109 protein-coding genes and 2 riboswitches (1 of these 111 cut by a window edge) are annotated in these 110,830 nt (G+C 71.6%); of the genes, 49 read left to right on the plus strand and 60 right to left on the minus strand.

Going from position 1 to position 110,830, the window contains the following annotated elements:
- Positions 1-181: 181 nt before the first annotated feature.
- Complete coding sequence (locus C7S10_RS13695) at positions 182-547, minus strand: hypothetical protein (RefSeq protein WP_133176521.1); 366 nt, start codon at positions 545-547, stop codon at positions 182-184.
- Positions 548-1,173: 626 nt separating this feature from the next.
- On the opposite strand from C7S10_RS13695, the gene C7S10_RS13700 reads away from it, so the two are divergent.
- The 5 genes from C7S10_RS13700 to bluB all read left to right on the plus strand — a co-directional run bounded on the left by C7S10_RS13700 (position 1,174) and on the right by bluB (position 8,041).
- Positions 1,174-2,064 carry a hypothetical protein gene (locus C7S10_RS13700; protein WP_133176522.1) on the plus strand — a complete coding sequence of 297 codons (891 nt, stop codon included), beginning with the start codon at positions 1,174-1,176 and terminating at the stop codon, positions 2,062-2,064.
- A 376-nt stretch (positions 2,065-2,440) separates the two neighbouring features.
- Positions 2,441-4,063, plus strand: a complete 1,623-nt coding sequence (locus tag C7S10_RS13705) for a carbamoyltransferase C-terminal domain-containing protein (RefSeq protein ID WP_108345016.1) — start codon at positions 2,441-2,443, stop codon at positions 4,061-4,063.
- Between the two features lie 343 nt (positions 4,064-4,406).
- On the plus strand, positions 4,407-5,036 hold the full coding sequence (locus tag C7S10_RS13710; protein ID WP_207769381.1) for a glycosyltransferase: 630 nt from the start codon (positions 4,407-4,409) through the stop codon (positions 5,034-5,036).
- A 59-nt stretch (positions 5,037-5,095) separates the two neighbouring features.
- The gene (locus C7S10_RS13715; RefSeq protein WP_243395401.1) at positions 5,096-7,213 is read left to right on the plus strand and encodes a family 16 glycosylhydrolase; all 2,118 of its coding nucleotides are present in this window, start codon (positions 5,096-5,098) and stop codon (positions 7,211-7,213) included.
- Positions 7,214-7,390: 177 nt separating this feature from the next.
- Positions 7,391-8,041 (plus strand): 5,6-dimethylbenzimidazole synthase, encoded by a 651-nt coding sequence (gene bluB, locus C7S10_RS13720; RefSeq protein ID WP_108345019.1) that lies wholly within the window; start codon positions 7,391-7,393, stop codon positions 8,039-8,041.
- On the opposite strand, the gene C7S10_RS13725 is transcribed toward bluB, so the two are convergent.
- A complete protein-coding gene (locus C7S10_RS13725; RefSeq protein ID WP_108345020.1) occupies positions 8,014-8,445 on the minus strand; it encodes a protein-tyrosine phosphatase family protein in 432 nt (143 codons plus the stop codon). The two genes, bluB and C7S10_RS13725, sit on opposite strands and share 28 nt — an antisense overlap.
- Before the next feature lie 173 nt (positions 8,446-8,618).
- On the opposite strand from C7S10_RS13725, the gene C7S10_RS13730 reads away from it, so the two are divergent.
- Entirely contained in the window at positions 8,619-9,320 is a 702-nt protein-coding gene (locus tag C7S10_RS13730; protein WP_133176523.1) for a DUF6461 domain-containing protein, read from the plus strand.
- Positions 9,321-9,323: 3 nt separating this feature from the next.
- Here the strand turns inward: C7S10_RS13730 and C7S10_RS13735 are convergent, their stop codons facing one another.
- The gene (locus C7S10_RS13735; RefSeq protein WP_108345022.1) at positions 9,324-9,944 is read right to left on the minus strand and encodes a hypothetical protein; all 621 of its coding nucleotides are present in this window, start codon (positions 9,942-9,944) and stop codon (positions 9,324-9,326) included.
- Positions 9,944-13,936, minus strand: a complete 3,993-nt coding sequence (locus C7S10_RS13740; RefSeq protein WP_133176524.1) for an Ig-like domain-containing protein — start codon at positions 13,934-13,936, stop codon at positions 9,944-9,946. Before C7S10_RS13740 ends, C7S10_RS13735 begins: the two co-directional genes overlap by 1 nt.
- Positions 13,937-14,112: 176 nt before the next feature.
- Here C7S10_RS13740 and C7S10_RS13745 point away from each other — a divergent pair, with 176 nt between their 5' ends.
- Complete coding sequence (locus tag C7S10_RS13745) at positions 14,113-15,057, plus strand: endonuclease/exonuclease/phosphatase family protein (protein ID WP_108345024.1); 945 nt, start codon at positions 14,113-14,115, stop codon at positions 15,055-15,057.
- On the opposite strand, the gene hrpB is transcribed toward C7S10_RS13745, so the two are convergent.
- The 3 genes from hrpB to C7S10_RS13760 all read right to left on the minus strand — a co-directional run bounded on the left by hrpB (position 15,050) and on the right by C7S10_RS13760 (position 18,931).
- On the minus strand, positions 15,050-17,560 hold the full coding sequence (gene hrpB / locus C7S10_RS13750; RefSeq protein ID WP_243395373.1) for an ATP-dependent helicase HrpB: 2,511 nt from the start codon (positions 17,558-17,560) through the stop codon (positions 15,050-15,052). The genes C7S10_RS13745 and hrpB overlap by 8 nt on opposite strands.
- A gap of 29 nt (positions 17,561-17,589) precedes the next feature.
- The gene (gene msrB / locus C7S10_RS13755; protein ID WP_243395374.1) at positions 17,590-17,988 is read right to left on the minus strand and encodes a peptide-methionine (R)-S-oxide reductase MsrB; all 399 of its coding nucleotides are present in this window, start codon (positions 17,986-17,988) and stop codon (positions 17,590-17,592) included.
- A 70-nt stretch (positions 17,989-18,058) separates the two neighbouring features.
- Positions 18,059-18,931, minus strand: coding sequence for an SDR family oxidoreductase (locus C7S10_RS13760; RefSeq protein WP_108345026.1), 873 nt, complete (start codon positions 18,929-18,931; stop codon positions 18,059-18,061).
- A gap of 83 nt (positions 18,932-19,014) precedes the next feature.
- On the opposite strand from C7S10_RS13760, the gene C7S10_RS13765 reads away from it, so the two are divergent.
- Complete coding sequence (locus C7S10_RS13765) at positions 19,015-19,728, plus strand: TetR/AcrR family transcriptional regulator (RefSeq protein ID WP_108345027.1); 714 nt, start codon at positions 19,015-19,017, stop codon at positions 19,726-19,728.
- Here C7S10_RS13765 and cbiE read toward each other — a convergent pair.
- Complete coding sequence (gene cbiE / locus C7S10_RS13770) at positions 19,680-20,909, minus strand: precorrin-6y C5,15-methyltransferase (decarboxylating) subunit CbiE (RefSeq protein ID WP_243395375.1); 1,230 nt, start codon at positions 20,907-20,909, stop codon at positions 19,680-19,682. The genes C7S10_RS13765 and cbiE overlap by 49 nt on opposite strands.
- A 59-nt stretch (positions 20,910-20,968) precedes the next feature.
- Positions 20,969-21,128, plus strand: a riboswitch (cobalamin riboswitch).
- Positions 21,129-21,153: 25 nt separating this feature from the next.
- Here cbiE and C7S10_RS13775 point away from each other — a divergent pair.
- From C7S10_RS13775 to C7S10_RS13810, 8 genes are all read left to right on the plus strand, one after another.
- Complete coding sequence (locus C7S10_RS13775; RefSeq protein WP_243395376.1) at positions 21,154-23,241, plus strand: VWA domain-containing protein; 2,088 nt, start codon at positions 21,154-21,156, stop codon at positions 23,239-23,241.
- Positions 23,241-23,855 (plus strand): cob(I)yrinic acid a,c-diamide adenosyltransferase, encoded by a 615-nt coding sequence (gene cobO / locus C7S10_RS13780; protein ID WP_108345028.1) that lies wholly within the window; start codon positions 23,241-23,243, stop codon positions 23,853-23,855. Before C7S10_RS13775 ends, cobO begins: the two co-directional genes overlap by 1 nt.
- Positions 23,856-23,863: 8 nt before the next feature.
- A complete protein-coding gene (cobBC, locus tag C7S10_RS13785; protein ID WP_207769382.1) occupies positions 23,864-26,197 on the plus strand; it encodes a bifunctional hydrogenobyrinic acid a,c-diamide synthase/histidinol phosphate aminotransferase CobBC in 2,334 nt (777 codons plus the stop codon).
- The gene (cobT, locus tag C7S10_RS13790) at positions 26,194-27,237 is read left to right on the plus strand and encodes a nicotinate-nucleotide--dimethylbenzimidazole phosphoribosyltransferase (RefSeq protein WP_243395377.1); all 1,044 of its coding nucleotides are present in this window, start codon (positions 26,194-26,196) and stop codon (positions 27,235-27,237) included. Before cobBC ends, cobT begins: the two co-directional genes overlap by 4 nt.
- A gap of 12 nt (positions 27,238-27,249) precedes the next feature.
- On the plus strand, positions 27,250-28,011 hold the full coding sequence (locus tag C7S10_RS13795) for an adenosylcobinamide-GDP ribazoletransferase (RefSeq protein WP_108345030.1): 762 nt from the start codon (positions 27,250-27,252) through the stop codon (positions 28,009-28,011).
- Complete coding sequence (locus tag C7S10_RS13800) at positions 28,008-28,946, plus strand: cobalamin biosynthesis protein (protein ID WP_165807152.1); 939 nt, start codon at positions 28,008-28,010, stop codon at positions 28,944-28,946. Before C7S10_RS13795 ends, C7S10_RS13800 begins: the two co-directional genes overlap by 4 nt.
- Positions 28,947-29,096: 150 nt before the next feature.
- The gene (locus tag C7S10_RS13805; RefSeq protein WP_108345031.1) at positions 29,097-29,315 is read left to right on the plus strand and encodes a CbtB domain-containing protein; all 219 of its coding nucleotides are present in this window, start codon (positions 29,097-29,099) and stop codon (positions 29,313-29,315) included.
- Entirely contained in the window at positions 29,315-30,118 is an 804-nt protein-coding gene (locus C7S10_RS13810; protein WP_108345032.1) for a CbtA family protein, read from the plus strand. The genes C7S10_RS13805 and C7S10_RS13810 overlap by 1 nt, the downstream gene beginning before the upstream one ends.
- Before the next feature lie 149 nt (positions 30,119-30,267).
- On the opposite strand, the gene C7S10_RS13815 is transcribed toward C7S10_RS13810, so the two are convergent.
- Genes C7S10_RS13815 through C7S10_RS13835 form a run of 5 tightly spaced genes read right to left on the minus strand, consistent with a single transcriptional unit; the run spans position 30,268 to position 34,563 of the window.
- On the minus strand, positions 30,268-31,044 hold the full coding sequence (locus C7S10_RS13815) for a putative hydro-lyase (RefSeq protein ID WP_207769383.1): 777 nt from the start codon (positions 31,042-31,044) through the stop codon (positions 30,268-30,270).
- A 7-nt stretch (positions 31,045-31,051) separates the two neighbouring features.
- Positions 31,052-31,930 (minus strand): 5-oxoprolinase subunit C family protein, encoded by an 879-nt coding sequence (locus tag C7S10_RS13820; RefSeq protein ID WP_108345033.1) that lies wholly within the window; start codon positions 31,928-31,930, stop codon positions 31,052-31,054.
- On the minus strand, positions 31,930-32,538 hold the full coding sequence (pxpB, locus tag C7S10_RS13825) for a 5-oxoprolinase subunit PxpB (RefSeq protein WP_108345034.1): 609 nt from the start codon (positions 32,536-32,538) through the stop codon (positions 31,930-31,932). Before pxpB ends, C7S10_RS13820 begins: the two co-directional genes overlap by 1 nt.
- Before the next feature lie 10 nt (positions 32,539-32,548).
- Positions 32,549-33,331, minus strand: coding sequence for a LamB/YcsF family protein (locus tag C7S10_RS13830; RefSeq protein WP_108345035.1), 783 nt, complete (start codon positions 33,329-33,331; stop codon positions 32,549-32,551).
- 2 nt (positions 33,332-33,333) lie between these two features.
- A complete protein-coding gene (locus C7S10_RS13835; RefSeq protein ID WP_108345036.1) occupies positions 33,334-34,563 on the minus strand; it encodes an NRAMP family divalent metal transporter in 1,230 nt (409 codons plus the stop codon).
- A gap of 102 nt (positions 34,564-34,665) precedes the next feature.
- On the opposite strand from C7S10_RS13835, the gene C7S10_RS13840 reads away from it, so the two are divergent.
- Complete coding sequence (locus C7S10_RS13840) at positions 34,666-35,364, plus strand: GntR family transcriptional regulator (RefSeq protein WP_108345278.1); 699 nt, start codon at positions 34,666-34,668, stop codon at positions 35,362-35,364.
- 11 nt (positions 35,365-35,375) lie between these two features.
- Here C7S10_RS13840 and C7S10_RS13845 read toward each other — a convergent pair whose 3' ends face one another.
- From C7S10_RS13845 to cobN, 7 genes are read right to left on the minus strand one after another with little or no spacing between them, the layout of a single operon-like run.
- Positions 35,376-36,062 carry a (2Fe-2S) ferredoxin domain-containing protein gene (locus tag C7S10_RS13845; protein WP_243395378.1) on the minus strand — a complete coding sequence of 229 codons (687 nt, stop codon included), beginning with the start codon at positions 36,060-36,062 and terminating at the stop codon, positions 35,376-35,378.
- Positions 36,059-36,583 carry a bifunctional adenosylcobinamide kinase/adenosylcobinamide-phosphate guanylyltransferase gene (locus C7S10_RS13850; protein WP_108345037.1) on the minus strand — a complete coding sequence of 175 codons (525 nt, stop codon included), beginning with the start codon at positions 36,581-36,583 and terminating at the stop codon, positions 36,059-36,061. Before C7S10_RS13850 ends, C7S10_RS13845 begins: the two co-directional genes overlap by 4 nt.
- On the minus strand, positions 36,580-37,299 hold the full coding sequence (locus C7S10_RS13855) for a cobalt-precorrin-6A reductase (RefSeq protein ID WP_108345038.1): 720 nt from the start codon (positions 37,297-37,299) through the stop codon (positions 36,580-36,582). The genes C7S10_RS13850 and C7S10_RS13855 overlap by 4 nt, the downstream gene beginning before the upstream one ends.
- A complete protein-coding gene (locus tag C7S10_RS13860; RefSeq protein ID WP_108345280.1) occupies positions 37,296-38,771 on the minus strand; it encodes a cobyric acid synthase in 1,476 nt (491 codons plus the stop codon). Before C7S10_RS13860 ends, C7S10_RS13855 begins: the two co-directional genes overlap by 4 nt.
- Positions 38,768-39,292 (minus strand): 2'-5' RNA ligase family protein, encoded by a 525-nt coding sequence (locus tag C7S10_RS13865; protein ID WP_108345039.1) that lies wholly within the window; start codon positions 39,290-39,292, stop codon positions 38,768-38,770. Before C7S10_RS13865 ends, C7S10_RS13860 begins: the two co-directional genes overlap by 4 nt.
- Positions 39,289-39,996: a precorrin-6A synthase (deacetylating) gene (gene cobF, locus C7S10_RS13870; protein WP_108345040.1), complete on the minus strand. Its 708-nt coding sequence runs from the start codon at positions 39,994-39,996 to the stop codon at positions 39,289-39,291. The genes C7S10_RS13865 and cobF overlap by 4 nt, the downstream gene beginning before the upstream one ends.
- Positions 39,993-43,601, minus strand: coding sequence for a cobaltochelatase subunit CobN (gene cobN / locus C7S10_RS13875; protein WP_108345041.1), 3,609 nt, complete (start codon positions 43,599-43,601; stop codon positions 39,993-39,995). Before cobN ends, cobF begins: the two co-directional genes overlap by 4 nt.
- A 35-nt stretch (positions 43,602-43,636) precedes the next feature.
- A riboswitch (cobalamin riboswitch) is annotated at positions 43,637-43,759 on the minus strand.
- A 17-nt stretch (positions 43,760-43,776) separates the two neighbouring features.
- Between cobN and C7S10_RS13880 the strand changes: the two genes are divergently transcribed.
- The 3 genes from C7S10_RS13880 (at position 43,777) to gabT (ending at position 48,214) form a co-directional block, all read left to right on the plus strand.
- Positions 43,777-44,418 (plus strand): histidine phosphatase family protein, encoded by a 642-nt coding sequence (locus C7S10_RS13880; RefSeq protein ID WP_165807153.1) that lies wholly within the window; start codon positions 43,777-43,779, stop codon positions 44,416-44,418.
- Positions 44,419-44,461: 43 nt separating this feature from the next.
- Entirely contained in the window at positions 44,462-46,777 is a 2,316-nt protein-coding gene (lon, locus tag C7S10_RS13885) for an endopeptidase La (protein ID WP_108345043.1), read from the plus strand.
- 96 nt (positions 46,778-46,873) lie between these two features.
- On the plus strand, positions 46,874-48,214 hold the full coding sequence (gene gabT / locus C7S10_RS13890) for a 4-aminobutyrate--2-oxoglutarate transaminase (RefSeq protein ID WP_108345281.1): 1,341 nt from the start codon (positions 46,874-46,876) through the stop codon (positions 48,212-48,214).
- A gap of 488 nt (positions 48,215-48,702) precedes the next feature.
- Here gabT and C7S10_RS13895 read toward each other — a convergent pair whose 3' ends face one another.
- Entirely contained in the window at positions 48,703-50,625 is a 1,923-nt protein-coding gene (locus C7S10_RS13895; RefSeq protein WP_108345044.1) for a primary-amine oxidase, read from the minus strand.
- 39 nt (positions 50,626-50,664) lie between these two features.
- Between C7S10_RS13895 and C7S10_RS13900 the strand changes: the two genes are divergently transcribed.
- The gene (locus C7S10_RS13900; protein ID WP_108345045.1) at positions 50,665-52,110 is read left to right on the plus strand and encodes a gamma-aminobutyraldehyde dehydrogenase; all 1,446 of its coding nucleotides are present in this window, start codon (positions 50,665-50,667) and stop codon (positions 52,108-52,110) included.
- 82 nt (positions 52,111-52,192) lie between these two features.
- Here C7S10_RS13900 and C7S10_RS13905 read toward each other — a convergent pair whose 3' ends face one another.
- Positions 52,193-52,612, minus strand: a complete 420-nt coding sequence (locus tag C7S10_RS13905) for a universal stress protein (protein WP_108345046.1) — start codon at positions 52,610-52,612, stop codon at positions 52,193-52,195.
- A gap of 5 nt (positions 52,613-52,617) precedes the next feature.
- A complete protein-coding gene (locus tag C7S10_RS13910; protein ID WP_108345047.1) occupies positions 52,618-54,141 on the minus strand; it encodes an APC family permease in 1,524 nt (507 codons plus the stop codon).
- 165 nt (positions 54,142-54,306) lie between these two features.
- Between C7S10_RS13910 and C7S10_RS13915 the strand changes: the two genes are divergently transcribed.
- On the plus strand, positions 54,307-55,716 hold the full coding sequence (locus C7S10_RS13915; protein ID WP_108345048.1) for an NAD(P)/FAD-dependent oxidoreductase: 1,410 nt from the start codon (positions 54,307-54,309) through the stop codon (positions 55,714-55,716).
- Complete coding sequence (locus C7S10_RS13920; protein WP_108345049.1) at positions 55,713-57,077, plus strand: flavin monoamine oxidase family protein; 1,365 nt, start codon at positions 55,713-55,715, stop codon at positions 57,075-57,077. Before C7S10_RS13915 ends, C7S10_RS13920 begins: the two co-directional genes overlap by 4 nt.
- A 75-nt stretch (positions 57,078-57,152) precedes the next feature.
- Here C7S10_RS13920 and C7S10_RS23175 read toward each other — a convergent pair whose 3' ends face one another.
- The gene (locus C7S10_RS23175) at positions 57,153-57,890 is read right to left on the minus strand and encodes an alpha/beta hydrolase family protein (protein ID WP_423802716.1); all 738 of its coding nucleotides are present in this window, start codon (positions 57,888-57,890) and stop codon (positions 57,153-57,155) included.
- Between C7S10_RS23175 and C7S10_RS13930 the strand changes: the two genes are divergently transcribed.
- Complete coding sequence (locus C7S10_RS13930; RefSeq protein ID WP_108345050.1) at positions 57,889-59,382, plus strand: amidase; 1,494 nt, start codon at positions 57,889-57,891, stop codon at positions 59,380-59,382. The genes C7S10_RS23175 and C7S10_RS13930 overlap by 2 nt on opposite strands.
- On the opposite strand, the gene C7S10_RS13935 is transcribed toward C7S10_RS13930, so the two are convergent.
- The 3 genes from C7S10_RS13935 to paaZ form a co-directional block, all read right to left on the minus strand.
- Positions 59,383-59,598: a PLDc N-terminal domain-containing protein gene (locus tag C7S10_RS13935; RefSeq protein WP_108345051.1), complete on the minus strand. Its 216-nt coding sequence runs from the start codon at positions 59,596-59,598 to the stop codon at positions 59,383-59,385.
- Positions 59,599-59,622: 24 nt separating this feature from the next.
- Positions 59,623-59,922, minus strand: a complete 300-nt coding sequence (locus tag C7S10_RS13940) for a hypothetical protein (protein WP_108345052.1) — start codon at positions 59,920-59,922, stop codon at positions 59,623-59,625.
- Between the two features lie 99 nt (positions 59,923-60,021).
- Positions 60,022-62,079, minus strand: a complete 2,058-nt coding sequence (paaZ, locus tag C7S10_RS13945; protein WP_243395379.1) for a phenylacetic acid degradation bifunctional protein PaaZ — start codon at positions 62,077-62,079, stop codon at positions 60,022-60,024.
- Positions 62,080-62,130: 51 nt separating this feature from the next.
- Between paaZ and paaA the strand changes: the two genes are divergently transcribed.
- From paaA to paaE, 5 genes are read left to right on the plus strand one after another with little or no spacing between them, the layout of a single operon-like run.
- Positions 62,131-63,069 carry a 1,2-phenylacetyl-CoA epoxidase subunit PaaA gene (gene paaA, locus C7S10_RS13950; RefSeq protein ID WP_108345054.1) on the plus strand — a complete coding sequence of 313 codons (939 nt, stop codon included), beginning with the start codon at positions 62,131-62,133 and terminating at the stop codon, positions 63,067-63,069.
- Entirely contained in the window at positions 63,066-63,356 is a 291-nt protein-coding gene (gene paaB / locus C7S10_RS13955) for a 1,2-phenylacetyl-CoA epoxidase subunit PaaB (protein WP_010832326.1), read from the plus strand. Before paaA ends, paaB begins: the two co-directional genes overlap by 4 nt.
- Before the next feature lies 1 nt (position 63,357).
- A complete protein-coding gene (paaC, locus tag C7S10_RS13960; RefSeq protein ID WP_108345056.1) occupies positions 63,358-64,284 on the plus strand; it encodes a 1,2-phenylacetyl-CoA epoxidase subunit PaaC in 927 nt (308 codons plus the stop codon).
- Positions 64,281-64,760 (plus strand): 1,2-phenylacetyl-CoA epoxidase subunit PaaD, encoded by a 480-nt coding sequence (gene paaD, locus C7S10_RS13965; protein WP_207769385.1) that lies wholly within the window; start codon positions 64,281-64,283, stop codon positions 64,758-64,760. The genes paaC and paaD overlap by 4 nt, the downstream gene beginning before the upstream one ends.
- Entirely contained in the window at positions 64,760-65,818 is a 1,059-nt protein-coding gene (paaE, locus tag C7S10_RS13970; protein WP_108345058.1) for a 1,2-phenylacetyl-CoA epoxidase subunit PaaE, read from the plus strand. Before paaD ends, paaE begins: the two co-directional genes overlap by 1 nt.
- Position 65,819: 1 nt before the next feature.
- Here paaE and C7S10_RS13975 read toward each other — a convergent pair whose 3' ends face one another.
- A complete protein-coding gene (locus tag C7S10_RS13975; RefSeq protein ID WP_108345059.1) occupies positions 65,820-66,452 on the minus strand; it encodes a TetR/AcrR family transcriptional regulator in 633 nt (210 codons plus the stop codon).
- A 254-nt stretch (positions 66,453-66,706) separates the two neighbouring features.
- Between C7S10_RS13975 and C7S10_RS13980 the strand changes: the two genes are divergently transcribed.
- A complete protein-coding gene (locus tag C7S10_RS13980; RefSeq protein ID WP_243395380.1) occupies positions 66,707-68,818 on the plus strand; it encodes a DEAD/DEAH box helicase in 2,112 nt (703 codons plus the stop codon).
- 501 nt (positions 68,819-69,319) lie between these two features.
- On the opposite strand, the gene C7S10_RS13985 is transcribed toward C7S10_RS13980, so the two are convergent.
- From C7S10_RS13985 to C7S10_RS14005, 5 genes are all read right to left on the minus strand, one after another.
- The gene (locus C7S10_RS13985; protein WP_108345061.1) at positions 69,320-70,054 is read right to left on the minus strand and encodes an SDR family oxidoreductase; all 735 of its coding nucleotides are present in this window, start codon (positions 70,052-70,054) and stop codon (positions 69,320-69,322) included.
- Positions 70,055-70,065: 11 nt separating this feature from the next.
- A complete protein-coding gene (locus C7S10_RS13990) occupies positions 70,066-70,731 on the minus strand; it encodes a histidine phosphatase family protein (RefSeq protein ID WP_165807154.1) in 666 nt (221 codons plus the stop codon).
- 76 nt (positions 70,732-70,807) lie between these two features.
- On the minus strand, positions 70,808-71,875 hold the full coding sequence (locus C7S10_RS13995; protein ID WP_108345282.1) for a phosphotransferase family protein: 1,068 nt from the start codon (positions 71,873-71,875) through the stop codon (positions 70,808-70,810).
- Positions 71,868-72,632, minus strand: coding sequence for an SDR family NAD(P)-dependent oxidoreductase (locus C7S10_RS14000; RefSeq protein WP_108345063.1), 765 nt, complete (start codon positions 72,630-72,632; stop codon positions 71,868-71,870). The genes C7S10_RS13995 and C7S10_RS14000 overlap by 8 nt, the downstream gene beginning before the upstream one ends.
- The gene (locus C7S10_RS14005) at positions 72,629-73,879 is read right to left on the minus strand and encodes an acyl-CoA dehydrogenase family protein (protein ID WP_108345064.1); all 1,251 of its coding nucleotides are present in this window, start codon (positions 73,877-73,879) and stop codon (positions 72,629-72,631) included. Before C7S10_RS14005 ends, C7S10_RS14000 begins: the two co-directional genes overlap by 4 nt.
- 28 nt (positions 73,880-73,907) lie before the next feature.
- Here C7S10_RS14005 and C7S10_RS14010 point away from each other — a divergent pair, with 28 nt between their 5' ends.
- Positions 73,908-74,546 (plus strand): TetR/AcrR family transcriptional regulator, encoded by a 639-nt coding sequence (locus C7S10_RS14010; protein ID WP_108345065.1) that lies wholly within the window; start codon positions 73,908-73,910, stop codon positions 74,544-74,546.
- On the opposite strand, the gene C7S10_RS14015 is transcribed toward C7S10_RS14010, so the two are convergent.
- From C7S10_RS14015 to C7S10_RS14030, 4 genes are all read right to left on the minus strand, one after another.
- Positions 74,504-75,049 (minus strand): hypothetical protein, encoded by a 546-nt coding sequence (locus C7S10_RS14015; RefSeq protein ID WP_108345066.1) that lies wholly within the window; start codon positions 75,047-75,049, stop codon positions 74,504-74,506. The genes C7S10_RS14010 and C7S10_RS14015 overlap by 43 nt on opposite strands.
- A 116-nt stretch (positions 75,050-75,165) precedes the next feature.
- Positions 75,166-75,453 (minus strand): hypothetical protein, encoded by a 288-nt coding sequence (locus C7S10_RS14020; protein WP_108345067.1) that lies wholly within the window; start codon positions 75,451-75,453, stop codon positions 75,166-75,168.
- Positions 75,450-76,727, minus strand: coding sequence for a hypothetical protein (locus C7S10_RS14025; protein ID WP_108345068.1), 1,278 nt, complete (start codon positions 76,725-76,727; stop codon positions 75,450-75,452). The genes C7S10_RS14020 and C7S10_RS14025 overlap by 4 nt, the downstream gene beginning before the upstream one ends.
- Positions 76,728-76,740: 13 nt before the next feature.
- On the minus strand, positions 76,741-77,961 hold the full coding sequence (locus C7S10_RS14030; RefSeq protein WP_108345069.1) for an SHOCT domain-containing protein: 1,221 nt from the start codon (positions 77,959-77,961) through the stop codon (positions 76,741-76,743).
- Positions 77,962-78,170: 209 nt separating this feature from the next.
- Here C7S10_RS14030 and C7S10_RS14035 point away from each other — a divergent pair, with 209 nt between their 5' ends.
- Positions 78,171-79,031: a MerR family transcriptional regulator gene (locus tag C7S10_RS14035; RefSeq protein WP_207769386.1), complete on the plus strand. Its 861-nt coding sequence runs from the start codon at positions 78,171-78,173 to the stop codon at positions 79,029-79,031.
- Here C7S10_RS14035 and C7S10_RS14040 read toward each other — a convergent pair.
- From C7S10_RS14040 to C7S10_RS14060, 6 genes are all read right to left on the minus strand, one after another.
- The gene (locus tag C7S10_RS14040) at positions 79,021-79,710 is read right to left on the minus strand and encodes a maleylpyruvate isomerase family mycothiol-dependent enzyme (protein WP_133176525.1); all 690 of its coding nucleotides are present in this window, start codon (positions 79,708-79,710) and stop codon (positions 79,021-79,023) included. The two genes, C7S10_RS14035 and C7S10_RS14040, sit on opposite strands and share 11 nt — an antisense overlap.
- A 145-nt stretch (positions 79,711-79,855) precedes the next feature.
- Complete coding sequence (locus C7S10_RS14045) at positions 79,856-80,437, minus strand: dihydrofolate reductase family protein (RefSeq protein ID WP_108345071.1); 582 nt, start codon at positions 80,435-80,437, stop codon at positions 79,856-79,858.
- Between the two features lie 132 nt (positions 80,438-80,569).
- The gene (locus C7S10_RS22260; protein WP_165807155.1) at positions 80,570-81,115 is read right to left on the minus strand and encodes an SGNH/GDSL hydrolase family protein; all 546 of its coding nucleotides are present in this window, start codon (positions 81,113-81,115) and stop codon (positions 80,570-80,572) included.
- A gap of 17 nt (positions 81,116-81,132) precedes the next feature.
- Positions 81,133-82,683, minus strand: a complete 1,551-nt coding sequence (locus tag C7S10_RS22265) for an MXAN_6640 family putative metalloprotease (RefSeq protein ID WP_165807156.1) — start codon at positions 82,681-82,683, stop codon at positions 81,133-81,135.
- Between the two features lie 79 nt (positions 82,684-82,762).
- Positions 82,763-84,211, minus strand: a complete 1,449-nt coding sequence (locus tag C7S10_RS14055) for an MXAN_6640 family putative metalloprotease (RefSeq protein WP_108345073.1) — start codon at positions 84,209-84,211, stop codon at positions 82,763-82,765.
- Positions 84,211-84,606, minus strand: coding sequence for an FAD synthase family protein (locus tag C7S10_RS14060; protein ID WP_108345074.1), 396 nt, complete (start codon positions 84,604-84,606; stop codon positions 84,211-84,213). The genes C7S10_RS14055 and C7S10_RS14060 overlap by 1 nt, the downstream gene beginning before the upstream one ends.
- A 37-nt stretch (positions 84,607-84,643) precedes the next feature.
- On the opposite strand from C7S10_RS14060, the gene C7S10_RS14065 reads away from it, so the two are divergent.
- The 3 genes from C7S10_RS14065 to C7S10_RS14075 are packed head-to-tail and all read left to right on the plus strand — an operon-like array spanning position 84,644 to position 87,856.
- Entirely contained in the window at positions 84,644-85,915 is a 1,272-nt protein-coding gene (locus C7S10_RS14065; RefSeq protein WP_243395381.1) for a DUF445 domain-containing protein, read from the plus strand.
- Between the two features lie 46 nt (positions 85,916-85,961).
- Positions 85,962-86,207 carry an RNA-binding S4 domain-containing protein gene (locus C7S10_RS14070; RefSeq protein WP_108345075.1) on the plus strand — a complete coding sequence of 82 codons (246 nt, stop codon included), beginning with the start codon at positions 85,962-85,964 and terminating at the stop codon, positions 86,205-86,207.
- A 26-nt stretch (positions 86,208-86,233) separates the two neighbouring features.
- A complete protein-coding gene (locus tag C7S10_RS14075) occupies positions 86,234-87,856 on the plus strand; it encodes an AMP-binding protein (protein WP_108345285.1) in 1,623 nt (540 codons plus the stop codon).
- An 88-nt stretch (positions 87,857-87,944) separates the two neighbouring features.
- Here C7S10_RS14075 and C7S10_RS14080 read toward each other — a convergent pair whose 3' ends face one another.
- The 3 genes from C7S10_RS14080 to hisN all read right to left on the minus strand — a co-directional run bounded on the left by C7S10_RS14080 (position 87,945) and on the right by hisN (position 89,722).
- Positions 87,945-88,313, minus strand: a complete 369-nt coding sequence (locus C7S10_RS14080; protein ID WP_108345076.1) for an FKBP-type peptidyl-prolyl cis-trans isomerase — start codon at positions 88,311-88,313, stop codon at positions 87,945-87,947.
- Between the two features lie 27 nt (positions 88,314-88,340).
- Positions 88,341-88,772: a CBS domain-containing protein gene (locus C7S10_RS14085; protein WP_108345077.1), complete on the minus strand. Its 432-nt coding sequence runs from the start codon at positions 88,770-88,772 to the stop codon at positions 88,341-88,343.
- Positions 88,773-88,834: 62 nt separating this feature from the next.
- Positions 88,835-89,722: a histidinol-phosphatase gene (gene hisN, locus C7S10_RS14090; protein WP_108345078.1), complete on the minus strand. Its 888-nt coding sequence runs from the start codon at positions 89,720-89,722 to the stop codon at positions 88,835-88,837.
- A gap of 74 nt (positions 89,723-89,796) precedes the next feature.
- On the opposite strand from hisN, the gene C7S10_RS14095 reads away from it, so the two are divergent.
- The gene (locus tag C7S10_RS14095; RefSeq protein WP_108345079.1) at positions 89,797-90,264 is read left to right on the plus strand and encodes a DUF2231 domain-containing protein; all 468 of its coding nucleotides are present in this window, start codon (positions 89,797-89,799) and stop codon (positions 90,262-90,264) included.
- On the opposite strand, the gene rsgA is transcribed toward C7S10_RS14095, so the two are convergent.
- Genes rsgA through C7S10_RS14110 form a run of 3 tightly spaced genes read right to left on the minus strand, consistent with a single transcriptional unit; the run spans position 90,261 to position 93,100 of the window.
- Positions 90,261-91,265 carry a ribosome small subunit-dependent GTPase A gene (gene rsgA, locus C7S10_RS14100; RefSeq protein ID WP_108345080.1) on the minus strand — a complete coding sequence of 335 codons (1,005 nt, stop codon included), beginning with the start codon at positions 91,263-91,265 and terminating at the stop codon, positions 90,261-90,263. The two genes, C7S10_RS14095 and rsgA, sit on opposite strands and share 4 nt — an antisense overlap.
- A complete protein-coding gene (gene aroA / locus C7S10_RS14105; protein WP_108345081.1) occupies positions 91,262-92,554 on the minus strand; it encodes a 3-phosphoshikimate 1-carboxyvinyltransferase in 1,293 nt (430 codons plus the stop codon). The genes rsgA and aroA overlap by 4 nt, the downstream gene beginning before the upstream one ends.
- Positions 92,555-92,575: 21 nt before the next feature.
- Positions 92,576-93,100, minus strand: coding sequence for a DoxX family protein (locus C7S10_RS14110; protein ID WP_108345082.1), 525 nt, complete (start codon positions 93,098-93,100; stop codon positions 92,576-92,578).
- A gap of 53 nt (positions 93,101-93,153) precedes the next feature.
- On the opposite strand from C7S10_RS14110, the gene C7S10_RS14115 reads away from it, so the two are divergent.
- From C7S10_RS14115 to C7S10_RS23180, 5 genes are all read left to right on the plus strand, one after another.
- The gene (locus tag C7S10_RS14115) at positions 93,154-93,900 is read left to right on the plus strand and encodes an SOS response-associated peptidase (RefSeq protein ID WP_108345083.1); all 747 of its coding nucleotides are present in this window, start codon (positions 93,154-93,156) and stop codon (positions 93,898-93,900) included.
- Positions 93,897-94,550 (plus strand): alpha/beta hydrolase family protein, encoded by a 654-nt coding sequence (locus C7S10_RS14120; protein ID WP_108345084.1) that lies wholly within the window; start codon positions 93,897-93,899, stop codon positions 94,548-94,550. The genes C7S10_RS14115 and C7S10_RS14120 overlap by 4 nt, the downstream gene beginning before the upstream one ends.
- A gap of 122 nt (positions 94,551-94,672) precedes the next feature.
- Positions 94,673-95,308 (plus strand): sigma-70 family RNA polymerase sigma factor, encoded by a 636-nt coding sequence (locus C7S10_RS14125; RefSeq protein ID WP_108345286.1) that lies wholly within the window; start codon positions 94,673-94,675, stop codon positions 95,306-95,308.
- On the plus strand, positions 95,308-95,586 hold the full coding sequence (rsrA, locus tag C7S10_RS14130; RefSeq protein ID WP_108345085.1) for a mycothiol system anti-sigma-R factor: 279 nt from the start codon (positions 95,308-95,310) through the stop codon (positions 95,584-95,586). The genes C7S10_RS14125 and rsrA overlap by 1 nt, the downstream gene beginning before the upstream one ends.
- 59 nt (positions 95,587-95,645) lie before the next feature.
- Entirely contained in the window at positions 95,646-95,720 is a 75-nt protein-coding gene (locus tag C7S10_RS23180; RefSeq protein ID WP_369759046.1) for a 50S ribosomal protein bL37, read from the plus strand.
- 76 nt (positions 95,721-95,796) lie between these two features.
- Here the strand turns inward: C7S10_RS23180 and C7S10_RS14135 are convergent, their stop codons facing one another.
- Positions 95,797-96,168, minus strand: coding sequence for a thioesterase family protein (locus C7S10_RS14135; protein WP_108345288.1), 372 nt, complete (start codon positions 96,166-96,168; stop codon positions 95,797-95,799).
- A gap of 78 nt (positions 96,169-96,246) precedes the next feature.
- Between C7S10_RS14135 and C7S10_RS14140 the strand changes: the two genes are divergently transcribed.
- Both C7S10_RS14140 and C7S10_RS14145 read left to right on the plus strand, forming a co-directional pair.
- Positions 96,247-96,738 carry an RNA polymerase sigma factor gene (locus C7S10_RS14140; RefSeq protein ID WP_243395382.1) on the plus strand — a complete coding sequence of 164 codons (492 nt, stop codon included), beginning with the start codon at positions 96,247-96,249 and terminating at the stop codon, positions 96,736-96,738.
- Entirely contained in the window at positions 96,735-98,165 is a 1,431-nt protein-coding gene (locus tag C7S10_RS14145) for a hypothetical protein (protein ID WP_108345086.1), read from the plus strand. The genes C7S10_RS14140 and C7S10_RS14145 overlap by 4 nt, the downstream gene beginning before the upstream one ends.
- A 4-nt stretch (positions 98,166-98,169) precedes the next feature.
- Here the strand turns inward: C7S10_RS14145 and C7S10_RS14150 are convergent, their stop codons facing one another.
- Genes C7S10_RS14150 through C7S10_RS14160 form a run of 3 tightly spaced genes read right to left on the minus strand, consistent with a single transcriptional unit; the run spans position 98,170 to position 101,193 of the window.
- Complete coding sequence (locus C7S10_RS14150) at positions 98,170-98,649, minus strand: GNAT family N-acetyltransferase (RefSeq protein WP_108345087.1); 480 nt, start codon at positions 98,647-98,649, stop codon at positions 98,170-98,172.
- Positions 98,649-100,313 carry an acetolactate synthase gene (locus C7S10_RS14155; RefSeq protein ID WP_108345289.1) on the minus strand — a complete coding sequence of 555 codons (1,665 nt, stop codon included), beginning with the start codon at positions 100,311-100,313 and terminating at the stop codon, positions 98,649-98,651. Before C7S10_RS14155 ends, C7S10_RS14150 begins: the two co-directional genes overlap by 1 nt.
- A 31-nt stretch (positions 100,314-100,344) precedes the next feature.
- A complete protein-coding gene (locus C7S10_RS14160; protein WP_108345290.1) occupies positions 100,345-101,193 on the minus strand; it encodes a DUF2785 domain-containing protein in 849 nt (282 codons plus the stop codon).
- A gap of 75 nt (positions 101,194-101,268) precedes the next feature.
- Here C7S10_RS14160 and C7S10_RS14165 point away from each other — a divergent pair, with 75 nt between their 5' ends.
- Positions 101,269-102,750: a sensor histidine kinase gene (locus tag C7S10_RS14165; RefSeq protein ID WP_108345291.1), complete on the plus strand. Its 1,482-nt coding sequence runs from the start codon at positions 101,269-101,271 to the stop codon at positions 102,748-102,750.
- A gap of 16 nt (positions 102,751-102,766) precedes the next feature.
- Here the strand turns inward: C7S10_RS14165 and C7S10_RS14170 are convergent, their stop codons facing one another.
- Positions 102,767-103,018: a WhiB family transcriptional regulator gene (locus C7S10_RS14170; protein ID WP_010832364.1), complete on the minus strand. Its 252-nt coding sequence runs from the start codon at positions 103,016-103,018 to the stop codon at positions 102,767-102,769.
- 219 nt (positions 103,019-103,237) lie between these two features.
- On the opposite strand from C7S10_RS14170, the gene C7S10_RS14175 reads away from it, so the two are divergent.
- Positions 103,238-103,627, plus strand: coding sequence for a hypothetical protein (locus tag C7S10_RS14175; protein WP_108345088.1), 390 nt, complete (start codon positions 103,238-103,240; stop codon positions 103,625-103,627).
- A gap of 17 nt (positions 103,628-103,644) precedes the next feature.
- Here the strand turns inward: C7S10_RS14175 and C7S10_RS14180 are convergent, their stop codons facing one another.
- The 3 genes from C7S10_RS14180 to sodN all read right to left on the minus strand — a co-directional run bounded on the left by C7S10_RS14180 (position 103,645) and on the right by sodN (position 105,589).
- Positions 103,645-104,484 (minus strand): RNA polymerase sigma factor SigF, encoded by an 840-nt coding sequence (locus C7S10_RS14180; RefSeq protein WP_108345089.1) that lies wholly within the window; start codon positions 104,482-104,484, stop codon positions 103,645-103,647.
- Between the two features lies 1 nt (position 104,485).
- Positions 104,486-104,935 carry an ATP-binding protein gene (locus tag C7S10_RS14185; RefSeq protein WP_108345292.1) on the minus strand — a complete coding sequence of 150 codons (450 nt, stop codon included), beginning with the start codon at positions 104,933-104,935 and terminating at the stop codon, positions 104,486-104,488.
- A 252-nt stretch (positions 104,936-105,187) separates the two neighbouring features.
- Positions 105,188-105,589, minus strand: coding sequence for a superoxide dismutase, Ni (sodN, locus tag C7S10_RS14190; RefSeq protein ID WP_108345090.1), 402 nt, complete (start codon positions 105,587-105,589; stop codon positions 105,188-105,190).
- Positions 105,590-105,641: 52 nt separating this feature from the next.
- On the opposite strand from sodN, the gene C7S10_RS14195 reads away from it, so the two are divergent.
- Positions 105,642-105,992: a S24 family peptidase gene (locus tag C7S10_RS14195; protein WP_279303170.1), complete on the plus strand. Its 351-nt coding sequence runs from the start codon at positions 105,642-105,644 to the stop codon at positions 105,990-105,992.
- A 53-nt stretch (positions 105,993-106,045) separates the two neighbouring features.
- On the plus strand, positions 106,046-107,224 hold the full coding sequence (locus C7S10_RS14200) for an NAD(P)-dependent malic enzyme (protein WP_108345092.1): 1,179 nt from the start codon (positions 106,046-106,048) through the stop codon (positions 107,222-107,224).
- A gap of 7 nt (positions 107,225-107,231) precedes the next feature.
- Here C7S10_RS14200 and C7S10_RS14205 read toward each other — a convergent pair whose 3' ends face one another.
- Entirely contained in the window at positions 107,232-108,272 is a 1,041-nt protein-coding gene (locus tag C7S10_RS14205) for a cupin-like domain-containing protein (RefSeq protein ID WP_108345093.1), read from the minus strand.
- 50 nt (positions 108,273-108,322) lie between these two features.
- Between C7S10_RS14205 and C7S10_RS14210 the strand changes: the two genes are divergently transcribed.
- Positions 108,323-109,291, plus strand: a complete 969-nt coding sequence (locus C7S10_RS14210; RefSeq protein WP_108345094.1) for a zinc-binding dehydrogenase — start codon at positions 108,323-108,325, stop codon at positions 109,289-109,291.
- Positions 109,288-109,986: an SDR family oxidoreductase gene (locus C7S10_RS14215; protein ID WP_108345095.1), complete on the plus strand. Its 699-nt coding sequence runs from the start codon at positions 109,288-109,290 to the stop codon at positions 109,984-109,986. Before C7S10_RS14210 ends, C7S10_RS14215 begins: the two co-directional genes overlap by 4 nt.
- 3 nt (positions 109,987-109,989) lie before the next feature.
- On the opposite strand, the gene C7S10_RS14220 is transcribed toward C7S10_RS14215, so the two are convergent.
- Positions 109,990-110,517, minus strand: coding sequence for a nitroreductase family deazaflavin-dependent oxidoreductase (locus tag C7S10_RS14220; RefSeq protein WP_108345096.1), 528 nt, complete (start codon positions 110,515-110,517; stop codon positions 109,990-109,992).
- 23 nt (positions 110,518-110,540) lie between these two features.
- Positions 110,541-110,830 carry the 3' end of a TetR family transcriptional regulator gene (locus tag C7S10_RS14225; RefSeq protein WP_243395384.1) on the minus strand. Its footprint extends 343 nt past the window's final position, so the window shows 290 of its 633 coding nt (coding positions 344-633); its start codon lies beyond the right edge, outside the window; its stop codon occupies positions 110,541-110,543.

The following is a 110,830-nucleotide window of genomic DNA, read 5'->3' on the forward strand; positions in this document are numbered from 1 at the left end:
TCCGAGGGATCTATGGCCAAGCTCTACGACACCAGCGATACTGACTCGGTCGCCGCCATCGAGAGCAGCGACGTGTAGGCACCGAGGATCACCTCAAAGCCCACCACCCCGCGGGGCTCTGTCAGCACCGGCTGCGACGCGGCGGATAGACGCACTCATCGCGGCGGGTGTGGCGCAGGAGTCAGTCCGCGTCGAATGTCACGGTGCCGTCCCAAGAGGGCTGGCGAAGCCGTGCGACCAGGTAGTCCGTGATGGTTTGTGCCGCACGGGCAGCGACGGGGTCACGGAGACGCTCAGCTACGAACGCGATCTCGTCGACCACGGCTTGGCATCGTGCCCGGTTGAGGCCGACCGGGTCCCGTTCGTCGAGGAGGGGCACAGTGTGTAACTCATATGCACGCGCTGCATGCAGGAGCCGACGGAAGACGCGCTCGGACAACCACAGTGCGTCGCCCTCCGATGGATCGGTTTCAAAGACCTCCACGCCAGCGTCATCGTCCGCGTACGTCTCCGGATCGAGCCGGTCTGCGAAGCGGTCGCTGTACACCCCCGACATCATTCCAGCGAGACCGCTGTCTTCCGTTCGTTGGCCCCGCCGCATGTCCGCCCCAGGCGGCGGATTGACGCGGGGTCGTGCGCAGAAAACGCCGGCCAAAAGACCAGAGTCGTTCTGTCACTTTCGAAGCGCCCAACGAGAGCCAAGTAGCCCAAGTAGCGCAAGCTTGCAATCGGTGAATCTGCTCGCGGTAGTCCGTCGTTCCTCCTCGGTTGCCAAGGATGGCAATGTCGCGAAGACCAGGTCTCGGGCAGTCTCGAGCATGTCGTAGACGATCGCTTGCAATTCGGGCCCTCCAGCAAGGGCAAGTTCGTAGCCCGCCTCGTGAAGACCGTTAAGAATGCCTTCGAAGGAGGCATCCGCGTCGGCATGTTCGAACCTTCCGTTCTCGATCGCAGCTCGGCGCTCGCGTGTCGCCCGCGAGGCGTTCGCACTCCGAGAGGAAACGACCGGCGACCGCTGCGTGTGAGGCCGGCGATCATGCCTCCACGTAATTGCGATTGGTCCCCATGATGCTGCGAGGCCGAACACTCCGCCGACTAGCAACGCCCACGTTTCGCCCATGTCAAGAGCCTAGGCAGCGAGCGTCCGGCTCGGCGCGCGTGCGGAGCGGCGGATTGGGCAAGACATCATCTGTTGTCGGTGCCCTCTGCGACGATGCCGCGGTGCTAACAGACCAGGTGCCACTCGGCGAGATGAATCTCGGTGAACTTCCACGGCGCTGGCAGATGCTGGAGACACTGTATCGGATCGTGCGAGATCAATTGGCGGGCCGTGATCCCGAGATTCTTCACGACCGGATGATCGACGAGCAGCAGACTGCCGGGCGGCGCGCGTACATGGGTGCTCAGCGTTGCTTGAGCACCGCCTGGGACAACCACGCGGCGCTAGTAGCCCTTCTCCAGCACCATGGAGCCACCCAGTTTGCTCCGTGGAATCTCCTACGCCCTACGTTCGAGGCCTCGTTCTACGCACTTTGGTTGCTCGATCCTGACAACAGTCTCGAGCGCCGCCAGCGCGGGTTGAGGTTCGAGTGGCTGGACGAACTGGAGCACCGCACCTACTACTCGGACCTCGCTGGGATCGAGCGGTTCGTAGAACCTCAAGACAGCGAAGCGCTGAGCGCCGACCGGCGTCGTCAGCAGGAGATTCGGGAAGACCATGAACGCACCTACCGCCGGGAAGCTGACGAACTCGGCTTGGCCTGGCCGTTGCCGAAGAGCATCAACGTCTTCGATGAGCTCGGGAAGTTGAAGCACTCTCATCTCATCGAGGGCACAGACCTCATCTTGCGGAGCACCTGGCGTACTTTGTCCGGCATGCAGCATGGCCGCGGCAGCACCCTGCTGCGTGGTGCGGATCGTGCGCACGAGGTACCCATCGAAGGCGGCGTTCACGCACTCCTATCGATCAACGACGATGCCTTCGTCGGGACCGCCACCGTGGTTAACGGCCTCCATCAGCAAGCCATCCTCCTTTTTCGCGACCGTAGCGTCCCGCCGAAGTAGCGCTTCGGTGGCGACCGCGCATAGCGCATTGCGGCGAGAGCGTGCGATGCGACAGAGCTGATTCTCAGCTGCGCACGCGCTCCCCGGTTGTCAGGGCAGATGACAGCATTGGCCACTTGGGCTCGAAAGTGCTGCTCGTCTGGCGCGTATTGGATTCGGTCCTGAGCGCGTCTCCGTCAGTAGTGAACGGCCGCTATTCTGCCCGCGGGCACGCCGCTGGACCGCCCGATTCTGAAGAGTTTCGGTCGAAGGCGTGTATCAGGAAGCGTTGCTCTTGCACCTATCGGTGACAAATGAGAAGTGGGTCCTTGTCCTGACAATGCGGCTTGCTGTTGACAGCCCGCCCCATGTAGTCCCAGTAGCACGGAGGTTCTGAGTGGAAATCGTAAGCTACAACCCGGGTCACGACGGTGCGTTCGTCCAGTTGAGAGATGGGCACCTGATCTCGTCCGTCGAGGCTGAGAAGGACTCGAACTGGCGCTACTCGCCGCTTGGAAGCCGAGAGATTGTGAGCGGTTTCGGCCGTCTCAATGGCCCGCCGGACGTCCTCGCAGTCGGGGGCTGGTGGCCGCGCGAGTCCCGACCGACGGGTTCGGCCGCAGAGCACGTCGGCTACCGGGGACTTGACGCCTCCGTTGTCCTGCAGGAGCCGCGACGTCTATTCGGCAAGGATGTGCACTACTTCTCGTCGTCTCATGAGCGATCGCACCTCATGAGTGCGTATGGCATGTCGTCCATCCCTCAGGGGCAACCTTGCTACGCGCTGGTTTGGGAAGGCGCGATTGGCGCGTTCTACGAGATCGATGCGGACCTCAACATCACTCTGATCAGGAACGTGATGAACCAACCAGGGAACCGCTACGCCTCGGTGTACGGGCTGGCCGACCCCTCGTTCCCGAAGGACGCGCCCTTCTCAAGGTTCTCGGACGCTGGAAAGTTGATGGCGCTTGCCTCCTACTCCATTCGAAAGACTCCCACTATTGAGGAGCAGCAGGTCATCGACTTTCTCCTGGGATCTCTCGATGTTCGACTCGACTTGTATCAGCAGCTCGAATCGTCAGTTCATTACAATGTCGGCGTCGACGATGAGGAGTTCCGAAACTTTGCGGGCATCGTCAGCGACCGCATCTTCGATACGTTCCACCGCTTCGCCGAGTCCAATCTGCGTCAGGGATGGCCTCTCCTCATCGCCGGCGGGTGCGGACTGAACTGTGACTGGAACAGTAAGTGGCGAGACAGCGGCCTGTTCTCGGACATCTTCGTCCCACCAGTCGCCAACGACTCAGGCTCTGCGATCGGTACAGCCATCGACGCGCAATGGCATGCCACCGGGAACGCCAAGATCGAATGGGATGTCTATTCGGGTTTGCCCTTCGAGCAGAGCGCGACCGCTGACCTATCCGGCTACGACGTCACCGACATAGCCGTTGCTGACGTCGCCGCCATGCTCGACTTCGGCCTGATCTTGGGGTGGGTCAACGGCAGATACGAGATCGGACCCCGAGCACTCGGCAACCGTTCGATCCTCGCAGCTCCATTCGGCGAGTCGACCCGAGTTCGACTCAACGACATCAAACAGCGTGAACAGTTCCGGCCCATCGCGCCCGTTTGTCTTGAGGTAGACGCGGCGCAACTGTTCGGCTGCACCAACACCAGTCCGCACATGCTTTACACGTATCGGGTTGCCACGCCCGCGCTCGCCGCCGTCACCCATGTCAACGGGTCGGCGCGACTGCAGACGGTGAGCATGTCCACGAATCCGGAACTACACGAGCTGCTTGTGCAATTCAAGCGGCGTACTGGTTTTGGCGTCCTGTGCAACACCTCGTTGAACTACAGCGGCAAGGGTTTCATCAACAATTTGCGAGATCTGGCGGAATACGCCAAGGCGCATAAGCTCGATGGTTTCGTCGTCGATCGCCGCGCGTACCTGCGCCAAGACTCAGAGCAGTACACGGCGTTCCGTGGCCGCAACCAGGAGGTGTCGGTTGAACGGTGAATCTCGCCCACGATGCTCACGTCAGACCCCGTCCGGCCAGTCCGCCGCGTGCTCCACGGACGCCACCGCGAATCCCAGCCATCTTCCACCCCGCTTCGAAGAGAGCGATGGACTGCGTTCGGACTTCATCCGCCGCATGGGGCTCAAAGTTCTGCAATCTCGCTCGAGCACCGGCGAGCTCGCCGATCGTCGAAGCAATGAGATCGCCGTACTGTCGGACGCAGGCACGACTGTGCCTCGCACGCTGGTTCGCTACTGGCACGACGCTCACCGGATCCCCGCTGACGTCCAAGTGTGCCTCGAGACATGGGAGCCTTTACGCGATCAAGGAGTGGCCTTCCGCATGTTCGACGACAAGTCGGCTGCGTCGTACATCGCCGCTCGCTACGGGCGCGAGCAGGTCTCGGCCTTCGCCCGGTGCCAACACCCTGCCATGCGCAGCGATTATCTGAGACTGTGCGTGCTGCTTGCTGAAGGTGGCTTTTACGTCGATGCCGACGACAAGTTCCGAGGCGTGGCCATGCCACGGGTGTTCGACGACGGCAACTTGAAGGTCCAGCCTCTCTGCTATGACATCTCTCGCCAAGCGATGGTCGACACCACCGAGCCCGGGTTGTTCGATCATCAATCGTCAAGCCGAATCTTCTACGTCAATAACAACCCGATCGCGGCCAGAGCAGACGACCCGGTACTCCGACGGGCTTTGGAGCGCGCGACGAATCTGCTACTCGACCCAGCGCGCGTGCCTGAGATTCAATCCACAACCGGACCAGGAAATTTCAGTGCGGCACTTGCCGCACATGCCAACGAGTGCAACATCGCGAACCAGCCGCTGCGACTGGACCTTTTGTTCGGCTGGGAGACGATAGCGACACCAGACTGGACCTTGGGGTACCGGCTGGACGACCGTAACTGGCGCAGGTGGAACGACTGGTCCTTCGAGAATGCCGACCCGACCACTGGCATCGAATGAACATCGCCGAGGCGCTAGGACCAGCGAGGCATGTGTTCTTTCGGGCTTGGCGGCATCTGATGACAGCCATCCCAGCTGGTCGCCTTCAATCTCTCGGCCAGAGGCCGGACCAGATCAACTCGATCCTTGTTATCAACCTGGACCGCGAAGAACGTCGATGGCGCCTAGTTACACGGGAAGTTGCGCGATACCGGTCTGCTGACGGCGCACCATTGTCATCGATGATCCGCCGACTCTCGGCCGTAGACGCCCGAGATGGCCGCGCAGTAGCCGCCACCGCCGATGTCGACGCCACGTACTGCGTTGGCGATCAACTGTTCGTTCAGCCCGATGACCGCCTATCCGCAACGTTCCGGCCCGATGAGCCTGTTCGGATGACAAGACAAGAGGTGGCGGTCGCTCGCTCCCACATCGAGGCGTGGAAGCTCATCGCTGCCGGGTCAGACCATCACGTATTGGTCCTAGAAGACGACGTGTGGTTTCGCCCCGGGGCAAAGGCATCTATCGATCGCGGCTGGCGCGACGCGGTGTCGCACTCCCGCGACGAGCAGGGACCGCAATTCGTCTACTTGTCGTACTCTCTCGCCGACCTCACTGCGCCACGGCACCGCTCGAGCGACGCGGTTTTTCGTCCAACGCGCGGGCTCTGGTTCCTTTCTGGCTACGTTCTCTCACAGGAAGGCGCCTCCGCGCTGCTGCATGCCATGCCCGTGGTCGGGCCGGTCGACTTGTGGATGAACTACCGACTCGCCGAGCTCGACGCCTTCGCGCTTGGGAAGCCGGCATTGCTTCAGAGAATGGATACGGCATCGAGCAACGCCTACTCGATGCTGCCGTATCTCGCCCGCGCCGGGGTTGTAGACGCGGAGCGCGAACTTCAGCACCCCGGGCCCCCCACGCAGGGTCCGGTCATCGGCTGGAGTGCAGGAAGAGACCGCGAAAGCCTCGCCATGGCGCTATCCATGCTCGGGCTAAGGGTGCGCGTATTTGACACGGACGAGCCGACATTGACCCCGCAGGACCTCGAGTACTCCCTGAAGACATTCGACGCCCTTGTCGACCCCCCGCTCGACCCACGTGCACTGCGGGCAGTGTCGGACAACCCGGATGCCGTCGTTGTAGTGGAACGAGGGGCGTCTGTTCCCACCATCCTTGGTCCTAACATCCTCAGCCCTCACCGAACAGCGACAATCGAGGACCCTGCAGTCGGCGATTGGCGGCCGATCTGCCGTCTGCTGGGAGTCAACGTGCCCGTTGACCGATACCCAGTCGGAACAACGCCCGCCCTGCGAGCATTCCGAGACACACGCCCCGTGGCGATAAGTGCCGCTGGCACGCATAGAGGCGACCCTCGTGACGAGGACGCACGCACATCCGGGGCGACTGATGGGGCCGAAGGAGTTGCGTCGTCCGAATTGGCCCATCGAAGCCTGGAGCGAGATGACACGCCTTGGGTGCTGCCGACCTCAGACGACTGGACTCCATCGCCTCCGCGCGGGGTGTCAGATGCCTTTAGTCGTCTAGTGCTCGACGCGCCGATGTCGAGTCCTACCCAAGACGTGAACGAACTGAGTGAGACCTTCCCAGGAAACCTTGCGACCTTCAGTCCGGCGAATGTCGAGTACCGCGACGACGGTGCACACCTTCGATTAGTGAGACAACCTGATCTGGGTCGCCCGTTCCGATCGGGCGCCATAGCCACAACCAGGCAGTATCTATACGGGCGTTTCCAGGCCCGGATCAAACCTGCCCCCGGGTCGGGCGCAGTCACTGGGCTCTTTCTACATCGTGCATCACCCCGTCAGGAAATAGATCTGGAGTTTGTCGGCGCCCACTCGACACGAATCCTGACCAACGTCTACTTCAATCCCGGAGATGACGGAACTGAGTTGAGTTACGGCTATCGCGGCACGCCACACTGGATCGAACTGGGATTCGACGCCACTGCCGACTTCCACGACTACGCCATCGATTGGCATCCGCACGGCATCTCCTGGCTCGTAGACGGTCGCGTGGTGCACCAGCGCACCAGTTGGAACCCAACCCCGATACCCCATCTCCCCATGCGCCTTCACGCGAACCTGTGGGCGCCTCGGTCCATCGACTTGGCCGGCCAGTTCCGCAGTCCCGAAGTGCCTCGCGAGGCGGTCTTTGCAGACGTGCGTGTGACCTCCTGATCACTACTCTCGCCAGCGGGCGCCACTCGATCATGCCTCGAGTACTCAAGCTTCCACGCCGCGGACCTACGACATAGTGGGCGGTTTGATGCGGGTAAGCGGGCGGTCGGTAGATAGCGACTAGGGTCGCGCCGACCGTGCCCGTGGCGCCGCGAACGAGAGCGAGAACACCGACCGATGCAGCAGTCCGCCCAGCTCTACGACGTGATCAACCGCAGGAGGGACACGCGGCGCGAGTTCACGGGGGAGCCGGTCGACGACGGGGTGCTCCACCGGATCCTCTCGGCCGCGCACTGCGCGCCGAGCGTCGGGATGAGCCAGCCGTGGGACTTCGTGATGGTCAGGGACGCGACCACGCTGGAGACGTTCCGCGATCACGTGACCGACGAGCGGGCGGCGTACGCACGGACGCTCGACGGCGAGCGGGCCGCGACGTTCGAGCGGATCAAGGTCGAGGGGATCGTCGAGTCGGGGCTCGGCATCGTCGTCGGCTACGACCCCACGCGCGGCGGGCCCAACGTCCTGGGCCGCCACGCGATCGCCGACGCCGGGCTCTACTCCGTCGTCTGCGCGATCCAGAACCTCTGGCTCGCGGCCACGGCCGAGGGGCTGGGCGTCGGGTGGGTCAGCTTTTACCGCGAGGAGTTCCTGCGCGACCTGGTTGGCTTCCCTGAGCACGTCCGGCCGGTCGCGTGGCTGTGCGTCGGAGCGGTCTCGGGGCTGCCGGAGGTCCCGGACCTCGAGCGGTTCGGCTGGCGGCATCGGTCGCCGCTCGACGGGGTGCTGCACGACGAGCGCTATCAGGCCGGCTCGAACCTGGCGACGTAGCGGCGCTGCCCCGGCGTCTCGACTGCGCGCGCGTCGTAGTGCGCGCGCACCCACGCCACCGCGTCGGCGGCGGGGACGCCGTCGAGGACCGCGAGGCAGGCGAGCGCCGCACCCGTGCGTCCGCGACCGCCGGTGCACGCCACCTCGACCCGCTCGTGCGCGGCCCGCTCCCACGCCTCGCGCAGCACGGCACGGGCGGCGTCGCGATCGACGGGAAGGCGAAAGTCCGGCCACCGGACCCACCGGCTCTCCCACGCCATCGGGTCGGGCGGCGAGCCGAGCAGGTAGATCCCCAGCTCCGGCACCGGACCCGACGGCAGCGGCTTGCCCAGACCGCGTCCCCGGACCAGTCGACCCGACGGCAGCGTCACCACGCCGGGCGCGGTCGGGTCCCAGGGCGTCACGCATCCCGATCGTGCCAGAGCCGACCGGTGCGATCGTTTCGTAGCGCGGCGGGCATGCGGCGGCGAGGATGTCGCGCATGCGTCTTCGTGGGTGGTGCGCCGCGTTCTTTGCCGTCTCGATCCTGGCGGGATGCGGAAGCAACGATCCTCGGGACGAGTACCTGGACATGGTCGTGACGGACGCAGTGGAACCCACCAGCGACCCGAGCCCGACCGAGACACCGACGTACGAGCAACCTCCGCCGCTCGACCGCACCGAGCTGGACGCCCACCTGGCCGCGCTGACGCCGGAGGACCGCGCCCTCGCCGACCACTACCTCCACGAGGCGAGGCTCGGCGAGGGCACCTGGGTCGTCGCGGCGCCCATGACCGTGGAGGAGGCCAAGGCACTCCTGCTGGGACCCAGCCCGCAACGCGCGACCGCTGCGGACGAGAAGGCCTACATGGACGCCGAGATCTCAGCGTACTCCTTCCTCCAGGTCGGTGACGGCGTCGTCGCCTGGGAGGACACCGGCTTCGCCCAGCCGCCGGAGCGCCTCCTCGCCGCGCTGTCCCGCGACGGTGCCGCCAGCGCGCTGGCGAGCGAGAACATCGAGGCGATGACCAGCTTCGGCTACGCACGCGACGGCGAGGTGGTCTTCGACGACTTCGAGTACGCCTTCGTCGACGACCTCGAGATGATCCCGGCCGAGGTGCGCGATCTCGCCGCCCTGGCGTGGGTCGACCCCGACGCACCGATGGTGGAGGGCGCTGACTGGTTCGCCGTCGCCATGGCCATGGGCGAGAAGGTCACCGGGGTCCGCGCCACCAACGCCGTGCGCGACGTGCGCGACAGCTACGTCGTGCCGCTGCCGTGGGGGCCGGAGGAGGGCTGAGGGTCAGGGCGCCGTACGCGCTCCGACGCCGACCGACTCGGGCTGGGCCTCCTCGACTGCCTCCTCGACGACCGGCTCGGTGACCACGACGGGTGCGCGGCGTCGCAGCAGCGAGGCGACGAAGAGCCCCAGCAGGAACGCCAGCCCCAGACGGATCCACGGGAAGCCACTGGCCCCCTGCGAGCCCGGGGCGACGTCGAGGGCGAACACACCGTGGGAGATGTCGCGGCCGCCCTCGCGGAACGTGACGTCGAGCGAGTACGACCCAGGCGCGGGGTAGGCGAAGGTCAGCTTGGACTCGTTGGTCGGCAGCATCGGCGCCGTGTCCTCGTGCAGGACGCCGTCCTTGTTGAGCGTGAGCTGGTTGGTGTTGGCGCGGGTGTCGACCTCGAAGGCGACCTCGTCGAACGGGATCGGCGCGCCGACCAGGTCGTAGAGCCGCAGGTCGTGCTCGATGTCGAGCCCCGACACGGGCGCATGGGTGTTGAAGGTCAGCAGCAGGATGTTGGACCCGTCGACGTACTTCATGTCGAACGCCCCGCCGTGCGCGACGGCCGGCCCGGCACCGACGACGGGCGCGGCGATGACGAACAGCGCGGCGAGGACCGCGAGCAGCCGGCGCATCACTGGGCCGTGTTCATGTCGGTGGTGATCTCGGCCGCGGACAGCACGCGGGAGTAGATGCGCACCTCGTCGATCTGGCCGCCGAAGAACTCGCCCCAGACCGCGTTGCCGCCGATCTTGAGCGGATCCGCGGAGACCGGGACCGCGGAGGTCACCGCCTTGTCGGTGCGCAGCACGCCGTTGGTGTAGATCTTCAGTCGCGTGCCGTCGTACGTCGCCGCGACGTGCGTCCACGCGTTCAGCGGCACCGCCGTCGTGCCGACCGACGACGCCCCGTCGATCCACACGGATGGTCGGTTGGTGGTGCCCGACGCGGAGTAGAGCGAGTAGGCCAGCGAGCTCGAGGCCTCCTTGAGCAGGACCGTGCGCCAGCCCGACGAGGCCGTCGGGCGCACCCACGCCTCGAGCGTCATCGACTTCCCGAGGTCGAGGCTCGCCGAGTCGGCCACGCTGGCGTAGTCGTCGACGCCGTCGAACGACAGCGCGTTGCCGTACTTCCCGGCGGTCGTCCACGTCGGCCCGACGACGCTGCCGCCGTTGCCGCGCCCCGAGCCGTCGCCGATCGTCGAGCCCGATCCCTCGTTGAACGACCAGGCCCCGATGAGGCCGTTGGTCGGCGCCGCGTTGGTGACCGTGACCGCGACCGTCGAGGAGGTCTTGGTGTTGCCGGCAGCGTCGCGGGCCACGGCGCTGATGGTGTGCGCGCCGTTGGCGACCGAGGAGGAGGCCCACGAGAGGGAGTACGGCGCGGTGGGGTCCTCGGCCCCGACGGGCGAGCCGTCGACCTGGAACCGCACGCCGGCGACGCCGACGTTGTCGCTCGCCGTCGCGATCAGCGTGGCCGCCCCCGTCAGGGTGTCGCCCGCCGCGGGCGCCGTGACCGAGACGGTCGGCGCGGTGGTGTCGCTGGGCGGCGCGTAGGCCGCGAGCTTGACGATCTTCGCCGTCGACGGGACGCCGTTGCTGTCCACCGCGAAGACCATGTAGTAGTTGGCCGGCGCGATGTTGGCGTTGGCCGGCGTGCTGACCGAGAGCGTGTTGCCGCTGCGGGTGAACGGCAGGTCGACGAAGTGCTGGTTCCAGTCGGCGGCGTGCGTGATCGAGCCCAGGCTGACGAGGCTGATCTTCGCGATGTCGGCGGCCTGCGGGGTGACCAGGTCCATCGTCGAGGCGTAGGTCGTCTGACCGGGCAGCGAGGTGATCGTCGGGCGCGGGCCCTTGAAGAGGTAGCCGGGGGAGTACCACTGCATGTTGAGCTGGTCGGGCGCCGGCGCCAGCCGGCCGCCACCGCCCGACAGCACGCGACCGTCCGGCATCAGCAACGAGATCGAGTGATACATCCGCGGCCGCGCCGGCGACGCCAGCTGCTTCCACGTATTGGTGACCGGGCTCCACTGCTCGGCCGTCAGCGTGCCGGTCGAGGAGAAGTCGTTGACCACCGTTGACCCGCCGACGACCATCGCGTCGCCCGTCGGCAGCATCGTCACGTTGTGGAACGAGCGCGCCGAGGCCATCGTGCCGGCGGCGCTCCACACCGGCGAGCCGCTCGTCATGTCGAGCACCTTCGCGGCCTTGGTCGAGGCGACCGGGTTGTTGGGGTTGTAGGAGTCGAGCGCGTTGGCTCCGCCGGTGACGAGGTACTTCCCCGGGGCGAACGAGGTCCACGCGGCGTACGGCACCTGCGTCGTGCCGACCCTGGTCCACGCGTTGGTGGCCGGGTCGAAGGTCATGATCGCGCCGTGCTCGGCGGAGATCGCGAGGACCTTGCCGTCGGGCAGCACGTTGGTCTGGGGATACTGCACCTCACGCAGCTGCGGCGTCGTGATCGGCACCGAGCTGAGGGTGCTGGTGGCCGGGTTGTAGATCTCCGGGGTGTCGACCCACGTGGTTTCGACCTGGCTGGCGCCGCTGAGGATGAGCATCCGGTTGTCGGGCATCTGGGTGACGCTGGGATACCACCGGTCGACCGCCAGGTCGGGCTTCCGGGTCCACGCGCGGGTGTCGGGGTTGAACGAGTAGACGTCCTTGATCCCGCGGCCGCCACCGTCGTGCCCGCCGACCACGATCAGGTTGCCGTTGGCGTCCGTGGCCTGGCCCGCGCAGAAGATGCCGGCGCCGACCGGGACGGGCGTGAACGTGTTGGTGACTGGGTCCCACAGCTTGGCCTGCGACGTCGGCGTCTCCCACGCGTCCCACATCAGCACCTCGCCGGTCCTGAGCAGGGTGGCGTGGACGGGCACCAGCGGCCACTCCGTCACCGGACCCCACTCGCCGACGCTGGCGCGGGGGTCGCTGTTGGCGACGGTGACCGAGACCGCCGCCGAGGTGGTCGCGTTGACGGAGTCGCGGGCCCGGGCGGTCAGCGCGTGGCTGCCGTTGGTCGCGGTGGTGGTGTCCCAGCTGACGGAGTACGGCGCTGACGTGTCCTCCGCCCCGAGCGGCGAGCCGTCGAGCAGGAACTGCACGCCGGTGACCGCGACGTCGTCGGCGGCCTGTGCGGTGACCTGCACCGAGCCCGAGACGGACGCGCCGGCGTTGGGCGCCGTCACGGACACGGTCGGCGGGACCGAGTCGGGCGCGGTGGACGAGAACGAGCGCGAGTCCCCGCTGCCGGGCTGCTCGACGTGGCTGCCGTCGGCGACCAGAACCGTCACCGTGTGCTGCCCGCCGGGCACGTCGAGGAAGGTGTAGGACTGGTCGTTGTCGGTGTCGAAGTCCATCTTCGTCGGGCCGCCGTCGAGCTGCAGGTGCACGTGCTTGCCGTCGTTGGCCGCCCACGCGCCGGCCTTGATGTACTTCACCGTGACGCTCGTGCCGCTCACGACGCCACCCGCGGCGGGGGTGGTGATGCGGACCGTCGCCGGGTTGGCGGTGCGTACGTCGACGGGCGCGCTGGTCGTCGTCAGGCCGGCCGAGTCGGTGGCGACCGCGGTCAGGCGCCGTGCCCCGTCGAGCAGCGTCCGGGTGTCCCACGACGCGCTGAACGGCGCGGTGGTGTCGGGCGCCCCGAGATTCTCGCCGTCGACCTTGAACTGCACCGCCGAGACGGCGTTGTCGTCGGCTGCGTCCGCGGTCACGCTCACCACACCGTTCACGTCGCCCGCGGCGGGTGCCGTCAGGGACACGGTCGGCGGGGTGACGTCGCCGGCGAAGGAGGCGTACATCGAGAAGGTCGCAGCCTGGCTGCTGAAGCTGCCGAAGGTGGCCGGCCACGCGCCGTACGCCTGACCGGCGGTGCGCCACCCGCTCGACCCGCTGCTGGTGCTGCGCATGTTGTTGACGGCCGCGCTCGCGCCGTTGGAGTTGTAGCCGAGGTAGTAGGCGGTGTTGGGCGCGAGAGTCGCGGTGATCGGGACCGTGTTCCACGAGTTGGCGACCAGGGTGCCGGTGGCGCTGCTGGCGACGAGCGCGCCGGGGGCGGAGCCGTTGGCGGCGTAGATCGCCATCTGGAAGCTGCGGCGCGCCACCGAGGGGTCGACGGCACCGACGTTGACCGACAGCGACACGACCTTGCCGCCGTCGACGGTGGTGACGCGGGTGACGTTGATGTTGTTGGAGTTGTCGGAGTCGGTCTGGGAGCCGGCCGTCGTCGCGCCGAGCGGCGTCGAGAAGGTGCGGTCGGGGGAGACGGTGAGGTCGCCGCCGGGGTCACGGCTGCGGGCCTGGTAGTGGTAGGACCGGTTGGCGGCGAGCCCCGTCAGGTTGACCGCGTGGCTGGTGACCGCGGTGCCGTTGAGGGTGCTGGTGCTGCCGTAGCCGGAGGTCAGGCCGTAGGCGACCTGGGTGTCGGAGGCGATGTCGGTGTCCCACGCGACGGTGGCCGTGGTCGCGCCGAGCGCGGTCGTGCGGACGTTGGAGATCGCCGGTGCGGCGCCGCGCGCCGAACCGGTGGTCGCCATCGGGACCACGAGCGCCATGACGACGGCGACACCGAGGAGCGCTGCCGGAGCGCGTCGGCGCGCGAATCCCCCCACAGCATTGCGAGCTGCCATGTCCGGACTCTCACAGCGACGGGCCGGCGGGGCATCGCCAAATTGCGGGCATTCGGTCCGGGTGCGCGGCGAGTCGGTCACGAAGGCCTGTCCCCGGACGTGGCTAGGGTCGGCTGCCACGGCGCTGTCAGGGCGCCGCACGGGACATCCCGTGGCAGCCATCTCGGAAGGAAGCCATGCGAATCAAGCTCGTCATGCCCATCGTCGTCACGGCCCTCGTGTCGGTGGGGCTCGTCGCCCCGGCCGACGCGCAGGAGTCCGCGTCCAGCAGCAGCGTCGGGACTGTTCACCGGTCCGACGACCTCGCGCGGAAGTCTCGCGGCAACCAGCGGATCGACGTCTGGGACTGGAACCTCACCGGAGCCGGGTCCGACCCCAACGGCGTCAACAACGGAGGCAGCGCAGTGGCCCTGACTCCCCTCAAGAACCAGCTCAACGCGGCCGGCGGCGGTGATCGACCCGACGTGATCACCCTGCAGGAGGTCTGCCAGAACCAGCTCAACGACGCGGCGCCCTATCTCGACACGCTCGGCTACTGGGTCGGTTGGCGCCAGAGCCGGAGCCAGTCCCGGTGCGAGAACCAGGCGCCCGGCGCAGGGACGGCCATGTACGACGTGATCGCCGTGCCGAAGGCGTACTCGCCGACGGGCTACAACTACGTCAAGAACGACATCGGTGACGGCATGGCGTGTGCGCTCTTCACCAAGACCAAGACGATCATCGCCTGCTCGACGCAGATCTCCGGGGGCGACGAGGCCTACCGTGCCAAGACCACCTACCGGATGCTCCAGGACGAGATCATCCCGTGGACGGGCTTCGGCTGGGGCGTCGTGATCGCCGGTGACTTCAACACCTCGCCGGGCAACTCGCCCATGGACAACATGTACGACTCGACGGTGCCGGGTGCGCGTGGTCGGCTGTTCGACGCCGACATGTCGTGCGGCACGTGCCGCGACGGCGTCTGGACCAACGACGCACGCGGCACCCTCGGCAAGCGGAAGATCGACTACGTCTTCTACTCCAAGAACGTGTTCGCCCGCACCAGCTTCCGCGCCGAGCTGGACTACAAGGAGCAGTACTCCAACCACAAGTTCTACAAGGCCAGCTCGGCCTTCAAGTAGACGGTCGCTTGGTCCGCGCGGTGGCCGGCGCGCCGCGCGGATCCTCGGGCCAGGAGTGCTTGGGGTAGCGCCCGCGCAGGTCGGCACGCACGCCCGGATAGCCGTTGTCCCAGAAGGACTCCAGGTCGGCGGTGACGGCAGCCGGGCGTCGGGCGGGGGAGAGCAGGTGCAGCAGGAGCGGGACCCGGCCACCGGCCAGGGCCGGGACCGCAGTCCAGCCGAAGACCTCCTGGAGGCGTACGGCGAGGACCGGCTGTTCCTGCGAGTAGTCGATGCGCACCGTCGACCCGCTCGGCACCTGCACGCGCTCGGGGGCCAGGTCGTCGAGCCGGCCCGCTTCCTGCCACGGCACCATCGCCCGCAGGGCGGCGCTCACGTCGATCCGGCGGAGGTCCTGCGCCGAGCGGACCCGCGCCAGCTGCAGTCCGAGCCAGGTGTGGAGGCCCTCGGTCAGTGCCGCGTCGCTGACGTCGGGCCACGGGTCGCCGATCGCGCGGTGCAGGAAGTCGAGTCGCGCACGCAACGCCGTGGCCGCCTCCGTCCAGGACAGCAGCGCGATGCCCTCGGTCGTCATCGCTTCCCGGATCGCGATGCTCACCGCCTGCACGGGCGGATCGGTGAGCGGGGTCGAGCTGAGCTCGATCGCGCCGAGCAGCGTCCGCCGGCGAGCCACCACGCGCCCGTCGGTCCAGGCGACCTCGTCCGCCTCGGTCCAGAGCGACCCCGCCGCCTCCAGCGCGAGGTCCTCGGTGAGCGGGGCTGCCGCGCGGATCCGGGCCTCGCGGTCTCCCGGCCGCCGGTGCGCGTCACCGACCGCGAGCCACTCCAATCCGGCCAGCGGGCCGGGGGCGCGCGGGTCGAGCGCCGCGCCGGTCCCGGACGCCATCAGGTAGCTCGACGTGCCGGACCGCTTGCGGGCGATCCGGTCCGGATGGGCCAGGGCCACCACGAGGCCGACGGCCACGTCGTCGGTGAGGGGACGGGTGTGCTCCGACGTGGTGCCCTGCCCGGCCACGACCTGCTCGAGCCGGGTGACCTGCTGGCGCCACGACCTCGCTCGCTGGTCGGTACGCAGCGACCGGAGGGCAGCGACCAGGTCTCCACCGGGAGCGCGCACGTCCTCGCTCAGCATCGCGACCACCTCCGCGGCTCGCCCGGCCCCGACGAGACCGGCCCCGTCGAGGAGGGCACGCGCCAGCCGGGGGTCGGCCGGCACGCCGGCGATCACCCGGCCCCGCGCGGTGGCCCTCCCGTCGTCGGTCATCGCACCCAGGCCCACCAGCACCTCCCTCGCCGCCGACAGTGCGTGCGCCGGCGGCTGGTCGAGCAGCGCCAGGTCGCGGGCGTCGGTGCTGCCCCAGCACGCCACCTCCAGGGCGAACGCCGTGAGGTCGGCGGTCGCGATCTCGGGCTCCGGGTGGGCGGCGAGGTGCGTGTGCTCCGCCTCGGACCAGCACCGCAGCACGGTGCCCGGCCCCAGCCTTCCGGACCGTCCCGCCCGCTGCTCGGCCGCGGCCCGGCTCACCGCGACGGTCACCAGGGAGGCCAGCCCGCGGCGGTGATCGGTGCGCGGCTCGCGGGAGAAGCCGGCGTCCACCACGATGCGCACGCCCGGCACGGTCAGCGACGACTCGGCGACGGCGGTCGAGACGACCACCCGTCGGCGCGGCCCCTCGCTGAGTGCGCGATCCTGTTGGGCGCCGGACAGCCGTCCGTGCAGCGCGTGCACGTCCGCGTCGACGCCGGCCAGGCGCCGTACGGTCGCGTCGACCTCCGCGACGCCCGGCACGAAGACGAGGACGTCGCCCTCGTGGTCGGTCAGCGCGCGACGGACGGTCCCTGCCACGTGGTCGTGGAAGGCCGGGGTGATGCCCCGGTCGTCCGTGCGGCGGACCCCCGCAGGCGGCGGGCACCACACCGACCGGACCGGGTGGAGGGCGCCCGGGACTCGGATGACCGGGGTGTCGCGCCCGAGCAGCGCGGCCGTCCGTTCGGCCTCGATGGTGGCCGACATCGCCACCAGGGACAGGTCCTCGCGCAGGTTGGCCCGGACGTCGACGAGGAGGGCCAGGGTCAGGTCGGCGTCGAGGTGGCGCTCGTGCACCTCGTCGAGCACGACGGCTCCGACGCCGGCCAGCTCGGGGTCGTGCTGGATGCGCCGGAGCAGCAGGCCGGTCGTGACCACTTCGACACGCGTACGCCGACTGGTGCGCCGGTCCCCACGGACGGAGTGCCCCACGGTCTCGCCCACCGGTTCGCCGAGCAGGTGCGCCAGCCGACGGGCGGCGGCGCGGGCGGCGATGCGGCTGGGCTGCGTGACCACGACCCGTCCGTCGACGACCTCGGCGACCGCGGGCGGGACCAGGGTCGTCTTGCCCGTGCCGGGTGGTGCCTGGACCACCGCGACTCCCGATGTGCGCAGCGCCTCGGCGAGAGCGGGCAGGCCGGCAGTGACCGGGAGGTCGGGCGGCGCAGCGAGCAGGTTGCGCAGCGGGTCGGACACTCGAGCAGTGTGCCTGACCTGGTGTTTCCCTACGGAGTGGGCGGGTCTTCGTCGAGGGTGAGGGCGGCGCCGTTGATGCACCAGCGCTGGCCGGTGGTCGCCGGGCCGTCGCGGAAGACGTGGCCCAGGTGGCCGCCGCAGTTGGCGCACGTGGCTTCGCGGCGCGGGAACAGCAGCTTGAAGTCGGTGCGGACCACCACGGCATCGCGAGTCGCCCGGTCCGAGAAGCTGGGCCAGCCCGTCCCGGAGTCGAACTGGTCCTCCGCCCGGAACAGCTCGGCGTCACAGCCCACGCACCGGTAGACGCCGTCCCGGTCGGCCGACGGGTGCTCGTAGGGGCTGGCCCCGGGAGCCTCCGTGCCCGCCCGACGGAGCACGCGGTAGGCCTCGGGGCTCAGGCTCGCCTGCCACTCGGCGTCCGTGCGCACCACGGAAGGCTCGGGTCGTGGCCGGCGGGTGAACATGCCGCCAGCGTAGGCACCGGGTCCTGAGGCCCCGTCAGCCCTGACGGTGCCCGTCCACGATCGCCTCGATCGTCGTCCGAGCCGGGGTGGCCGGGCGACCCAGCAGCCGTTCGAGCGTCGGGTCGGCGACCGCGAACTCACCGCGCCGCGCGGCACGGAACATCCCCAGGGTGAAGTCGGCTGCCGGGGCGGGAAGGCCGCCAGCGATGGCCGACGACCTCCACTCGTCGTCGTCCACGACCACGCGCCTGATCGGGCGACCGGTGACCTCGCCGACGATGCGGGCGACGTCCGCGAAGTCGAGCTGCTCGGAGCCCGTGAGGGGCGGGGAGACGCCGTCGAGCGCGCCCTCCCGGGTCAGCGCGATGGCGTCCACCTCCGCGAGGTCGGCGTGCGCAGTCCAGGAGAACGGTCCGTCCTCGGGCAGTCGCAGCTCCCCGGTCTCGAGCGCGGCCGGGAGGTAGATCTCGAAGGTGCTGGCGTAGAAACCGTGCCGCAGTGCGGTCCAGGCGATGGTCTGCTCGGCGAGGACCGCCTCGGTGGCGGCGTGCTGGAGCTGGGCGGGGAACAGCGAGGTGGCGGAGGAGGCCTGGTGGCTCGTGTAGAGCACGCGGCTGGCCCCGGCGCGCACCGCCGCCTCGATGGCCGCCCGGTTCGCCTCGCCCGCCCCCGGCCCTCGGATGGCGGCCGACACCACGAGCACCTGGTCGGCGCCCTCGAAGGCGTGGTCGAGGCTGGCGGGGTCGGTGAAGTCCCCGGCGCGGACGCGGACTCCGCGTGACGCCAGGGCCTCGGCCTTGCCGACGTCGCGGACGCTGACGCCCACCTGCTCGGCCGGCACACGGTCGAGCAGGTGGGAGACGACCTGGGATCCGAGGCGGCCGGTGCCGCCGGTGACGATGATCATGCTGCTCCTCGGGATCGATGCTTCGAGATCGAGGCTAGCAGCGATTCGGACCAATGGAAGCGTCACGGTGATATCGTTGATCCATGGCCTCACCCACTGATGTCGTGGCTGTGTCCACGCGGTCGAAGATCGTCGACGCCGCGGCGCTCCTGCTGCGCGAGGGCGGCGCCGACGCCGTCACCACGCGCGCGGTCGCGACCGCCGCGGGCGTGCCCGCACCGACGATCTTCCGGGTGTTCGGCGACAAGGACGGCCTGATGGACGCGGTCGCCGAGCACGTCATGACGACCTACGTCGCCACCAAGGCCGAGCGTGCGTCCCGCGAGGACGGCGACCCGGTCGACGACCTCCGTCGGGCGTGGCGTTCCCACATCGACTTCGGGCTGGCCAACCCCGATCTCTTCGTCCTGCTCAGCACCCCTGGTCGCCACTCCCGGTCGCCCGCCAGCGCCGCCGGCGCCACGGTGCTCGAAGCCCGTGTGCGCCGCGTGGCGGAGGCCGGCCTGCTGACGGCACCCGAGGCCCACGTCGTCGGCCTCATCCACGCCGCCGGCACCGGCGCCGTGCTGTCGCTGCTGCAGCAGCCGGCGGACCGCCGCGACGACTCACTGCCCGATGCCATGCTCGAGGCGGTCCTCCGCACGGTCCTGACCACGACCCCGGCCCCCTCGACCTCACACCTGGCCCCACTGGCGATTGCCTTCCGGACGGCCGTCCCCGACCTGCCCGGCCTCACCGGTGGAGAGCGTCAGCTCCTCGGGGAGTGGGTGGACCGCACCATCGCCGAGATCCCCTGACGGGTCAGCGCCCACTGGGTGACCGTCCTCGCCGGGGTCCAGCCGGTGAAGGTGCCGACGGGGGCGGCGGTCTCGACGCTGATGCGGGTGAGCTCCCCGCCGTGCTGGTCGTACGCCGCGGCGAGCAGCGTCTCGGTCTCGAGCGTCACGCCGTGCACGACGATGCGGCCGCCCGGCTTCAGCGAGGCGAGGCACGCGTCGAGCAGGCCGGGCGCGGTCGCGCCGCCGCCGACGAAGATCGCGTCGGGGGCCTCGAGGTCGGCGAGGGCCTCGGGCGCTCGGCCGGTGACGACCTGAAGCGTTGGTACGCCGAGGTGCGCGGCGTTCGTCGAGATGCGCCGCGCGCGCTCGGGGTCGGACTCGACGGCGATCGTCCGGCAGGAGGGGTGGGCGCGCATCCACTCGATACCGACCGACCCGGCGCCGGCCCCGACGTCCCACAGCAGCTCGCCGGGGGTGGGCGCGAGCCGGGCCAGCGCCGAGGCGCGGAGGTCACGCTTGGTGAGCTGGCCGTCGTGGTCGAAGGCGTCGTCGGGGAGCCCGGCGGTCCAGCCGTGAACACGCGGGCCGACCAGCTCGACGGCGAGGACGTTGAGGCGCGGACCGCCGTAGGTCCAGTCGCGGGCGAGTCCCGTCGCGTGCGACTCGGTCGGGGCGCCGAGATCGCCGAGGACGTGCAGCACACTGTCGCCGTACCCCGCGTCCGTCAGGCGACCCGCGACGTCGCCGGGGGTGTGCTCGTGCGCTGAGAGGATCAGCAGGCGGCGGCCGGGGGCGAGCTCGCGCAGGATCAGGGCCGGATCCTCAGCCACCAGGCTCAGAGCCGTGGACGACTCCGCCGACCAGCGCAGGCGGGCGCGGGCGAGCGCGATCGACGAGACGGCCGGGTGGACGACGACGCGGTCGGGTCCGAGGAGCTCGATCAGCGTCGTGCCGATCCCCGAGACGAGCGGGTCGCCGGACGCGAGCGCGACCACCCGCTGTCCGTCCATCCCGGCGAGGAAGTCGGGCAGCCCCGCGCGCAACGGTGACGGCCAGGGCAGCCGCAGCTGTCCCGCGACCTCGGGCAGGAGGGCGAGGTGGCGTCGGCCGCCGAGGACGGTCTCCGCGTCGAGCACGAGGGCACGAAGCGTCTCCGGCATCCCGGCCCAGCCGTCCGCGCCGACGCCGACCACGGTCACGACGGCAGGGGCCGGTGGAGATGGTGGACGGGTCGTGTCTGGCACGAGGCCGCACGCTATCGTCACCGCAGGCACGAGGTGCCCCGAGGACCACCCGGTCCGAGGGGAGAATCTGGGAAGCCGGTGAGACTCCGGCACAGGCCCGCTGCGGTGAATCAGGCCCTTCGGAGACGAGGGGACCCGACAAGTCCGAAGACCGGCCTCGCGTCCGACCACTGATCGGCACAGCGAGCGGGAGCCTCACATGCCACAGCACTACCCCTTTTCTGCCGTCCTCGGGTGCGAGGCCGACGACCTCGACGACATGGGCCTGGCCCTCGTCCTCACCACGATCGCCCCGGAGATCGGTGGCGTGCTGGTGCGCGGCGAGAAGGGCACGGCCAAGTCGACCACCGTCCGCGCGCTCGCGGCCGTGCTGCCGCCGGTCTCGGTGTACGCCGACGACCGGTTCTCCATCGACCCGGCCGACCCGGCCTCGACGTCGCCCGACGGCCCCTTCGACGCCGACGCCGAGGTGCTGACCCGCTCCGTGCGGCTCGTCGAGCTGCCGGTCGGCGCCACCGAGGACCGCGTGCTCGGGTCGCTGCACCTCGAGAAGGCGCTGTCGCAGGGCGCGGTGGAGTACGAGCCCGGCCTCCTCGCCCGGTCGCACCGCGGGATCCTGTACGTCGACGAGGTCAACCTGCTCCACGACCACCTCGTCGACCTGCTGCTCGACGCCGCCGCGATGGGTCGCGTCACGATCGAGCGCGACGGCGTCTCGGTCGAGCACGCCGCGCGCTTCGTGCTGATCGGCACCATGAACCCCGAGGAGGGCGAGCTGCGCCCGCAGCTCCTCGACCGGTTCGGCCTCACGGTCGAGGTGGCCGCGCCCCGCGAGCCTGCGCTGCGCGCCGAGGTCGTACGCCGCCGGATGGCCTTCGACCTCGACCCGGCCGGCTTCGGCGACCGCTACCGAGACCTCGACCGGGCCCTCACCGAGCGTGTGTCGACCGCCCGCGACCACCTCCCGAAGGTCCGCCTCGGCGAGGCCGCGCTGCTCAAGATCGCCGAGGTCTGCGCCGCCTTCGAGGTCGATGGACTGCGGGCGGACATCGTGACCGCCCGCACCGCCGTCGCGCACGCCGCCTGGCAGGGCCGCGACGAGGTCACCCGCGCCGACATCCGCCGGGCCGCCCTGCTGTCGCTGCCGCACCGCCGCCGGCGCAACCCGTTCGACGCCCCCGGGCTCGACGAGGACCTGCTCGACCAGCTGCTCGGCGACGACGAGCTGCCGCCCGAGCCGCCCGAGGGACCAGCTCCCGACGACGAGCCCGACGACGAGCTCGGACCTGAGTCCGCAGGGGACTCAGGTCCCAGCGAGCCCGACCTCGGACCTGAGTCCGGGGAGGACTCAGGTCCCAGCGAGGGGCCCAGCGAGCCCCCGTCGGACCCGGGACGTCAGGAGGATCGAGCGCCCGAACAGCCAGAACCCATGACGTCCGGCCCGGGCGGCGACCAGCCCGGCGACGTGGTGAAGGCCGCGGCGGCGTACAAGCCCCGGCTGCTGACCGTCGACGGACTCGGCGAGGGAGCGGCCGGCAAGCGCAGCCGCGCGCTCGCGCGGTCGGGCCGGCGGGTGGGCGCGACCACGGGCGACTCGGGGTCGCTGCACCTGGTCGAGACGCTGATGGCCGCGGCCGGGAAGCAGTCCACACGCGAGCGGGTCGGGACGCGCGTCGCGCTGCGGTCGGACGACCTGCGCGTCGCCGTACGCGAGGGACGCGAGGCCAACCTGGTGCTCTTCTGCGTCGACGCGTCGGGCTCGATGGCCGCGCGCAAGCGGATGACGCAGGTCAAGACGGCCGTCCTGTCGCTGCTGATGGACGCCTACCGCCGCCGCGACAAGGTCGGGCTGATCACCTTCCGCGGCGCCGACGCCGAGCTCGTGCTGCCGCCGACGCACTCGGTCGAGATCGCGGCGCGTCGCCTCGACGAGCTGCCCGCCGGGGGGCGTACGCCGCTGGCCGGGGGTCTCCTCGAGGCGGCCACCGTGCTCCAGCGCGAGCGGCTGCGCGACCCGCGCCTGCGGCCCCTGCTCGTCGTGGTCACCGACGGCCGCGCCACCGACGGCGCCGACGCCGTGGCCAGGTCTCTCCGGGCGGCCGAGCACCTCGCGGGGCTGCGCGTCACGACCGTCGTGGTCGACGGGGAGTCCGGGCCGCTTCGGCTCGGGCTCGCCGTCCGCCTCGCCGAGGTGCTCGGGGCCGAGCACCTCCCGGTCACGGAGGTCACGGCCGAGGCGCTGACGAGCCCGGTCGACCGGACCAGCCCCGTCCGCAGGAGCGCCTGATGCCGAAGGGCCAGCCGGTCGCCGTACCCGACGACGGGCTCACCACCGCCCAGCGCCGCAACCGCCCGCTGATCATGGTCCACACCGGTCCCGGCAAGGGGAAGTCGACCGCCGCCTTCGGGCTCGCGATGCGCGGCTGGAACCAGGGCTTCAGCATCGGGGTCTTCCAGTTCGTGAAGTCGGCCAAGTGGCGCATCGGCGAGCAGACCGTGCTCGAGCGCCTCGGCCGGCTCCACGAGGAGACAGGCGAGGGCGGCCCGGTCGCCTGGCACAAGATGGGCTCCGGCTGGTCCTGGTCGCGCAAGGCCGGCACCGACGATGACCACGCGGCCGACGCTGCCGAGGGCTGGCAGGAGATCAAGCGCGCGCTCGCCGAGGAGCGCCACGACCTCTACGTCCTCGACGAGTTCACCTACCCGATGAAGTGGGGCTGGGTCGACGTCGACGACGTCGTCTCCACGCTGGTCGCCCGGCCCGGCCGCCAGCACGTCGTCATCACCGGGCGCCACGCCGACCCGCGCCTCCTCGACGCCGCCAACCTCGTCACCGAGATGGGCCAGGTCAAGCACCCGATGGAGGTCGGGCAGAAGGGCCAGAAGGGGATCGAGTGGTAGCCCTCCCTGTGTCACTGCCGCGCCTGGTCGTCGCCGCTCCGTCCACCGGGCAGGGCAAGACGACGATCGCCACGGGCCTGCTGGCCGCGTTGCGCGCCGCGGGGCACGAGGTGAGCGGGCACAAGGTCGGGCCCGACTACATCGACCCCGGCTACCACGCGCTCGCCTCCGGACGGCCCGGTCGCAACCTCGACCCGCACCTCGTCGGCGAGGAGCGGATCGTCCCGCTGCTGCTCCACGGCGCGGCCGGCGCCGACGTCGCGGTGATCGAGGGAGTGATGGGTCTCTTCGACGGGCGCCTCGGGACGGGCGGCTTCAGCTCGACCGCCCACGTCGCACGGCTGACCGCCTCTCCCGTCGTGCTGGTGCTCGACATCGCCGGCCAGTCGCGCTCGGTCGCGGCGATCGCGGCCGGCATGGCGGCGTACGACCCCTCCATCGACGTCGTCGGCGTCGTCCTCAACGGCGCGCGGTCCGACCGCAACACCGAGGAGATCCGCGGCGCGCTCGACCTGCCCGTGATCGGGATGCTGCCTCGCGACGAGCAGCTCGCCACGCCCTCGCGCCACCTCGGCCTCGTCACCGCGGCCGAGCGCGAGGAGTCGGTGGCGATGGTCGCCCGACTGGGCGAGCAGGTGGCGAAGTACCTCGACCTCGAGGCGCTGCTCGCGGTCGCCCGGTCGGCGCCCGACCTCGAGGGGGAGGCGTGGGACCCGACCGCGGAGATCAGGCGCTCGACCAGCGGTCAGAGGCCGGTCGTCGCCGTCGCGGGCGGACGCGCCTTCACCTTCCGCTACCCCGAGACCGAGGAGCTGCTCGCGGCGGCCGGCTGCCAGGTGGTCACCTTCGACCCGCTCCTCGACCGCACGCTGCCGGCGGGCACGGGCGGGATCTACCTCGGCGGTGGCTTTCCCGAGGTGTACGCCGCCGAGCTGGCCGCCAACCGGCCGCTGCTCGACGACCTGGCGCGCGCGGTGCGGGCGGGCGTCCCGACCGTCGCGGAGTGCGCCGGGCTGCTCTACCTCGCCGAGACCCTCGACGGCGTGCCGATGGCCGGCGTCCTCCCGACCGCCGCCGCGATGGCCCAGCGCCTGACCCTGCGCTACCCGACGGCCACCGCGACCACCGACTCGCTGCTGACGCGCGTGGGGGAGGAGGTCACCGGCCACGAGTTCCACAAGACCTCGGTCGACCGCGACGGGACGGCGTGGGACATCGACGGGCACGCCACCGGGTTCGCGATCGACACGATCCATGCGTCCTACCTGCACGTGCACTGGGCCGGGCACCCGCAGCTGGCGCAGCGGTTCGCCGACGCGGCCCACGCCGCGACGCCACACGACTCGATCGACCCGCTGCGCCACCACGGCGACACCGAGGTCGACGGGCTGCTCGACTTCGCCGTCAACGTCTTCCCCGAGCCGCGGCCGGCCTGGCTGGACCGTGCGCTCCACGAGTCGCTGGAGAGCGCGGCCTATCCGGACGCGAGGCTCGCGACGACCGCCCTCGAGCGCCACCTGTCCCGCGACGGGGCTGACGTGCTCCCGACCGCCGGCGCCGCCGAGGCCTTCACCCTCGTCGCGCGGCTGCGTGACTGGCAGCACCCGGTCGTCGTGCACCCGCAGTTCACCGAGCCGCACGCCGCGCTGGAGCAGGCCGGGCACCGCGTCCACCCGGTCGTGTGCCGCCCCGACTTCACCCTCGACCCCGACGCGGTCCCCGACGAGGCGGACCTCGTCGTGATCGGCAACCCGACCAACCCGACGGGCGTGCTGCACCCGGCCACGGTGATCGAGGGGCTGCTGCGGCCCGGCCGGGTCGTCGTGGTCGACGAGGCCTTCATGGACGCGGTCCCGGGCGAGGCCGAGTCCCTGGTGCGTGCGCGCCACGACGGGCTCGTCGTTGTCCGCAGCCTCACCAAGCACTGGTCGATCCCGGGGGTTCGGGCGGGGTACGTCGCCGGCGACCCCACCCTCGTCCGCGACCTCGCGCGCCTCCAGACGCCGTGGTCGGTCGCGGGCACCGCCGTCGCCGCGATCGTGGCTTGCACCTCCGAGGACGCCGCCGCCGAGTCGGAGGGACGTGCCCGGGCGATCGGGCGGTGGCGCGACCACCTCGTCGCGGGACTGGGCGAGCGCGGGATCGAGCACGTCCCGTCCAGCGCCCCCTTCGTGCTGGCCCGCCTCGGCGCCGACCGGCTGTTCCTGCGCGAGCAGGGCATCGCCGTACGCCGCTGCGACACGTTCCCCGGGCTCGACCCGACCTGGGCGCGGATCGCCGTGCGACCCGAGCCGACCACCGACCTCCTCCTCGCCGCCCTCGACCGAAGGACCCGACTGTGACCTCCGTCCTGACGACCCCCTCCGCCGACGCCCGGGCCGCGGCGACCGAACGACTCGCCGCGCTCGCGACCCCGCCCGGTGCCCTCGGACGGCTCGGCGACCTCGCGGTGTGGGTCGCGGCCTGTCAGGGCCAGGTGCCGCCGGCGCCGGTCGACTCGGTGCGGCTGGTGATCTTCGCGGGCGACCACGGCGTCGCCGGCCACGGGGTCTCGGCGTTCCCGCCCGCCATCACCGGCGCGATGGTGCGCACCTTCCTGCTCGGCAAGGCCGGCGTGAGCGCGCTGGCCGACGCCCACGGGGTGGCCGTGCGGGTGCTCGACCTCGGCGTCGACGAGGACTTCGCCGACCTCCCCGATGACGTCCGGAGCGCGCTGACTGCGCACAAGGTCCGCCGCGGCAGCGGCGCGATCCATCTCGAGGACGCACTCACCGCCGACGAGACGCACGCTGCGCTCGAGGCCGGCGCGGCGGTCGCGCACGAGGAGATCGCGGCCGGGGCCCAGCTGCTGATCAGCGGCGACATGGGCATCGGCAACACCACCCCTGCGGCCGCGCTCGTGGCCGCCGGGCTGGGCGTCCCGGCGTCCGAGGTGGTGGGCCGCGGGACCGGCATCGACGACGCCGCGCTGCTGCACAAGACGACGGTCATCGACGCCGCCCTGGTCCGTGCCGGCGCTCGCACGGACGACCCGGTCGAGACCCTGGCCGCCCTCGGCAGCGCCGACCTCGCGGCCAGCACCGGGTTCCTGCTCACCGCCGCGCGGGAGGGCGTGCCGGTGCTGCTCGACGGACTGATGAGCGTCGCCTGCGCCCTCACCGCCGACCGGATCGCGCCCGGCGCCGCGCAGTGGTTCGCCGCCGGCCACCGCTCCACCGAGCCCGCCCAGTCGCTCGCCCTCTCCAAGCTCGGGCTCGAACCCCTCCTCGACCTCGGGCTGCGGCTCGGCGAGGGCTCGGGGGCCGTCGCGGCGGTGCCGGTGGTGCGCAGCGCCACCGCCCTGCTGCGCGATGTGGCCCTGCTCTCCGAGCTCGGTGTGTAGGAGAGGAGCTCGATGCTCGCCGACTCCTGGCGGCTCGCGGTCGGGACGCTGACCGCCGTCCCGGTCCGACCGCCGACCACCGTCGACCGGCGGCGGGCCGCCCTGGCGATGGTGCTCGCACCCCTCGCCGTGCTCCCGATCGGTCTCCTCGTCGCCGCGGTCGGTCTGGCCGGTCACGGCCTGGACCTGCCGTCACTCGTCACCGCGCTGCTCGCGATCGGCGCCGCGGTCCTCGGCAACCGCGCGTTCCACCTCGACGGACTCTCCGACACCGTCGACGGGCTGGCCGCGTCGTACGACCGCGAACGCTCGCTCGAGGTGATGAAGTCCGGCACCTCCGGGCCTGCCGGGGTCGTGGCGACCGTCCTGGTCATCGGGCTGCAGGCGGCCGCGGTCGCCTCGCTGCTCTCGGCCTCGTGGCGCGGCGCTGTCGTCGCCGGAGCCGTGGTGTGCCTCTCGCGGGCGGCGCTCGCCGCCTGCTGCATGCGGGGGGTGCCGTCCGCTCGCGAGGACGGGCTCGGAGCGACGTACACCCAGACCGTGCCGGTGTTCGTCTGCCGGCTCGTGTGGCTCGTGACCGGCATCGTGCTGGCGGCCCTCGCGGTGTGGATCGGCCTGCCGTGGTGGCGCGGAGCGGTGGCCGCTCTCGTCGCGCTCGCCGCGGTGATCGTGCTGATCGCCCGGGCCAACCGTCGCTTCGGCGGCGTCACGGGCGACGTCTTCGGGGCGTCCATCGAGCTGGCGCTCGCGGCGATGCTGGTGGCGTTGGCGTGAGGGCACGCGCCGCCGGTCTGCTGCTCGGCTTCGCGGCCGACCGGCTGCTCGGCGACCCGCGCCGCTTCCACCCGGTCGCCGGGTTGGGCACCACTGCGGCCGCGCTGGAGCGCCGGTTGTACGCCGACTCGCGTGCCCGCGGAGTCGCCCACTCCGCCGTCCTGGTCGGCGGGTCCGTGGCCCTCGGGCTCGTGGCCGAGCGTCGGCTGCCCCGGACGCTCACCACGGCGGCCGCGACCTGGGCCGTGCTCGGCGGTCGTTCCCTCGAGCGGGAGGCCCTCGCCGTGCACACCCATCTGGCTGCCGGCGACCTGCCTGCCGCTCGACAGCGCCTGACGCACCTCGTCGGCCGCGAGACCGCCGCACTCGACAAGTCGGAGGTCGCACGAGCGGTCGTGGAGTCGGTCGCGGAGAACACCTCCGACGCCGTGGTCGCGCCGCTGGTGTGGGGCGCACTGCTCGGGGTGCCCGGGCTGCTGGGCTATCGCGCGGCCAACACCCTCGACGCGATGGTCGGGCACCACAACGCGAGGTACGAGCGCTACGGCTGGGCCTCCGCCCGTCTCGACGACCTGCTCAACCTGCCGGGCTCGCGCCTCAGCGGCCTGCTGGTGATGGCGTCCGATCCGCCGAACGCGCGCGCCGCGGCGTACGCCTGGCGACGCGGCGCGTCCGCCCACCCGAGCCCCAACGGGGGAGTGGTCGAGGCGGCGTTCGCGGGCGCGCTGGGCGTCCGGCTGGGCGGCACGAACACCTACTACGGCGACCGCGTCGAGCACCGCGCGGTGTTGGGCGACGGGCGCGCGGTGCGTCCCGACGACATCGTCCGATCCACCGTGCTGGCGCGGCGGACGGGCCTCGGAGCGGCCCTGGTCGCGGCCGTGATTTCGCTCCGTGGCGGGTGGTCCATCCGGCGTCGAAGTCCGCTAGGGTGAGCCGCACGCGTCCATGTGGAAGCCGGTGGGAATCCGGCACAGTCGCGCTACTGTGACACCGCCTCAGCAGCACCGATGAGCGGTGGAGTCAGACCCGCATGGTCGTCCAACCCCATCAAGCAGGGACGCACTGATCCCTGAGGAGGACACATGTCGCACCCCGTTGCGGCGCCGGTCACCGGCGCACCCGCACTCCCCGTCATCCCGCTCCGCGAGCTCGCCCCGTGGGCGCTGTTCTTCGGACTGCTCGGGACGCTGATCCTGTTCTTCGTGAGCGCCGACCAGGGCGCCGTGTCGATCCCCGCGGGCACCGCGGTCCACGAGTGGGTGCACGACGCGCGTCACCTGCTCGGCTACCCCTGCCACTGATGGGCGCCCGCGCCTTCCTGGTCCGCGGACTCCTCGCGGGCCTGCTCGCCGGCCTCGTCACCTTCCTCGTCGCCCACCAGGTCGGGGAGCCGCAGGTCGAGGCCGCCATCTCCCTCGAGGAGAGCGCGGCACCGGCCGCCGCCGACGACGGGCACAGCCACTCCCACGACGACGAGGCCGCCGGCGGCCACAGCCACGGCGACGAGGGTGGGACCGAGATCTCCCGTGGCACCCAGCGCACGTGGGGCCTGCTGACCGGCTCGCTCGCGGTGGGTGTCGCCCTCGGCGGCCTGGTCGCGCTGGTCGCGGCCGGCACCCTCGGTCGCCTCGGTCGGATGCTGCCCGGCCAGTCGACCGCACTGGTCGCCCTGATCGGGTTCGTGTCGGTCGCGTTGGTGCCGTTCCTCAAGTACCCCGCCACCCCGCCCGCCGTGGGGTCCGGCGACACGATCGGTGACCGGACCGGCCTCTACTTCGGGTTCCTGGTCGTCTCCGTGCTCGCGGCCGTGCTCGCGACGTACGGCGGTCTCCGGCTGCGCGAGCGGTTCGGGACGTACGCCGGGGTGGTCGGCGGCGCTGCGGCGTACCTCCTCGTCGTGGTCGTCGCCGGGCAGCTGTTCGCGACGGTCAACGAGGTCGGCGACTTCCCGGCCGACACCCTGTGGTTCTTCCGCCGGTCGTCGCTGATCACGCTCGCCACCTTGTGGGGCGTGCTCGGCGTCGTGCTCACCGGGCTTGTGTCGCGCCTCTACGCGCAGGAGACCGCCGTCGCGCAGCGTCGGGAGCTGGCCGCCAGCCTGTGAGGGGGCAATCCAGGTAAGCAGGTGGATACCAGATCCCGGATATCTGGGGGTCGACCCGGCGAGGTAGGTAACCACCTACCTACCTCGGAGCCATCGGCCGGGAAATCCAGTGATTCGGTATGCACCTGCCAACCGGGGCGGCGGCGAGATCACGGCACGAGGTAGTCGCTGTCGCGCGCGTCGGTGATGGCCATGTGGCCGGGTGCGTGCCCGATCGCGAACGGCGGGCGGGATCGCATGACGGCGGCCTGCGGCGTGACGCCGCACGCCCAGAAGACCGGCACCTCGCCCGACCGCACCTCGACCGGGTCACCGAAGTCGGGGGCGTCGAGGTCGCGGATGCCGAGCGCGGCGGGGTCGCCCACGTGCACCGGCGCGCCGTGGACGGCGGGGTAGCGGGAGGTCACCCGCACCGCGTCGGCGACCTGCCCGGCGGGGACGGGTCGCATCGAGACCACCAGCGGACCCGACAGTGAGCCCGCGGGCCGGCACTCGACGGAGGTGCTGTACATCGGGACGTTGCTGCCGGCCTCGTGGTGCCGCACCGGCACGCCCGCCTCCAGCAGCGCCGCCTCGAAGGTGAAGCTGCACCCGACCAGGAACGCGACCAGGTCCTCGCGCCACAGGTCGGTCACGTCGTCGACCTCGGCCACCAGCTCCCCGTGCTCGTAGATGCGATAGCCGGGCAGGTCGGTGCGCAGGTCGCCGGAGAACAGCGGGCTGCTCGTCGCGCCCGGCTCGGTGACGTCGAGGACCGGGCACGGCTTGGGGTTGCGCTGCGCGAAGAGCAGGAACTCGTAGGCCAGGTCGCGCGGCAGCGCGATCAGGTTGGCCTGGGTCCAGCCGGCCGACCAGCCGGCGGTGGGCTCCTTCACGCCGGACCGGAACCGGGCCCGAGCCTCGTCGGGGGTCAGGAGTGCGGACATGTCGTGCTCACCTCGCGTGTGGGGTCGGAGTGCTGCGTCGGAATCGGAGCTGCTGGCCCGGTCGCGCCTGCGCGGCGAGGCCGAGGTCGGCGCCGACCACGACACCGATGACGGGGTAGCCGCCGGTCACCGGGTGGTCGGCCAGGAAGAGCGTGGGCTGTCCCGAGGGCGGCACCTGCAGGGCGCCGGGGACCATCCCCTCGCTCGGGAGCTCGCCGTCGCGGGCCCGATCGAGCACCGCTCCGGACAGTCGCATCCCGACCCGGTTGCTGTCGGAGGTGACGTCGTACGGCGAGGAGAGCAGCGTCTCGAGCGCGTCCTGCGTGAACCAGTCGGCGCGCGGCCCCGGCACGACCCGCAGCGAGACCTCGCCGGTCGCGGGTCGGCGGACCGCCGCCACGTCGACCCCGGGGACCGGGCCGCGGGCGGCGCCGATCGCCAGCACATCACCGGACGATAGGGGGTCGGGTCCCAGGCCGGCCATCGTGTCGGTGGACCGCGAGCCCAGCACGGGCGCGACGTCGATGCCGCCGCGGACGGCGAGGTAGCTGCGCAGTCCCGACTCCGGCGCCTCGAGGCGCAGCTCGGCACCGTCGGGCACGAACACGGCGGCGTACGGCGAGACCTGCCGCCCGTCGATGTGCATGGGGCAGGGGGCGCCCGTCAGGGCCACCGTCGCGCCGCCCGACGAGCGCACGGCCAGCCCGCCGAAGGTGACCTCGAGAGAGGCCGCACCCTCCTCGTTGCCGACCAGGCGGTTGGCCAGCCGCAGCGCGTCGCGGTCGGCGGCGCCGGACCGCCCGACGCCGAGGGAGGCCAGGCCGGGACGACCGAGGTCCTGCACGGTGGCGAGCGGACCGGTGGCGAGCACGTCGAAGGAGCCCATCACGCCTCCACGAACCGGACGCGCGCGCCGGGCACGAGCAGGGCCGGCGGATCGCGGTCGAGGTCCCAGGCGCGGAGGCTGGTGTGGCCGATGAGCTGCCATCCGCCCGGGGACTCCCGCGGGTAGACGCCGGCGAACTCGCCGGCCAGCGCGACCGCGCCGGCGGGGACCTTGGTGCGCGGGTTGCTGCGCCGGGGCACGTGGAGGCGCTCGTCCGTGCCGACGAGGTAGCCGAAGCCGGGAGCGAAGCCGCAGAACGCGACCGTCCACTCCTGCCCGGTGTGCGCCTCGACGACGCCGCGCTCGCCGAGCCCGGTCAGCTCGGCCACCTCGGCGAGGTCCTCGCCGTCGTAGGTCACCGGCACCTCGACGAGGCCGGCGTCGGGACGGGTGCCGCGCTGCGGACGGGTCGCACGGACGGCACGCTCGACCTCGGCCACGTCGGTGAGGGCCGGGTCGATGGTCAGCATCAACGTGCGGGCGGCGGGCACGAGGTCGACGACGCCCGGGGGAGGGGCGTCGACGAGCTCCGCGTAGAGGGCGAGCACCTCGTCGAGGTCGGCGAGCTCGACGAGCAGGCCGGCGTCCGCGCAGCGCAGGGTCCTCATCGGGCCCCCCTCACGCCGGTCCACCCACGAACGGCGCGACCTCGACACCGGTGTCGCGCAGCGCGGCCTTCACACGGCCGGCCATCTCCACGGCGCCGGGGCTGTCGCCGTGGACGCACAGCGACGCGGCCCGGACCTCGACGATGGTGCCGTCGACGGCCTCGACCGAGCCCTCGGTCGCCATCCGCACGCACCGTCGAGCGACGGCGTCGGCGTCGTGGAGCACGGCACCGGGCTCACGCCGAGAGACCAGCGTGGCCTCGGGGGTGTACGCGCGGTCGGCGAAGGCCTCCGGGACGGTGGTCAGGCCGGCGTCCGCGGCGAGGGCGAGGAAGACCGATCCGGGCAGGCCCAGGACGGGGAGGGTGGGGTCGTAGCGGAGCACGGCCTCGACCACCGCCGCGGCCTGCGCCTCGTGGTGGACGATCGCGTTGTAGAGGGCACCGTGCGGCTTGACGTACTGCACGCGGGTGCCGGCCACGCGGGCGAACGCCTCGAGGGCGCCGACCTGGTAGAGCACGTCGTTGGTCAGGTCGGCGGGCACCATGTCGATGAACCGGCGGCCGAAGCCGGCGAGGTCGTGGTAGCCGACCTGGGCGCCGATCACCACGCCACGCTCTGCCGCCCGCTCGCAGACGTGCCGCAGCGACGTCGGGTCGCCGGCGTGGAAGCCGCACGCGACGTTGGCGCTGGTCACCAGGTCGAGCAGGGCGTCGTCGTCGCCGAGGGTCCAGGCGCCGTACCCCTCCCCGAGGTCGGCGTTGAGGTCGATCCGCACCGTGCCGTCCGACATGGTCACCACAGGTCCTTGATGCCGCCGAGCGACTCGTAGCCGAGGTAGACGGTCAGCGCCCAGACGAGGACGCCGATGACGAGCAGCCACCGCGGGTAGCGGTAGCCGCCGAGCAGGTCCTGCCAGCGGCGGGCCGCGACCCAGAGGATCACCGCGAGGCCGACGGGGAGGATCAGCCCGTTGAGTGCGCCGGCGAGCACCAACAGGGTGACGGGCGCCTTGCCGAGGGCCAGGAAGAGGGCCGTGCAGACGGCGATGAAGCCGACCACCGCGAAGTTGCGACGACGGTCGTTGCCCTTGAGGAGCCCGGAGAGGAAGGAGACGGAGGTGTAGGACGCCCCGATCACCGAGGTGATGCTGGCGGCCCACAGGATGACGCCGAAGACCCGGACGCCGACGTCGCCGAGGGCGCTCTGGAACGCCGAGGCCGGCGGGTTGTCGGCGGCCAGCACGGCGCCACCGGTGACAACGCCGAGGACGGCGAGGAACAGCAGCACCCGCATGACGCCGGTGACCAGGATGCCGGTGATGCTGCCGCGGCTGATCTGGGCGACCTGGTCGGGTCCGGTGATGCCGGAGTCGACGATGCGGTGCGCGCCGGCGTAGGTGATGTAACCACCGACCGTCCCGCCGATGAGGGTGGTGATGATCAGGAAGTCGATGTCGTCGGGCAGCACGCTCTGCTTGAGGGCCTGGCCGACCGGCGGGTCGGAGACGATCGCGGTGTAGAGCACCATCGCGATCATCAGGACGCCCAGCACGACGACGATGCGGTCCATCGCGACGCCCGCGCGCTTGCTCAGGAAGATCCCGATCGCGACCAGCGCCGAGATCGCGCCGCCGAGCTTCACGTCCATGCCGAACATCGCGTTCATGCCCAGCGCCGTGCCACCGATGTTGCCGATGTTGAAGACCAGGCCGCCGAGCACCACGAGTGCCGCCAGGACGTACCCCGCGCCGGGGGCGACCTTGTTGGCCAGGTCCTGAGCGTGCAGGCCGGAGACGCCGATGACGCGCCAGACGTTCAGCTGCACGGCGATGTCGACCAGGATCGAGACGACGATCGCGAAGGCGAACGCGGCGCCGAGCTGGTCGGTGAACACCGTGGTCTGGGTGATGAAGCCCGGTCCGATGGCGCTGGTGGCCATCAGGAACATGGCGCCGACGAGTGCTCCGCGCGTCGCTCTCGCCGTCGTGTTCGTCTCGGTCTGCACGGTCGGGTGGTCGTCCATGGGTGAGTCCTCCACTGCTGGCTGCTGGGTGAGCCCCGTCACAACGACCATGCAGGATTGTTCAACAATCTGTCAATACTTCCGTTGATCTACACTGCGGGCGTGACGACGAGTGAGTGGGTCGCGAGCCTCTCCGCCGAGCGGGCGTCGCTGACCCGGGCCAGCACGGCCGGCCGGGTGGCGGAGATCCTGCGCGCGCACATCACCGAGGGCCGGCTGCTGCCCGGCACCCGCCTGTCCGAGGAGGACATCGGCAGTGCCCTGGGCGTCTCGCGCAACACCCTGCGCGAGGCCTTCCGGTTGCTGACGCACGAGCGTCTGCTCGTCCACGAGTTCAACCGTGGGGTGTTCGTACGCCGCCTGAGCGTCGCCGACGTCCACGACCTCTACCGCTTCCGCCGCATCCTCGAGGTGTCGGCGATCCGCCAGGCCGCGCGGCTCGACGCGGCGACCCGCGATGCCCGCCTCGACCTCGTGCGCCAGGCGGTCGAGGAGGGCGAGCACGCCGGTGCGGAGTCGCGCTGGGTCGACGTCGGCACGGCCAACATGCACTTCCACCAGACGGTGGCCGCGCTCGCCGACAGCCCGCGCGTCGACGAGGCGATGCAGCACGTGCTCGCCGAGCTGCGGCTGGTCTTCCACGTCATGGGCGCGCCCCAGACGTTCCACGAGCCCTACCTCGCCGACAACCGGCGGATCCTCGACCTGCTCGTCGCCGGGTCGTGGGACGCGGCGGCGGATGCGCTGGACGACTACCTCGGGGTCGCCGAGGCCCAGCTGGTCGAGGCCTACACCGGCTGATCTGCCAGTGGCTACCCCGGGGACGACCGCGGCAGCCGGTGGCTCTCGAGCGGTACGCCGCCGGCGAGGTGCTCGAGGGCGATCGCGCGCGCGGCGGCGGGGTGGACGTCGCCGTACCAGACGTCGTCGGGCTGGACGCTCACCACCGGCGCCTGGTTGCACGGGAACTGGCAGCCGGTGTGGGTGATCAGCAGGTCGTCGTCGCCGAGGCCGGCCTCCATCGTCGCCAGCACGAGCGCGCGCATCGTGTCCTCGCCGCCCTGGGCCGTGCAGCGCGGGCCGCGGCAGACCAGCACCTGCCGGCGGTGGCCGCCGACGTCCTCCCAGGCCGCCGACGTGAGGCCCGGCTCGGAGCCGGTGATCGGCTTGACCTCCGCGACGACGTCATCGATCGAGGACAGCGACGACGCCAGCCGCGTCGCGACCTCGAGCGTCGGCCGCTCGCCCGACCGCTCGCGCCACCAGTGCCCGGCGATCCGCCGCAGCCACGAGTGCGCGGGCGCGAGGGGACCGAGGTCGACTCCGACGAGCGTGATCCGTCCGACGCCGAGGTCCGCCAGCCGCGTCAGCTCGCGTGACAGCGACGGGTCGCCCATCTGCAGGAAGGCCACGCTCGCGCCGCGATCCGCGGCCGCCGAGAGCAGTGACTCGCGGCGGTCGACGTCGGTGACGGACATGCCGACCAGGACGAGGGTCACAGCCGGATCACCCGCCCGGCAACGACGAGGTGCACCTCGTCGCACGCCGTCGCGACCCGCTGGTTGACCGTCCCGAGCAGGTCGCGGAACAGGCGCCCGGAGCGGTGGGACGGGACGACGCCCAGCCCCACCTCGTTGGTCACGAGCACCACGTCGGCGCGGGTCGCCAGCACGGTCACCACCTGGTCGAGCAGCCCGTCGACGAAGAGTCCGACCTCGTCGGAGGGGGCGTCCCAGAGCCGGCGCTCGTCGAGGACGGCGGTCAGCCAGGTGCCCAGGCAGTCGACGAGCACCGGCCCGCTGCGGTCCAGCGCCGCGGCCAGGTCGTGCGTCTCGACCGTCGTCCAGGTCGCCGGTCGCCGCAGCTGGTGCGCGGCGATCCGCACGGCCCAGTCGGGGTCGGGGTCCTCGGCGGTGGTGGGGCCCGGGGCGACGTACGACACGGACGACCGGTCGGCAAGCAGCGCTTCGGCGTGCCGCGACTTCCCCGACCGGACCCCGCCGGTGACCAGCACCCTCATGTCAGCTCCTCGATCCATCGGACGGCGTCGGCGACCTCGTGGACGGTCCGCACCCCGGCGGGCGCGGGTGGGCGGCGTACGACGACGACGGCCACGCCGAGCTCGGCGGCCGCCTCCAGCTTGGGCCGGGTGAGGTCGCCGCCCGAGTCCTTGGTGGCGAGCACGTCGGTGCCGTGCTCGCGCATGACGGCGAGCTCGGCGTCGAGCGAGTAGGGGCCGCGGTCCGTGACCAGCTGCCACGACGGGGGCAGGGGAGCGTCGGGCACGTCGACGACGCGCGCCAGCACCGGGAGCGCACCGAGCGGCGGTACGAACGCGGCGAGCTGTTGGCGTCCGATCGTGAGGAACGGCCGCTCGCCGAGGGAGGCGGTCGTGGTCGCCGCGGCGTCGTGGCTGTCCACGACGTGCCAGGACGGGTCGGCCGGCCACCCCGGCCGCTCGAGCCGGAGCAGCGGGACGTCGGTGCAGGCGGCCGCCGCGTTGGCCGAGATGCCGCGGGCGAACGGGTGGGTGGCGTCGATGACGGCGTCGTAGTCGGTCAGGGCCTCGCGGAGCCCGTCGGCTCCACCGAAGCCGCCGATCCGGACCGTGCCGACCGGCAGTCTGGGCCGCGCGACCCGGCCGGCGAGCGAGGACGTGACGTCGACGTCGGCGTCCACGAGCCGGGCCGCGAGGTCACGCGCCTCGCCGGTGCCGCCGAGCAGGAGCACCCTCATGCCGCACCTCCGGGCGGAAGGACCGGGAGACCGGACGGCGCGCCGTCGCGGGCCAGGCACAGCAGGGCGTCGACGTCGAGGTGCTCCTCGACGAGGTCGCCGAGCAGGTCGAGCCGACGCTCTCGCGCGGCCGGGAACGACACCGTGGACGGCGCGAGGCGCAGGGTCTCGGCGAGGAAGGCCCGGCGCAGGTCGTCGCCCTCGAGGCTGCCGTGCCACATCGTCCCGAACACCGGCCCCGAGCGGGCGCCGCCGAGGAACTCCTCGCCCGAGCCCACGCCGACCCGCCCGTGGTGGATCTCGTAGCCGGACGCGGGCGCGCCCAGCGCCGTACCCTCCGGGAGGCGGAGCACCTTCTCGGTGCCGAAGGTGGTGCTCACGTCGAGCAGCCCGAGCCCCGGGACCGTGCAGGGCTCGCCCTCGACCCCGAGCGGGTCGCTGACGACCATGCCGAGCATCTGGAAGCCGCCGCAGATCCCGAGGACGGGCCCGCCGCGCTCGGCGTGCGCCACGATCGCGCGGTCGAGTCCACGCGAGCGCAGCCACGCGAGGTCGCTGATCGTGGCGCGGGTGCCGGGCAGCACGACCAGGTCGGCGTCCGCGAGGTCACGCGGATCGGCGGCGAAGACGACGTCGAGGTCGGGCTCGAGGCCGAGCGCGTCGAGGTCGGTGAAGTTGCTGATGCGCGGGAGCCGGACCACGGCGACCTTGCGGGCACTCCCGCCGGTCGCGCGGCGCCCGTCGAGGTCGAGCGCGTCCTCGGAGTCGAGCCACAGCGACGGGTCCCACGGCAGCACGCCGTACACCCGCCGCCCGGTCAGGGACTCCAGCGAGGCGAGCCCGGGGGAGAGGAGCGCGGGGTCGCCGCGGAACTTGTTCACCACGAACCCCGCCACCAGCGCCTGGTCCGCGGGCTCCAGCAGCGCGACCGTCCCGAACATCGCCGCGAACACCCCGCCCCGGTCGATGTCGCCGACCACGACCGTCGGCAGGCCGGCGTGCCGGGCGAGCCCCATGTTGACGTAGTCGCCGGCGCGCAGGTTGATCTCGGTCGGGCTGCCCGCACCCTCGGCGACCACGACCTCGAAGCGCGAGGACAGGTCGTCGTACGCCGCGTGGGCGGCCTGCGCCAGGTGTCGCCGGCCGGTCTCCCAGTCGGACGACGAGACCGACCCCGCGGGCTGCCCCATCAGCACGACGTGGCTGCGCCGGTCGGAGCCGGGCTTGAGGAGGACGGGGTTGATGGCGGGCTCGGGCGTCACCCGCGCGGCCAGCGCCTGCACCCACTGCGCCCGCCCGATCTCGGCGGTCGTGCCGTCGGGCCCGGCGCAGACCATCGAATTGTTGGACATGTTCTGAGCCTTGTACGGCGCCACCTCCACACCACGGCGCGCGAACGCGCGGCACAACCCGGTGGTGACCACGGACTTGCCGGCGTCGGAGGTCGTGCCGGCGACCAGCAGCCCGCTCATCGGCCCCACCGCCACGTCCGCAGCACCCGGCAGTCGTCGTTGGCCCACCACTGCAGGTCGACCCGGTCGACCCGGGTCGTGACGGGCAGGTCGAGCTCGGCGCCCAGGCCCTCGACGCTGGCGCCGGTCGCCCGGTGGTCGAGCGTGAGGTGCGGGACGACCTCGGGGTAGCGACCCTCGTAGGGCGGGGTCTGGGGGAACGCCTCGGCGAGGCGCGAGGTCATGCGGGCCAAGGGTGCCGCCGGCTCGGGCCGGAGGTGGAGGATGCCGTCGGGGAACTCGCCGAGCGTCGCCAGCCGGACGTCGAACGCGGGCTCCGAGGCGAGCACCCGCTCCACCGTCTCCAGGTCCCGCGCGGTGGGCTCGTCGAGCCACGGGCCGAGCAGGGTGATGTGGGCGTGGACGAAGGCGGGGTCGGTGGAGACGTAGGAGTCGTCGTAGCGCGCCGTGCGATCGCGGACCACGGCGTCGAGCTCGGGCACCGGGACCACGATGACCGAGTGGCCGGGGCGACGGCTCATGCCGGCGCCCGGAGCAGGCACACGTCCATCACCCAGCCGGCGGCATCGCGGGCGCGCTCACGCGCGGGCTCGAGCGAGTCGACGACGTCGGCGATCCGGCCGGCCAGCAGCTCCTCGGAGTCGGTGCCGAGGTTGGCACCCCACCAGATCGACCAGTCGTCGAGCCCGGTCAGGTCGAGGGTGCGCGACAGCATGACCACGAGGTTGGTCTGCCCGGCGGCCACGTCGTCCTGCAGGCGACGCGCGGTCGTCACGTGCACCGGCTGCCCGACGCCGTGCAGCACGATCCGGTGCCGGGCGGCGAGCAGCTGCGGCGCACTGATCCCGGGGACCACGTCGAAGTCGATGCCCAGCGACTCGACGATGCGGATGGTCGAGTCGTACGTCGACGGGTCGCCCCACACCAGGAACCCCGCGGTCCCGCCACGCTCGCGCAGCACCGTGTCGTACGCCGCGACGCGGGCCGCGTGCCAGTCGCGGACGGCGCCGGGGTAGTCGGCCGGGTCATCGCGTTCGCGGGGAGGGTCGGGGACCGCGACCACCTCGACGCCGTACGACGCAGCGATCGAACGGCGGACGGCGAGCAGCCCGTCGGCGTCGTTCTTCGAGGCCGCGATCACGTAGTCGCAGGACCGGATCGCCTCGGCCGCCTCGGCCGTGACGTGCTGCGGCCCCATCCCGACGCCGACGACCCGGATCCTCACGAGCCGTCGTCCTCCAGGTCGCCCTCGACCTCGAGGTAGACCGCCTGCATCGCGGCCATCACGTCCGGGTCGGGCGACTCCCACAGCCCGCGGTCCGCGGCCTCGTGGAGGCGCTCGACGATGCCGCGCAGGGCCCACGGGTTCGACGTGCGCAGGAACTGCTGGTTGGTCTCGTCGAGGACGTACTCCGTCGCGAGCTTCTCGTACATCCAGTCGTGCACGACGCCGGCCGTCGCGTCGAAGCCGAAGAGGTAGTCGACGGTCGCGGCGAGCTCGAACGCGCCCTTGTAGCCGTGGCGCTGCATGGCCGCGATCCAGCGCGGGTTGACCACGCGGGAGCGGAAGACGCGCGCGGTCTCCTCGGCCAGGCTGCGCGTGCGGACGGCGTCGGGCGTGGTCGAGTCGCCGACGTAGGCCTTCGGGTCGGAGCCGGTCAGCGCCCGCACCGTCGCGACCATGCCGCCGTGGTACTGGAAGTAGTCGTCGGAGTCGGCGATGTCGTGCTCGAGGCTGTCGATGTTCTTCGCCGCCACCTTGATCCGGCGGTAGTTGGCGCGCATGTCGTCCGCGGCCGGTGCCCCGTCGAGGTCGCGGCCGTAGGCGAAGCCGCCCCACGCGGTGTAGACCTCGGCGAGGTCGTTGTCGTCGCGCCACGAGCCCGACTCGACGACCTGGAGGATGCCGGCGCCGTACGACCCGGGCTTCGACCCGAAGATGCGCGTCGTGGCCCGGCGCTCGTCGCCGTGGTCGGCCAGGTCGGCGCGGGTGTGGGCCCGGACGTAGTTGTCCTCGTCGGCCTCCTCCAGCTCGGCCACCATCCGCACGGCGTCGTCGAGCATCGCGACCACGTGCGGGAAGGCATCACGGAAGAAGCCGGAGATCCGCACCGTGACGTCGATCCGCGGGCGGCCGAGCTCGTCCAGCGGCACCACCGTCAGCTCGCGCACGCGACGCGACTCGGCGTCCCACTCGGGGCGTACGCCGAGGAGCGCGAGCACCTCGGCGACGTCGTCGCCGGAGGTGCGCATCGCGGAGGTGCCCCACACCGACAGACCGACCGAGGCGGGGTAGGCGCCGGTCTCGTCGAGGTAGCGCTGCACCAGCGACTCGGCCATCGCCTGGCCCGTCTGCCACGCCAGCCGCGACGGCACCGCGCGCGGGTCGACGGTGTAGAAGTTGCGACCCGTCGGGAGGACGTTGACCAGGCCCCGCAGCGGCGACCCGCTCGGGCCGGCGGCGATGAAACCGCCGTCGAGGGCGTGCAGCACGGCGGTCAGCTCGTCGGCGGTGCCGGCGAGCCGCGGGACGACCTCGGTCGCGGCGAAGGCCAGCACCCGCTGCACCTCCGTGTCCGGGTGCAGGTCGAGCGCGGCGGCCGGGTCCCAGCCCGCCTTCTCCATCTGCTCGACCAGACCGCGGGCCTGGGCCTCGAAGGCATCGACGTCCGCCCCCGTGGCAGCGTCGACGTCGACGAGGCCCAGGGCCGCGCGGAGGCCGGGGACGGCGTTGCCGACCCCGCCCCAGACCTGGGCTGCGCGCAGGATCGCGAGCACCAGGTTGACCCGTGGTTCCCCGACGGGCGGCTCCCCGAGGACGTGCAGTCCGTCGCGGATCTGCGCGTCCTTGATCTCGCAGAGCCAGCCGTCGATGTGCAGGATGAAGTCGTCGAAGTCCTCGTCGTCGGGCCGCTCGTCGAGCCCGAGGTCGCGGTGCAGCTCGGCCGCCTTCATCAGCGTCCAGATCTCGCCGCGGACGGCCGGCAGCTTGGCCGGGTCCATGGCCGCGATGTTGGCGTGCTCGTCCAGCAGCTGCTCGAGGCGGGCGATGTCGCCATACGCCTCGGCCCTGGCCATCGGCGGGACCAGGTGGTCGACGATCGTCGCGTGGGCGCGGCGCTTGGCCTGCGCCCCCTCGCCTGGGTCGTTGACGAGGAAGGGGTAGATGAGCGGCAGGCTGCCGAGCGCGGCGTCGGTGCCGCAGCTCGCGGAGAGGGCGGCGTTCTTGCCGGGCAGCCACTCCAGCGACCCGTGCTTGCCGAGGTGCACGACCGCGTCCGCCCCGAATCCCCCGTCCTCGACAGCACTGCCGATCCATCGGTAGGCGCCGATGTAGTGGTGGCTCGGCGCGAGGTCGGGGTCGTGGTAGATCGCGACCGGGTTCTCCCCGAAGCCGCGGGGCGGCTGGATCAGCAGCACGACGTTGCCCGCCACCAGCGTCGCGAGCACCAGCTCGTCGTCGTCGTTGACGAACAGCTTCCCGGGCGCCGGGCCCCACGCCTCGACCATCGCGGAGCGCAGGTCCTCGGGCAGGTCGCGGGTCCACTCGTCGTACGCCGCAGCGCTGATCCGCACGTGCGCGTCGGTGAGCTGCGCGCTGGTCAGCCACTCCTCGTCCTGGCCGCCGGCGGCGATCAGCGCGTGGATGAGGGCGTCGCCCTGCTCGGTGTCGGTGCCGTCGCGACCGAGGATCTCGACCACGGCGTTGTCGGTGCCGAGGTCGTAGCCCTCCGCTGCCAGCGTGCGCAGCAGCCGGATCGCGGAGACCGGGGTGTCGAGGCCGACGGCGTTGCCGATGCGGGCGTGCTTGGTGGGGTAGGCCGAGAGCACGAGGGCGAGCTTCTTCTCGGCGTTGGGCAGCGAGCGCAGGCGGGCGTGCTTGACGGCGATGCCCGCGACCCGGGCGCAGCGCTCGGCGTCGGCGACGTAGTGGGGGAGCCCGTCCTCGTCGACCTCCTTGAAGGAGAACGGCGCGGTGATGATCCGGCCGTCGAACTCCGGGATCGCGATCTGGGTCGCGGAGTCGAGCGGCGAGACGCCGTCGTCGGAGGCCTCCCACTCGGCGCGGCTGCTGGTCAGGCACAGTCCTTGGATGATCGGGATGTCGAGCGCGGCCATCCGGGCGACGTCCCACGCCTCGTCGTCGCCGCCGGCGCTGGCCGTCGACGGCACGCTGCCGCCTGCGGCGAGCACGGTCACGACGAGCGCGTCGAGGGTGCCGAGGGCGTCGAAGAGGTCATCGGGCGCGGAGCGCAGCGAGCCCGCGAAGATGGGTACGCCGACGGCCTGGCCGGTCGCGTCCACCGCATCGGCGAGGGCGTGGGCGAAGGCGGTGTTGCCGCTCGCCTCGTGGGCGCGGTAGTAGAGCACCCCGATCCGCGGGAGCGCCTCGTCGACCGCGGGCCGCGCGGCGTACCCCCACTGCGGCAGCACCGCCGGCGCCTCGAACCCCTCACCGGTCAGCAGGACCGTGTCGGAGAGGAAGGCGTGCAGCTGGCGCAGGTTGTCCGGGCCGCCCTCGGCGAGGTAGCGGTGGGCCTCGGTCGCGACGCCCATCGGCACCGACGAGAGCTCCATCAGCTCGGCGCTGGGCTGCTGCTCCCCGCCGAGCACGATGACCGGCTGGCCGGTCGCGGCGATGCGGGTGAAGCCCGAGCAGAGGTCCTGCGGGGAGCCCAGCAGGCGGCCGACGACGAGGTCGCAGCCCTCGATCACCTCGGCCATCGACTGGTGACCGGGACGGGCCGGGTTGGAGAGCACCCAGTCGGCGCCGGAGGCCCGGGCGCTGAGCAGGTCGGTGTCGGACGTGGACAGCAGGGCGATGCGCACGGCGTGTTCCTCCTCCGGGGTTCTCGCCCCGGCTATCGGTCGGATGAGCCGCGGGGAGTGTCTGGCTGGACCCCTCCCGTCAGGGAGTGGTCGTCACAGTGGCGGAACCGCCCCGGAGTCGCACCGGGTTCCTCGTGTCCTTGGCTCGACGCCACAGTAGTGGAGACTGGGCGACGTGCGCGCTCCGGTCTACCTCGTGAGGCACGGCCAGTCGGAGTGGAACGTCCTCCGGCTCACGCAGGGCCAGACCGACCACCCGCGGCTGACCGACCTCGGTCGCGCCCAGGCCGAGGCCGCCGCCTCGGTCCTCGCCGCCGACCTGGCGGACGGCGAGGCGCGGCTCGTCACCAGCGACCTGCTGCGCGCGCTCGAGACGGCGCGCACCATCGGCGACCGGCTCGGGGTCGAGCCCGTCCTCGACTTCCGCCTGCGCGAGCAGCACCTCGGGTCGCTGGAGGGTCTGCGCTACGAGGAGTCGTGGGCGCACGCCGAGCTCCACGACTGGACCGACCCGGAGCTGCCGATGGCCGGAGGGGAGTCCGTCGCCGCCGTACGCCGCCGCCTGGCCGAGGTGCTGGACGCGGTCGACCCCGCGGTGCCGACCGTGCTGGTCAGCCACGGCGACGCGATCCGCGCGGCGATCGCCCTGCTCCTCGACCAGCCGGTGACGGACGTGCCGTGGGTCGAGGTGGCCAACGGGTCGGTCGCCCGCTGGGACGGCGAGCTGGCGTGGCTGGACCCCGTCGGGGACGACGGACCGGATTTCGCTGTTGACGAACACGGCACCCTCCCCGGAACACGGCCGACCCCCCGCTAGTTGAGTCGACACCACTCAAGGTTGTCGAAAGCGAGGGACCATCGTGTCCAGCACCAGTCTTCCCGTCCTGTTCGTCGCCGATCTCGTCGTGCTGCCCGGGATGGTGGTCTCGCTCGAGCTCGACGAGGCCTCCCGAGCGGCCGTCGACGCGGCCAACACCGGCAGCGAGGGCCGCCTCCTGGTCGCCCCGCGCCTGGACGACCGCTACGCCTCGCACGGCGTCATCGCCAAGGTCGAGCGCGTCGGCCGGTTCAGCAGCGGCGGCCCCGCCGTCGTGCTCAAGGCGGAGCAGCGCGGCCGGATCGGCAGCGGCGTCAGCGGCCCCGGGGCTGCCCTCTGGGTCGAGGTCGAGCCCGTCGAGGACCACGTCACCGAGCGGGCCCGCGAGCTCGCCGAGGACTACAAGCGCCTCGTCGTCGCCGTCCTCCAGCGCCGCGAGGCCTGGCAGGTCATCGACCAGGTCCACCAGATGTCCGACCCCAGCGCGATCGCGGACGCGGCCGGCTACGCGCCGTACATCTCCGCCGAGCGCAAGCGCGAGCTCCTCGAGGACACGGACGTCGAGTCCCGCCTCGAGACCCTGATCGGCTGGACCCGCGACCACCTCGCCGAGGCCGAGGTCACCGACAAGATCGGCGAGGACGTGCGCGAGGGCATGGAGAGGAGCCAGCGCGAGTTCCTGCTCCGCCAGCAGCTGGCGGCGATCCGCAAGGAGCTCGGCGAGGGCGAGCCCGAGGGCGCCGACGACTACCGGGCGCGGGTCGAGGCCGCCGAGGTGCCCGACGCCGTGCGCGAGGCGCTGCTCCGCGAGGTCGACAAGCTCGAGCGGTCGAGCGACCAGAGCCCCGAGACCGCGTGGATCCGGACCTGGCTCGACACGGTGCTCGAGCTGCCGTGGCACGTCACGACCGAGGACTCGACCGACATCGTCGCCGCGCGGGGGGTGCTCGACGCCGACCACCACGGCCTCGACGAGGTCAAGGAGCGGATCGTGGAATACCTCGCCGTCCGCGCCCGCCGCGCCGAGCGCGGCCTCCAGGTCGTCGGCGGCCGTGGCTCCGGCGCCGTCGTCCTGCTCGCCGGTCCTCCCGGCGTCGGCAAGACCTCGCTCGGCGAGTCCGTCGCGCACGCGCTGGGCCGGGAGTTCGTCCGCGTCGCCCTCGGCGGCGTCCGCGACGAGGCCGAGATCCGCGGCCACCGCAGGACGTACGTCGGCGCGCTGCCGGGTCGCATCGTGCGGGCGATCAAGGAGGCCGGCTCGATGAACCCGGTCGTCCTGCTCGACGAGGTCGACAAGATCGGCGCCGACTACCGCGGCGACCCGGCTGCGGCCCTGCTGGAGGTGCTGGACCCCGCGCAGAACCACACGTTCCGCGACCACTACCTCGAGCTCGACCTCGACCTGTCCGACGTGCTGTTCATCGCCACCGCCAACGTCGTCGAGCAGATCCCGCAGGCCCTGCTCGACCGGATGGAGCTCGTCACCCTCGACGGCTACACCGAGGACGACAAGGTCGCCATCGCCCGCGACTTCCTGCTGCCGCGGCAGCTCGAGCGGGCCGCGCTGACGGCCGACGAGGTCACCGTGTCCGACGCCGCGCTGCGCGAGATCGCGGCCAACTACACCCGCGAGGCGGGCGTGCGCCAGATGGAGCGGTTCCTCGCCAAGGCGCTGCGCAAGGCGGCGATCCGGCTCGCGAGCGGCGCCGAGCGCGTCGACGTCGACCTGGCCGACCTGAAGGACCTCGTCGGACGTCCCCGCTTCACGCCGGAGGCGCCCGAGCGCACCTCGGTGCCGGGCGTCGCGACGGGTCTCGCCGTGACCGGGCTCGGTGGTGACGTGCTCTTCATCGAGGCCTCCGCCCACGAGGGCAAGGCCGGGCTCACCCTGACCGGCCAGCTCGGGGACGTGATGAAGGAGTCGGCCCAGATCGCCCTCACCTTCGTCCGCTCCCACGCCGCCGAGCTCGGCGTCGACGCGTCGTTCTTCGACCGGGCGATCCACGTGCACGTGCCGGCCGGGGCCACGCCGAAGGACGGCCCGTCGGCCGGCATCACGATGGTCACCGCCCTGACGTCGCTGGCCAGCGGACGGCCCGTGCGGTCCGAGGTCGGGATGACCGGTGAGGTCACGCTCAACGGCCGCGTGCTGCCCATCGGCGGGCTGAAGCAGAAGCTGCTCGCCGCCCAGCGCAACGGCATCACCGAGGTGTTCGTGCCGCTGCGCAACGAGCCCGACCTCGACGACGTCCCCGCCGACGTCCTCGAGGCCCTGACGGTGAACGTCGTGGGTGACGTCCTCGACGTGGTGCGCGGTGCCCTCGAGCCGGGGACGACGGGCGCCGCAGCGGCCGCCTGAGGCCGGTCCGGTCGTCGTGGGTCCTGGCGAGTGGCTCCGGCCACTCGTCAGGACTAGCGTCATCCTCACCGCACCAAGGAGAGGAACGCCATGTCGATGTCCACGTCACACGTCGGAGGACCGCAGCTGCCCCAGGAGCGCCGGATCGTCACCGCGATCCCCGGTCCCGAGTCGCAGGCACTGCACGCGCGCAAGACCGCGAGCGTCGCGTCGGGGGTCGGCACCACGCTGCCGGTCTACGTCACCGCCGCCGGCGGGGGAGTCGTCGTCGACGTCGACGGCAACTCGCTGATCGACTTCGGCTCCGGCATCGCCGTGACCACCGTCGGCAACAGTGCCCCGCGCGTCGCCGCGGCCGTCGCCGAGCAGGTCGCCGCGTTCACCCACACCTGCTTCATGATCACGCCCTACGACGGCTACGTCCGGGTCGCCGAGGCGCTCAACCGCCTCACCCCGGGTGACTTCGAGAAGAAGTCGGTGCTCTTCAACTCCGGTGCCGAGGCCGTCGAGAACGCCGTCAAGATCGCCCGCCAGTTCACCAAGCGCCAGGCGGTCGTGGTCGTCGACCACGCCTACCACGGGCGGACCAACCTGACGATGGCGATGACCGCCAAGTCGATGCCCTACAAGAGCGGCTTCGGGCCGTTCGCGGGCGAGGTCTACCGCGCCTCGGCGTCGTACCCCTTCCGCGACGGCGAGACCGACGGCGTCGCCGCCGCGAAGCGCACGATCGACGAGATCGAGAAGCAGGTCGGCGCCGACAACCTCGCCGCCTTCGTCATCGAGCCGATCCTCGGCGAGGGCGGCTTCGTCGTGCCCGCCCCCGGCTTCCTGCCCACCCTCGTCGAGTGGTGCAACGCCAACGGCGTCGTCTTCGTCGCCGACGAGGTGCAGTCGGGCTTCGCCCGCACCGGCGCGATGTTCGCGATGGAGCACGAGGGCGTCGCACCCGACCTGATCACCACCGCCAAGGGCATCGCCGGTGGCCTGCCGCTGAGCGCCGTGACGGGGCGCGCCGAGATCATGGACGCGCCTCACGTCGGCGGCCTGGGAGGGACGTACGGCGGCAACCCGATCGCCTGCGCCGCGGCGCTGGCCGTCATCGAGACGATCGAGGCCGACGGCCTGGTCGAGCGCGCCCAGGCGATCGAGAGGACGATGGTCGAGCGCCTCACCGCGATCCAGGCCAAGGACCCGCGCATCGGCGACATCCGTGGTCGCGGCGCGATGCTGGCCGTCGAGCTCGTCACCGAGGGCACGACCCCCGACCCCGACCTCACCAAGGCCGTTGCGACCGCCGCCCACCAGCAGGGGCTGATCGTGCTGACCTGCGGCACCTACGGCAACGTCCTGCGCTTCCTCCCGCCGCTCTCGATGCCCGACCACCTGCTCGCCGAGGGCCTCGACATCCTGGAGTCGGTCTTCGCCTCGGTGTAGCCGGGGTGGCCTCGGCCGCTGTCGAGCTGGGTGGCGGCAGATTGCGGGTGGTGGGCGCCGTACGTCGCGATGTGCCGCCACCACGGCGGGGGGTCGAGGTGGGTGGCGGCAGATCGCGGGTGGTGGGCGCCGTACGTCGCGATGTGCCGCCACCGCGCCGTGGCTGCCGTGCTGGGTGGCGGCGGATCGCGGGTGGTGGGCGTCTTAGGTCGCGATGTGCCGCCACCGCGGCGGGGCTGCCGGGCTGGGTGGCGGCGGATCGCGGGTGGTGGGCGTCTTAGGTCGCGATGTGCCGCCACCGCGGCGGGGCTGCCGGGCTGGGTGGCGGCGGATCGCGGGTGGTGGGCGTCGTACGTCGCGATGTGCCGCCACCACGACGGGGCTGGTACCGCGCCGGGGCTGGTGGGCTGGGTGGCGGCAGATCGCGGGTGGGGGGCGTCGTACGTCGCGATGTGCCGCCACCACGACAGGGCTGGTGAGCTGGGTGCTCAGTGGGAGCAGGTGCACTCGCCGTCGGCGCAGCACGAACCCGACATCTTCGGTGACGGGGGCACGTCGAGCGACGGGTTCTCGTCGAAGAAGCCGAAGGGCTTGAGCCACCACGCGACCGTGTCGGCGGGCATGACCGGCCAGTCCTCCGGTCGCGGCACGTGGTGGATGCCGAAGACGTACCAGAGCACGACGTCGGCGTCCTCGAGCGGCTCGTCGTCGGCGACCCACTCGCTCATCCCGCGCACGTCGGTCGTCGACTGGGTCGGGTAGGCGCCGGCCGGCCACCTCTCCTCGGGGTGGTTGGCCGTCACCCACACGGTGTGCCCGATGACCGGCGCCCGCTCGAACTGCGGGGTCCCGGGCTCCATCAGGGACGGGATCGAGGCGCTCGGCACGAGCTTGTACGCCGGGTGGTCGCCGTGCGCGTTCGTCGCGTTCGGGTTGATGACCTTCCACCCGCGCTGCCGCTCCCAGCTGAAGTCGCGGCCCGACTCCGCCTCGGAGCGGACCGGGGTCGCGACCGTCCGGACCGCCAGCCCGTGCGGGTTGTCCGGCCCGACGGGCACGACCTCCGAGTCGACCTCGAGGACCGTCTGCGTCGGGCCGTCCACGTCGAGGTCGAGGCGCGCGACGATGAAGTGCTGGTGGATCGGGGCGTACGTCGTGTTGTCGACCCTGGTCCCCGTGCGGGGCGCGCCGGCCTCGGCGTCGTACGGCGTGGTGACCATGATCCCGGTGGCGCGGACCTCGCACTCGATGTTGCCGTCCTGGTAGAAGCGCCAGTAGACGATGTACTCGTAGTTGGCGACCGTCGCGTGGAACGAGACGACGAAGCGGCGCATCCGGCGGACCTCGGCGCCGGCGTGCTCGTCGACGTGCTTCCACAGGATCGCGTTGTCCTCCTCGTGGATGCAGATCGCGTTGCCGATGGTGAACGGCTCGCCCTGGGTGTCGTGCAGCGTGGCGTCGAGGTAGGTGATCTCGCCGAGGCAGTCGCAGCCGAGCTCGAGCGAGGTGGTCATGAAGCCGAGGCCCCACTCGCCGATGTCGTAGGCCGTTCGGCGCACGTGCTCGAAGGAGGGGTCGCGGTAGGGGACGATCATCTCGGCGAAGGACATCCGGTGCGCGACGTCGCGTCCGTCGTAGGAGATCGCGTGCAGCGTCATCCCCTCGCGGTAGTTGAAGCCGACGCGCATCGACCACTTCTGCCAGCGCAGCTCCTCGCCGTCGAGGGTGAACGAGACGCCCTCGGGCTGGACGATCTGCAGCGGCGCGATGTCGGTGCGCTGCTCGCCGCCCCACTCCGCGGGGACGTACTCGCCCTTGACCTCCGGCATGCCCGGGTCTGGGCCGCGCTCGATGTCGAGGAGCTCGCTGGTGTTCATGTCGACGATCAGCTTCATGCCCGGCACGGGGTGGGCGTACGGGCTCCCGTTCGGCGTCTTGCGCACCCAGATGTCGCACCAGCCGAGTCGGCGGTCGGCGTACTGCGGCGGCATCAGCGCCTTGGCGTAGGTCCACGCGTCGAAGAGCACGAGGTCCATGTCGGTGATGCCGCGCTCGGCGAGGGCCGCGCGGACGTCGGGGTGGGACTTCATGGCGACGTCGATGTCGTGCCACTCGTCGACGGTGAAGTTGGGGGTGGCGCCGGGCACGATCGTCCACGACGTCACGGCGTCGCCGGTGAGGTCGACGACGGCCTCGGCGGCCTCGTTGCTCTCGCGGTTCCACAGTACGGCGAGGGCCGACCGCTCCACCGCGTCGCCGGCCTTCCAGGCCTTCACCAGCGTCTTCGCCGGCTCGGCCAGCTCGATGCCGGCGAACCGCCACGATCCGTCCAGCCCCTGGTCGCGGCGCAGGATCGCGGCCGTCGCCCGGAACTCGTCCTCGGTCAGCGGGGTGAGCGGGTGGATCGCCATGTGTTCCCTCTCCGAATCGATGGGCCTAGCCTGTGCGCTATGTCGGACAAGAAGACTTTCCACAACATCATCGACGGGCAGGTCCAGGCGTCCGCGTCGGGCGCCGCGATGGACATCATCAACCCCTCGACGGGTGCCGTCTACGCCACCGCGCCGATGTCGGACGAGCACGACGTGGACCTCGCGTTCCAGGCGTCTGCGAAGGCCTTCGAGAAGTGGCGCTGGTCGACCCCGAGCACCCGCCAGCAGGCCCTGCTCAAGCTGGCCGACGTGATCGAGGACGGTGCCGAGGAGCTCATCGCCATCGAGGGCGAGAACACCGGCAAGCCGGCCCACCTCACGCGCAGCGAGGAGGTGCCGGTGATGGTCGACCAGATCCGGTTCTTCGCCGGCGCCGCGCGCGTCCTCGAGGGTCGGTCGTCGGGGGAGTACCTCGCCGGCTTCACCTCCTCGATCCGCCGCGAGCCCGTGGGCCCGGTCGGGCAGGTCGCCCCGTGGAACTACCCGATGATGATGGCGGTCTGGAAGTTCGCGCCCGCCCTGGCCGCGGGCTGCACCGTGGTGATGAAGCCGTCGGACACGACCCCCGCGTCGTCGTACTGGATGTTCGAGAAGATGCAGGACATCTTCCCGGCCGGCGTGGTCAACCTGATCACCGGTGACCGCGACACCGGCGCCGCGCTGACCCGCCACAAGGTCCCGCAGCTCGTCTCGATCACGGGCTCCACCCGCGCGGGCATGGCGGTCGCCAAGTCAGCGGCCGAGGACCTGAAGCGCGCCCACCTCGAGCTCGGCGGCAAGGCCCCGGTCGTGGTCTTCGACGACGCCGACCTCGACGCCGCCGTGTCGGGCATCTCCGAGGCCGGCCTCTTCAACGCCGGCCAGGACTGCACCGCCGCGACCCGGGTGATCGTGCAGGCCGGGGTCTACGACGAGTTCACCGCGAAGCTCGCCGAGGCCGCCGCGGCGATGAAGACCGGCTTCGACCCCGCCGACGACGACATCTTCTTCGGCCCCATCAACAACGCCAACCAGCTCGACCACATCTCCGGTCTCGTCGACCGTGCGCCCGAGCACGCCCGCGTCGTCACCGGTGGCCAGAAGATCGGCGGTGACGGCTTCTTCTACCAGCCGACCGTGATCGCCGACCTCGAGCAGACCGACGAGCTCATCACCACCGAGATCTTCGGCCCGGTGCTCACGGTGCAGAAGTTCTCCGACGAGGACGAGGCCGTGCGGATGGCCAACGACACGGTCTACGGCCTCTCGTCCTCGGTGTGGACCTCCAACGCCACCACCGCGACCCGGATGTCGCTGCGCCTCGACTTCGGCTGCGTGTGGATCAACACCCACATCCCGCTGGTCGCCGAGATGCCGCACGGCGGCTTCAAGCACTCCGGCTACGGCAAGGACCTCTCGATGTACGGCATGGAGGACTACACGCGCATCAAGCACGTGATGCAGCACCACGGCTTCGAGGGCTGACCCTCCGCCGTACCCCGCGCTCCCGCGTCTGCTGAGGTCGTCGCGGTTTCCCCGCCGAGGCGGGGAAACCAAGACGAAGGGATCAGTCCACGACGGCGGGCACGCACAGCACCGGCCGGGTGCTGACGTGCAGCAGCTTGTGCGGGGTGGAGCCGAGCACGGCGCCACGGATCGGGCTCTCGCCGGCCGTCCCGACGACGATGACCGTGGCGTCGTAGCGCTCGGCGACCTCCACCAGCGCCTGCGCCGGCTTGGAGTCGACGAGCTCGACGACGCTGTCCACACCCGCCGCCTCGGCCGCCTCCATCGCGTGGGACAGGGCAGCCGCGCCGATCTCCCGCAGGGCCTCGCGGTGTGCCGTGGCCTCCTCGCCCAGGCCGCCGGGCGGGGCGCTGCCGTAGACCAGCACGAGGCGCTCACCGAAGCGTTGCGCCACGCTGAGCGCGGTGGCCAGCGCGGCCCGGGCGCCGGGTGACTCGTCGAAGCCGAGGACGACCGCCATGTCGCTCAGCCCTCCAGTCCGTCGGGGTCGCCGGCCGCGGCCTTCAGCCCGTGCACCACGTCCGGGTCCGGCAGTCCGGCGCGTTCCTGCCAGAACCGCCCGTCCACCACCCGCCACACGAACATGAAGACCACGCCCACCAGGAAGATGCCGACGCCGATCACCAGGGGCGGACCGACGCCGAGCCAGGACACGCCGCTGTAGGAGTTGGCCGGGTCGGACATGTCGCGCACCGAGAGCACGAGCAGCCAGATCAGCAGTGCGGCACCGACCAGCGGACCGATACCGATCAGGATGAGGTTCTTCGCTGACTCCATCAGGTGCTTGCGGTGGTACACCGCGCACGCGATGCCGGTGAGTGCGTAGTAGAAGGCGATCAGCAGCGCCAGCGCGGTGAGCGAGTCGAACAGCGCGTTCTCGCTGATCTGGTAGATCGCGACGTACCACGCGATGGCGATGGCCGCGACCGTCCAGGTGCTCACGTCGGGGGTCCGGTGGTGAGGATGGATGTGCGCGAGCCTGTGGGGCAGTGCGTGCCGCCGCGCCATCGACAGCCCGGTCCGCGAGGCCGGGATGATCGTGGTCTGGGTGGAGGCGATGGCCGAGGTGGACACCGAGGCCAGCACGACCCAGTCCCAGCCGCCCATCGCGTGCTCGGCCAGGGCGGAGAAGATGAACTCCTCCTCGCCGGCGTTGTCGGACAGCCACTGGGTGCCGGCGAAGGAGACGACGGCGTAGGCCACCGAGACGTAGGTGACCAGCAGCACCAGCGTCGACCAGAGCGCGGCACGACCGGGGGTGGAGTTGCCGTCGGTGGTCTCCTCGCTGAGGTTGACCGCTGACTCCCAGCCCCAGTAGGCGAAGACTCCCAGGAGGAGGGCGGTGGTCAACCCGGCGCCGCCACCCCCGAACGGATTGAGCCAGGTCAGTGACGGATCGATCGGGGACAGGTCGGCGGGTGCGTTGTCGGTGACGGCGCGGCCGATGGCGACGGCGGCGAAGACCAGCAGCGACACCACCTGGGCGATGATCATGATGTTCTGCAGCCGGGCCGAGACGTCGGTGCCGAGCACGCAGACCCAGGTCAGCAGCAGGATCAGCCCGATCGCCAGTGGCATCCGGATCCAGGCGTTGTCCGCGGCGGCGTCCGCCCCGAAGGTGCGGAGGCCGAAACCAGCCCCGACGTCGGCCAGCGAGCCGATCACGAGCACGCCGGTCATCGTGATCGCCCAACCGCCGAGCCAACCGATCCAGGGGCCGAGCGCCCTGGTCACCCAGCTGAAGGTGGTGCCGCAGTCGGGGTCCACCCGATTGAGGTAGAGGAAGGCGGTGGCGATCAGGGCCATCGGCACGAACGACGCCAACAGCGCACCCGGCGCATAGACCCCGACCGCCGCGGTGATCGCGCCGATGACGGCGGCCAGCGAGTAAGCCGGGGAGGTGGACGCGAGTCCGATCACCAGTGCGTCGAGGAAGCCGATGGCGCCGGCCTTGAGCTCTCCGTCCTCCTGGGTCGCCGTCGTGCTCAACTGGGCTTCCCCCACATAGTTCCTTCAGCCGCCATGACGTCACGCCCTCCCAGTCAGGTGTCGCAAGTGAGCCGACTGTAGACCCGCGGACGGTAACGAGACAGGACCTCGAACGGTCAATTTTTCGCCAGCCCGGACGGCGCCGACCACCCCTAGGATGACGCGATGACCTCCCGCCCCGGCGACGTGCTGGCCTCCCTCGCCCACGCCGAGCCGAGCGTCTTCTGGCTCGCCGACCCCGGGCGCCCCAGGACGGAGCCGGCGCTCGTCGGCGACACCAGCACCGACCTCCTCGTCGTCGGCGGCGGCTACACCGGCCTGTGGGCGGCGCTCCAGGCCAAGGAGGACGACCCGTCCCGCGACGTGCTCGTGCTCGAGGGGTACGAGGTCGGCTGGGCGGCGTCGGGTCGCAACGGCGGCTTCTGTGCGGCCAGCATCACGCACGGCGAGGCCAACGGGCTCGAGCGGTTCGCCGACGAGTTCGACGTCCTGCAGCGGATGGGACGCGACAACCTCGACGGCATCGAGGACACCCTGCGCCGCCACGGGATCGACGCCGAGTGGGAGCGCACCGGCGAGCTCGACTTCGCCACCGCGCCGTGGCAGGTCGACGACCTCCGCGAGCTCGCCGACACCGTCAACGCGCACGGCGGCACGATGCGGTTCCTCGACGGCGAGGAGGCCCGCGCGCGCGTCGACTCCCCGACGTACCTTGCCGCCGTCCACGACCCCGACGGCGTCGCGATGGTCCATCCCGCCAAGCTGGCGTGGGGCCTGAAGCGTGCCTGCCTCGACCTGGGTGTGCGGATCCACGAGCACACCCGCGTCACCGACCTGGCCAAGGACGGCGCGGGGATGCGGGCGAGCACCGACCTCGGCGTCGTGCGGGCCCGCAAGGTGGTGCTGGCCACCAACGTCGAGACCGGCCTGCTGAAACGGCTGCGCCACTACGTCGTCCCGGTCTACGACTACGCGCTCGTCACCGAGCCGCTCAGCACCGACCAGCTCGGGTCCCTCGGCTGGCAGGGACGCGAGGGGCTGGCCGACGCCGCCAACCAGTTCCACTACTACCGGCTGACCGCCGACAACCGGATCCTGTGGGGCGGGTACGACGCGATCTACCACTACGGCGGCCGGGTCCGCGCGGAGTACGACCAGCGCCCCTCGACGTACAAGCTGCTCGCCGAGCAGTTCTTCGGCACCTTCCCGCAGCTCGAGGGCCTCCACTTCACGCACCGGTGGGGCGGGGCGATCGACACCTGCAGCCGCTTCACGGCGTTCTGGGGCACGGCGTACGCCGACCGGCTGGCCTACGTCGCCGGCTACACCGGCCTCGGGGTCGGCGCGAGCCGCTTCGGGGCGCGTGTGCTCCTCGACCTGGTCGACGGCCTCGACACCGAGCGCACCCGGCTGCAGATGGTGCGCAGCAAGCCGCTGCCGTTCCCGCCGGAGCCGATCCGCTACGGCGCGATCACCGCGACCCGGCTGGCGATCGCGGCGGCCGACCGCAACGGCGGGCAGCGCAACCTGTGGCTGCGCACGCTCGACAAGATGGGACTGGGGTTCGAGTCATGAGTGTGCGTGAGGCAGACGTCATCGTGGTCGGGGCCGGGCTGTCCGGCCTGGTGGCGGCGCGCGAGGTGCTCAAGGCCGGGCGCGAGCCGCTCGTGCTCGAGGCCAACGACCGCGTCGGCGGGCGGATCCTCACCGAGGAGCCCGTGCCCGGCGTGTTCCTCGAGCTCGGCGCGCAGTGGATCGGCGACACGCACCACCGGATGGCGGCGCTGGCCGCCGAGCTCGGGATCGCGCTCTACCAGCAGTTCGAGGACGGCGACACGTCCTACGAGTTCGGCGGTCGGGTGCTGCGCGGCGACGCGTTCCACGCGGCGTACGCCGACGACCTCGAGCACGTCGAGCGGGTGCTGCGCGAGCTCGACGCCATGGCGGAGACCGTCGACGTCGCGGCGCCCTGGCTCGCGCCGAAGGCCGACGAGTGGGACCGGATCACGGTCGGGCAGTGGTACGACGCCCAGGGGCTCTCGCCGCTGGGTCGCGAGCTGATCGAGATCTGCACGGTCGGGATCCTCGCCGTGCCCACCGTCGAGGTGTCGCTGCTCGGCCTGCTCGTCAACGTCGTCACCTGCGGGGTGACGGCCGACCTGCTGAGCGAGTCGGAGGGTGGCGCGCAGACCAAGCGGTTCGTCGGCGGCACCGGCCAGATCCCGCAGCGCCTCGCCGACGAGCTCGGCGAGCGCGTCGTCCTGTCCTCGCCCGTGATGTCCATCGACGTGTCGGGCGACGTCGTCACCGTGACGTGTCGTGGGGGACTGGTCGCGACGGGCAAGCAGGCCATCGTCGCGCTCGCGCCGACGCTGGCCGGGCGGATCATGTACGACCCGCCGCTGCCCGGCGTCCGCGACCAGCTGACCCAGCGGATGCCGCAGGCCTCGGCCCACAAGTCGTTCATCCTCTACGACGAGCCGTTCTGGCGCGACGAGGGACTCAACGCGCAGCTGATCTCCGACGCCGGACCGGCGCGCATGTCCAACGACTCGTGCATGCCCGAGGAGACCGGTGGCCCGGGCATCATCCTGGCCTTCCTCGAGGGCGAGAACGCCCGCGTCGAGGGCCGGTGGCCGGAGGAGCAGCGGCAGGCGGCGCTGCGCGAGGAGATGGCGCGCCACTTCGGACCTCGGGCCGCGAAGCCCGAGCTGATCGTCGAGGGCGGCTGGGTCGAGCGCGAGTGGACGCGCGGCTGCTACAACGCCAACCCCGGCCCGTGCGGCTGGATCCACTTCGGTGCGTCGCTGAGCGAGCCCGTCGGGCCGATCAAGTGGGCCGCGACCGAGACCGCGCTCCAGTGGAGCGGCTACATGGAGGGCGCCGTGGACGCCGGTGAGCGCGCGGCGCGCGAGGTGCTCGCCGACCTCGGCTGACGGGTCAGCCGCCCAGGTAGGGGTCGGCCCACGCACTGATGATCCGCGCCGCGCGCCTGGCCTGGTTGCGGCCGGTCAGCAGGTGGTCGGCGCCCTCCAGCGACACGAAGCTGCGCGGGTGCCGGGCGGCCCGGAAGATCTCGCTCGCGTTGGCGATGCCGACCGTGTTGTCGGTCGGGGAGTGCATGACCAGGAAGGCCCGGCGCAGGGTGCGGATCTGCTCGTGGAGGTCGGTCGAGCGCACGTCCTCCAGGAAGTGCCGCTTGAGCGTGAGGGCCTTGCCGCCACCAGGAACGGTGCCTCGCCCTCGGCCAGGATCCGCTCGACCAGCGCGTCGTAGTGGTGCTCGACGTGACGGACGTCGTACGGCGCACCGACGCTGGCGACGGCCCGCACGGACTCGAGCTCGTGCGCTGCCGCGATGACGGCCGCGCCGCCGAAGGAGTGGCCCACGAGGAGGCGGACGTCGCGGCCGGAGTCGTTCATGAACCGGACGGCCTGCGCGGTGTCGGCCACCTTGTGGCTGAACGACCCGTCGCCCCAGTCGCCGTCAGAGGTGCCGAGCCCGAGGTTGTCGAAGCGCAGCATGCCGATGCCCTCGCTGGCCAGCTGCTTGCAGATCCGGCTCGCGGCGGGGCAGTCCTTGCCGAGCGTGAAGCCGTGGGAGAAGACGCCCCAGCCCCGGACCTCGCCCTCGGGGTGGTCGACGAGACCACCGAGCTCGGGGCCGCTGGTGCTGGGGAACCTCACGTGCTCGGCCACGGCGGTCATCCTCACAGACGTCCGCGCTACCCGCGCGTAGTCTCCCGTCATGCGCCCCGATGAGTACGTCGAGCACGACGCCACCGCTCTCGCCGACCTGGTCCGCACCAAGGAGGTCACCGCCGCCGAGCTGCTGGCGCTGGCGCGGGCCCGGCGCGACGAGGTCAACCCGCGGCTCAACGCGATCGTGCGCGACATCGACGTCGACGCCGACGCCCGGGCGACCGATCCCGACCTCGCCGGTCCGTTCGCGGGGGTGCCGTTCCTGGTCAAGGACCTGGGGCAGGAGTACGCCGGACTCCCGACCACGAGCGGCTGCCGCGCGCTGCGCCACGAGGTCGCCACCGAGCACGCGCTGGTCACCCAGCGGTTCCTGGACGCCGGGCTGGTCGTCTTCGGCAAGACCAACACCCCCGAGCTCGGCGCCAAGGGCGTCACCGAGTCGGAGCTGCTCGGCCCTGCCCGCAACCCGTGGAGCACCGCGCACACGCCGGGCGGGTCGTCCGGTGGGTCCGGCGCCGCGGTGGCGGCCGGCATCGTCCCGGCCGCCGGGGCCAACGACGGTGGCGGGTCCGTGCGCATCCCGGCGGCCTGCAACGGGCTCGTGGGTCTCAAGCTCAGCCGCGGCCTGGGGCCCTACGGTCCGCAGACCGGTGAGGTGATGTTCGGGATGGTGACCCAGGGCGTCGTGTCGCGGACGGTTCGCGACAGCGCCGGGCTGCTCGACACGATCATCGGGCCCGACCTGCGCTCCGACTACCAGGGTCCGGCCCACGACGTCCCGTTCGCCGAGCAGATCCGGTCGGCTCCGGGCAAGCTCCGCATCGGCTGGTCGGCCTCCTCGGCGATCAACGCCGCCCCCGATTCCGAGGCGGTCGCCGCGGTCGAGGGTGCGGCAGAGCTGCTCGCCGAGCTCGGGCACGAGGTCGAGCAGGTCTCGCCGCCGCACGACGACGAGGCGCTGGCGCGCGACTTCCTGACGATCTGGTTCGCCCAGGTCTACGGCCAGGTCCGCGACATCAAGAAGCGCACGGGCGCGGGCGACGCCGGCTTCGAGTCCGACACCCTGGCCATGGCGGAGATCGGCCGGGCCAACGGGGCCGCCCCGCTGCTCGCCTCGCTGGCCAACGTGACGTCGTACGTCCACGCGCTCGCCCGCTTCCACGAGACGTACGACTACTTCCTGACTCCTACGCTGGCGAAGCCGCCGCTCGAGGTGCTCTCGACGGTCACCTCGCCCGGTCTGCAGCGGGCGTCCCGGGTGGTGGCCAGGGTCCGCGCCGGCAAGATCCTCAACGCGAGCGGGATCCTCGACCAGATGATCAGCGACAACCTCGGGTGGGTGCCCTACACGCAGCTCGCCAACCTGACGGGTCGGCCGGCGATCTCGGTGCCGCTGCACTGGACCGCCGCCGGCCTGCCACTCGGCGTCCAGCTCGTCGGCCGTCTCGGCTCCGACGGCGACCTGCTGCGCCTCGCCGCGCAGCTCGAGGAGGCGCAGCCGTGGGCGCACCGCTACCGGGCGGCCGAGCACCCGGCCTGATCAGCGCCTGCGGCCCCACAGGACGTAGGCGATCGGGCCGAACGGCTGGACCGACAGCGCCGGCCCCCACAACAATTTCGGCCCACGGACCTGGGAGGACGGTCGGCCGGCCAGGTCGCGCACGCACCACGTCGTCGCGGCGGCCTCGATGACACCGGCCACCACGACCAGCTTCTTCTGGGTGGGGCTCAGGTCGGCCCACGTCTTCTTCGGCACGGATCGATCCTAGCCAGCGCTCGATCAGGCGCCGTCGACGCCGTTGAGCAGCAACCAGAACACGACCACGCCCACGAACGCGGCGAGCAGGCCCCACCACACGCCGGTCAGCGCCCGCCGGCGGGAGTCCGCTCCGGCCCTCGCCAGCGCCGGCAGCGCCACGGTGACGCCCGCACCGATCGCGGCCACCGCGACGAGCTGGGCGGGGACGATCCAGTTCTCGGTCGAGCGTCCGTCGAGGAAGCTCGCCGCGACGGGCAGGCTCGCCATGCCGGCGACGAGCAGCACCACCACGCCGACCGTCCGCTGCAGGGCTGGGCTCACGAGCGCAACCTAGCGGAGATCGGTCCGCTCACGGGAGGGGGCGGTGGGCCACCCACCATCGCCGGGGCGGGAGTGTGGCTCAGCCACCCCGAGGCCGCGTCAGGCACTCGGTTCCTGCGGCCACTGCTTCGCGACCAGCGTCAGGACGTCGTACGTCGCCACCGGATCCCCGGACCCGTTGACGACCGTGGCGTCCCAGCGGACCTCGCCGTAGTCGGCGTTAGTGCGGGGGGTGATCTGCTTGACCGTCAGCGTCACCTGGATCGAGTCGCCGGCCTTGACCGGGGTGAGGAAGCGCAGCCGGTCGACGCCGAAGTTGGCCAGCACCGGCCCCGGGTCGGGGTCGACGAAGAGGCCGGCGGCGAGCGAGACGACGAGGTAGCCGTGGGCGACGATCCCGCCGAACAGCGGGTTCTGCTGCGCCGCCGCCTCGTCGGTGTGGGCGTAGAAGGTGTCGCCGGTGAACTCGGCGAAGTGGTCGATGTCGTCGAGGGTGACCGTGCGCGTGGCCGAGCTGATGGTGTCGCCGACCGCGAGCTCGGCGAGCGACTTGCGGAACGGGTGGACGTCGGTCTCGGTGCGCGAGGATCCGGTGATCCACTGGCCGCTGATCGCGCTGAGCATGTCGGGCGAGCCCTGGATCGCGGAGCGCTGCATGTGGTGCAGCACGGCCCGCACGCCGCCGAGCTCCTCGCCGCCCCCGGCGCGACCGGGACCGCCGTGGACCAGCACCGGCAGGGGCGAGCCGTGGCCGGTGGACTCGGCGGCGCTGGTGCGGTCGAGGACCAGCAGGCGTCCGTGCCACGGTGCGAGGCCGAGGGCCAGGGTGCGCGCCACCGAGGGGTCGTGGGTGACGATCGAGCCGGCGAGGCTGCCCTGGCCGCGGGCCGCGAGCCGGATCGCGTCGTCGAGCGAGTCGTAGGTGATGACGGTCGCGACCGGGCCGAAGGGCTCGATGTCGTGCGGCTCGCTGGCGCCCGGGTGGGCCTTGAGCAGCACCGGCGACATGAAGGCGCCGGTCTCCGCATCGGCGTTCACGACGTCGACCACGTCCGGGTTGCCGAAGACGATCTCGGACGACGCGCGCAGGGCCTGGACCGCCTTGCGGACCTCGTCGCGCTGGGCGAGCGAGGCGAGGGCACCCATGCGTACGCCCTCGCTGGTCGGGTGGCCGACGGTGACCTTCGCGAGCCGCGCGGAGACGGCGGCGACGACGTCGTCGGCCATGGCCGCCGGGACGATGACGCGACGGATGGCCGTGCACTTCTGACCGGCCTTGACGGTCATCTCGGTGACGACGCCCTTGACGAAGAGCTCGAACTCCGGGTCGTCGAGGCCCACGTCGGTGCCGAGGATCGAGCAGTTGAGTGAGTCGGCCTCGACGCCGAGCTGGACGCCGCCGTGCAGGACCGAGGGGTGCTGGCGCAGGTGCGCGCCGGTCGCGGCGGAGCCGGTGAAGGCGACGGAGTCCTGAGCACCCAGCTCGTCGATCAGGCCGGCGGGGGAGCCGCACAGCAGCTGGAGGGTGCCCTCGGGGAGGAGACCCGAGTCGACGATGCGGCGTACGACCGCCTCGGTCACGTAGGCCGTCTGGCTCGCCGGCTTCACGATCGTCGGCAGTCCGGCCAGGAACGCGGGGGCGAGCTTCTCGAGCATCCCCCAAACGGGGAAGTTGAAGGCGTTGATCTGGACGGCCACGCCCGGGCGTGAGGTGTAGACGTGCTGTCCGAGGAAGCTGCCCTCGCGGCCGAGGCGCTCGGGCTGGCCGTCGAGGACGACCACGTCGTTGGGCAGCTCCCGCGTGCCCTTCGACGCGATCGAGAACACGGTACCGATGCCGCCGTCGATGTCGACCATCGAGTCGCGCTGGGTGGCGCCGGTGCGGGCGGACAGCGCGTAGAAGTCGTCCTTGTGCTCGCCGAGCATCTTCGCCATCGCCTTGAGCGCGGCCGCGCGCTCGTGGAAGGTCAGGGCGCGCAGGGCGGGGCCGCCGACCTCGCGGGCGTAGGTCGTCATCGCGGCGAGGTCGAGGCCGGTCGACGAGATCCGGGCGACCTCCTCGCCGGTGCTCGCATCGAGGAGCGGCTCGCCCTCGTCGGTGGCGCGGAACCAGGTCCCACAGGAATAGCTCGCCAGCATTGCGGTCGTCTCGGTCACCGTGTCAGACTATTCCTGACCGATCGGTCTGTAAATAAGGGAGGGTCGCCGGTGACTGCCACTGCGAACGCCGACAGGGAAGCCGACTTCGAGCGCACGATCGAGCACCACGACCGGATCGAGCCACGCGACTGGATGCCGGAGAAGTACCGCGCGACGGTGATCCGTCAGGTCGCCCAGCACGCGCACTCCGAGATCATCGGCATGCAACCCGAGGGCAACTGGATCACCCGCGCACCGAGCCTGCGCCGCAAGGCGATCCTGCTCGCCAAGGTGCAGGACGAGGCCGGCCACGGGCTCTACCTCTACTCCGCCTGCGAGACGCTCGGCGTCAGTCGCGGCGAGCTCACCGACAAGCTCATCTCGGGCAAGCAGAAGTACTCCTCCATCTTCAACTACCCGACCTTGTCGTACGCCGACGTGGGCACCATCGGCTGGCTCGTGGACGGCGCCGCCATCTGCAACCAGGTGCCGCTGTGCCGGACCTCCTACGGGCCCTACGGCCGCGCGATGATCCGCGTCTGCAAGGAGGAGTCGTTCCACCAGCGCCAGGGCTACGAGCTGCTGATGACGATGATGTCCGGGACCGACGAGCAGCGCGCGATGGTGCAGGAGTCGGTCGACCGCTTCTGGTGGCCGGCGCTGATGATGTTCGGCCCGCCCGACGCCGACTCGCCCAACACCGCGCAGTCGATGGCGTGGGGGATCAAGCGCGACACCAACGACGACCTGCGGCAGAAGTTCGTCGACATGTCGGTGCCACAGGCCGAGGCGCTCGGCGTCACGCTGCCCGACCCTGAGCTCGCGTGGAACGAGGAGCGCGGTCACCACGACTTCGGCCAGCCCGACTGGGACGAGTTCGCGGCCGTCGTCTCCGGCTCCGGCCCGTGCAACGCCCAGCGGATCGCCCACCGCAAGCGTGCCCACGACGAGGGCGCATGGGTCCGCGAGGCGGCCCTCGCCTTCGCAGCGAAGGGGACAGACCTGTGACCGTCCAGCCCGAGTGGCCCCTCTACGAGATCTTCGTGCGCGGCAAGCGCGGCCTCAACCACGTCCACGTCGGCTCGCTGCACGCCGCCGACGACGAGATGGCGCTGCGCCACGCCCGCGACGTCTACACCCGCCGCAACGAGGGCGTCAGCATCTGGGCGGTCCGCGCCGACCTGATCGTCGCCTCCAGCCCCGACGAGAAGGACCCGCTCTTCGCGCCCGCCGGCGACAAGGTCTACCGGCACCCGACCTTCTACGCCATCCCCGACGACGTCCCCCACATGTGACATGGACTCCCACGACCTCGACCTCGACCACGACTCCGTCTACGACGGGCTCCTCGGCGGCGACGCCTCGCAGTGGGCCTTCGGCACGGACTTCGAGGACCCGCTCGCCGGCGTCGACACGACGATCCCGGCAGGTGTCGACGGCGCTGTCCTGGCGGCGTACTGCCTGATGCTCGGCGACGACGCACTGGTCTACGCCCACCGGCTCTCGGAGTGGACGAGCAACGCGCCCGACCTCGAGGACGACATCGCGCTGGCCAACATCTCCCTCGACCTGCTCGGCCAGGCCCGCCTGCTGCTCGCGCGGGCGGCGGCCGCCGATCCGTCCGTGGTGCCGGTGCTGCCCGACGGCTCGCCCGTCCCGCCGGAGGACGCGCTGGCGTTCTTCCGTGACGAGTCGGCCTTCCGCAACGTGCGCTACGTCGAGGCGCCCAACGGCGACTTCGGCGTCACCATCGCGCGGCTGCTGCTCTTCTCGACCCACCGGCTCGCCCTGCTGCAGCGACTCGCGGCCAGCGTCGACCCGGTGCTCGCGGCCATCGCGGCCAAGGGCGTCAAGGAGGTCACCTACCACCGCGACTACGCCGGCCGCTGGTTCGTCACGTTGGCCCGCGGCACCGAGGAGTCGCGGCGCAGGCTGGTCGCCGGCCTCGCGACCGTCTGGCCGATGTACGCCGAGCTGACCCGTTGCTCCGACGTCGAGGCCCGGGCTGCGGAGCAGGCGTTCGGGGTCGACCCGGCCACGGTCGGCGACGAGGTCGACGCCGTCGTCGAGCACGTGCTCGCCACCGCCGGGATCGAGCGACCCGACGTCCCGGCCTCCGGCACCGGCCCGCTCGGACGCACCGGTCGCCACTCGGAGGCCATGGGCAGGCTGCTCGCCGAGATGCAGGTGGTGGCCCGCGCCCACCCCCTGGGGAAGTGGTGAGTGCCCTGGCGGTGGCGGCCACCGTCACCGACCCCGAGATGCCGATGCTGACGCTCGTCGACCTCGGCGTGCTGCGCGACGTCGACGAGTCCGGCGACCGCGTGACTGTGACCATCACCCCGACCTATTCCGGCTGCCCGGCGATGGCGACCATGCGCGACGACCTGGTGCACGCGCTCCAGGACGCCGGCTACGACGAGGTGGACGTGAAGGTCAGCCTCAGCCCGGCCTGGTCGAGCGACTGGATCACCGAGCACGGGCGCGACCGGCTGAGGGCGCACGGTCTCTCGGCTCCGGGCCCGGCGCCGACGGGCCCGATCCCGCTCACCCTGGCGCCGGTGCGTCGGGCGATCGACTGCCCCCGCTGCGGCAGCGCCGACGTCCGACTCACCTCGGAGTTCGGACCGACCGCGTGCAAGGCGATGTACCAGTGCTCGACGTGCCTCGAGCCGTTCGAGCACGTCAAGGAGATCTGATGGCTCGCGGCACGTTCCACCCCCTCACCGTCGCCTCCGTCGAGCCGCTGACCGACGACTCGGCGGCCGTCACCTTCGAGGTGCCCGACGACCTGCGCGACGAGTTCGACTTCGCCGCCGGCCAGTCGCTGACGCTGCGCCGGACGATCGACGGCACCGAGCACCGCCGCTCCTACTCGATCTGCGCCCCGGCGGGCGAGCGCCCGCGCATCGGCGTACGCGAGATCCCCGACGGCCTCTTCTCGCGATGGCTGACCCGCGACGTCCGGCCCGGCGACGTGATCGAGGTGCAGACGCCGAGCGGCTCGTTCGCCGCGAGCGACGACCTGCCCGGGCGCCACCTGTGCATCGCCGCCGGGTCGGGGATCACGCCGATGCTCTCGATCGCCTCGACGGTGCTGCGCAACCCCGACTCGCAGGTGACCCTGCTCTACGGCAACCGCCACACCAACACGGTGATGTTCGCCGAGGAGCTCGCGGACCTGAAGAACCGCTACCGCCACCGCCTCGAGCTGGTGCACGTGCTCTCCCGCGAGCCCCGCGACGTGGAGCTGTTCACCGGCCGGCTCGACGCCGACCGGCTGCGCCGCTTGGTGTCCCTGCTCGTGCCGGTCGGGGGAGTGGACCACGTCTGGATCTGCGGGCCGTTCGGGCTGATCGCCGACGCCCGCGAGGTGCTCTCCGAGCTCGGCGTCCCGGCCGAGCGCGTGCACTTCGAGCTGTTCTACGTCGACGAGCCGCCGCCCGAGCTCGACCGCCCGGAGGCCGTCGTCGAGGGCGATGTCAGCGACGTGACCATCTCGCTCGACGGCCGCACCACCACCGCGCCGATGCCGCGTGCCACGACGATCCTCGACGGCGCCGCCGCCACTCGCAACGACCTGCCCTTCGCCTGCAAGGGCGGCGTCTGCGGCACCTGCCGCGCCCACGTCACCAGCGGCGAGGTCGAGATGCGCCGCAACTACGCGCTCGACGACGACGAGGTCGCCCGCGGGTTCGTGCTCACCTGCCAGACCTTCCCCGTCTCCGACGAGGTCGCCGTCGACTTCGACGCGTAGGTCAGCGCGTCGAGAGCCCGTCGAAGGCGATCCCGGTGATCGCGTCGGCGAGCTGGGAGGCGTCGACGGCGCCGTCGGGGTGGAACCACTCGATCGAGCTGTTCACCATCCCGAAGAGCAGGCGGCTGATCAGCTCGGGCTCGATGTCGGTGCGCAGGCTCCCTTCGCGTACGGCGTCGCGCACGAGCTCGGCCAGGGCGTCGTCGATCGCCCGGCGCCGGTCGAGCGCGGCCTGCTCGACCTCGCTGTTGCCGCGCGCGCGGAGCAACAGCGTGACCGCGGGGAGGTGGTCGGCGAGGATCTCGACCGAGGTGCGGAGGGCCGCACGCAGGCGGGCCTGCGCGGGCTGCTCGTGCGTGGCGGCGATGGCGGTGACGGTGCTGCTGAGGGCGTCGAGCGCCTCGTCGAGGGCCGAGGCGAGCAGGTGCTCCTTGCTCGGCACGTGGTGGTAGATCGCCGACTTGGTCAGCCCGAGCTCGCGGGCCAGGTCGCCCATGCTGGTCGCGTCGTAGCCCTGCCGGTTGAACACCTCGATCGCGCGCCGGAGCACGGTCTCCTGGTCGTAGCCGGGTCGTCCGCGACGTACGGACCCCGACGTCTCGACGGGCTCCTCGGCAGCTCCGGCGGATGGCATGCCACCAGCCTCGCACGGCCGTCGGCCGGGGGTGCACGGTTTGGCGGCGGGGCGGGGTACGATGGCTTCGCCTTCGCCGCTCGGTCAGCCCGATCTGGTGGCGGATCGGCCCCGACTCACACGTGCGGCCCGCGACTTCTCTGTCCTGGCTCACCGTCGGGTTCCTGCGTCGCTGGGGCAGTCGAGGCGAAACTTCTCGCGACGCAGACAGTGCTGTCCGGCGCGAGCCGTGCCGGACTCCGAGGAGGAACCGAGTGGCTCAGCGAAGCCGACGCACATCCACCGCACGCCGCGGCGGCACCAAGGTCGTCCGCAAGGACAACGAGGGCATCATCCCGGTGCTCGCGCGCTCCGTGCGCGAGGTGGAACAGGCGGCCGAGCGCGGGAAGGTCGCGCCGCACGGCCGGGCCACCTTCCAGGTCGTGGCCCTGCTGGTGCGCGACGAGCGCAACCGCCTCAACGCCGACACCGAGATCGGCGAGGCCCGCAAGGCCGAGCAGCTGAAGCGACTCGACGGCATCGCCACGATCCTGGCCAAGACGGCCGCTCGTGACACCTCGCTGCTGCAGCTGCTCGCCGAGGACGTCGAGATCTCCGAGGGTGCCCGCGCGCTGAAGCGGCAGATGCTCAAGCAGGGCGGCATCGACGTGCCGGAGGAGGCCGAGCCCAAGAAGCCCGAGACGGCTGCCTCCAGCTCCGCGCGCCGCGTCGTCCCGCAGTCCGTCATCTCGCGCCAGCTCGCCAACCCGTTCCTCGCCCCCGACTTCTCCGCCGTCCCGCTCCGCGTCGAGGCGCGTCGGCTCGCCAACTGGGAGCTCCTCGAGCCGCTCTTCAAGTCCTTCGAGTACGTCGGGGGCGGGGCCGCCGCGTGCATGAAGCTGCCCGACCCGGTGCCCGTGCCCGGCGTGCCGCTCATGCCCCACCAGGCCCAGCTCGTCGCGGCCGCCGCCGGCGGCCACCGCACGTTCCTGCTCGCCGACGAGCCCGGGCTCGGGAAGACCGCCCAGGCGCTGCTCGCCGCGCAGGCCGCCCAGGCCTGGCCGCTGCTCGTCGTCGTGCCCAACGTCGTCAAGGCCAACTGGGCGCACGAGGTCAGCCTCTGGACGCCCAACCGCTCCGTCACCGTGATCCACGGCGACGGGGAGGAGGTCGACGGCTTCGCCGACATCGTGGTCGTCAACTACGAGGTCCTCGACCGGCACGTCGGCTGGCTCGGCGACCACGGCTTCCGCGGCATGGTGGTCGACGAGGCCCACTTCATCAAGAACAAGTCCTCGCAGCGCTCGCAGCACGTCCTCGAGCTCTCGCAGCGCATCCGCACCCGCATCGCCCGACCGTTGCTGATGGCGCTGACCGGCACCCCGCTGATCAACGACATCGAGGACTTCCGCGCGATCTGGCAGTTCCTCGGCTGGATCGACGACCACAAGCCGCTGGCCGAGCTGATGAACAAGCTCGAGGACACCGGCCTGATGCCCGGTGAGCCCGGCTTCTACCCCAACGCCCGCCGCTCGGTGATCGAGATGGGCATCGTGCGACGCAAGAAGATCGACGTCGCCGCCGACATCCCCGCCCGCCGCGTCGCCGACCTGCCGGTCGAGCTCGAGGGGGCCGAGGGCCGCTCCATCCGCGACGCCGAGCGCGAGCTGTCACGTCGCCTGGTGCAGCGCTACGACGCCGCCCTCGAGGCGCGCACCACCCACGTCGTCGTCGACGGCATCGACCACGAGCTGGTCCGCCGCGTCGCGAAGTGGGAGCGCGAGGACATGGAGTCGGCCAAGGACGGCGAGAACGTCTTCTCGATGATGCGCCGCATCGGCCAGGCCAAGGCCGGGCTGGCCGCCGACTACACGGCGCAGCTCGCGCGCAACGTCGGCAAGGTCGTCTTCTTCGCCAAGCACGTCGACGTGATGGACGAGGCGCAGGCCAGCTTCGCCAAGCGCGGCATCAGCTTCGTCTCGATCCGCGGCGACCAGACCGCGAAGGCCCGCGCCGCCGCGATCGAGTCGTTCACCAACGACCCCGAGACCTCGATCATCGTCTGCTCGCTCACCGCCGCCGGCGTCGGCCTGAACCTCCAGGTCGCCTCCAACATGGTGCTGGCCGAGCTGTCGTGGACCGACGCCGAGCAGACCCAGGCGATCGACCGCATCCACCGCATCGGTCAGTCGGAGCCGGTCACGGCGTGGCGGATCATCGCGGCGCAGACGATCGACTCGAAGATCGCCGAGCTCATCGACTCGAAGGCCGGCCTCGCCGCTCGCGCCCTCGACGGTGCCGACGAGATCGCGTCGTCCGTCGACGTACAGCTCGAGGCGCTCGTCGGACTGCTCAACGACGCGCTCGAGGCCCGCGGGGGCCGCTGACCCGGCGCAGCCGCGGTGTCGGACGTCCGCCGGGACGTCCGACGAGGCGGTGGCACGGGCGACCGGGTCGTCGGACGTCCCGCGTGACGTCCGACGAGGTGGCGGCCGCGACGTCGGACGCACGCCACCGTGTGACTCCGGGACCGACGGCTCCGCCGCGGTGTTCGGGTGGCGGTGCGTGAGCCACGTTTCCCGCGCCCATCCTGTGGCTGCGCCACCGACGCCAGCGTGTCCCGGCGCGCCCCGCCCAACGTCGGTGTGTCACCCACCTTCCGTACGGCGAGAGGGTGGCTCACGCACCGCTGCGGGGTGTGTCGTCGCGTGACCCGCCGGTGGCGGTGAGTCACCCACTTTCTGTACGGCGAGAGGGTGGCTCACGCACCGCTGCGGGGTGTGTCGTCGCGTGACCCGCCGGTGGCGGTGAGTCACCCACCTTCCGCACGGCGAGAGGGTGGCTCACCCACCGCTGCGCGACCAGCGACCAGCGAGCAGCGAGCAGGATCAGCCCATGAACTTCCGCGCGAGCGGTAGGGGCAGGTGCTCGAGCGCGAACCCGACGGGCACCCACGGCCAGCTCGGGACACGGGCGGACGCCTTCTCCTTCTCGATCGCCGACACCATCGCGCGCACGCCCTTCTCGGTCGAGGAGACGAGCGGGGTGGTGGCGGAGGTGGCCGACATCTCGGAGACGATGTAGCCGGGGTAGAGCACGGTGACCTTGATGGGCGTGTGCATCACGTCGGCGCGGAAGCCCTCGGCCAGGTGCGCGACGGCGGCCTTCGTGGCGGCGTACGTCGTGATGTTCCTCGGCATCCCGCGGACGGCCGACATCGAGGAGATCATCACCAGCTGGCCGGCGTCCTGCTCGCGGAAGATCTTCGCCGCGGCCTCGGTCTGGGCGAGGGCGCCGATGAAGTTGGTCTGCGCGGTCGCGAGGTTGGCGTCGAAGCGCCCGGTGCCGAGCGGCTGGCCCTTGCCGAGCCCGGCGTTGACGATGATCTTCTCGAGCGTGCCGAACTCCGCGCGGAACTCCTCGAACACCCGGAAGACCGCGTCGTGGTCGTTGACGTCCAGCGCCTTGACCGAGACCTTCACCCCGGGCAGGGAGGCGGCCAGGTCCTCGAGGCGGTCCGTGCGCCGCGCGCACAGCGCCAGGTCGTAGCCGAGCGCGGCGAACTGGCGAGCCATCTCGGCGCCGAGTCCCGAGGACGCGCCGGTGATCAGGATGGTGGGCATGCGGCGGAGTCCTATCGGTAGGTCTGGAGGTCGGCGGGCAGGTGCGTGTGCTCGTTGAAGGCGACCAGGGTGGTGCCGCGCGAGCCGACGACGAAGCTGGTGACGGCGGCGTTGATGACGACCTGGTTGAGGCGCCGCCACAGGTGGGCCGCGACGTCGGAGGAGTCGTCGAGCCGGGTTGCGCTCGCCCAGGCGATCGGACCGCCGCTGGTGAAGACGACGGCGGTGCCCTTCGGGTCGAGTACGGCGACGGCCCGGTCGAGCGCCGCGGAGACCCGTTCGCAGAAGCCGGCGAACGGCTCGTCGTAGTCGTCGTGCTGGCCGCCCGTCCAGCGCAGCGTGGCGTCGGTGAACCAGCGCTCGAACGCGCGCGGGTCGGAGGCGACGTCGACGTCGTCCGGGGCCGGGTGCCGTTCGAGCATCTGCTGGTGGTCGAACTCGTTCCAGCCGTCGTCGAAGGTCAGCGGCAGGTCCCACCCCGCGCCCTCACAGGCGCCCTCGGCGGTCTGCCGGTGCCGCTTCATCGCACCCGAGAGCAGCACGTCGGGGAGGATGCCCTGGGACGCGAGCGCGGCACCGAGCACACGCGACTGCTCGACGCCGAGGTCGGAGAGCTGGTCGTAGTCGGCCGCGCCCCACGACGCCTGGCCGTGCCGCACCAGCAGGATCTTGCTCATGCACGTACTCGCTTCGCTCCGTGCGCGCATGAGGCACCAGCGGCACTGCGTCTGATGGTTCGCTCGCTTCGCTCACTCACGCGAGCACCTCGGCGATCCGGCGGTCCAGGATCTGCACGCCGGGCCCGAACATCGCGAACATCTCGTTGGTCGTCTGGCCGTGGAAGTAGCGGTAGTAGATCTGCTGGGCGATCACGGCGTTGCGGAAGAGCCCGAAGACCTCGTAGAAGCGCCACTGCTCGGGCGTCAGGTCGAAGCCCATCCGCTCGCAGTAGGCCTCGACGACCTCCTCCCGGGTGATCATCCCGGGCAGGTCGGTGGGCACCCGCTTCGTCATCTTCAGCTCGTCGGAGTCGTCGGCCTGGATCCAGAACGCGAGGGCCCCGCCGAGGTCCATGAGCGGGTCGCCGAGCGTGGCCATCTCCCAGTCGAGGACGCCGACCACGCGGGTCGGGTCGTCGGCGTCGAAGACCATGTTGTCGATCTTGAAGTCGTTGTGGATCACGCAGTGGGCGACGTCGTCGGGCTGGTTGGCGTCCAGCCACGTCATCACCACCTCGAAGGACGGGTTGTCGGGCGTGTGCGCGTTCCGGTAGCGCGCCGACCACCCCTCGACCTGGCGGCGGACGTAGCCGGTGCCCCGGTTGAGCTCGCCGAGGCCGGCCGCCTCTGCGTCGACGGAGTGCAGCTCGGCGTACACCTCGACGACGTTGAGGCACAGCCGGCGCGCCTGCTCGGGCGTCAGGTCGACGCCGGGCGGCCAGGTGCTGCGGGGGATCACGCCCTCGATCCGACCCATCGCGTAGAAGTCACCGCCGACGACCGACGGGTCGTCGCAGAAGCCGACCATCGGCGCGATGTAGGGGAAGACCGGCGCGAGCGCCGACTGGATGACGAACTCGCGACGCATGTCGTGCGCGCCCTTCGCCTTGGTGCCGCCCGGTGCCCGCCGCAGGATGAGGTCGCGGGTGGGATAGCGCAGGAGGTAGGTCAGGTTCGACGCGCCGCCGGAGAACTGGCGCACCTCGGGCGTCCCCTCCAGACCGCTCGGGTCACCGGCGTTGTCGCGCAGCCACGCGGCGACGGCAGGGACGTCGAACGCGTCCTCGTCGCGCACGGCGCGGGCGCCGGCCACCTCAGTCATGGAGCGCACCGTCGAGCTTGCGGGCCTGCGCGCGCATGACGTCGTCGTACGCCGCTCGGTCGGCCCACTTCAGGAAGTAGGCCTGACGGGCGGCCTCGTCGGGGACGATCACGTCCTCGCCGGCGTCCATGCCGGCCAGCACGGCGGCCGCGATGTCGTCGGCGCTCACCTTCGAGTTGTTGACCAGCGCGGAGATGACCGTGCCGATGGCCTCGTCCTGGCCCTGCATCGAGTCCATCAGGTTGGTGCGGAAGTAGGAGGGGCAGACCGCGCTGGCGTGCACGCCGTGGGCCGCGAGCTCGTGGCCGCAGGTCTCGGTGAAGGCGACGACCGCGGCCTTGACCGCGTTGTAGGAGCCCATGCCGGCGGGGTGCACGAGGCCGGCGAGCGAGGCGACGTTGACGATGTGGCCCGAGCGCTGCGCCTTGAGCATCGGGGTGAAGGTCTGCACGCCGCGGACCACACCGAAGAGGTTGATCTCGGTGATCCAGCGCCAGTCGTCCATCGAGCAGAGCTCGATCCGGCCGCCGCCCGCGACGCCGGCGTTGTTGACGAGCACGTCCAGCCCGCCCCACCGCTCCTCGACGGCCGCGAGCGCGGCCGCCCAGTCGGCGTCGGAGGTGATGTCGAGGACCAGGTCGATGCCGTCGGCCTCGACCCGGTCGGTGGCGAGCACCTCGTCGCCGCGCGCGCGGAACGCGGCGGTGAGTGCCGCGCCGAGCCCGGACGCGGCCCCGGTGACCAGGACGCGCCTCATGCGTGCTTGCCCAGCTCGATCTTGGCGATCACGTTGCGGTGCACCTCGTCGGGCCCGTCGGCCAGCCGCAGCGAGCGCGCCCCGACGTACGCCGCCGCGAGCGGGAAGTCGTCGGTCATGCCGGCGCCGCCGTGCAGCTGGATCGCCATGTCGATCACGTCCAGGGCCATGTTGGGCACCTCGACCTTGATCTCGCTGACCGCGGAGACGGCCTCCATCGACAGGCCCTGGTCGAGCAGCCAAGCGGCGTGCATGACGAGCAGGCGGGAGCGGTTGATGGCGATGCGGGCGTCGGCGATGCGCTCGCGGTTGCCACCGAGGTTGGCCAGCGGCTTGCCGAAGGCGGTGCGGCTGGTCGCGCGCTCGCACGCGATCTCGAGCGCCTTCTCCGCGAGCCCGATGGCGCGCATGCAGTGGTGCACGCGTCCCGGGCCGAGCCGGCCCTGGGCGATCTCGAACGCGCGGCCCTCGCCGAGCAGGATGTTGCCGACCGGCACCCGCACGTGGTCGAAGGACACCTCGCCGTGCCCGAGCGGCTCGTCGTAGTAGCCCATCGTGGTGAGCATCCGCTCGACCGTGACGCCCGGGGCGTCGCGGGGGACCAGCACCATGGTGTGGCGCGAGTGACGGTCGGCGTCGGGGTTGGTCAGGCCCATGAAGACGAGGATCTTGCACTCGGGGTTGCCGATGCCGGTGGAGAACCACTTGCGACCGTTGATGACGACCTCGTCGCCGTCGACCACCGCGGTGGCGGCCATGTTGGTCGCGTCGGAGGAGGCCACCTCCGGCTCGGTCATGCAGAAAGCGCTGCGGATCTCCGCGCGCAGCAGCGGCTCGAGCCACTGGCCCTTCTGCTCCTCGGTGCCGTACTTCAGCAGCACCTCCATGTTCCCGGTGTCGGGCGCGTTGGAGTTGAAGACGAGGGGCGCCAGGAACGAGCGGCCCATCACCTCGGCCAGCGGGGCGTAGTCGACGTTGCTCAGCCCGGCGCCGCCGTCGGTGCCGAAGTCGGCGGCGTAGGACCCGGCGTGCTCGGCCGGAAGGAAGAGGTTCCACAGTCCCTGCGCGCGCGCCTTGGCCTGCAGCTCCTTGATCCGCGGGTCGGGCGTCCAGGCGTCGCCGCCGCTCTCGCGGGCCGTCTTGATCCGCTCGTGCATGTCGGCCTCGAGCGGCTCGATCTCGGTGTCGAGGAAGGCGCGGACGCGGCCCTGGAGGTCGGCCGCGCGGGGGGAGAGGGAGAAGTCCATGGGTTGACCATAGCCACACAGTTGAGCAATGCTCAACAGCGTGTCCGATCCCGTACGCCGCCGGCTGAGCGCCGAGGACCGGCGCCGCCAGCTCGTGGGGATCGGGCTGAGCCGGATCGTCGACACCCCGATCCAGGACCTGTCCCTCGACGCCGTCGCGGCCGAGGCCGGCATCTCGCGCGGGCTGCTGTTCCACTACTTCCCGACCAAGACCGACTTCTACCTCGCCTGCATCGCGGCGGCCGGGCGACGGATCCTGCGCAACACCGCTCCGTCGTCCGACGACCCGGGCCCGGAGCAGGTGCGGTCGATGCTGGTCGCGATGATCGAGCAGATCGACCGCCGGCGCGCGTTCTACCTCACCCTCGTGCACGGCAGCGGGGTCGCCGACCCGCGGGTCAGCGAGGTCTACGACTCGGTGCGCTCGGTCTCCACGGACCGGGTGATGGCGGCGCTGGGGCTCGACGCAGCGGCGTACGACCTGGTCCACGCCTGGTGGGCGTACGTCGAGGACCGGGCCCTCAGCTGGAGCGCCGAGCCGGCGGACGGGCGGACCACGTCGCTCGAGGACCTCGTCGCGCACTGCGAGCGCGTGCTCGCCCTGCTGGGCGGGACGGGGAGCGGTCAGCCGACGTGGAGCACGGCCGGGCCCGCCGGCACCTCGTAGCGTCCGGCGTCGCCGCCCTCGAGCTCGGTCAGCACGTGGTGGGCCAACCGAGCGGAGGACGGCGCGAGGAACAGGCTCTCCGACGCGTAGGGCCGCCCCGACCAGGTGTCGGGGAGCTGGTGCCGGATCCGGGCGTCGAGCAGCTCCACCGGTCGCCAGCCGGGTGTCGGCACCGCGTCGGGTGGGACGACCAGCGCCAGCGTGTCCCACTGCCCGAGGACCAGCTTGGTGTGCAGGTCGAGGGCGGCGGCCAGCAACGAGGGGTGCTCGTCGACGAGCAGCATCCGGTAGTGCACGCGATAGCGGTAGGCCTGGCGGCGGGCCGGACGGACCCCGGCACGGGCGGCCAGCAGGTCGAGGTCGGACGCGCAGGCCCGCGGGTCCTGGAGGCGTACGGCGCAGACGCGGGCCGCCGTCGTCCAGTCACCGGCGACGACGTCGGCCAAGGTGTCGAGCATCGGCACCAGGAGCCGCGCACCGGGGTGCGTGATGGTGATGGTCATGGAGCCCCCCGGGCGTGATGGTGTGCGGAGAGCACACCCTCACCCCGGCCCGGCGCGCGAGAGCCGAACGCGCGCCAACTTCCCACGAACCGGGGACGGCGGTGGGGACGGGCCGGCTAGGGAAGTCGCGTGACCCGTGTCCGGTGCTGGGAGCTGTTGTCGCCGTCGATGCCGGACTGCCGCGTCTTGGAGATGTGGTCGACCTTCTCCCGCGAGCCCTGCACGGGCTTGGCCGTGATCAGGGTGTCGCGCTCGTAGGCGTGCGACTTGTCGGTGTTGCGGTAGTAGCGGAACAGCGCCCAGTAGGTCGCGGCGCCACCGGCGGGACCGGCGGCGAGGAGCCACAGCGGTCCGCCGTCGGAGGAGGTCGACTGGGCGACCTCGCTGACCAGGAGGTGGATCATGACATCGCCACCAGGAGCGCGCCCGCCGCGCCTTCGAGGACGGTGCCGACGGTCAGGGCGGCCGTGATCAGCCGCCACTGCGAGACGGGGACGCTGCCCATGGTCTCGCCGGTGCGGGCGTTGACGGCGATGTAGTGCAGCATCCCGGTGTCCTCCTGGAAGTAGGAGTAGAGCCAGACGGGGAGATACATCGCGACCCAGCGCGACCCGCCGACGTCGACCTTCTCCTGCTCCCAGCGCACGCCGCGGTCGAACTCCACGAGCGAGTCGTGCACCCGTGACCGGCCGATCGAGAGCAGCTGGTCCTGCAGCTTGGGCTGGAGCTCGTCGACGTCCAGGTCGCGCTTCTCGCTGGTGAAGCCGACGAGGTAGCTCGAGTTCCACTTCACCGCGTTCTTGGTGTCGAACGGGAGGATCGTGTTGATGATGTTGTTGGTCGTCGTCGAGTCGACCTTCGCGCGGTCCGCGGACCCCTCCACCGTGAGGTCGTCGACGGTGAAGGCGACCGAGCGATCGACGCGGAAGACGTCGGCCGCGTAGTAGGTGGTCTTGTTGTCGCCCTGGCCCTCGGTCCAACGACGCGTCTGCACCTCGCCCTTGCCGACGTACGACGCCTCGGCGCGCGCGTCGATCACGAGGTAGGGCAGGTAGACGCCCAGCACGTTCTCCGGGACGAACTCCTTCTTGAACCTCGGGTGCGCGAACAGGCGGCGCTTCGAGGCGAACTCGCGGATCTTCTCGACCGCCTCGGCGTGGGTGAGTCGGAACGGCAGGACGGCGTCGGGGACGGCGCCGTTGGGCGTCTGCTGGTTGACGTTGAGCGTGTGGCGGCACCAGTGGCAGCGCGCGTTCATCGCGTGCGCCGTGTCCACGACGACCTCCGCCCCGCAGCCGCCGCACTTGATCGTCATCACGTTGCCGGCGTCGTCGTCGATGTCCTCCGCGCCACCCGCGATCACGGTGCCCTGGAGGTCGTCGATGCCCTCGCCGAGGCCGAACTCCTCCTCGACGCGCGCCTCCTGCCACTCGTGGCGGCAGAACAGGCACACCAGCATCCCGGTGGACCCGCGCAGGCGTACGTCCGTCGAGCCGCACTTCGGACAGCGGTTCACGCCGTCGTCGAGCGCCTCGTTGACCGTCGCGATGTCGGGACCGGGCTCGGGCTCGGCCCGCGCGGCCGCGAGCTCCTCCTCCAGCGACAGCGGCGGGCCGTCGAAGGTCGGTGACTTCGGTTCCGGCGGCTGCTGCGGGTCCCCGTGTGCGTCGTGCGTCATGTCGCAGCCCCGGTCAGAGACCGAGCGCCTTCGCCTTCGCGGCGTCGTAGTCCTCCTGGGTGATGAGGCCGGCGTCGAGCATGTCCTTGGCGCGCTTGAGCACCGCCATCGGGTCCTCGGCGGCGGGCTCGGCCGGAGGCGCCGGTGCGGCCGGTGCAGCGGGAGCGGCCGGTGCAGCGGGGGCGGCCGGCGCGGCCGCGGGTGCCGGGGTGGCCGGCTGCTGGAGACCGCCCACGCCCATGCCGCCGGTGGCCATGCCCATGCCGATCAGCCCACCCGGGCCGGCGTTCTCGCCGGCGGCCTCGATGCCCGCGGCGACCGAGGCCTGCAGGTTGGAGTTGCCGCGCGAGCCCGAGAGGGCATCGGCGCGCTGGACGTTCTTCAGCAGCTCGCGGGTCGTGGCGTCGTACTCGATCGAGATGATCGCCGTCTTCACGATCTCGAGGCCGCGGTCGGTGCGCCACTTGTAGTTCTCCTCGACCGCCGCCGACAGCGACTGCGCGAAGCCGACGGAGTCCTGCTGGAGCCGGGCGATCCGGTTCCCCTTGGCGGGGTCGTTGGTGTACATCGAGAACGCCGGCGCGAGCGACCCGACGACCTCGTTGAAGAGCTGCTCGCCCGCGGGGTTGTCGATGTCGGTGAAGTCGAAGACGCCCTTCCCGCTGATGACGCCGGCCGAGACGAAGTTGCGGATGAAGGTCAGCGGGTCGGTGATCTTCAGCGTGTACGTGCCGCGCGTGATCGCGCCGACCTGGGTGTTGAGGAACGCGTCGTCCCAGTAGATCTCCGACTGGGTGCCGAACTTGTTGTTGGGCAGCTCCTTGAGCGCGACGAAGATCGCGGTCTGCTGCGTCCCGGGGCGGCCGCCGAACTTGAAGCGCTCCCAGCTCTGCTTGATGACCGAGTCGACGAGGCCGCCGCCGGAGAACACCGACTGCGACGCCGGCTGCTCGGAGTCCCAGATGTAGCCACCGGGCTCGGCGGCGAAGCCGGTGAACGCGCCGTCCTGGACGAGCACGAGGCCGTAGCCCTCGGGGACGACGATCTTGGAGCCGTTGGTGATGACGCCCTCGGATCCGCGGGTGTTGCTGCCGCGGTCGGCGTTCTGGCCCTTGGCGACCGCCGGGAACAGGGCGGCGGTGGCCGGCAGCCCGTCCGGCACGCCGTAGAAGTCGAGCCACTGGTCGGCGAGGGTGCCGCCGATGGCGCCGGTGACTGCCTGGAAGAGTCCCATGTCCGCTTTTCCTCCCGTGGGTTGGTCGAGCACCCCCACAGGTGGTCGACGGCGGCAACCCTAGCGCCCGAACGCGGGGCAGAGCGCGGATATCGACGGCACGGATGATGGCCGCCCGCTCGGCCGATCCGCGGCTCGCTGCGTTGCACATGCCGCAGCGTCATGTGGTCTGCTCGAAACACGTCCCGTCCCGATCCGAGAGGTCCACCGTGCACCCGTTCCCGGCCCCGCCCCGTGAAGTCCTGATCGGCGACGCCGCTGCGTTCGTCGGCATCAGTCCCCGGGCGATCCGCCACTACCACCAGGTCGGCCTGCTCCCCGAGCGCGAGCGGGGCCGCGACGGCCGACGCCGGTACGGCTACGCGGAGATCATCCGGTTGCTGTGGATCCGACGGATGGCCGACGCCGGCATCGCTCTCGACGACATCCGCGACGCCTTCGCCGGGGCTGCGCCGGACGGTGCCGTCGGCGAGGACCAGGTCGCTGGCGTCCTCGCGCGACTCGACGATGCCCTCGCCGCGCAGGAGGCCGAGCTGGAGCGGAAGCGAGCCTCGGTGCGGCGGATGCGAGCCCGCGGCAGTCGGCAGGGCCTGCTCGACGACCTCGTGTCCGACCGTCTCCAGCACGCACCCGAGGGCTCGCTGCGGCAGCAGGACCTCGACGCCCTCCTGGTCACCGAGCGGATCTTCGGTCCGCTCGGCGCCGCCGTGCAGGCGGGACGTTTCGTCGCCCTGGCCCTCCATCCCGAGATGCGCGCCGAGTCCGACCGCGTCGATGCGGCCGAGGAGGCACTCGACGACACGGTCGCCGTCGACGATCCCCGAGTCGAGCAGGTGGCAGCCGAGCGGCACGCGTTCGAGACCGCACTGATGCGCGTCATCGAGGAGTCCGACCAGCTGGAGGAGGACGAGGCGCTCTTCGAGGCGTGGGACGAGCAGCATCCGCCCGACACGGCGGCGGGTGCGCGCGCGATGAATGCGGCGGAGACCATCCGGAGGATGCCCTACGACTTCTCCCCGGCCCGCCTGCGCTCCATGGAGCTGTCGGTGCGCCTCGGGGCTACGGGGTGATGGCACCTGACAGCAGCGTGCGCGCGTGGGGGTCGGACACGTGCACGCCGAGATCCGCTCGATGCCACAGCAGCCTCAGGAGCACCTCTGCCCCACCCTGCAGCACGACCACCTCCCCGTCGCCGAGGACGGCGTCTCCGCTCACGTCCGTGGCGACCAGGTGGACCGAACGCGCCAGGGGCTGGACGCGGCCGAGTCGCACCTGCCGCGGATAGATCACGTCACGCACCTCGAGGACCCCGTCCCAGGCAAGAGGGGGATCGATCGGTCGACGTTGGCCCAGAGCATGGTCGGCATCCCAGACGTGCATCACGGTCTCGTGGACCTGACGCCGCCTCCAGAACGCCGCGGTGGGGTGCCGGTCGTCGAGGGTCCACGCAGGCGCGTCCGCCGCTGTCGAGGTCAACACCTCGACCAGGTGCGAGGCGTGTCGGCGGTACCAGGTCGTCAGCTCGTGACGCCCGGTCCCGGCAGGCGGCTCCGGGCGGAGGTGGGGGTTGCCGTCGAGCACGGCATGAGCCGCCCACTGGTGGACGCCGCCCAGGTGCACGACGAGGTCACGCAACGACCAGCCGGGGCACGAAGGCACCGGTGCGTCGACCTCGGCATCCCGAACGATGTCACCGAATCGCTCGGTGTGGATCGCCAACAACGCCAACCAGTCGGGTGCCTCGCCCATCGTCCACACCCCCGTCGACCACCACCGTCCGCGACCTGCGCCCGAACATAGCCGGACGTGTCCGCCCACACCCGACCCCAGCGGCAGATCGTGCCGACGCGCCTACCCGCCGGACCAGGGGTAGTCCTCGAACTAGCCGCCGCAGTCAGTGCTCGACGGCGTACGCGCTGCTGACGACGCCCGACTGGCTGGTCGAGGACCGGAGGAGCCGCAGGCCGACGGCGGGGGGTCCTGCCATGAACCTCTTGCCCGCGCCGAGCACGACCGGGAACACGAAGAGGTGCACCTCGTCCACCAGCCGAGCCTCGGCGAGGGTCCGGATGAGCTCGGTGCTTCCCTGCACGACGATCGTGGAGGTCTCCCGGGCCTTGAGGTCCTCGACCGTGAGAGCGGCGTCGCCGTGCAGCACCTCGGTGTTGTGCCAGTCGGTGGTGATGCCACGACGGGTCACGACGTACTTCCGCAGCGCGTTCAGGTGCTCGGCCCCCGGCTCCTCGGGGTGTGTCGGCCAGAACGCGGCGAGGATGTCGTGGGTGCGGCGTCCGAGCAGCATCGAGCCGGCGCCCGCGAACGTCGCGGCCATCGCCTCGTCGACGCCGGCGTCGACGTAGGGCAGCATCCACCCGCCGTACCGGAAGTCGCCGTCTCGGTCCTCGTCGGGCGACGCCGGCGCTTGCATCACCCCGTCCAGCGAGGTCGACGCGGCGACGACGAGGCGGACACCCATGACGCCATCGTGCCGCACCACTGCACTCGCGTCTCCCCAGGGTTCATGGCGCCGACATGCCCTCCGACGAGGGCCGAGCTGGGCACATCGATGGTTCCGGCTCGTGGCGCAGTGCCGGGCGATGGCTGTCGCTCACCGGTCAGGACGCTGCGCGTTCCGCGCGACGGCGCGGACGGCGTCACCGATCGCGGGGAGCAGTGCCTGGTAGCCCCGTCCGCTCAGGTGGACACCGTCGTCGACGAAGGCACCTGCACCGAGCGACTCGATCACGCGCTCGGCGCGCACCACCCCGGCGCCGACCTCCCCGCACACGGAGATCGCGGCCTCGCGGTAGTCGTCGAGGATCTCGTTGGTCCGGTCACCCGGCCCCGGCAGACGGGCCTCGTCCACGCCGGGTGGCGTGACGTAGATCCAGCTCCGAGCGGCGACGGACCCCAGGCAGTCACGGACGGCTCGGGCGAAAGCCGTCACGGGGACCTGCTTCCACGGGGCAGCGTCGTTGGTGCCGACCGAGAGGACGACCAGGTCGCTCGCCTGCACGGCGGCCCTGGTCGCCTGGGCCGGCAGGTCCAGCGCAGAGGCACCGCCCTCCGCCCCGTTGTGCACGTCCGGGCCCACGAGATGGAGGTCCCGGCGAACCCTGGCCAGGTGGCTGTCGCCCAGGAGCACGATGCGCACCAGTGCCGTCCGCTGCCTCAGTGCTTGTGCTTGTGCTTCCGCTTCGCCTTCTTCACGACCTTGCTGGTGATCGTGAACTTCGCGTTGTCCTGGAGCGCCCGACCGCCGCACGCGAAGGTCGTGCCGGCCTTGCACTTGAAGCGGGTCGAGACGTTGGCGAAGGACACCGACACGGCCGACACCTTCGCGGCGCTGAACGGCACGGTGCGCACGGCGTTGTTGCGGCGGTTGAACTTCACCGTGCGGAACGCGACCTTGCCGTTGGTCTTGTGGATCACCAGCCGCGCGGCCGCGCCCTGGAGACGACGCGGGGCCTTGACGCTCACGCGCAGGCGCCACTTCTTGCCGGCCAGGTCGGCGCCGGGGCGGACGTGCATCGCGTCGGCGGCGAGGTGGTCGACCTTGGCGCGCTGCCTGAACTTCTTCTGGCCCTTGGTCAGGGTGACGTCGGCGAGCACGGGCGGGTTGGCGTACTCCGCGACACCGGGCGCCTCGGGGTAGGTCGACGAGGGGACGATGTTGGCGGCCGCGAAGTCGGCGTAGACATTCGTCAGCGACTGCTTCTTCTTGCGCAGCACCGAGGCGATCGCCTCGGTGGAGTACTTCCCGCCGTCGCCCTTGAGGCTGCCGGCCGACTCCCACGCCAACTTGGTGAACTTCGTGCCGAAGCGGTCGGTGAGGTACTGCCAGAAGATCCAGTTGCCGTACTGGAAGCCGTAGGTGGAGCTGAACGCGTCGAGGGGCACGAACGGCGCCTGCAGCTGGCTGTAGCGGAGGTACTGCCGGTTGTCGTTGATGTCGTCGGCGACCTGCTCCTCCATCCAGGTGGCCGTGGACTCGAGCATCCACGGGTCCTCGTCGTAGTCGTAGGAGTACTGCACGGCGTGGAAGAACTCGTGCGCCGCGGTCACGGTGAGGTTGGCCTCCGGCGTCTGCGCCGGGAACTGGGCCGCGGAGTAGTCGTTGTCGAGGACGCAGAAGCCGCTCGCGGTGCGACCCTTCTTGCGGAACTCGGCCGCGCAGTAGCCGTACAGGCCGGTGCCGAGGTCCTTGAGGTAGACGTCGAGCAAGCCGTTGCCGCCGTTGGTGCCGTCCGGGCGGGGAGCGCGGAAGCCGAGCTGGTTGACCTCGCGCTCGTAGACCGCCTCCATCGTGGCCAGGTTGAGCGCGACCCAGTCGACGCTCGGCGGGGCGTCGGCCGTGGTCGGGACGTAGTGGACGCACACGTGCGCGCCGCACTGGCTGGTGGACGGCACGGTGTAGCCGTTGCCGAAGGGGTCGGCCGGTCCGTCCGTGGGGCGGGCGAGGAGCGCCGTCGCCTCGGCGGCCTCGGTGCCGGTGAGGTCGGGGCGCGCCAGCCAGAGGTCGCGCAGAGCGACCGTCGCGGACGGGTCGGTCGGGCGGGCGTCCCCGGCGAGCACACGGCCCGCGGTGTCGAGCGCGGTCAGCGCCACCCGCTCGTTGGGGTCGGCCGGGAGAGGCGTGGGGTCCGCCGTCGCGGGGGAGACCATCGAGAGCGGCGAGAGCACGAGCCCCACGACCACGGCGAGCATCATCGACCTACGCACAGAAGCATCCTTTTCATCGCTGACCCGAGCAGCCGTCACCACGGCAACCTGCAGCCTCGCAGGTCCGATCGAGGTTACGTCAGCGACGCGCGCGGACCAGACTCGCCGTCACGTCGAAGCGCTGGTGGTCGTCGCGGGGGATGCCCTGGCAGGCGAAGTGCGTCCGCTCGCCGCACTCGTAACGGGTCGAGGCGTTTGCCACCACGAGCACCACCCGGCGCACGTGCGAGCCGGCGAAGCGCACGACCCGGCTGCCCGTGCCGCGCTTCAGCCGGATCGGCAGCGTCGCGATCCGGCCCGACCTCAGGTGGACGCGCACCGCGGCCGCCGCGCCGGTGGCGCGGGCGGCGTCCACGGCGATCCGCAGCCGTGAGTGCTGGGCGGCGTGCGGTCGGAACGCGAAGGCACGCGACGTGAGGTGGGGTACGCCGATGCGCCGGTCGCGCCAGGTCGAGCGGCCCCGCCCCAGACGGACCGTCTCGTCGAACGGCTCGACCCGGTAGGAGCTCCCCTCGTCGTACCCGCGCTGCGGCGACAGGTTGGCGAGCACGAACCGGGCGTAGACGTCGGGGAACGAGTCGTGCCGGCCCTCGACGAATCGCCTGATCGCCTGCACGGAGAAGTCGTCGCGACGGCCCGGGCCGGCGTCGGCGAGGTCCCAGACCTGCCGCACCGCGTCGACGCCGTACCGCTGGGCGAGGAACTGGAAGAAGATCCAGTTGCCGTAGATCCCCAGCCCGGTGCCGGCCTCGTCGAGCGAGGTCTGGCGGCGCCCGAGCTGGCCGGCGGAGAGGTACTGCCGGTTGTCGTCGACGGTGTCGGCGACCTGCTCCTCCATCCACGTGGCCGTGGACTCCATGAACCACCGGTCCTCGGCCACGTCGAGACCGAACTGCACCGCGTGGAAGAGCTCGTGGGCCGCGGTGACACGCAGGCTCTCGTCGGCGGGCATCGGGAAGCCGGTGAAGTCGTTGTCGAACACGCAGTAGGACGAGGCATGGCCCGGGGCGCCCGGCACCGGCGCCTCGGGGACGCAGTAGCCGTAGAGACCGGCGCGGCTGATGTCCGCGAGGTAGACGTCGAACTGCGCGCTCTCGCCGCGGCCACCGTCGGACGGGATTGCGGGATAGCCCAGGCGCGCCATCGTCGCCAGCGACTGCTCGGTCACCTCGAGGTTGCGGCGCACCCAGTCGGAGCCGCTGCCCGTGGACGAGGTCAGCGGAGGTGCGTCCGAGGTCGTCGTCACGTAGTGGATGCACGCCGACGGTCCGCACAGCTGCTCCCGCGGAGCGGCCGGGTCCCAGAAGAACTCGCCGGACCCGTCGGCCGGGTCGCTGGGCCGGGCCGCGACCGGGCCGGACCCGCGCGCCGACCAGGCGTCGGCGCGTTCGAGCCAGGCGTCGCGCAGGTCGAGCGTGCGGTCGCGCGAGGCCACGCTCGCCCCGGGCGGGGCCGGGTCGGCGTGCGCGGGGACGACCGGCAGCAGCGCGGCCACGACCGCCACCGCCAGCGACGCGATCAGGCGCACTAGAGCTCCGCGATGTGCTCGATGATCGCGGTCGTCGAGATCGCGGGCGTGCGGGGCAGGTAGACGACCTCGCAGATGTCGCCGAGGTCGTCGAACTTCCCCGCCCAGTCGTCGCCCATCACGAGCACGTCGGCGGCGTGCTCGACGAGGTAGTCGCGCTTGAGCTCGAGGCTCTCCTCGACGAACACCTCGTCGACGACCCGCAGGGCCGCGACGATGGCGAGCCGCTCGCGCTGGCTGAAGACGGGCACGCGCCCCTTCTTCCGCTCGTTGAGCGCGTCGGCGGAGACGCCCACGACCAGGCGGTCGCCGAGGGCGGCGGCGCGCTCCAGGACCCGCAGGTGGCCGACGTGGAAGACGTCGAAGGTCCCGAAGGTGATGACGGTGCGCGGCATGCGCGAACAGTATCCGCCCGCCTGAGAGGATCACGGCGTGGCCACGCTCGCACCCGTCTCGTTGATCACGCCCGACCCGGGCGCCGACGAGGAGCGCCGCCGCGGGCTCCGCAAGATGCGCACCGTCGCGGTCTCGCTGCTGGTGCTGGCCGCGATCGTGTACGTCGCCACGCTGGGCCGCGACGGCGGGTGGGGGTTCGTCAACGCCGGCGCCGAGGCGTCGATGGTCGGCGCCATCGCCGACTGGTTTGCGGTGACCGCGCTCTTCAAGCACCCGCTCGGTCTGCCGATCCCGCACACCGCGCTGATCCCGCGGCGCAAGGACGAGCTGGGCAAGGGGCTCGAGGAGTTCGTGGGGGAGAACTTCCTCCAGGAGGACATCATCCGCGAGCGCACGGCCTCGGCGAACATCTCGGCGCGCGTCGGCGACTGGCTCTCCGACCCCGCCAACGCCCGGCGGCTCGTCGACGAGGTCTCCGACGTCGCCGCGATCGCTCTCGGCAAGGTCCGCGACGAGCACATCGCGGACCTGGTCACGGAGGCGTTCGTGCCGCGCTTCCGCGACGAGCCGATCTCGCCGATCCTCGGCAGCCTGCTCACCGAGGCGGTGCGCGACGACTTGCACCATGGCGTCGTCGACCTGGCGCTGGAGGAGATGCACCGCTGGCTGGTGCACAACGGCGACACCTTCGTCGAGGTGCTCAGCGAGCGCGCGCCATGGTGGGCGCCGCCACGGCTCAACGAGGCGGTCACGCAGCGCCTGCACCTCGAGGCCATCCGCTGGGTCGCCGACATCCGCGACACCCCCGACCACCACGCCCGCGAGGCGCTCGACTCGATGCTGACGCAGCTCGGGCAGGACCTCCTCGCCAACCCCCGCACGCAGGAGCGCGCCGAGCGGTTCAAGGAGCGCCTGCTCGACCACCCGCAGGTCGTCACGACGGCGATCTCGCTGTGGAAGGCAATGCGGTCCGCGCTGCTCACCTCGGTGCGCGACCGCGACGGCGCCGTACGCCAACGGCTGCTGACCGAGCTCAACGCCTTCGCCCAGCGCCTGCGCACCGACGCGGCCCTGCGCGAGAAGCTCGACCGCACGGCCGCCGACGTCGCGGTCTTCGCCGTCGAGAGGTACGGCGCCGAGCTGACCACCGTCATCACCCACACGATCGAGCGGTGGGACGGCAAGGAGGCCGCGCGCCGCATCGAGCTGCACGTCGGGCGCGACCTCCAGTTCATCCGGATCAACGGCACGATCGTGGGTGGACTCGTCGGGGTGCTCATCCACGCCATCAGCCTGCTGGTTCACTGATCCTCATGAGCGAGCGAAGCGAGCGAGTCATCAGGCAGGGTGCCGCATGAGCAACCCTGTCGACGTCCCGATCAAGGACGACACGATCCGCCTCGGCCAGTTCCTCAAGCTGGCCAACCTGATCGAGTCCGGCTCGGACGCCAAGCCGCTGCTGGCCGACGAGCAGGTCAGCGTCAACGGCGAGGTCGAGACCCGCCGCGGGCGCCAGCTCGTGACCGGTGACGTCGTCTCCCTGGCCGGTCGGTCGGCGCGGGTCGCCTCGGGCGAGGCGGAGATCGACGTTCCCTGGTAGCTCGGTGTGCGGTTATGTTCGCTCACATGAGCGACCTCTCGACCGCCGCCGGTGAGACCAGCCCCGCCCTCCTCGAGGAGACGATCGGCGCCAACTTCGAGCGGACGGTCGCCACCTGGCCCGACCGCGAGGCTCTGGTCGAGGTCGCGTCCGGCCGGCGCTGGACCTGGGCCGAGCTCGACCGCGACGTCGACGCCCTGGCGCGCGGGCTGATCGGCGCCGGCATCGAGAAGGGCGACCGGGTCGGCATCTGGGCGCCCAACTGCGCGGAGTGGACCATCACGCAGTACGCCACCGCCAAGGTCGGCGCGATCCTGGTCAACGTCAACCCGGCCTACCGCACCCACGAGTTCTCCTACGCCATCAACCAGTCGGGCACCCGCCTCCTGCTCGCGGCGAGCAGCTTCAAGACCAGCGACTACGCCGCGATGATCGCCGAGACCCGCCACGACTGCCCGGGCCTCGACCGGGTCGTCCTCGTCGACACCGACGACTGGGCGGAGCTGGTCGCCGACGGATCGGACGTGCCCGAGGGAACCCTCGCCGAGCGGATGGCCGGCCTCGAGCCGGGCGACCCGATCAACATCCAGTACACCTCCGGCACCACCGGCTACCCGAAGGGCGCGACCCTCAGCCACCGCAACATCCTCAACAACGGCTTCTTCGTCACCGAGCTGATCAACTTCACCCACGAGGACCGGCTGTGCATCCCGGTGCCCTTCTACCACTGCTTCGGCATGGTCATGGGCAACCTCGGATGCACCACCCACGGGGCCACCATGGTCATCCCGGCGCCGGGCTTCGACCCCGCGACCACGCTGAAGGCGGTCCAGGACGAGCGCTGCACCGGCCTGTACGGCGTACCGACCATGTTCATCGCGATGCAGAGCCTCCCCGACTTCGCCGACTACGACCTGTCCTCGCTGCGGACCGGCGTGATGGCCGGCTCGATCTGCCCGATCGAGGTGATGAGGAAGTGCGTCGACGAGATGCACATGTCGGAGGTCTCGATCGCCTACGGGATGACGGAGACCTCGCCGGTCTCGACGCAGACCCGCACCGACGACGACCTCGAGCGGCGCACCGAGACCATCGGGCGCGTGCACCCGCACGTCGAGGTCAAGGTCGTCGACGCCGTCACCGGGGAGACCGTGCCGCGCGGCGAGGTGGGCGAGCTGTGCACCCGCGGCTACAGCGTGATGCTCGGCTACTGGGAGGACCCGGAGAAGACGTCCGAGGCGATCGACGCCGACGGCTGGATGCACACCGGCGACCTCGCGGTGATGCGCGAGGACGGCTACGCCAACATCGTCGGCCGGATCAAGGACATGGTGATCCGGGGTGGGGAGAACATCTACCCCCGCGAGATCGAGGAGTTCCTCTACGCCCACCCCGACATCGAGGACGTGCAGGTGATCGGCGTCCCCGACGAGAAGTACGGCGAGGAGCTGGCCGCCTGGGTCCGGATGCGGCCCGGGGCGACCCCCCTCGACGCGGAAGCGGTCCGGGCGTACGCGACCGGCAAGCTCGCCCACTACAAGATCCCGCGCTACGTCCTCGTCGTCGACGAGTTCCCGATGACGGTGACGGGCAAGATCCGCAAGGTGCAGATGCGCGACGAGACCGCCCGGCAGCTCGGCCTCGCCTGAGCGGTCGCCACCCGCCACCGCTGAAATCGCCGACGGCGGTGCCCGGCAGCCACCGGGTGGCTGCGTGGCACCGCCGTCACGCGGTGGGTCAGCGGACCTCGAGCAGGTCCACCACGAAGATCAGCGTCTCGCCGGGCTTGATGGCGCCGCCGGCCCCGCGGTCGCCGTACCCCAGGTGCGGCGGGATGACGAGACGACGACGACCGCCGACCTTCATCCCCTGCACGCCGGTGTCCCAGCCCTGGATGACCTGTCCGATGCCGAGGCGGAAGTCGAGCGGGGCGCCCCGGTTGTAGGAGGCGTCGAACTCCTCGCCGCTCGAGTGGGCCACGCCGACATAGTGGACCGAGACGGTCGAGCCGGCCGTGGCCTCGGCGCCGTCGCCCTCCACGAGGTCGGTGACCTCCAGGTCGGCGGGAGCGTCTCCCATGTGCGGGTCGACGTCGGGCTTGTCCATGCGGCTGCCTCTTCCTTCGTTTCGGTGTCAGGTCTGGTGGACGTAGCTGTCCAGCTGGTCGCGCTCGAACTCGAGCTCGCCGATGCGATTCTTCACCACGTCTCCGATGCTGATGATGCCGGTCAGCTTGCCGTCGGTCAGGACCGGCACGTGCCGGATGCGGTGGTCGGTCATCACCTGCATCAGCTCGGTCAGCGCTTCGCTGCCCTCGCAGGTGCGCACCGTCGAGGTCATGATCTCGCTGACGAGCGCCGCGAGCACGTCGTCACGGTCGTGGAGGTGGCGCACGACGTCCCGCTCGCTCACGATCCCGTCGACGCTCTCGCCGTCGACGCTCACGATGAGCGCGCCCACGTTGTGCTCGGTGAGCAGGTCGACGAGCTCGCGGACGGTGGCGTCGGGCCGGATGGTGATCACGTCGTGGCTGGACTTGGCCTTGATGACGTCGTTGATGCGCATGGCTACCTCCAAGGTCGTGTCGGCGCCACGCTAGCGAATCGCGACCTGTCCCGACAGGGCCGCTAGTCGGGAGCCGGCGTCTGCCGCGACCGGAGGTCGTGCACGGATCCGGCACCGGCCGGGCGCGAGTCGGGGTCGGCGTCGTCGTGGGGCATCGAGCCGAGGAACGCGAGGGCCGCCTCGTGCAGGTGCCCGTTGCTGGCGATCGCGTTGCCGCCGAAGGGGCCGTCGGTCCCGTCGAGCGCGGTGAACCGGCCGCCGGCCTCGCGCACCACGATGTCGAGCGCCGCCATGTCGTAGGTCTGCAGCTCCGGCTCCGCGGCGAGGTCGACGGTGCCCTCGGCGAGCAGCATGTAGGACCAGAAGTCGCCGTAGGCGCGGGTGCGCCAGCAGCGCCGCGTGAGCGAGACGAAGTCCTGGAGCCGGTCGCGCTCGTCCCACCCCGACAGCGAGCTGTAGGACAGGGACGCGTCCTCGAGGCGGCGTACGTCCGAGACCTCGCAGCGCGTGGCCTTGAGCAGCGAGCGGCCGGTCCAGGCGCCCCCGTCCTTCGAGGCCCACCAGCGGCGCTGCAGCGCGGGCGCGGAGACGACGCCGACCACGACCTCGTCGTCGACCGCGAGGGCGATCAGGGTCGCCCACACCGGCACGCCGCGGACGAAGTTCTTGGTGCCGTCGATCGGGTCGATGATCCACTGGCGCTGGCTGTGGCCGGTCGAGCCCTGCTCCTCGCCGAGGACGGCGTCGCGGGAGCGGACCCGCGACAGGGTACGGCGGATGCCGTCCTCCACCCCGCGGTCAGCGTCCGTCACGGGAGTCAGGTCGGGCTTGCTCATCACGTGCAGGTCCAGTGCCTTGAACCGCGACATCGACAAGGAGTCGGCGTCGTCGGCGAGCACGTGCGCGAGCCGCAGGTCGTCGGTGAAGTCGGCAGGGCCGGAGGTGGGCATGGGGACAGGGTAGGTGTGGGACTAGTACCAAGGTACGAAGGCACCACACAGGAACGGGCCCTACGGTTCCTCCCATGGAGATCAACGGTCTGCCGCTGCACCCCCTGGTCGTTCACGCCGTCGTCATCCTCGGGCCGCTGGCCGGCCTGGTCGGGCTCGCCTACGCGTTCGTCCCGCGGTGGCGCTGGCTGCTCCGCTGGCCGCTCGTGGTGCTGGCCGTGATCGTCGCGATCGCGTCCGTGGTGGCCGTGCAGGCGGGGGAGTCGCTGCTCGACTCCCGCCCCGAGCTGGAGCCGATCGTGGAGGACCACGAGGAGTGGGGCGAGCGGCTGCGGCTCGTATCGGTGCTCTTCGTGCCCGTGGCCGCATTCGCCGCCTGGGCGATGGGCGGCACGTCGGCGCTGACGTCCGGTCGCGGAGCCGCCACCTCGCGCGGAGTCCTCGGCGGCGTCGCCACCGGCCTGCTGGTGATCGGCTCGCTCGCCCTGATGGTGCTGGTGTTCCTCGCCGGTGACTCCGGCGCGCAGGCCGTCTGGGGCTAGTGGTCCGCCGCGCCCTCGCGCGCGGCGAGCAGTCGCCGGAACGACTCGACCCGGTCCGGGTCGGCCTCCCCGTCGGCGACCGCCTGGTCGAGCCCGCACTCGGGCTCGTCGGTGCCGTGGGTGCAGCCGCGCGGGCAGTCCTCGGTCATCTCCTCGAGGTCGGGGAACGCGCTGATCAGGTCTTCCGGCTGCACGTGCGCGAGGCCGAACGAACGGATGCCCGGGGTGTCGATGATCCAGCCCTCCCCGCGACCGTCCGGCCCCGGCAGCTCGAGGAGGTAGGCCGAGGTCGAGGTGTGCCGGCCGCGTCCGGTCACGGCGTTGACGATGCCCACGTCGCGGTTGGCGTCGGGCACCAGCGCGTTGACCAGCGTCGACTTCCCGACGCCGGAGTGGCCGACGAGGACGCTGGTGCGCCCGCGCAGCCGGTCGCGGACCTCGGACAGGTCGCCGCCGCGCTCGGTCACCACCCACGGCACGCCGAGCGAGCGGTAGGTCGAGAGGAGGACCTCGGGATCGGCGAGGTCGGCCTTGGTCAGGCACAGGAGCGGGGCCATGCCGGCGTCGAACGCCGCCACCAGCGCCCGGTCGATCAGGCGTGGTCGGGGCTCGGGGTCGGCGAGCGCGGTGACGACGACGAGCTGGTCGGCGTTGGAGACGATCACCCGCTCGACTGGGTCGTCGTCGTCCGCCGTACGCCGCAGCGTGGTCGTGCGCGGCACGACCTCGACGATCCGGGCCAGCGAGCCGGCGGACCCGGTCACGTCGCCGACCACGCGCACGCGGTCGCCGACGACCACGCCCTTGCGGCCGAGCGGGCGCGACTTCATCGCCATCACGACCGCGCCGTCGATGAGCAGCGTGAAGCGGCCGCGGTCCACGGTGACGACGACGCCGTCGACGGCGTCGTCGTAGGTGGGACGGTCCTTGGTGCGGGGCCGGGTGCGGCGGCGGGGTCGCTCGTAGTGCTCGGCGTCGTGGTCGGTGTAGCGGTTGGTCACTGGCCCGCCAGGTCCGTCCCGGTCAGGTCCAGCCAGGCGCCGGCGAAGTCGGGGAAGGTCTTGGAGGTCGTGGCGATGTCCTCGACCAGCACCCCCTCGACGGCCGAGCCGATGATGACGCCCGCGTGGGCCATCCGGTGGTCGGCGTAGGTCCGGAAGACGCCGCCGCGGAGCGACGCCGGGCGGATCGAGAGGCCGTCGGGGTGCTCGGTGACGTCGGCGCCGAGGTTGCCGAGCTCGGTCGCGAGCGCGGCCAGGCGGTCGGTCTCGTGGTGGCGGATGTGCCCGACACCGCGCAGGTGCGAGGGCGAGTCGGCCAACGCGCACAGGGCGGCGATCGCGGGGGTGAGCTCCCCGATGTCGTGCAGGTCCAGGTCGACGCCGTGCAGGGCGCCGCTGCCGCGGACGGTCAGCCCGGCGTCGTCGAGGGCGACGTCGCAGCCCATCCGGGTGAGCACGTCGCGCAGTTCGTCGCCGGGCTGGGTCGTCGAGCGGGGCCAGTCGCGGATGGTGATGGCGCCGCCGGTGGTGGCGGCCAGCGCCACGAATGGAGCGGCGTTGGACAGGTCGGGCTCGATCGCCTCGTCGGTCGCCGTGATCGGGCCGGGGGCCACGGCCCACCGGTTGGGGTCGCTGTCGTCGACCTCGACCCCGCGGGCGCGGAGCATGGCGACGGTCATCTCGATGTGGGGGAGCGAGGGGACCGGCTTGCCGTCGTGTCGGACGTCGACGCCGGTGTCGTAGCGAGCGCCCGCCAGCAGCAGGGCGGAGATGAACTGGGACGACGCCGAGGCGTCGATGACCACGGTGCCGCCGCGCACCGAGCCGGCGCCGCGCACGACGAACGGCAGCGAGCCGCGACCGCCGTCGTCGATGTCGACGCCCAGCCCGGCCAATGCCGACAGCACCTCGCCGACGGGACGCTGGCGCATGTGCGGGTCGCCGTCGAAGGCGATCGTGCCGCTCGAGAGGCCGGCGACCGGCGGCACGAAGCGCATGACCGTGCCGGCGAGCCCGCAGTCGACCTCGGCGTCGGAGGTCAGCGCCGCCGGGGTGACCCGCCAGTCGTCACCCTCGTCGACGACACCGACGCCCATCGCCGAGAGCCCCGCGGCCATCAGCAGGGTGTCGCGCGAGCGCAACGGGCGGCGTACGACGCTCGGAGCATCGGCCAGGGCGGCGAGCACCAGCGCGCGGTTGGTGAGCGACTTGCTGCCGGGCAGGGACACGACCCGCTCGACCGGTGCGGACGGGCGGGGAGCCGGCCACGGGTCCGCGAGAGGGGTCACCCGCGCAACCCTATCGGTGCCTCAGGTCAGCTGGGCCTTCGCCAGCTTGGCCTCGTGGCGGGCGTCCTTGGCGAGCTGGCGTGCCTCGCGCTTGACGTCGGCGGCCGCGCGGCGTGCGCGCCAGGCCACGCCCGGCTTGCCCTCGGTGTCGACCCCGGCCAGCAGCAGGCCGCCGAACATCGAGGCGTTCTTGAGGAACTGGATGCGCTGCATGCCCTTGGTCTTCGGGTCGGTCTCCTCCCAGAAGCGGTGGCCGGCCAGCGTGGTCGGCACGAGGGAGGCGGCGAGCACGGTCGCCGACAGGCGCGGGGCGCGGCCGGTCGCCAGCGCCAGGCCGGCGACCAGCTGGGCGGCGCCGTTGAGGCGGACCAGGGTCTCGGGGTCGCTGGGGAACTGCGGCACGGCCTTCTGGGCCAGGGGCGCGATCTTGTCGGTCACGGGGGCGGCGGCGGGTGCCTTCTGCTTGGCGTTCCTCACCGAGTCGAGGCCACCGACGACGAACATCGAGGCGAGCAGCGGGCGGGCGATCAGCCTGGTGACGGTCATGGCTCCAAACTAGACGACCATCCGTGGGAGCGGACCACCCCTAGGCTGGGTCCATGTGCGGCCGCTATGCCTCGTCCCGACAGCCCGACGACCTGATGGAGGAGTTCGAGGTCGTCGAGGACCGCACGCCGGCCCCGTTGGCCGCGGACTACAACGTCGCGCCGACCAAGGAGGTCTACGCCGTCGTCGAACGGCCTCCGTCGCGTGAGTCGGAGGAGCCGCCGCAGCGCCAGCTCCGCGTCCTCACCTGGGGACTGGTGCCGTCGTGGGCCAAGGACCCGAGCATCGGCAACCGGATGATCAACGCGCGGATGGAGACCGTCGCCGAGAAGCCCGCGTACAAGAAGGCCTTCGCGGTGCGTCGCTGCCTGCTGCCCGCCGACGGCTACTTCGAGTGGTATCCCACCTCGCAGACCAACGCCAAGGGCAAGCCGGTCAAGCAGCCCTACTTCATCCGCCCCACCGACGGCGGGGTGCTCGCGATGGCCGGGCTGTACGAGATCTGGCGCGACCCGACGCGGGCCGAGGACGACCCCGACCGCTTCCGGTGGACCTGCACGGTCCTGACGACCCAGGCCGAGGACTCCCTCGGGCACATCCACGACCGGATGCCGCTCATGGTCGAGCGGGACCGCTGGGCCGAGTGGCTCGACCCGCGGGTCGGCGGCGAGCTGTCGCTGCTCGTGCCCGCGGCGCCCGGGGCGCTCGAGGCCTACCCCGTCGCGCCGCTGGTCAGCAACGTGCGCAACAACGGCCCGGAGCTGGTGGAGCCGCTGCCGCTGGAGGACGCGCTCGCATGACCAAGGCCGTGGTGCGCAGCGTCTCGACGCCGTACGGCGAGGGGCGGCTCCACGTCCGCCGGGCCACCAAGCCCCTCGTCACCCTCCTGATGAGCCACGGCGCCGGCCGCGGGGTCGACGCGCCCGACCTGGTCGCGCTGGCTGACGCGCTGCCCGGGCACGGCGTGAGCGTGCTGCTCCTCGAGCAGCCGTGGCACGTGGCGGGCCGGAAGGTGGCCTCGCCTCCGCCCACACTCGACGTGGGCCTCGTCGCCGCCGCCGGCACCCTGCGGTCGCGGGTGCCTCTCGTCGTCGGCGGCCGGTCGGCGGGTGCCCGGTCGGCCGCGCGCTGCGCGCAGCAGCTGGGAGCGCGCGGCGTGCTCGCGCTGTCCTTCCCGCTGCACCCGCCAGGGAGGCCGGAGAAGTCGCGGGTCGAGGAGCTCCGGGGTGCGGGGGTGCCGGTGCTGGTCGTGCAGGGGGAGCGCGACCCGATGGGCCGCCCCGAGGAGTTCCCCACCGACGTCGCGCGGCTCGACCTGACCGTCGTCCCCGAGGCCGACCACGGGCTGGCGGTGCCGAAGCGGGCCGCGCTGTCGCAGGAGGAGTGCTGGGCCGTCGTCGTCGAGTCGACCCTCGAGTGGCTGGTGCGCGACATCGCCGGCCCCGGCTGAACGCCCTGCCCGGAACCGGTGGGAATCACCGCGACACCCGTCGCGTTGAGGACGTCATGCAGGCAACCCGAGAACGTCCACGAGAGCTGGACGACGCCCAGGCGGCGGTAGTGTGGAAGGCGATGACTGACTCACTCTCCGAAACCGTCGTGCCCGACGACCTGCTCGAGACCGAGACCGCCGACGAGCGCTCGGCCCGGTTCGAGCGGGACGCGCTGCCGTTCCTCGACCAGCTGTACGGCGCCGCGATGCGCATGACCCGCAACCCGGCCGACGCCGAGGACCTGGTGCAGGAGACCTTCGCGAAGGCCTACTCCGCGTTCCACCAGTTCAAGCCCGGCACCAACCTCAAGGCCTGGCTCTACCGGATCCTCACCAACACCTACATCAACACCTACCGCAAGAAGCAGCGCCAGCCGCAGCAGTCGATGGCCGAAGAGGTCGAGGACTGGCAGCTGGCCCGGGCGGAGTCGCACAGCTCGACCGGCCTCAAGTCCGCGGAGATGGAGGCGCTGGAGCACCTCCCCGACTCCGAGGTCAAGGACGCCCTGCAACGACTGCCCGAGGAGTTCCGCCTGGCGGTCTACCTCGCCGATGTCGAGGGATTCCCCTACAAGGAGATCGCCGAGATCATGGACACCCCCATCGGCACCGTGATGTCCCGCCTGCACCGCGGGCGGCGCCAGCTGCGCGACATGCTCTCCGACCACGTCCGCGCCAACGACCTGCTCCCCAGCGGCGCGACGGAGGGCAAGTGATGACCGAGCCCACCGGCCAGCACGGCCACAGCCAGGACGACTGCTCGGACTACCTCGAGCGCATCGTGTTCTTCCTCGACAACGAGCTCGACGAGGCCGACTGCTCCGAGGTGCAGGTGCACCTCGACGAGTGCGGCCCGTGCCTGGAGAAGTACGACCTCCAGCGGACGGTCAAGCAGGTCGTGGCCCGTTCCTGCAAGGAGTCGGCACCCGACGGCCTGCGCGAGCGGGTGCGGATCCAGATCCGCGAGGTCCAGGTCCGCATCAGCGAGGGCTGAATTAGCCGGTTCGCCGCTCTTTTGAGAAGATGACCGTCGATCTACTTCTGGAGGACATCATGGGCAAGACCGGACGCAAGCGCCGCGCTCGCAAGAAGAAGGGCGCGAACCACGGCAAGCGCCCCAACGCCTGAGCGCATCCAACTGCTGACCCCCGGCCCGATCCTCATCGGCCGGGGGTTCGCTGCGTCCGGACCCAGGCGGTCGGTCCTAGACCCGCGACATGAACCGCTCCGCGTCGACCACGACCCGGGTCACCTCGCCGGCGCCGACCACACGACCGCCGGCGGTGTCCCGCGCGGAGACCGTGAAGCGGTGCAGCCGCCCGTCGACGTACGCCGCTGAGGCGCTCACCTCCACGACGGCGCCCACCGGACTCGCGGCGAGGTGCTCGAGCTGGACCCGCGTGCCGACGCTGGTGGCGCCGTCTGGCAGCGCCGACTCGATGGCCGCGCAGGTCGCTGCCTCGCACCACGCCAGCAGCCGCGGGGTGCCGAGCACCGGCAGCGAACCACTGCCGACTGCGACAGCGGTGTCGTCGTCGGTCACCGTGAAGGACAGCGTGGCGTTCAGGTCGGGCATGCTCGCAAGGCAACCATCCGACTGCTCGGGCGTCTACCTGACGTGACCACCGACCAGCTGAGCGACGCGAGGAGACCCGTGACCGACCTCGCGGAGCTCTACGCCGCCCACCGGCTCTCCCTCGTCCGCCTCGCCGTGCTGCTCGTCGACGACCTCGCCTCGGCCGAGGACGTCGTGCAGGACGCCTTCGCCGGCCTGACCCGGCGCAGCGGTCGTCTCGACGACCCGTCCAAGGCGCTGGCCTACCTGCGGGTCTCGGTCGTCAACACGGCCCGCTCGGCGCTGCGTCGTCGCCGGACGGCGCGCGCCTACGTGCCGCCCCACGAGGTGGAGCCGGGGAGCCCGGAGGACCGGTCGGTGCTCGCGGAGGAACACCGCGAAGTCGTCGACGCGTTGCAGCAGCTCTCGCCGCGCCAGCGTGAGGTGGTGGTGCTGCGCTACTGGTCGGGGCTCTCGGAGGCGGAGATCGCCGCGACCCTCGGCATCAGCACCGGCACCGTGAAGTCGACGGCCAGTCGTGCGCTGGCCGCCCTCGAGAAGACCCTGGACCGCACGGAGGAGGAGCGATGAGCACGCCGACCGACCTGGAGAACCGGATCAGCGCGGCGCTGGCGGCCCGTGCCGAGCAGGTCCGCCCGGAGCACATCTCCCCGACCCTGCTGCCGGCCGCGGCGGTGCCGCTGCGCCGACGTCCGCTGGTCGTCCTGGCCGCGGCCGCCTGCGTGCTGCTGGCCCTCGGGCTCACCGTGTGGTTGCCGCGCCACCAGGACGACGTGGACCCGGCGCCCGAGCCCGACGCGCCGGAGGTCGTGGTCCCGCCCGACATCGGTCGCGGCTGGGACCGCGCCCGGCTCTCGCCGCCGGCCGGGATCGACCTCGACGGCGACGGCGTCGAGGAGAAGGTGCGGTTCAGCGGTGAGCCCGGCGCGAAGGCGGACGGCAGGGTGCGACTGGACACCACGCTGAGCTCTGACGGGTCCGCGGCGTACGGAGTGGTGGCCCTGGGGACGACGATCGGGGTCGCGCCGCTCGACCCGATCGACGCCGACGGGGACGGCGACGAGGAGCTCGTGCTCTACCACTCCGAGGACGACATGACGACCGTCCCGGTGGTGCTCGACCTGCGTGACGGGATGCTGGTGGAAGCGCCGCCCACCGATCCCGACCTGCTCCGCATCGGGACCACCGCCGAGGCCGGTGGCACGGACCTCTACGACATCGTGCGGCTGCACGACTACTGGATCGAGGACGGCACGCTCCTGTCGGGCAGCTCCGTCAACACCTTCGCCGCGAGCGGGATGAGCCTCTTCCGGCCGGAGGACTACCTGATGGACGTGGTGCGCTGGCGGCTGCGCGACGACGGGGTGCTGGTGCCCGAGCCCGCGGCGACGCCGTGCGTCGTGTCCGTCCCCGAGGGCCGGCGCCCGTGCCGGGCCGGCGACGCCGACGGCCTGCCGGTGCTGGCGCCGGTCGCCGACGACCGGGTCGGCGTCGGCGAGGGGTTCTCGGTCGACACCGGCTACGCCTTCGACGTCCGGGTCGAGCCCGAGCCGGACGCCGAGGTTGCCGTGGTCGTGGAGGGGGCGGACGGTCGCACGATTCGGACGCCGATCCGGCTCGGCGCCGAGCTCCGGGTCTTCACGACGCAGCCCAGCGGCCTCTTCCACGACGGTGCCTCGCTGCTGGTCGCCTCCGAGGACGGCGACGAGCCGTCCGCGATGCAGGTCCTGGTGCAGGACGGGGACGAGATGGTCGTCCTCGAGCCGGTGGGTGCGACCCCCCTCGGCACCGGGTACGTCGACGACCGGCGCGCGTTCCGGACCTGGCTCACTGACAACGGCGAGCTGTTCACGGCGGTGGCGACCAGCGAGGACGGGTCCGGTCCGTGGGAGGTCTGGTCGTGGGTCGTCGCCGGCCCGCGCTCGATGACCGCGGTGCCGCGAGCCACGCTGTGCTTCGACGACGTCGCGGACCCGTCCACCGGGCACCGGTGCTGAGGGATCAGAGCTGCTTGGCGAAGGCGATCAGCTGCACGCCCGGCAGGGGCGACCAGTCGCGCTCGGGCACCCGCTCGTAGCCGAGCCGCTCGTAGATCCGGTGCGCGCCGGTCATCTCCCGCAGCGTCGAGAGCACCATGGCGCTCGCCCCGTGCTCGCGGGCGCGGTCCTCACAGAGGGTGGCGAGCGCCGTACCGACACCGCGGCCGCGGGCGTCGGGGTGGACGGCGAGCATCCGGAACTCGCCCTCGTGGTCGGTGGCGATCTCGTGCCAGGCCGATCCGGGCGGGCACGAGGTCACGGTGCCCATCAGCCGGCCGTCCTCGACCGCCACCCACAGCTCGGCCTGCGCGGCGCGGGTCGCGGCGTCGCGCAGCTTGGCGACGTACGAGTCGTTGGGCCCCGTCGTGAACTGGACGTAGGCCGCGACCGTGAGGTCGCCGACGGCGTCGAGCTCGTCGGGCTCGGCGAGGCGCAGCTCCATCAGATGCCGAACGTGCTGCGCGGGTAGGCCGCGTCGACGTCGGTGATGATGTTGACGAGGTAGGGCACGCCCGAGTCGAACGCCCGGTCGAGCGCCGGGCCGATCTGCGTCGGGTCGGTGATCTTCTCGCCGGCACCGCCGAGCGCCTTCACGACCTCGTCGTAGCGGGTCTGCTGGGCGAGGTCGGCCGCGACGTCGTAGCCGTAGAGCATCTGCATCGGGCCCTTCTCCAGGCCCCACGCGGAGTTGTTGCCCATCACCATCACGACCGGGAGCTCGTGGCGGACCAGCGTGTCGACGTCCATCAGCGAGAAGCCGGCGGCACCGTCACCGAGGAGCAGGGCCACCTGCGCGCTCGGGCGGGCGATCCGGGCGGCGATCGCCGCGCCGAGGCCGGCGCCGAGGCAGCCGTAGGGACCGGGGTCGAGCCAGCCGCCGGGCCGCTTGGGCTCGACGAACTTGCCGGCGAAGCTGACGAAGTCTCCGCCGTCGCCGATCACGACCGCGTCGTCGGCGAGGCGGGGGACCAGCTCGCCGTAGATGCGCGCGGGGTGGATCGGGTCGGCCTCGGCCGTGAGCAGCTCGTTGTCGCGCGCGACGGCGGCCCTCACGACGTCGGCCAGCTCGGTCGACCACGACGACCAGTCGCGCGTCTTGCCCTGGACGGCGACCACCAGCGCGTCGAACACGCTGGTCAGGTCGCCGGCGACCGAGGCCGCGAGCTCGGCGTGGGACGAGAGCTGGCCGGGGGAGTCGGCGACGTGCACGACCTTCGCGAAGGCGCCGTCGGGGTTCTTGTCGGGACCGCCGAAGACGCCGTAGCCGAGGCGGAAGTCGAGCGGCGTGCCGACCACGACGACGAGGTCGGCGCCGTTGATCGCGGCACCGCGGGCCTTGGTGACCAGCAGCGGGTGCCCGCCCGGCAGCAGGCCGCGACCCATCCCGTTGGTCAGCGTCGGGATGCCCAACGCCTCGACGAGGCGCAGCGCGGCGTCCTCGGCGTGGTCGGCCCAGACGTCGGTGCCGAGGATCAGCAGCGGGTGGTGGGCGTCGGCGAGCAGGGCCGCCACCCGGGCGAGGTCGTCGCCGTCGGGCTCGAGCACGGCCGCCGCGGCGCCGGTCGAGGCCGGCCCGGAGCCGGAGTTGAAGAACTCGTCCATCGGGATGTCGACGTACACCGGACCGCGGTGCGAGGACCGCGCCACGGTGAACGCGTCGTCGAACCCGGCGGCCACGTCGGCGGCGGTGTGGAGGGTGCGCGCCTGCTTGGCGACCGGCGAGACGATCGGCAGGTGGTCGATCTCCTGGAGCGCGCCGCTGCCCCAGCGGTTGGCGGGGGCGCGACCGCCGACGACGACCATCGGCGAACCCGCGAACTGCGCCTGCGCGATCGCGGAGATCCCGTTGGTCACCCCGGGGCCGGCGGTGAGCACGGCCAGCCCGGGAATGCGGGTCAGCTTGCCCGTGGCCTCGGCGGCGAACGCCGCGGTCTGCTCGTGGCGGACGTCGAGGAGGCGCATCGGCGGCTCGGCCTTGACCGCTCCGTCGTACATCGGGAAGACGTGGGCGCCCGACAGCGTGAACATCGTCTCGACGCCGTGGGCCCGCGCGACGGAGACGGCGAGCTCTCCGCTGTGACCCGTGATCTCGTTGCTCTCGCTCATGCCCGCACGGTAGAGCATGGCGCCGACCGGCTCAGTCGGGTGGAGCGAGGAACGGGAAGTTGGTGGCCTTGAGCGCCTCGACGAGCACCAGGATCAGGTCGGGGCGGACCTGGGGCGGGTTGCTGGCCAGGGTCAGCTGCACGTGCAGCGCCCTGAGGTAGGCCTGGGGGTTGCCCGCCCGCTCGAACGGGTCGTGCTCGCCGCTGCTGCCGAACGGGTTGGCGCCCGCGGCGATGCGGTGGATCCAGGGCTCGAGGACCTTGAGGCTGACGACGTTGCGCCGCAGGATCTGCATCGTCGCCGCCGCCATCCGGTCGGGCTCGCCGGCCAGGAGGAGCCCGGAGTCGAGGTCGAGCAGCCGGTCGGCCAGCACGTCGAGGAAGACGGTCAGCTCGTTGGTCGCGAAGTAGGGCGACTGGGCCAGCACCCCGATCGCGTCGGCGCCGTGGGCGATGGCGTGCGCCCAGCCCTTGCCCGGCACGAACCCGCGCACGTCCCGCTCGCGGAGGTACCACGACGCGACCCGGTCGCCCCAGTCGAAGACGCGCGCGCTCGGGAGCAGCAGCTTCTCGTTGTCGCGCGCCAGGCACTCGGCCAGCGCGAGCACGGAGAAGCTGCGGCGGAAGACCGAGTCGGTGCCGACCTCGCCGAGCCCGACGGTCAGCCCGGCGGCCATCCCGTCGCCGAGGCCGGCCAGCAGGTCGTCGTACACCCCACGGTCGATCCACGTGGAGAGCGCGGGATAGGCGGTGCCGTCGCGCTGCTCGGGATCGGGCGAGCCGAGCATCGTGGTGAGCTCGGCCGTCAGGTCGTCGAGGGGTCGGTCCTCGGGGACTGCGAGGCCCTTGGAGAGGACGTCTTGCCAGTACCCGGTGGCCATGGCGTCATCCTGCCAGCCGATCGTGCGTCGGGCGAACCGGGGGACCATCGCCCGGCGCTCCATATGCTGTGGTCCGTGCCGTCCCTCATCGAGCTCGTCCGAGCGCACACCGAGCTCGACGAGGACGACGTGGCGTGGCTGCACCTGCTGATGGCCGACTGGCAGATCATCGCCGACCTCTCCTTCGCCGACCTCGTGATGTGGCTCCCCGACCGGGAGGGGCGCGGCTTCTGGGCGGGGGGCCAGATGCGGCCCACCACCGGGCCCACGTCCCTGACCGACGACGTCGTCGGCACCTTCGTGCCGGTCGGGCGGCGACGGATGCTCGACGAGGCCCACCAGCACGCCCGGCTGGTCCGCGAGGGCGATCCCGAGTGGCGCGACCACGTGCCGGTGCGCGTCGAGGCGATCCCCGTGCGCCGGGCCGGCCGGACGATCGCGGTGGTGGCCCGCAACACCAACCTCCTCGGCGTGCGCACCCCGAGCCGGCTCGAGCTGTCCTACCTCCAGACCGCCGCCGAGATGACCCAGATGATCGCGGGCGGCTGGCTCCCCGCGGCCGGACAGCGCAGCGACCACGCCGACTCCCCGCGCGTGGGGGACGGCTTCCTGCGCCTCGACGCGGCCGGAGCGGTGGAGTACGCCAGCCCCAACGCGTTGTCGGTCTATCGCCGCCTCGGGTTGTACGGCGACCTCGCCGGCCTCGTCCTCGCCGACCTGACGCGCGACCTGGTGCCGCCGCGACGCCGGCCCGACGAGGAGACGCTGAGCGCGGTGCTGGGCGGGCGCGCCGATCGGGACACCGAGATCGCCACCGATGACGTCGCCCTGATCGTGCGCAGCATCCCGCTGCGACCGCTGGGGGAGCGGATCGGCGCCGTGATCCTGCTGCGCGACGTCACCGACCTGCGCAGGCGCGACCGCGAGCTGGTGACGAAGGACGCCACCATCCGCGAGATCCACCACCGGGTGAAGAACAACCTCCAGACCGTCGCCGCCCTGCTGCGCCTCCAGGCACGCCGCATCGGGCAGCCCGAGGCACGGGCGGCGCTGGAGGAGGCGGTGCGCCGCGTGGGCTCCATCGCGATCGTGCACGAGACGCTGAGCCAGGCGGTCGAGGAGAACGTCGAGTTCGACGAGGTCGCGGACCGGCTCGGCCGGATGGTGACCGATGTCGGCGCCGTCGGCGGGCGGGTCCGGGTGCTGCGGGACGGGACCTTCGGCGTGCTGCCCTCGGAGACCGCCACGGCCCTGGCGATGGTGCTCACCGAGATCCTGCAGAACGCGGTCGAGCACGGCTACCCGGGACTGGCCGGTCAGGACGACGGCGAGGGGCGGATCCTGGTCAGCGTCCGCCGGCTCGTGGGCCGGCTGCACGTCTCGGTGCAGGACGACGGGGTCGGGCTGGCCGACGGGTTCGACGCCGACACCGCGACCAGCCTCGGCCTCTCGATCGTGCGCACGCTCGTCGAGTCGGAGCTCGGCGGGATCATCGAGGTCGGCGCCGCGACGGAGGGGACCGGGGCGCGGGTCCAGGTCGACGTACCCCTGGACTAGTCCGCTGGCGAGACGATCAGGCGGTGCGCACGCGGGCGCGCGCGTTGCGACGCTTCAGCGAACGACGCTCGTCCTCGCTGAGGCCACCCCAGACGCCGTGGTCCTGACCGGCCTCGAGCGCCCACGCCAGGCACTGCTCGCGCACCTCGCATCGTCGGCACACCTGCTTGGCCTCCTCGATCTGGAGGATGGCCGGACCGGTGTTGCCGATCGGGAAGAACAGCTCCGGGTCCTCGTCGAGGCAGGCAGAGCGCGAACGCCAATCCATGGGGTGGGGGGTCCTCTTTCATCGACAAGCTGTGTGCGGGCAGTCAGCGGAGCCCGGGCGTCGTCTTCTGGGCACGGCGATGTGAAGCCGTTCACGAGCGCATGGACCACACTGGCAAGAAGTGGATCGATAAACAAGACCTGTCAGGGTCACTTCCGTCACAAAGTCACTACACCTGTCGAAGGACGCCCGTTGGTGCCGGGCACCTAGGGTGTGCCCGTGAGCGACGAACGACCCGCCGGCGCCCCGGCCCCCCTGGTGACCGCAGCCGCCGTGACGGCCGTCGAGGGGCTGCTCCTGCTGGCGCTCGCGGTCCTCGAGATCGCCAGCCTCACCGGCGGGCGGCTCACGATGGGGCTGACCACGAGCCTGTTCTTCGCCGCCTTCGGCGCGCTCCTCGTGGCCTGCGGCTGGCTGATCACCCACGGCCACACGTGGGCGCGCGGACCGATCCTGCTCGCCCAGCTGATCGCGCTCGGGCTCGCGTGGAACCTGCGCGGCGGCGAGACGACGATCATCTCGGTCGCGCTCGGCATCGTGGCGCTGGTCGTGATCGCCGGGATGCTGCACCCGCAGACGATCGAGGCCATCAACCGCCAGGACGCCTGAGCCGTCCGGTCGGTCGCTCAGTCCTGCTCGAGCGAGGCCCGCAGCTGGGCGAGCGTCTTGGTGAGCAGCCGGGAGACGTGCATCTGCGAGACCCCGATCTCCTCGGCGATCTGCGACTGCGTCATGTTCTTGAAGAAGCGGAGCAGCAGGATCCGCTTCTCCCGCGGTCCGAGCCCTTCCAGCAGCGGCTTGATCGACTCCCGGATCTCGACGTGCTCGAGGTTGTGGTCGTCGACGCCGAGCGAGTCGAGGAGGCTGGGCGGTCCGTCGTCGGAGCTGTCGCTGGTGTCGAGGCTGAGCGTGGAGTAGGCGTTGCTCGACTCCATCCCCTCGATGATCTCCTCGACGCTGCATCCGATCGCCTCGGCGAGCTCGCGCGGCGTGGGGGAGCGGCCGAGCTTCTGGGTCAGCTCCGCGGTCGCGGAGGTGATCTGCATCCGCAGCTCCTGCAACCGGCGCGGGACGCGGATGGCCCAGCCCTTGTCGCGGAAGTAGCGCTTGATCTCGCCGATGATGGTGGGGGTGGCGTACGTCGAGAACTCGACGCCGCGGTCGGTCTCGAACCGGTCGACGGCCTTGATGAGGCCGATGGTGCCGACCTGCACGAGGTCCTCGTGCGGCTCGCCGCGGTTGCGGAAGCGTCGGGCGCAGTGCTCGACGAGAGGAAGGTGCAGCCGCACCAGGTCCTCGCGCGCGGTCGTCCGCTCGGCCTGCGACGCCTCCTCGTCACGGAAGGTCGCGAAGAACGCCGCGCTGCGCTGGCGCGTGATCTCGATCTTGGTGAGCTCCACTGGCGCGTCGTCGGCGGCCTCCGTGCCGCCCATCGCCGCGCCGTCCCCCGTCGCGTCCTGAGTCATCTCAGAGCTCTGCACCTGCCGACTGCGCAGGGGCCTCGCCGGCCAACTGCGAGGTCATGGTGAACCTGACCCTGAAGGTGCCGCCCCCCGAGTCGACCGAGGCATCGTCGGCGAGGGTGTCGAGCACCTGCCAGGCGAAGCTCTCGAGGTCCGGCTCCGGATCGTCGATCGCCTCGGTCGAGACCTCGATTGTCATGGTGCGATCGCCGAGGTGGAAGCGCGCCGTGATGTCGGCGTCGGGGTCGGCCGCGGGCAGCACCAGTGCGCCGGCCTCGCCGACCGCGATGCGCAGGTCCTCGATGTCGTCGATGGTGAAGTCGAGCCGGGCCGCCAGGGCGGCCGTGGTCGTGCGGAGCACGGAGGCGTAGGCGCCGCTGGAGGGCAGCCGGAGCTCGACGTCGGCGCGCGCGAGGTCGCGCGTCGCGCTCGCGTCGCTGGTGGGGGCACTCACAGTCTGCGTCCCGTTCTCGAAGTGGGCGTCCACGTGGTGGCGGTGTGCGCCACACACTAACCGGGGCCGGTCCCTCGGTGGAGGAACCGGCCCCGATCGAGCAGGAGGTACTGGTCGAAGCCCAGGCCCTCCTTGTCTCGATCGCTCAAGAAGGGCTGAACGAAGTTCAGGCCTGCGTACGTCCGCGCTTCGCTTCGCTCAGCGCGTCCTCGAGACCAGAAGGCGTGAGCCAGGCGGCTCCGCCGCTCTGGCTCACGCCTTCTTGGTCTCCCAGAAGATCTCCGCGATCTCGTCGATCTTGGCGAGCAGCTCGTCGGCCTTGCCGGCGTCGAGCTCGCCCTTGGTGCCGCTCGCGCCGGCCAGCTTGGTGGCCTCGTTCACGAGCGTGTGGAGCTGGGGGTACTTCTCGAAGTGCGGGGGCTTGAAGTAGTCGGTCCACAGCACCCACAGGTGGTGCTTGACCAGCTCGGAGCGCTGCTCCTTGATCAGGATCGCGCGGGTGCGGAAGTCGGGGTCGTCGTTGTCGGCGACCTTGGCGATGATGGCCTTGATCGACTCCGCCTCGATGCGCGCCTGGGCCGGGTCGTAGACGCCGCACGGCAGGTCGCAGTGCGCCGACACGTCGATGGTGGGTGCGAAGAGCTGGTGGAACATCGCAGTCCTCTCAGGTAGGTGAGATCTCACGTTCGCTGCGACACTACTCCGCGTGAAGAGGTCGGCCGATCGGGGTTCCACCCGCAGGGGTGCCCGCTACGGGATGGCCCTGGTCCACGGGCGTTCGATGGAGCCCACGCTGCGCGACGGCGACCGGTTGCTCGTGTCGTACGCCGCTGCGCCGGCCGCCGACGCGGTGGTGCTCGCGCGGTTCGCGGACGGCACGGTGGCCGTGAAGCGCGCCGTCGAGCGCCGAACGCTGCGCACCGGCGGACCGGGCTGGTGGCTGCTCAGCGACAACCCCGACGAGGGCGTCGACTCGCGCCACCGCGGTCCCGTCGAGGACGGGTCGGTGCTGGGCGTCGTCCGGCTGCGACTGTGGCCCTCCCCACGCCGGATCTGAGCCCGCGTGGGACACCCCCGGACGGGTGATCCGTCTGTGGAAGGATCACGGACATGGATCCGGAGCCCCACCCCCACGCCGGTGACCCCGTCTTCGACCTGCACCTCGGCGGGAAGATGGAGACGGTCTCGACGGTCGAGCTGACCGGTCGCGACGAGCTGTCACTGGCCTACACGCCCGGCGTCGCCCGCGTCTGCGAGGCCATCGCCGCCGACCCGGGCATGACCCAGCACTACACGTGGGTTCCCAACGTCGTGGCCGTCGTCACCGACGGCACGGCGGTCCTCGGCCTCGGCGACATCGGCCCGGCCGCGGCCATGCCGGTGATGGAGGGCAAGGCCGTGCTGTTCAAGCAGTTCGGCGGCGTCGATGCGGTGCCGATCTGCCTGGCGACCACCGACGTCGAGGAGATCATCGAGACGGTCGAGCGGCTCGCCCCCAGCTTCGGCGGCATCAACCTCGAGGACATCTCGGCCCCCCGCTGCTTCGAGATCGAGGAGCGGCTCAAGGCCAGCCTCGACATCCCCGTCTTCCACGACGACCAGCACGGCACCGCCGTGGTCGCGCTCGCCGCCCTCGTCAACGCCCTGCGCCTCACCGGTCGCGACCCGGGGGAGACCCGCGTGGTCATCTCCGGGGCGGGCGCGGCCGGTGTCGCGATCGCCAAGATCCTCATCGGCGCCGGGATCGTCGACATCGCGGTCACCGACCGCCGGGGCGTCGTGAGCTCCGACCGCACCGACCTGACCCCGGTCAAGAAGGAGCTCGCCGAGCTGACGGCCGACCGCACGGGGCGCACCGGCACGCTGGCCGAGGCGATGGACGGCGCCGACGTCTACCTCGGGGTCTCCGGGGGCACCGTGCCCGAGGAGATCGTCGCGACGATGGCTCCCGACGCGATCATCTTCGCGATGGCCAACCCGACGCCCGAGGTCCACCCCGACGTGGCGCACAAGTACGCCCGCGTCGTCGCCACCGGCCGCTCCGACTTCCCCAACCAGATCAACAACGTGCTGGCGTTCCCGGGGATCTTCCGCGGGGCCTTCGACGTCCACGCGACCGCGATCACCGAGAACATGAAGCTCGCGGCCGCGACCGCTCTCGCCGACCTCGTCGGTGACGACCTGTCCGAGGACCTCGTGATCCCGTCGCCGTTCGACCCACGGGTGCCCGGCGCCGTACGCGAGGCCGTGGCCGCCGCCGCCCGCCGTGACGGGGTCGCGCGCCGCTGAGGACCGCTCAGAGCTCGCCGAAGGTCGTGTAGCCGGAGTAGAAGTCGTTGTCCCAGACGAAGCCGGTGAACGACATGCCGATGGTCTGGTCGAGGCCCTCGACGTGGTGCCACCAGCCGACGGGGATGAACAGCGCCTCACCGGGGCCGATGGTCACCTCGTGGACCGCGGGTCGGTCGTCGTGCGCCGGTCCGGCGGGCAGGTCGGCGGTGGTCCAGTCGCTGTAGCAGTGCTGGCTGTTGCGCATCAGGGGCGTGTCGTGGCTGGCGACGAGGCGGACCCGCTTGCGGCCCTGCAGCTGCAGCAGCAGGTTGTTGGTCAGGTCGTGGTGCCAGGGCGTCACCGTGCCGCGCGGCCCGATCCAGATGAAGCCGTCGCGCGGCGAGCCGGGGGCGAGGATGCCCGGGATCTCGCCGACGTCCTCGCGCAGCGGCTCGAACGCCTCGCGGTTGTCCTCCGCGTTGTTGGCGGTGACGTAGAAGTCGTTGGTCGGCTCGGGGTTGCGGAGCCGCTCGGCGATCTCGGAGAAGGGCCGCGACGTGCGCAGCGACGGTGACTGCACCTCGTAGTCGGGGATGCTCTCGCGGTTCCACTGCACCCGCACCGGGGTGTCGCCGAGCCGCTCGGCGATCCCGTCGAGCGTCCAGCTGCTCCGGGCCGCCCAGTCGTCGACGAGGCCGCGGAGCACGGCGGGCCGGTGGGCGGCGTAGTGGTGGCGCAGCACGTCGTCGGGATCAGGTCGGTCCAGCACCGGCACGGTCAGGGCGTCGGGGACCAGCGCGGCGAGACGAGCGCGGTTGTGGAGCACCCACCTCGTCTTGGTCAGCCGCTCGCGGATCGGCGCCGCCCCCTGGAGGTAGGGGCTGGCCTGCGCCAGCGCGATCTCCGCCTCGACCAGGTGCAGCGGCTCGCCGGTCTGCCGCACGACCTCGTGGGCCAGGGCAGCCGGGTCGAACCCGCCGAGCAGCGTGTAGGCGAGCCAGCGCCGGAACTCGTCGGAGCGGAGGTAGGGCGAGTCAGTCGCCACGGTCTGCGTGTCGCTGTCCATGGCCACGGATCCTACGGGCGGTTGTGTCGGCACTCGCTAGGGTCGGTGACATGTTCGCTGTGTACGCCGAGTCCTTCTCCTCCGACGACCCGTTGTCCGGCCTCGTGGTCGGCGAACGGCCCGACCCGACGGTCCCCGACGGCTGGACGACCGTGACCGTGAAGGCGGCGAGCCTGAACCACCACGACCTCTGGTCGCTGCGCGGGGTCGGCCTCAAGCAGGAGTCGCTGCCGATGATCCTGGGCTGCGACGCGGCCGGACTGGACGAGGACGGCAACGAGGTCGTGGTGCACGCCGTCATCAGCGACCCGGCCTGGCACGGCGACGAGACCTTCGACCCGAAGCGGTCCCTGCTCTCCGAGCGCCACCAGGGCACCTTCGCCGACCGGGTGGCCGTGCCTCGCGCCAACGTGGTCCCCAAGCCGGCCTCGCTGAGCTTCGAGGAGGCGGCGTGCCTGCCGACCGCCTGGCTCACCGCCTACCGGATGCTGTTCACACAGGGCGGGCTGAAGGCGGGCGACACGGTCCTCGTCCAGGGCGCCGGCGGGGGTGTTGCGACCGCCCTGATCACGCTCGCCCGCGCCGGCGGTCTCAAGGTGCTGGCCACGAGCCGCGACGAGGCCAAGCGGGCCCGCGCGCTCGAGATCGGCGCGCACGACGTCTTCGAGTCCGGTGCCCGGCTGCCGGTCAAGGTGGACGCGGTGATGGAGACGGTCGGCCGCGCGACCTGGTCCCACTCGATCCGGTCCCTGCGCCCCGGCGGCAAGATCGTCATCAGCGGCACGACCAGCGGGCCCCAGCTCGACGACGCCGAGCTCACCCGCATCTTCTTCCTCCAGCTGCAGGTCGTCGGCTCCACCATGGGCACGCGCAGCGAGCTCGCCTCCCTCGTCACCATGCTCGACGCCACCGGCACCCGCCCGCTCGTGGACAGCGTGCTCCCGATGGAGCAGGCGCGCGACGGGTTCGCGGCCATGGCCCAGGGCGAGGTGTTCGGCAAGATCGTGCTGACCCGGTGAGCACGCACGTCCTGACGGGGGCGACGTCGGGCATCGGCGCCGCCCTCGCCCGCGTGCTGGCCGACCGCGGCGACCGGCTCGTGCTCCTCGCCCGCAGCGACGCGAGCGCCGAGTCCCTGCGGGCCGACTTCCCGCACGCGCAGGTCCTGGTCGCCGACCTCGCCGACCCGGGCACCCTCAACGGCCTCGGTCGCGAGGTCGACGGCTCTGTCGACTCCCTGCTCCACGTGGCCGGGGTGGTCGAGCTCGCGCCGGTGTCGCGGCTGCGACTGCACGACTGGGAGGAGCAGCTCGCCGTCAACCTGACCTCGCCGGCCGTGCTCACCCGCGAGCTGCTGCCGCACCTGCGGGAGGGCCGCGGGGTCGTGGTGTTCGTGAACTCGTCGGCCGGCCTGTCGGCGAGCGCCGACTGGTCGGCGTACGCCGCGTCCAAGTTCGGCCTGCGCGCCCTCGCCGACGCGCTGCGTGCCGAGGAGGTCGAGCACGGCGTCCGGGTCAGCACCGTCTACCCCAGCAGGACCGCCACCCCGATGCAGGAGAAGGTCCACGAGCAGGAAGGACGGACGTACGACGCCTCGCGCTGGATCAGTGCCGAGACCGTGGTCTCGACGATCCTGCACGTGCTCGACCTGCCAGCCGACGCGACGATCCCCGACGTGACCGTCCGACCGGTGGTGCCGAGGCCCGGCACCTGAGGGCTAGTCGGACCGGCCAACCGACTCGAGCACGAAGATCCGCACCTCACGCCCGGAGATCCGCTTGAGGTACTTCTGGTAGCCGCCGTAGATGCCCGCCGAGCGGGCGATCACGCGAGCACGCTCGTCCGCGGTCGCCGACCGCGCCAGGACCTTGACCGAGCGGCCGCGATAGCTCACGCTCGCGCGCGGGTCGGCCTCGAGGTTGAACACCCAGGCCGGCGTCGAGGGCTGCCCGAAGTTGGTGCCCAGCAGGGCCAGGTCGTCGTCGATCGGCACCGAGATGAGGTGGCTGGTGCGGGGCTGGCCGGACTTGCGCCCGGTGGTCGTCAGGTCGAGCACCGGCAGCCCGGCCAGCAGGTTGGGCGCGCTGTGCCGGCCGCGCGACAGGCGGAGCACGACCGAGTCGATGTGGCGCAGCGTCCGCGCGAACAGCCATGCCCCCGGGCGGCTGGAGGCGAACGCCGCGACGCGGCGCTGGAGGGCGTTGCCCGGACGGTGGCGATATCCGAGATCTGCGGCGAGTCCCATGCCGGCGATCGTCCCACGCGCGCTCAGCGCGGCGAACGCCAGTTGAGCGCGCCGACCATCAACATCCGCAGCTGGGTGCGCGCCTCCGCCATGATCCGCGCCTCGGCGTCGGGCTCCTCGATGAAGCGCTCGGCCGTGGTGACGACGAACGACACGATCAGGTCGGCCAGCAGGTTGAGGTGGTCGGTGGAGAACGCGTCGCTGCCCGGCACCCGGGCGACATCGGTCGCGAGCTCGCGGGTGATCAGCTCGATCTCGCGACGGATGGCCGCTCGCACCAGCGGGGGACCGGCGGTCCGCTCCCGGACGACGA

Source organism: Nocardioides currus (assembly GCF_003057875.1).
In the GTDB taxonomy this organism is placed as follows: domain Bacteria; phylum Actinomycetota; class Actinomycetes; order Propionibacteriales; family Nocardioidaceae; genus Nocardioides; species Nocardioides currus.

What these genes read in the sequence shown, in the direction of transcription:
- C7S10_RS13765 (WP_108345027.1), top strand. Translation starts at nt 19,015, where the DNA reads ATGGCCTCACCCACTGATGTCGTGGCTGTGTCCACGCGGTCGAAGATC.
- C7S10_RS13900 (WP_108345045.1), top strand. Translation starts at nt 50,665, where the DNA reads ATGTCGGACAAGAAGACTTTCCACAACATCATCGACGGGCAGGTCCAG.
- pxpB (WP_108345034.1), bottom strand. Translation starts at nt 32,538, where the DNA reads ATGAGGACCCTGCGCTGCGCGGACGCCGGCCTGCTCGTCGAGCTCGCC.
- bluB (WP_108345019.1), top strand. Translation starts at nt 7,391, where the DNA reads ATGCAGCAGTCCGCCCAGCTCTACGACGTGATCAACCGCAGGAGGGAC.
- C7S10_RS14080 (WP_108345076.1), bottom strand. Translation starts at nt 88,313, where the DNA reads ATGGACAAGCCCGACGTCGACCCGCACATGGGAGACGCTCCCGCCGAC.
- C7S10_RS13990 (WP_165807154.1), bottom strand. Translation starts at nt 70,731, where the DNA reads ATGAGCAAGATCCTGCTGGTGCGGCACGGCCAGGCGTCGTGGGGCGCG.
- C7S10_RS14075 (WP_108345285.1), top strand. Translation starts at nt 86,234, where the DNA reads ATGAGCGACCTCTCGACCGCCGCCGGTGAGACCAGCCCCGCCCTCCTC.
- C7S10_RS14005 (WP_108345064.1), bottom strand. Translation starts at nt 73,879, where the DNA reads ATGGACTTCTCCCTCTCCCCCCGCGCGGCCGACCTCCAGGGCCGCGTC.
- C7S10_RS13915 (WP_108345048.1), top strand. Translation starts at nt 54,307, where the DNA reads ATGACCTCCCGCCCCGGCGACGTGCTGGCCTCCCTCGCCCACGCCGAG.
- paaE (WP_108345058.1), top strand. Translation starts at nt 64,760, where the DNA reads ATGGCTCGCGGCACGTTCCACCCCCTCACCGTCGCCTCCGTCGAGCCG.
- C7S10_RS13850 (WP_108345037.1), bottom strand. Translation starts at nt 36,583, where the DNA reads ATGAGGGTGCTGGTCACCGGCGGGGTCCGGTCGGGGAAGTCGCGGCAC.
- C7S10_RS14205 (WP_108345093.1), bottom strand. Translation starts at nt 108,272, where the DNA reads ATGGACAGCGACACGCAGACCGTGGCGACTGACTCGCCCTACCTCCGC.
- C7S10_RS14135 (WP_108345288.1), bottom strand. Translation starts at nt 96,168, where the DNA reads ATGCCCGACCTGAACGCCACGCTGTCCTTCACGGTGACCGACGACGAC.
- C7S10_RS14010 (WP_108345065.1), top strand. Translation starts at nt 73,908, where the DNA reads ATGCTCAACAGCGTGTCCGATCCCGTACGCCGCCGGCTGAGCGCCGAG.
- C7S10_RS13860 (WP_108345280.1), bottom strand. Translation starts at nt 38,771, where the DNA reads ATGAGCGGGCTGCTGGTCGCCGGCACGACCTCCGACGCCGGCAAGTCC.
- C7S10_RS13930 (WP_108345050.1), top strand. Translation starts at nt 57,889, where the DNA reads ATGCGCCCCGATGAGTACGTCGAGCACGACGCCACCGCTCTCGCCGAC.
- C7S10_RS14200 (WP_108345092.1), top strand. Translation starts at nt 106,046, where the DNA reads ATGGATCCGGAGCCCCACCCCCACGCCGGTGACCCCGTCTTCGACCTG.
- C7S10_RS14210 (WP_108345094.1), top strand. Translation starts at nt 108,323, where the DNA reads ATGTTCGCTGTGTACGCCGAGTCCTTCTCCTCCGACGACCCGTTGTCC.
- C7S10_RS13820 (WP_108345033.1), bottom strand. Translation starts at nt 31,930, where the DNA reads ATGGGCTCCTTCGACGTGCTCGCCACCGGTCCGCTCGCCACCGTGCAG.
- rsrA (WP_108345085.1), top strand. Translation starts at nt 95,308, where the DNA reads ATGACCGAGCCCACCGGCCAGCACGGCCACAGCCAGGACGACTGCTCG.
- paaC (WP_108345056.1), top strand. Translation starts at nt 63,358, where the DNA reads ATGGACTCCCACGACCTCGACCTCGACCACGACTCCGTCTACGACGGG.
- C7S10_RS14125 (WP_108345286.1), top strand. Translation starts at nt 94,673, where the DNA reads ATGACTGACTCACTCTCCGAAACCGTCGTGCCCGACGACCTGCTCGAG.
- C7S10_RS13855 (WP_108345038.1), bottom strand. Translation starts at nt 37,299, where the DNA reads ATGAGGGTGCTCCTGCTCGGCGGCACCGGCGAGGCGCGTGACCTCGCG.
- C7S10_RS13740 (WP_133176524.1), bottom strand. Translation starts at nt 13,936, where the DNA reads ATGGCAGCTCGCAATGCTGTGGGGGGATTCGCGCGCCGACGCGCTCCG.
- C7S10_RS14060 (WP_108345074.1), bottom strand. Translation starts at nt 84,606, where the DNA reads ATGCCGCGCACCGTCATCACCTTCGGGACCTTCGACGTCTTCCACGTC.
- C7S10_RS13920 (WP_108345049.1), top strand. Translation starts at nt 55,713, where the DNA reads ATGAGTGTGCGTGAGGCAGACGTCATCGTGGTCGGGGCCGGGCTGTCC.
- C7S10_RS13795 (WP_108345030.1), top strand. Translation starts at nt 27,250, where the DNA reads ATGCTCGCCGACTCCTGGCGGCTCGCGGTCGGGACGCTGACCGCCGTC.
- C7S10_RS13735 (WP_108345022.1), bottom strand. Translation starts at nt 9,944, where the DNA reads ATGCGCCGGCTGCTCGCGGTCCTCGCCGCGCTGTTCGTCATCGCCGCG.
- C7S10_RS13895 (WP_108345044.1), bottom strand. Translation starts at nt 50,625, where the DNA reads ATGGCGATCCACCCGCTCACCCCGCTGACCGAGGACGAGTTCCGGGCG.
- C7S10_RS13835 (WP_108345036.1), bottom strand. Translation starts at nt 34,563, where the DNA reads ATGGACGACCACCCGACCGTGCAGACCGAGACGAACACGACGGCGAGA.
- C7S10_RS13715 (WP_243395401.1), top strand. Translation starts at nt 5,096, where the DNA reads ATGACAGCCATCCCAGCTGGTCGCCTTCAATCTCTCGGCCAGAGGCCG.
- C7S10_RS13760 (WP_108345026.1), bottom strand. Translation starts at nt 18,931, where the DNA reads ATGATCATCGTCACCGGCGGCACCGGCCGCCTCGGATCCCAGGTCGTC.
- C7S10_RS13975 (WP_108345059.1), bottom strand. Translation starts at nt 66,452, where the DNA reads ATGCCATCCGCCGGAGCTGCCGAGGAGCCCGTCGAGACGTCGGGGTCC.
- C7S10_RS14020 (WP_108345067.1), bottom strand. Translation starts at nt 75,453, where the DNA reads ATGATCCACCTCCTGGTCAGCGAGGTCGCCCAGTCGACCTCCTCCGAC.
- C7S10_RS14030 (WP_108345069.1), bottom strand. Translation starts at nt 77,961, where the DNA reads ATGGGACTCTTCCAGGCAGTCACCGGCGCCATCGGCGGCACCCTCGCC.
- C7S10_RS14045 (WP_108345071.1), bottom strand. Translation starts at nt 80,437, where the DNA reads ATGGGTGTCCGCCTCGTCGTCGCCGCGTCGACCTCGCTGGACGGGGTG.
- C7S10_RS13775 (WP_243395376.1), top strand. Translation starts at nt 21,154, where the DNA reads ATGCCACAGCACTACCCCTTTTCTGCCGTCCTCGGGTGCGAGGCCGAC.
- C7S10_RS14085 (WP_108345077.1), bottom strand. Translation starts at nt 88,772, where the DNA reads ATGCGCATCAACGACGTCATCAAGGCCAAGTCCAGCCACGACGTGATC.
- C7S10_RS14095 (WP_108345079.1), top strand. Translation starts at nt 89,797, where the DNA reads ATGGAGATCAACGGTCTGCCGCTGCACCCCCTGGTCGTTCACGCCGTC.
- C7S10_RS14155 (WP_108345289.1), bottom strand. Translation starts at nt 100,313, where the DNA reads ATGAGCGAGAGCAACGAGATCACGGGTCACAGCGGAGAGCTCGCCGTC.
- C7S10_RS14025 (WP_108345068.1), bottom strand. Translation starts at nt 76,727, where the DNA reads ATGACGCACGACGCACACGGGGACCCGCAGCAGCCGCCGGAACCGAAG.
- C7S10_RS14040 (WP_133176525.1), bottom strand. Translation starts at nt 79,710, where the DNA reads ATGGGCGAGGCACCCGACTGGTTGGCGTTGTTGGCGATCCACACCGAG.
- C7S10_RS13745 (WP_108345024.1), top strand. Translation starts at nt 14,113, where the DNA reads ATGCGAATCAAGCTCGTCATGCCCATCGTCGTCACGGCCCTCGTGTCG.
- gabT (WP_108345281.1), top strand. Translation starts at nt 46,874, where the DNA reads ATGTCCACGTCACACGTCGGAGGACCGCAGCTGCCCCAGGAGCGCCGG.
- C7S10_RS13805 (WP_108345031.1), top strand. Translation starts at nt 29,097, where the DNA reads ATGTCGCACCCCGTTGCGGCGCCGGTCACCGGCGCACCCGCACTCCCC.
- C7S10_RS13810 (WP_108345032.1), top strand. Translation starts at nt 29,315, where the DNA reads ATGGGCGCCCGCGCCTTCCTGGTCCGCGGACTCCTCGCGGGCCTGCTC.
- cobO (WP_108345028.1), top strand. Translation starts at nt 23,241, where the DNA reads ATGCCGAAGGGCCAGCCGGTCGCCGTACCCGACGACGGGCTCACCACC.
- C7S10_RS14180 (WP_108345089.1), bottom strand. Translation starts at nt 104,484, where the DNA reads ATGACTCAGGACGCGACGGGGGACGGCGCGGCGATGGGCGGCACGGAG.
- C7S10_RS23175 (WP_423802716.1), bottom strand. Translation starts at nt 57,890, where the DNA reads ATGACGGGAGACTACGCGCGGGTAGCGCGGACGTCTGTGAGGATGACC.
- hisN (WP_108345078.1), bottom strand. Translation starts at nt 89,722, where the DNA reads ATGCCCACCTCCGGCCCTGCCGACTTCACCGACGACCTGCGGCTCGCG.
- C7S10_RS13985 (WP_108345061.1), bottom strand. Translation starts at nt 70,054, where the DNA reads ATGCCCACCATCCTGATCACCGGCGCGTCCTCGGGACTCGGCGCCGAG.
- C7S10_RS14115 (WP_108345083.1), top strand. Translation starts at nt 93,154, where the DNA reads ATGTGCGGCCGCTATGCCTCGTCCCGACAGCCCGACGACCTGATGGAG.
- C7S10_RS13865 (WP_108345039.1), bottom strand. Translation starts at nt 39,292, where the DNA reads ATGAGCCGTCGCCCCGGCCACTCGGTCATCGTGGTCCCGGTGCCCGAG.
- C7S10_RS13830 (WP_108345035.1), bottom strand. Translation starts at nt 33,331, where the DNA reads ATGTCGGACGGCACGGTGCGGATCGACCTCAACGCCGACCTCGGGGAG.
- C7S10_RS14000 (WP_108345063.1), bottom strand. Translation starts at nt 72,632, where the DNA reads ATGAGGCGCGTCCTGGTCACCGGGGCCGCGTCCGGGCTCGGCGCGGCA.
- C7S10_RS14015 (WP_108345066.1), bottom strand. Translation starts at nt 75,049, where the DNA reads ATGACCATCACCATCACGCACCCCGGTGCGCGGCTCCTGGTGCCGATG.
- sodN (WP_108345090.1), bottom strand. Translation starts at nt 105,589, where the DNA reads ATGTTCCACCAGCTCTTCGCACCCACCATCGACGTGTCGGCGCACTGC.
- C7S10_RS14070 (WP_108345075.1), top strand. Translation starts at nt 85,962, where the DNA reads ATGAGCAACCCTGTCGACGTCCCGATCAAGGACGACACGATCCGCCTC.
- C7S10_RS14170 (WP_010832364.1), bottom strand. Translation starts at nt 103,018, where the DNA reads ATGGATTGGCGTTCGCGCTCTGCCTGCCTCGACGAGGACCCGGAGCTG.
- C7S10_RS13710 (WP_207769381.1), top strand. Translation starts at nt 4,407, where the DNA reads ATGTTCGACGACAAGTCGGCTGCGTCGTACATCGCCGCTCGCTACGGG.
- C7S10_RS14150 (WP_108345087.1), bottom strand. Translation starts at nt 98,649, where the DNA reads ATGGAGCTGCGCCTCGCCGAGCCCGACGAGCTCGACGCCGTCGGCGAC.
- C7S10_RS14160 (WP_108345290.1), bottom strand. Translation starts at nt 101,193, where the DNA reads ATGGCCACCGGGTACTGGCAAGACGTCCTCTCCAAGGGCCTCGCAGTC.
- C7S10_RS14110 (WP_108345082.1), bottom strand. Translation starts at nt 93,100, where the DNA reads ATGACCGTCACCAGGCTGATCGCCCGCCCGCTGCTCGCCTCGATGTTC.
- C7S10_RS13905 (WP_108345046.1), bottom strand. Translation starts at nt 52,612, where the DNA reads ATGGCGGTCGTCCTCGGCTTCGACGAGTCACCCGGCGCCCGGGCCGCG.
- C7S10_RS13815 (WP_207769383.1), bottom strand. Translation starts at nt 31,044, where the DNA reads ATGTCCGCACTCCTGACCCCCGACGAGGCTCGGGCCCGGTTCCGGTCC.
- C7S10_RS14120 (WP_108345084.1), top strand. Translation starts at nt 93,897, where the DNA reads ATGACCAAGGCCGTGGTGCGCAGCGTCTCGACGCCGTACGGCGAGGGG.
- C7S10_RS14145 (WP_108345086.1), top strand. Translation starts at nt 96,735, where the DNA reads ATGAGCACGCCGACCGACCTGGAGAACCGGATCAGCGCGGCGCTGGCG.
- C7S10_RS14220 (WP_108345096.1), bottom strand. Translation starts at nt 110,517, where the DNA reads ATGGGACTCGCCGCAGATCTCGGATATCGCCACCGTCCGGGCAACGCC.
- C7S10_RS13995 (WP_108345282.1), bottom strand. Translation starts at nt 71,875, where the DNA reads ATGACTGAGGTGGCCGGCGCCCGCGCCGTGCGCGACGAGGACGCGTTC.